Below are 115343 nucleotides of genomic sequence, written 5' to 3' on the forward strand. Positions count from 1 at the left end.
CAATTTCAGAAACAATGTCTTCCACCGCAAAGGCAACATGATGGATGCCCTCTCCCTTCTTCTCCAAAAATTTGGCAATGGGACTATCGGCCTTGGTCGCCTCCAACAATTCAATCTTATTGGGGCCTGATTTAAAGAAAGAGGTCTTTACCCCTTCCGAGGCCACTTCCTCAACCTTATAATGGGGCACGCCCAAAAGTTTTTCAAACAACGTATTGGATGCTTCCAAGTCCTTCACTGCAATTCCGATATGTTCAATTTTATCCATAGGAGCTATAATACACTTTAAAATGTTCACCTTTTTTCAAAATTACACACTGTAAATGGTTAATAGCGTGAGGTTAGTCATTAATTCGCTTATTTTTGCAGTATGGAGGAAACACAACGACAGAAAAAAATAGCAGGAATCATTCAACAAGACCTAGCCGATATTTTACAGCGTGCCGCTACCGATGGTGGCCTCAAGGGAACTTTGATATCCGTGTCCAAGGTTTCCGTAACCGTAGATCTATCCTTGGCCAAGGTGTATGTAAGCATTTTTCCGAATAAGGATGCCAAAGCGCTGTTGGAGGGCATCAAAGAGAGTCAAGTGGCCATACGCCACGAATTGGCCCAACGTACCAAACACCAGTTAAGGCGTGTGCCAGAGCTCAATTTTTATCTGGATGATTCCTTGGAGTACATCGAAGGGATCGAAAAATCATTGAAGCGAGAAGAAAACCCTATCGAGAACAGGGACCTGCTCGACAAACGTAAGAAATCCTGATTTTGAATTTTCCCCTTTATATCGCAAAGCGTTACTTACGGTCCAAAAGCAGCCAAAATGCGGTAAATATCATCAATTTCATCACTTTTTTGGTGATTGTGATAGGTTCCGCGGCCCTGTTTATTGTACTTTCCGCTTTTGCAGGTCTAAAGACATTCAGCCTTTCCTTTTCCAATACCTTTGATCCCGATTTGAAGGCTTCCCCCACAGTGGGCAAGCATTTTACCCTTTCTGAGGATGAAGCATCGGCCCTTGCTGAAATCGAGGGGCTGGCCAATTTTTCCAAGGAACTGGAAGAGCGGGCCTACCTGACTTATAAAGAAAAAAGTACCATTGCCTACATTAAAGGGGTGGACGAAAACTACCGCGCCGTTACTGGGGTAGACAGCACCCTTATTTTTGGGAATTGGGGTTCCGATGTGTACAATGGTGTTATTGGCTTTGGGATTTACAACCTTTTGGGCGTACCCATGAACAACAGGACCGCTATGGAAGTTTTGGTCCCTAAACCTGGCGAGGGTTCTTTTTCACAACAAGGGCTTAATTCCAAGCCTTATAACGACCTTGCCTTGGTGGTGAGCGGCGTGTATGCTGTTGAGGAGTCTTTGGACAAAAAATATGTTTTCGCCCGTCTTCCTTTAGTTCAAGATCTTTTACGGAAAGATAGTACCGAAATCTCAGGCATCAATTTTAAATTGATGGAAAATGCATCCCCAAATGACGTCAGGAATTCCATTGTCGAGGTTTTGGGTGAAAAAGCCTCTGTTTTGACACGTAGGGAACAGAACACCTCACTCTACCGTATGCTGAACACGGAAAATTTGGCCACCTATTTGATTTTTACCTTGGTGTTGATCATTGCCCTTTTTAATGTTGTTGGGGCCATTATTATGATGATTTTGGACAAGCAACAGAACTCCAAAACGCTATTCAGTCTTGGTACAACGATCAAAGAATTGCGCCGTATCTATTTTATCCAAGGCATATTGGTTACCTCTTTTGGTGGGTTGATTGGTGTGCTGATAGGCTCTTTGTTGATCGTGTCCCAACTGGTATTCGGATGGTTGAAGATTACCCCTTCACTGGCCTATCCTGTGGAATTCAATGTCCTTAACTTGTTGATTGTAATCGGAACTATAGTGGTCTTGGGCTTTATCTCTTCAAAAATTGCGAGCAGCCGAATCACCCATAAATTGATTTCCGCTTAAGCGAACTGGTAATCCCCGAATTTTTCCTGAACCTCATCAAAGGCGGCAAAAACATCTGCAGCATCGTCGCTGGTCACCATTTTCATTCGGTATTCCTTAAAGTGTGGTATGCCCTTAAAATAGTTGGTGTAGTGCCTTCTTGTTTCAAAAACACCCAGTTTTTCGCCTTTCCAATCGATGGCCATTTGTAAGTGTCTTCGGGCTGCCTCAACACGTTCCTGCATCGTTGGGGGCGCTAAATGCTCGCCTGTTTTAAAATAGTGCTTTACTTCCTTAAAAAACCAAGGATATCCAATGCTTGCCCTACCGATCATGGCCCCGTCCAATCCGTATTCGTCACGCATTTTTACCGCCGCTTCGGGGGTATCCACGTCACCGTTGCCAAAAACCGGAATGTGCATCCGTTGGTTGTTCTTTACCTCGGTAATGGGCTTCCAATCGGCTTCGCCCTTGTACATTTGCACACGGGTACGACCATGAATGGAAATGGCCTCAATACCAACATCCTGCAATCTTTCAGCAACTTCAACAATTTTGATGGAGCTTTGGTCCCAACCCAAACGTGTCTTAACCGTTACGGGCAATTTGGTTCGCTTTACGATTTCCTCGGTCAGCTTTACCATCAAAGGAATATCCCGCAAAATACCTGCGCCGGCATTTTTGCTCACCACCTTTTTAACAGGACAACCAAAATTGATGTCGATGATGTCGGGATTGGATTTTTCCACGATATCCACGGCCTGAAGCATAGAATCCAGTTCAGCACCAAAAATCTGTATGCCCACAGGACGTTCCTTTTCATAAATGTCAAGTTTGATGACACTCTTGGCGGCATCCCTGATCAATCCTTCGGAAGAAATAAACTCGGTATACACCACATCGGCGCCCTGCTCCTTGCACAATTTACGGAAAGGAGGGTCGCTCACATCTTCCATCGGAGCTAGAAGAAGCGGAAAATCAGGAAGTTCTATGTTTCCAATTTTTGGCAAATCCTACGGTTTTTTGGACTGCAAAAGTACAAAATAGCTTAAAACCAAAAAGCTAGTCCTGCGATTGAAGTCGATCTCGCTCATTTTTATCGATTCCACGCTCGTTATCCTCCAACCGGAAGTTTCCAAAGTTATAGGTAAACCCAAAGCGGATAAACTGCGTTTCGGGGCGTCTTCGGTAAAAGTTGTCCTGGTTGAGGTACTGCGAACGATAGGTGGGCACGTACTGCTCCAAGATATCCTCTGCAGCGAGCGAAAGGGTGATTTTATTATCGAACAAAGTCTTTCTTAAACCAATGGTCAAATTAAATTGCTCATCGGATACATACGACCCAAAAAGAAACTTGGAAATATAGGTGCCGGTAATCTCTCCGGTAAAGGTCCCGTCCTTGGACAAGGTCAAATAATTGCCCAAATAAGCATACACTCCGTTCACCTCGTTCGTAAAGGGAACGTTGCCACTTTCTTCGGCCAAATAGGTCTCTTCTTCGTGGAACAAAGAGGTGTAAGCATACATAAACCAAGCAGGGGCAATGGCTTTGCTCAAGGTAAAGTCCAATCCATAGGATTTACTGTCCAACACATTTTGTTTGAGTTCCACCAAGGTTTGGTTATCGTTGTCCTGAAATACCAAATAAGCGATGTTACTTCCATTATCGCGATAGTACACATCAAAGAAATATTCGCTGTTTAGCGTATAGTTAAAGTTGAAATTGTTGCTGAAGCTGGGCCTTAGCCCAGGGTTTCCCTCCTCATAATCATTTTCATTGTAGAAAAACCGGAAAGGATTCAAGTCGTTGTACTTGGGCCTGTTGATGTTTCGTCCATAATCAAAAGAAAAGCTATGCTTATCCGATGGCGAGTAAAGCAAGTACACGGACGGAAACGGTTCAAAAAAATCTTGGCTATTGGTCTCTCCCAAAGTAATGGAGTTTCCTTCGGCCTTGGTGAGCTCTCCGCGAACACCCAACTTCATGGACCATTTTTCCCAGTTTTTCACAAAACTCAAATAAGCGGCGTACACGTCCTCATCATAAATATACCTGTCCGACTGTGAAGCATCGACCGTATTGCTGGTTCCATTAAAATTGAAAAAGTTCATCGTGTTTTCCGAGGTAATCGATGAAATCTTCGCTCCGGACTCAAAAGAAGCACTGCCGATCGGGGTAGCATAATCCAGTTGTCCCGTAAAAATCTTTATTTCTTGGTCCGAGTCGGTATCAACCCCGAAATCCCTCAAAAACGCCCCGTCGGCATCAAAATAATCGGAGGACAGCCGTTGGAACATCTCCCCATTAAAGTAGGTATAATGGCCATTGGCCCTGATTTGAGCACCCTCTTTTTTTAACTTGTGCACGTAGGTCAGGTCGAATGCCAAGTTGGTATTGTCCATGTTGGCATTGTTCTGTGTGGTAAACGTGGAATCCAATTGAGCTTGGCCATTCCTCATTTCATTATCAAGAAGTGTTTGTTGCTCTTGATCTAGATTGAAAAGTAGGTTAGAAGTGACATTCAAGTTATTGCGCTCATCAAAATCGTAATCCAAAATAAAGCTCGCATTTTGCGATTGAGACCGGTCCGTTTGGTTGTAATCCGTATCCCAAACAGAAAAAACGTTGTTGGCATTATCCATAAAATTAATGCCCTTTCTGGTTTTATTGACCTCTTTTTTAGGGTTGATGGTATAGTTGGCAAACAGATTGAGCTTGTCCGTTTTGTAATAATGACTGGTTCCTATACTGAATTTAGGAAAAACGGCCTGTGTGAAGGTTCCGTTGACGCTCCCCTTATATCCTGGAACAATATTTTTACTGGTCACAATGTTCAATATGGGGCCGCCTTCGGCATCATAACTCGCTGGAGGATTCGCTATTACTTCCACCGATTTAATGTTGGTCCCCGAAAGCCCCTGTAACAAATCCTGCACCTCTTGTCCCGAAAGCTGTACTTTTCTATCGTTGAGATAGACCGTCGCATTCTGACCACGGATCAACAGTTCATCTTGGTTGACGATCACCCCAGGCGTATTTTTAAGGATATCCCATGATGTTCCTTGGGAAACCACCGTGTTTTCTACCGAAAAGACAAGTCTGTCTGGCAATCGTTGCAGCTTTGGTCGTTGCGCACTGACCACCACCTCATCCAACTCGTTGCTTGCCATAGGAATAATCAATGCTCCAAGGGAAACATCATTTTTAATATCCAATGCTCTTGGCTCGGAGCCCCTGCCCACATAACTGGCCTGTAACAAATAAAGGTTTGGTTCCACCTGCAAAAGCTCAAAAAAGCCCTCCTCGTTGGCAGAAGTCCCTTGAACAAAAGTGGAGTCGGTAGCTTGCAGCAGTAAAATATTGGCGTACGGTATTGTCTGATTTTGTTCGTCCACCACCTTTCCAGTTATGGTAAAGGTTTGGCCGTATGTGCCACATATTGTAAAAAACACCAATAAAACAATAGAGGTGAGGTTCTTCATTAGAGGTTTGGGTTGAACATCAAATCTAAGAAATTATTTTTGAGCGGAATAGGAACGAATTTTCTTATTCAGAAAAAACCATATACAGGTATTTAAAACAATTATATTTGCAGTTGATTATATCCTTTTTTTAGGGTATGTTATTGTTGATATGGAGAAGATCAGGAATTTTTGCATTATTGCACATATAGACCACGGTAAAAGTACCTTGGCAGACCGTTTGTTGGATTTTACAGGCTCGGTGACCGAACGTGAAAAACAGGACCAGTTATTGGACAATATGGACTTGGAGCGCGAACGCGGTATCACCATTAAGAGTCACGCCATTCAAATGGACTACGAGCACAATGGTGAAACCTACACCCTTAACCTCATCGACACTCCTGGTCACGTCGATTTTTCATACGAAGTATCTCGATCTATAGCAGCTTGTGAAGGTGCCCTATTAGTGGTAGATGCAGCACAAAGCATTCAGGCACAGACGATTTCCAACCTTTATTTGGCACTGGAAAACGATTTGGAAATTATACCCGTCCTCAACAAAGTGGACCTTCCCAGTGCAAACCCCGAAGAAGTTACGGACGATATCGTGGATCTTTTGGGTTGTAAGCCCGAAGAAGTAATTCCCGCCAGTGCTAAGACGGGGATTGGTATCGAAGAGATTTTAACGGCGATCATTGAGCGTATTCCGCCGCCTAAAGGAAACCCCGATGAACCCTTGCAAGCCTTGGTTTTTGATTCTGTTTACAACCCTTTTAGAGGGGTTGAGACCTATTTCCGTGTGGTTAATGGAGAAATCACCAAAGGACAAAAAATTAAATTTGTTGCCACGGGCAAATCCTATGAAGCGGATGAAATTGGGACGTTAAAACTTACCCAAATCCCTAAAAAGAAGATTTCAACTGGCGATGTAGGCTATTTGATTACAGGAATTAAAGACGCCCGAGAAGTAAAAGTGGGAGATACCATTACCGATTCGGCCAACCCGACAAAAAACCCGATCGGCGGGTTTGAAGATGTAAAACCTATGGTTTTTGCCGGTATTTATCCCGTGGATACCGAAGATTTTGAGGATTTACGATCTTCAATGGAAAAATTGCAATTGAATGACGCCTCTTTGGTGTTTACGCCCGAGAGCAGTGCTGCTTTGGGCTTTGGATTTCGATGCGGGTTCTTGGGAATGCTGCACATGGAAATCATTCAAGAGCGTTTGGAACGAGAGTTTGACATGACAGTTATTACTACGGTTCCCAACGTAAGCTATCACGCTTATACCACCAAAGGGGACCTAGAGCCTATCATCGTTAACAATCCAAGCGACTTGCCCGACCCCTCAACTATTGATAGGGTCGAGGAGCCATATATTAAAGCAACAATCATAACCAAAGCTGATTTTGTGGGTAACGTAATGTCCCTTTGTATAGAAAAACGTGGGCAAATCGTTAATCAAACATATTTGACCACGGAACGGGTGGAGTTGGTTTTTGATATGCCTTTGGCAGAAATCGTTTTTGACTTTTACGACCGTCTAAAAACCGTTTCCAAAGGATATGCCTCGTTCGACTATTCTCCAATCGGGATGCGACCTTCCAAGTTGGTGCGGGTGGATATACTGCTAAATGCGCAACCTGTTGATGCGCTATCGGCCTTGGTTCACTTTGATAATGCTTACCACATCGGTAAAAAGATGTGCGAGAAATTAAAAGAACTGATCCCAAGACAACAGTTCGACATTCCGATTCAGGCTGCGATTGGATCCAAAATAATTTCCAGGGAAACCATAAAAGCCTTGCGAAAGGACGTTACGGCCAAATGCTACGGAGGGGACATTTCCCGTAAAAGAAAACTTTTGGAAAAACAGAAAAAGGGTAAAAAACGGATGCGCCAAGTCGGGAATGTGGAAATTCCACAACAAGCATTTATGGCCGTTCTTAAATTGAACGATTAACTGTCGGCCATCTTAGGATAAAGGTTACTCCTCATCGTCATTATCCTCATCCAAATCCAATATTTTACCCAAATAAACTAATTTATAGCCTTCTCCTTTAGGGGTAAAATCCTTGCTGTTGGCCGGAATGATCTCGATACTTCCATTTGGGGATTTGGTAAACAGGGGAACAATATCCCGCTCCTTGTAGGTAATGTCGATCAATTTGTCATAGTGCTCTTTGTTCTCAAGATCAATTTCATGAATGGTTGGGTGCTTACGTACTGTATCCATTAGTTGGATGAAGTCATCGGTATGCGAAAAGAGTCCTTCTTTTGGATTATTCTCCGGATCGTTCACTTCTTCGGTGTTTACCAAACGGAACGCTCCATTTTCACCAAACTGTTTTTGGAACTTGTTGATTGCAAACTTGTTGATGTCCGAATTCCCTGTTAGGGCCATCAAGTAACCCATATCGTTCAGTTCGATATTATCCGTGAGCGTATCCGAAAAAATGTTGGCCGTCATGGCTTCAAGCCCCAATTTTCTCGCCTTTTCCACATTGTTCTGGTTATTGTCGATAAGTACAACGTGCCTGTTGTTCTTTCTCAAATAATTACCGATCAATCTGGACAGTTTGGAAGCACCGATAATCAAAATACCTTCGGACTTCTTCAGGAACACTCCAACAAGTTTGGCAAAAAGTCGCGCCGTGGTGGCATTCAATAAAACCGTGCCGAGCACAATCATAAACACCAAGGGTGTGATATACTCTGCCCCAGGCTCTCCTCTCTGCATTAACTTGGAGCCAAAGAGAGACGCAATACCAGCTGCCACAATACCCCGAGGGCCTACCCAGCCGATAAAAAGTTTTTCGTTGAATTTTAAATTTGAACCTTGTGAACTCAAAAACACCCCTGCTGGTCGAATTATAAAAACAATTACGGCAAACAGCACCAACGTTCTCCAATTATAAATCAACTCCATATCACTAATATTGATGTTGGCCGCCAGCAGTATAAAAAGTATGGAAATCAACAGTACACTGAGGGATTCCTTGAAATAGAGTAGTTCCTTTATGTTGGGCAGTTTCATGTTCCCCAATACCATACCCATAACAACCACGGCCAACAAACCGGATTCATGGGCAAAAAGGTCCGATTCCACATAAACCAACAATACGGTACTCAACGAAACTACATTGAGCAAATAATGTGGAATAAAATCTCGTTTTATGGCAAAGGCCAAAGCATGTGCAAAGGTGAAACCGAAAGTGGTCCCGAACAGGATAATTTTACCGAACTCAACAAGTGCCGTTTGGGTAAAGGCTTGCCCTTCCCCAACACTTATAAACTCAAACACCAATACCGCTACCAAGGCACCAATAGGGTCTATTAGGATTCCTTCCCATTTTAGTACGGCGGACACATCTTTTTTAAGAGGAATGTTCCTTAAAATAGGGGTGATTACCGTTGGTCCCGTAACAATGATCAAACCGGAAAACAAAAAGGAAATCTGCCAAGAAAGTCCAAAAATATAATGTGCTGCTACACCAGCACCAAAAAACGTAACAATCGTCCCGATGGTAATCAATTTGGTGATCACTGGTCCAACATTGGATATTTCGGCCCTTTTTAATGTTAGTCCGCCTTCAAAAAGAATGACACTAATGGCCAAAGACACAAAATAGTATAATCCTTCACCAGGAAACAGCCCTTTTTCGCCGTTCCAAATAGGTTCTATAAGTTTTGATCCGTCTTCTGTATATAAAGTTGCTATGGGGCCTACCAACAACCCTATCAATATAAGGGGCAAAATTGCCGGCAATTTAAACCGCCAAGCCACCCATTGAGCAATAATGCCAAGAATTATAATTCCAGCAAGTTCGAGCATGGTCTAAGTTTTGTGGAAATTTACTGTTTTTCTTTTAGATAATCATTCTAGACGGCTTTAAGTGGGCAGAAGGAAAAGACCCTATCTCCTTAAACTTTGCCCTATTTAGTGGCACTTATCTTCTTTTTGTTAAAATACGGCCAATATATCCTTATTTTTTCGCCATTTGGACAGTGCTTTTCTTATTTTGCATCCCATTTTACTTTCAGAATGACAATTTATCCCATTGAGACCGGTAATTTTAAGTTAGATGGCGGGGCCATGTTCGGTGTGGTTCCCAAATCCATTTGGAACAGAACCAATCCTGCGGACAGCAATAACATGATAGACCTTGCTGCCCGTTGCCTTTTAATAGAGGATGGAGACAGGCTTGTTTTGATAGACAACGGACTTGGCAACAAGCAATCTGAAAAGTTCTTTAGCTATTACTATCTGTGGGGCGATCATTCCCTGGATAAGTCCTTAAAAAATGCCGGGTTTCATAGAGATGATATTACCGATGTTTTTTTGACCCACCTACATTTTGACCACTGTGGGGGCAGCATTCAGTGGAACAAGGACCGAACCGGTTACGAGCCCGCATTTAAGAATGCCAAGTTCTGGACCAACAAGGACCATTGGGAATGGGCGACCAAACCCAATGCTCGGGAAAAAGCCTCTTTTTTAAAGGAGAACCTTTTGCCTATGGAAGAAAGTGGGCAACTCAATTTTGTGAAGCGAACCGAATCCTCCTTTATGGAGAATTCGGAACTCGGTTTCGGCATCCACTTTGTGGATGGGCATACCGATAAACAAATGCTTCCCCATTTAAAGTACAAGGGCAAAACCTTGGTTTTTGTAGCAGATCTTATTCCTACCGTAGGCCACATTCCGCTTCCATATGTGATGGGGTACGATACACGTCCGTTATTGACCTTGAAAGAAAAACAGTCATTTTTAAATAACGCTGCGGAAAATGATTGGCTCTTGCTCTTCGAGCACGATGCCCACAATCAAATCTGCTCCTTGAAACAAACCGAAAAAGGGGTTCGCTTGAACGAATTGTTTACGTATAACGAACTTTTTAAATCACAATAAAATCCCTCACTTTTACAAATACATTTTATGAATCGCACATATAACAAACTAGCATTCTTATCCGTGTTCACCGCCCTGTTTTTAATGGGTTGTGGATCTACAGCGTTGGTTTCAACCCCTGTTGAGAATATTGACGCCGTTCCCTTAAAAGTCTCCGAGCTTACCGAAGCGGAGAAAAAACATTGGGGCCATCTGGACCTTATTGCCGATACCATTCCGGGCATGAGTGTGGACAAGGCCTACAATGAGATCATAAGAAACAAGAAAGGGAAAACCGTTGTGGTGGCCGTTTTGGATTCGGGAATGGATTTGAACCACGAAGATCTTAACGGTGTTCTTTGGACCAATTCCGATGAAATACCAAACAATGGCAAGGATGATGATGGCAACGGCTATGTGGACGACGTTCACGGTTATAATTTTTTGGGCGAATCTTACAACGAGCAATTGGAATATGTTAGGATGCTTCGTTTAAACATCGGGGATGCGTCCGAAAGAGCTGAAGCAAGGCTTTTACTTGACAAAGAATACCCAGAAGCTGTCCAGAACAAGCAACAGTACGAGCAAATATTTCAAGTAGTAAAAGGTGCCGATGAGCTTGTAAGAAACGAACTTGGCAAAGAAGACTACACCAAAGAGGACTTGCTTTCCATTGAGCCCAAAACTGCTCAAATGGAGCAAAGTGTTGCAGTTTTGACCCAAATGTTCACCTATGGCGACAGTATTCCAGATGTTTTGGACGAACTCGAAGAGGGTATTAAGTATTTCTCTGAGCAGGCCAATTACAACCTAAACAAGGATTTTAATGGGCGAGCCCCCGTAGGTGACGACCCATACGATATCACCGATGTGCCATACGGAAACGGGAATCCAAAGAATATGGTGGAATCTGAAAGCCACGGGACGCACGTTGCGGGAATCATTGCGGCCAAGCGAAATAATGGCATTGGTGTGGACGGAGTGGCCAACAACGTGGAAATTATGAGTATTAGGGCCGTTCCTAATGGAGATGAATACGATAAAGACATCGCTCTTGGTATTCGCTATGCTGTGGACAATGGTGCATCCATAATCAATTGTAGCTTTGGAAAATCATTTTCTCCAAAAGCCGAATGGGTATACGATGCCATTAAATATGCTGCCTCCAAGGACGTTTTGATCGTTCATGCTGCCGGGAATGATGGTGAAGACTTGGAAAATCCTGAAAACAGGAATTATCCGAACGACGATATGGAGAGCGATCAAGAGTTTGTGGACAATATGCTTACCGTTGGCGCCCTTTCTAGCAGCTATGGATCCGAAATGGTGGCATCGTTCTCCAATTATGGGAAACAACGTGTTGATGTATTTGCTCCGGGAGCCGAGATTTATTCCACTATGCCCAATAGCGAATATGAGTTCCAGGGCGGAACTTCAATGGCAGCACCAGCGGTTGCAGGGGTTGCTGCATTGATTCGCTCTTACCATCCGGATCTTTCCGCATCGCAAGTAAAAAATATCATCATGCAGTCCGGTCTTAGAACAACAAGATCCGTTATCGTGGCGGGTGATGAAACAAAATCCACCACTTTCGATAAAATTTCAAAGTCGGGCAAAATGGTAAATGCCTACAATGCCTTAATTTTAGCAAACAACATTTCAAACGGAAAAACTACACTAGAAAGTAATTCAAAATAACCTATGAAGCGTTTACAAACACTATTTTTTTCGGCCTTTTTTGGAGTTGGCCTTTTGTTAAGTGCACAAACATCCGGTGACTGGCAACAGCATGTGGATTATACCATGGATGTGCAGATGGATGTAGAAACCTATCAGTACAGCGGCACCCAAAAATTGGTCTATACCAACAATTCTCCCGATGAATTGAGTCGTGTTTTTTATCATTTGTACTACAATGCCTTCCAGCCTGGTAGTGAAATGGATATCAGGCTCCAAAACATCAAAGACCCCGATAAAAGGATGATGGAAGACGGAAAAAGTAGAATTGCGTCCCTATCCGAAAACGAAATGGGGTATTTGCATGTGAAATCCCTGACCCAAGATGGACAGCCTGTTACTTTTACCGAGGAAGGTACCATATTGGTTGTTGATTTAGCAAAGCCCATTCCGGCAGGAGGAAAAACTACACTTGAAATGACTTTTGAGGGCCAGGTACCGTTGCAGATCAGACGTTCGGGAAGAAATAGTAGGGAAGGCGTAGCGCTTTCCATGAGCCAGTGGTATCCAAAACTTTCGGAATATGACTTTGAAGGATGGCACCCCAACCCTTATATTGCTCGTGAATTTCATGGCGTTTGGGGCGATTTCGACGTAAAGATCACATTGGACAAAGATTACACCGTTGGAGGTTCTGGCTATCTACAAAACCCGCAAGAAATTGGACATGGGTATGAAACCCCTGGAAGCAAAGTCAAGACCAAGGGAAAAACATTGACCTGGCACTTTAAAGCGCCCAACGTGCACGATTTTATGTGGGCTGCCGATCCAGAGTACATTCATGACATTTATGAAATGGAAGACGGGCCAACACTTCATTTCTTCTACAAGGACAATCCTGAATTCAATGAAAATTGGAAAAAACTTCAGCCCAAAACAGCAGAAGCAATGACCTTTTTCAGCAATAACGTAGGGAAATACCCTTATGAGCAATATTCCGTAGTACAAGGAGGTGATGGCGGAATGGAATATGCCATGAGCACCTTGATCACAGGTGAGCGTGAATTTGGAAGTTTGGTAGGGGTTATGGTTCACGAAATGGCCCACTCTTGGTTCCAGCATGTGCTTGCCACCAACGAGTCCGAGCATGAGTGGATGGATGAAGGCTTTACTTCATTTATCAGTAGCTTGTGCATGAACCAGATTATGGAGCAAAACAAGCAAAACCCCTTCGAGGGATCTTATCGCGGATACTACGCCTTGGTCAATTCCGGTTTGGAAATGCCGCAGTCCACCCATGCAGACAGGTACACGACCAATTTTGCCTATGGCGTTTCCGCTTATAGCAAAGGATCTATATTCTTGTCGCAGTTGGGATACATTATCGGTCAGGATAAGTTGATGGAGGCCATTCAAAAATATTTTGAGGATTTCAAGTTCAAACATCCTGTGCCGAACGATATCAAAAGAACTGCGGAAAAGGTGTCCGGTATGGAACTCAACTGGTATTTGACCGATTGGACACAGACCACCAACACTATTGATTACGGAATTAAAAGTGTTGAGGCCGATGGCGAAAACACCAAAGTAACCATGGAACGTATTGGTGAAATGCCTATGCCACTGGATATTTTGGTCGTAGGTAAAGACGGAACCCAAGAAACTTACTATGTGCCCTTGCGCATGATGTACGGAGAAAAAGAAAACCCTTATCCAAACCTGGAACGTACCGTTTTGGAAGATTGGCCTTGGGCTTACCCCACGTACGAGTTTACCTTGGACATGCCTTTGAAGAACGTACAGGCCATTATGATCGACCCATCTCAGTTGATGGCTGATGTAGATGGGGAGAACAATGTTTATCAGGCTGAGGAATAGGTCTTATATAAAGTATAGAACAAAAAAGGGCGGCCGATTGTGCCGCCCTTTTTTGTTCTGGGTAAAATATATTTAAGTAATTTTCCTTTTTTAAATGGAACTTTCCCCGAAATGCAAAAAGAAGGTGCTGATTCAAATAAGATAGAAACTCCCCTAAAAACTCCTCAAGGGGCCAACTCTGATTTTTCCTTTCCCAAGAAAGAAAAGCTTACCAATAAAAAGCTGTTCGAAGCCCTTTTTATAGAGGGGAAAACCCTTAAGGAATTTCCCATTAAACTGATATATCTCCCAACCGATTTTAAAGACGATGTGGCCATAAAGGTTGCAGTGGTCGCTCCCAAAAAGCGATTTAAAACCGCGGTGGATCGCAACAAAATCAAACGGCTGCTAAGAGAGGCTTACAGGCTCAACAAGCCCCTCATTTTTAACAACATTGAGGGAAATTTTGCGTTCATATTTTTATACCTTGGCAAGAAGACACCAAGTTTCAATGAAGTGGATACAGTCATGAAAAAGCTGTTAAATGCCTTTATAAATAAAGAATCCCATGAAAAGATTGATTAAAAAGCAGGTTTTGATTCCCATTTTGGCACTGACCGTTCTGGTTGGGGCCAGTAGTTTTAAAAGTGACTTTTTTGAGATTGCCAAACAGATAGAAATCTTCACCACCTTGTTCAAGGAGCTCAACATGAACTATGTGGACGAGACGAATCCGGCCGAGTTGATGGATTCCGCCATCAAAAACATGTTGGGGGAACTAGATCCCTACACGCAATTTTTGAACGAACAGGATGTCGAATCCTTTAAAATCAACAATTCAGGGGAATATTCTGGAATCGGGGCACTTGTGCGTTCGTACGAGAATAAATTGGTGGTGGTAGAGCCATACCAAGGATACGCCGCGGACAAGGCCGGCCTTAAAGCTGGAGATGAAATCATCAAGATCGGGGAAACCTTGGTCGCCGATTTCGACGATAATGCAGGAGAGCTGCTAAAAGGAGCCAACAACTCCACCGTTGAGGTTACTTTTTTAAGACAGGGGGAGACTAAAACAGCGACCATCACTCGAGAAGGTGTGGAGGTAGATGCCGTTCCTTTTTACGATATGATCGATGAAAAAACAGGATATATTGTCTTGTCCCGCTTCAACAGAAAAGCTTCCAAACAAACACAATCTGCATTGCAGGACCTTAAAGGGCGTGGTGCGGAACGGCTGGTTTTGGATTTAAGGGGAAACCCTGGCGGATTACTGTCGGAGGCCATTAATGTTACCAATCTTTTTGTTCCCAAAGGAGAGCTGATCGTAACAACCAAATCCAAAGTAAAAAAATTCAATCAAGAATATAAGACCAGAAACAAACCGGAGGATGAGGACATTCCCTTGGTTGTTCTGGTGAATGGAAAAAGTGCTTCTGCAAGTGAGATTGTTTCCGGCGGATTGCAAGATTTGGATCGCGCCGTAATTGTTGGGGCCAGAAGTTTTGGAAAAGGATTGGTACAACGTCCTTTAAAGTTGACGTATGGCACCCAACTAAAAGTGACCATTTCCAGATATTATACCCCATCCGGAAGGTGTATCCAGTCTTTGGATTACTGGAACCGGGATGAGGAGGGGAATGCGGTTCGCAATACAAAATTCAATGAGTTTACCACCCGAAACGGAAGAAAAGTATGGGATGGGGGCGGCATTATGCCGGATATTACCATTGAATCCTTAAAGACCAACACTCTGATCGATGCCTTGGAAGCCAACAATATCGTATTTGATTTTGCAACGGATTACTATTACGACCACAACTTTGACTCTGTGGAAGATTTTAATTTTTCCAGTGCGGATTACAGCGCATTCAAGTCCTTTGCCGAAGAGCAGAACTTCTCTTATCGGACTAGGACGGAGGAGGTTCTTGAGGAAACCATCAACAGTGATGAAACCTTGTTGGGACCCGAAATCCAGGAAAAGTACAAAGATTTGCTGTTGGCAGTGAACAGGGGAAAAATAACGGCCTTGAATACTTTTCAAAAGGAAATCCAAAAGAATTTGGAAGATGAGATCATTACAAGGTATTTCTACCGAGAAGGGCTCTACAAATACTATCTGGACCACGATGATGCCATACTGACCGCCAAAGAATTGTTGGCCGACAAGGACAAATATGCCGAAATACTTAAATAGGGGCAGAACAGGCCATAAAGGGTATCCATCAATTCAAATATAGTAACCGTCAAGTTTTACGGAAAATTCACCTGCCAAGGTGTTAACTTATCTGAAAACTTGCTCATGACCTTTACAATTGTAACCTTGACCTTGGTCGGTTTTGTGCTTCTTTTTTGGCTATATAACTTAATGAACAACTGTTTTAATAGGTATTTCTGCATGTTGAAAAGCAGAAAAAACGGCTCGATTACCACGCAATATGCCTCTATAATTTCAGTAGATACGGTAGAGGGTGGTAAAAAACCATTGCTGGAACTATTACTTCTCTTTCAAAATTTCTCCGGTCATCACATTCATAGAAAAATAAGGGTTTGGGACAGTAAACCCCATTTAGGCAGGTTTCCCCCTGATAAAACAATCCCTAGACCCGGTTTTTCTTTCAGGTCAGCGATTCCGCTTTTCCTTTGTTCTTGTAATTATCTGGGCCATCAATCTTGTTGTTTATGTAACAGGTTGTTACGTTCTTGTAGGGGAGGCCTTGAAAAGGGTCTTGGATGCACCAAAAAAATATGAGGCCATTTTTAAAAGCTCCCATACGTGGGAAGTCGGTTTAGTATTTGTTGGGGTCAGTGTTATACTGTACTTGCTCCTAAAAAAAATCGGGGTTTATTATATTATGGAATTAGAACCAGGGCAACGGTTATCAAGCAGAAAACCATAAAAGTTTTGAACAGAAAAAAGCTTGTTGCCCAATTATCCTATGTTTTTAAAGATCACACAGGTCGGCAATTCAAAGGATGCGACAAAAAAGTGTTGGAAATTGAGGAAGCAGTCTTCCCTGCAGAAAACCCTGAATTGGAGATAATGTATCTGCCAAATGATGTTGATACTTCACGTATTGTGGAAAACTTGGAGTCCAATACTTTTTCCCGGTTCTTGAACATCATATATATGATCGTTGTTTTTAATTTTTCAGTGCTGTTTGTAATTCAATTTTACCTAACCGTGTTTGATGCTTAAACAAGAATAAAACCTATTTTTGGGCATGCAACAACTCAAGGTCTGTGAACTTTTTGCGGGTGTAGGTGGTTTTCGCCTGGGATTGGAAAACACCGGTCACTATGCCGTAGTATGGAGCAACCAATGGGAACCATCGACCAAAATGCAACATGCTTCTATGGTCTATGGAGCACGATTTGGTGCTGAAAACCATTCCAATGCAAATATTGAGACCGTTGCTACCAGGGAAATACCCGATTTTGATATGCTGGTAGGTGGATTTCCTTGCCAAGACTATTCCGTTGCAACATCCTTAAAGAATTCCAAAGGTCTCATCGGTAAAAAAGGAGTGCTCTGGTGGTCCATTCATCGAATTTTGTCAGAGAAAGAGAACAAACCGAAATATCTTTTTTTGGAAAATGTGGATCGGCTTTTAAAGTCACCTTCGAACCAACGAGGACGTGATTTTGCCGTAATGCTCCGAAGTTTATCGGATTTGGGCTATGCTGTCGAATGGCGCGTAATAAATGCAGCCGAGTATGGAATGCCACAGCGCCGAAGGCGCGTTTTTTTTCTGGCATATTTTAAGGGTACAGAGATATACAAAAATCTCCAAAATTCCCATGCAACAGACTGGATGCTCAAAGATGGAACCTTCTGCAATGCCTTTCCTGTAAACCAAAATTCCAAAAAACCTGTTGAATTTGATTTGGAAGAGGATTTGGTATCCTTATCCAATAATTTCAATACCGAAAAAGGACTTTCCCCTTTTTTAAACACAGGCATTTGTGTGCATGGTAAGGTTTCTACCCTAAAAACATCTCCTTTTTACGACGGCAAAAGAACTATGCTCTCCGATATTCTGGTGGAGAGTAAAATACCATTAGAATATTATATTGATGACACCGATTTGCCCAAATGGGAATACTTAAAGGGCTCTAAAAAAGAAATTCGCAAGACCAAAGCTGGTTTTGAATACAATTACAGCGAGGGCAGCATGGTTTTCCCAGATGCCCTTGATCAACCTTCCAGAACTATAATAACCGGAGAAGGTGGCAAATCCCCGTCCCGGTTTAAACACGTGGTTCAGACCTCCAAGGGGCCGCGAAGACTTTTACCTATAGAATTGGAACGGTTGAACATGTTTCCGGATAATCACACCAAGATGGAGGGCATTTCGGATGCCAAACGTGCCTTTTTTATGGGCAACGCTCTGGTAGTGGGAATTGTGGAACGAGTTGGTACTTCCCTATTCCAGAAAATATCCCAACTTGAAAAGCAACTTCAAAGCTGACTTATCCAAAGAACAACAATTAACCCCATTACTGGATTTTTATTATCAAAAACATCTGAAGCATTACGCCTTTGAGCGTATTTCCGCACTAAAAAAACAACTGCGTGGTATTGACATTATCCTAAAGGATGAGCGTTCAACAAAGGAGTTTTATGTTGATGAAAAAGCCCAATTGGATTACATAAACGAAAGCCTGCCCACATTTGCTTTTGAGCTTCTATATCAAAAAAATGGGGTTCAAAAACAGGGGTGGTTGTTCGATACGTTCAAAAAAACTCATTTTTATGCATTGGTGACCAGTATTTTTTCGGATGCGGAAAACGCTATTACTTCTTGTAACATCACTTTTGTAAATCGCGAAAAATTAATTCAACATTTGGATAAAATAGGCTTGTCCAAAAAATATTTGGAACATGTTATTACCCAAAATAAAGGCATGCACGGTAAATTGATTTTAGATAAATTGAATGCCAAAACAGAAGGTTATCTCTTTTTTTCAACCAAAAACAAAGCTGAAAAACCTTGGAACCTAGTTTTAAAATTGGACTATTTGGAGCAAATCGGTGTGGCGAAAAGGTTGGTTTGAATTACTCTTTCAACATCCTTCGGTGTGGAATACCGTCTTCCAAATACTCTTCTCCAAAAGCAGTAAAACCAAGATCTGTATAAAACTTTAAAAGGTAGGATTGCGCAGAAATTTCGATGGGTTGCTTCGGAAATCTTTGGTTTATTGCAGCCAATGAGGCTTGCATTATCTGTTTGCCCAATCCATATTTTCGTTGTTCTTGGCTTACCACCACCCTACCTATGCTCACATTGTTAAAATAATCGCCCGGTTTAAAAATTCGTGTGTACGCAACGAGCTCACCATCTTTAATGCCCATAACATGAAGTGCCTTTTGGTCCTTATTATCCACATCTTGGTAGACACAATCTTGCTCCACTACAAAAACCTCGCTTCGGAGGCGTAAAATTTGGTAGAGTTCTTCGGTAGAGAGCTCGTCAAATGTTTTAACGGATACTTGCATTAGTCTTGGACTATTACGCTTTTGGAATCGCACTTGTCAAATTCGGGTTGAATATTAACATGGTTGATACCGTGCTTATGGTAGACATGCTCCTCTATTTTTTCAAGGATTTCATCAAACTCCGAGAGTTTTATATCATTTTTAAAATCCACATGGGCCTCCATGTGCAGTTCTTCTTCATTAAGTTGCCAAATGTGCACATGGTGTACATTTTTTACTGGGTCTATGGTACAAATAGATTCCACAATATCTTGGATGACCACCGATTTTGGGGTAAAAAGCATCAATACTTTGGTGGATTCCTTTAAAAGGTCATATCCCATATAAATCAGATAGACACCTATGATCATGGTAAGGACGGCATCTACCCAGTAAATCTGGTAAAATTTCATTAAAATACCCCCAATCAAAACGGCTACAGAGGCCATCATATCGGTAAGCAAGTGCAAATAGGCCGATTTCATGTTCATATTGTGTTCGGCATCCTTTTTCAACAACAACACGCTAAAACCATTTCCAGCAATGGCAATCAATGCAAGCCAAATTACCAGGTTGGATTCTATTTGCTGGGGATCCAATAATCTTTCAACAGCTTCTTTCATTAAGATAAGTGCAACAACCACAAGGGTAGCCGCGTTTATGAATGCTGCTAGTATCTCTGCGCGTTTATAACCGAAAGTTCTGTGTTTACTCGCCTTCTTTTTACCTAATTTTGTTGCTCCATAACTAATTACCAGAGAAAGTACATCACTAAAATTGTGCAGTGCATCTGACAATAATGCCAAACTTCCCGATAATAAGCCACCAACGACTTGGGCCAAAGTTATGGCTATGTTCAGGATTATGGAGATAAGAAGGTTTCTCCCCTTTAAATCGGGGTGTGCGTGTGAATGTCCGTGATGGTGATGGTGATGACCCATAGGGTTTATCTGCAAGGAATTTTTTCAATTCTACGTTCGTGCCTGCCACCATCAAATTTAGTATTCAAAAATGTTTCGACCATATCGAGCGCTTGGGGAAGGGAAATAAAACGAGCTGGTAAACTTAAAATATTGGCATCGTTATGTTCCCTGGCCAATTGGGTAATTTCTTTGTTCCAACACAAAGCTCCCCTTACATTTTGATGTTTGTTTATGGTCATGGTGGCACCATTCCCGCTACCACACAATACAATGCCCAAATCAACATTCCCTTCAGCAACATCGGTAGCTACAGGATGTGTAAAATCAGGATAATCCACGCTATCGGTTCCGTCGGTACCATAATTAATAACTTCAATTCCTTTGGATTTTAACAAACCAATAATGGCAAGTTTATAATCGGTTCCGGCGTGGTCGTTTCCTATGGCAATTTTCATGGTTTTATATTAAAATGGATGCAAAACAAAGGTACAATATCTTTTAATGTTACAGTGTTTATAAAAACGAGGATATTTTTGCATTTGGTTAAAAAACAATCATTTAACAATATTGCCATTTTGTTAACTATTTGCATAAAACTATTGGTAACGAAATTTTGTTTTTAAAGAAAATTAATGAATAGAAATAATTATGTAATGGTGGGGCAATATTCCATTAAAAATTAATCAACCTATATAAACCTTTTTTTGTGGGTAATTAACATTAAAGAAACATTAACTTTTCAATAAATTGATGTTGATAACGGTTATTAAAAACCGTGGACAAAAATTATAATATCCTGATTTCTAATTTTATCGATATCTGACAACTTGTGAACAAAATATTTTGATCGTTCAAAGCAACTTTTTAACTAAAATTTTATTCCACATTTCAACGATCCATCATCATCATCATTTTAATAAAATTTAAAAAAGAAGAAAAAAGATACTATTGATAATTGTTGATAAAGTTCATTTTGTTTTGGATTACTGTTCCTTTCCTTATTGGCCAAGGATTATAATTCGTATTTTTCAAAAAAATAAGGACGTTAATGTCGAAGAAAAAGAAGAGAGCTGGTAGTCAGCGAAAGAATGAAATTACGAAGGGCATTTTCACCGTACTGGAAAAAGAACCGTCCAAAACCTTCAATTACAAGCAAATAGCTTCTAGGTTAGGTATTACCGATACTCAAGATAGGAACCTATTAATCAAACGTTTAGGGCAGTTAAAAGCAAGTGAGCGCATTGTGGAACCAGAGCGGGGAAAATACCAAAAGAAGCCATCCTTACATACTTATTTTACGGGAAGAGTAGATCTTACAACAACTGGCAATGCCTATATAGTGGTGGATGAATTGGATGATGATATCTTTGTTGCCAATAATAATCTCAACAAAGCTTTCCATGGCGACACTGTGGAGGTGTTTATAAAGCCCAGACGCAAGAGCAAAAAAATGGAAGGAGAAATCTCCCGAGTGCTCGAACGTAAAAAGACCTCTTATGTTGGTATTGTGGACAAACAAAAAAGTTTTGCCTTTGTCCGCCCTACCGATTCCAGAATGTACACCGATATTTTTATTCCGCCCGAAAAGCTGAAAAAAGCCAACGATGGTGATAAGGTATTGGTAAATCTTGGAGATTGGCCCGATGATGCGGATTCGCCTTATGGTGAAATCGTGGAAGTACTGGGCAGGCCTGGTGAACACCATACCGAAATACATGCGATTTTAGCTGAATACGGTTTACCTCATGAGTTTCCATATGAAGTGGAACAGTTCGCCAAAACATTGGATACCAGTATAAAAGAATCGGAGATAGCCAAACGCAGGGATATGCGCGATGTACTTACATTTACCATTGATCCCAAGGATGCAAAAGATTTTGATGATGCTTTATCTTTTCAACAACTGGAAAACGGAAACTACGAAATAGGTATCCATATTGCCGATGTTTCGCACTATGTGCAGCCCGATACGATTTTGGAGGAAGAAGCTTATAATAGAGCAACCTCCGTTTATTTAGTGGATAGAGTGGTTCCCATGTTACCGGAGGTATTGTCCAATATGGCCTGTTCGCTTAGGCCCAATGAAGAGAAATATACCTTTTCGGCCATTTTTGAAATGGATGATAATGCCAAATTGGTAAAGCAATGGTTCGGAAGAACGGTGATCAACTCTAACGAACGTTTTGCCTATGAGGAAGCTCAGCACATTATTGAAACAGAGCAAAAACAGATTCCGAAGGACATATCCATTCGTGGAAATGCGTATTCTGTTTCCGATGAAGTTGTCCAAGCCGTGCTCACTTTTGACCGATTGGCTAAAATAATGAGACAGGCACGTATGGATGCAGGTGCCATTTCCTTTGATAAGATTGAAGTAAAGTTTCACCTGTCCGAGGACAATGAGCCCGTTGGTGTGTATTTTAAGGAAGCCAAAGATGCCAACAAGTTGATAGAGGAGTTTATGCTCTTGGCCAACAGAAAGGTTGCGGAATTTATAGGTAAACAGAAGAAAACATTTGTATACCGGGTCCATGACAAGCCCGATGAGGAAAAATTAATGGCCTTGAACGGCGTTATTTCCAGATTTGGACATAGTATCAATTTAAAGGATAGTAAGACCATTAACCAGTCCTTAAATAAGTTATTGGAGGATGTTAAAGGGAAAAAGGAACAGAATTTGGTGGATACCCTGGCCATTCGTAGTATGAGTAAAGCAATTTATACCACGGAGAATATTGGCCACTACGGATTGGGGTTTGAATATTACACGCATTTTACCTCTCCTATACGTCGTTATCCCGATGTGATGGTACATCGATTACTGCAACATTATCTTGATAAGGAAAAAACTCCTAAAGCTGCATTGTACGAAGAAAAATGCAAACATTCTTCCGATATGGAATTGCTGGCGGCCAATGCTGAACGGGATTCTATTAAGTACATGCAGATCAAATTTATGGAAGACCATAAGGACCAAGAGTTCTTGGGTGTAATTTCCGGGGTTACCGAATGGGGGATTTACGTAGAGATCGTAGAGAACAAATGTGAAGGAATGATCCGTATTCGTGATATTAAAGATGATTATTATGTTTTTGATGAACGCCAGTATGCTATAATCGGGGAACGTACCAAACGAATGTATCAACTTGGAGACGAAGTATATGTAATGGTGAAGAACACCGATTTGATCAAACGTCATTTGGACTTTTCGTTAATCGGTAAAAAGAAATAATACTATTTTGGAATAAAGTTTGTTATCCTATTGAGAACCAAATTTTTATAACATGAAAGTAATTACGATTGTTATATTGTTCCTGTCACTTCAATATATGGAAGCCCAGGATGCAACCGTAACCCAAAACCTACAAAAGTTCACCGAAGTAAAGGGATTTGACGGCATCTCCATCAATCTTATCAAATCCAATGAAAACAAGGCGGTGATCCAAGGAGCCAATACCACAAATGTCGCTATCGTGAACAACGATGGGGTCTTGAAAATCCGAATGGAAATCATTAAAATATTCAGTGGCTATAGAACCTATGTGGATCTATATCATTCGGAGGAACTACTGGTAATCGACGTGAATGAAGATGCAAGAATATCATCTGATGATACCTATGTACAAGAAGTTTTGGAACTTAAAGCACAGGAAGGTGGCGAACTAGAGGTTAATTGTGAAGTAGATCAACTATTGATCAAAGCTGTTTCCGGTGGGGAAATATTTGCAGGAGGATTTGCCAATACGCAAGATGTCATAATCAATACCGGTGGTGCGTACAATGGAAGAACATTTAAAACAAAATTTACTACCATAAGTGTTAATGCAGGGGGAAATGCCGAAATTTATGCATCGGACTATGTAAAGGCCAATGTAAAGGCCGGTGGAGAAGTCCTGGTGTACGGCGATCCAGAAAAAATGGACGAGCATACCCTCTTCGGCGGAAAAATAAAAAGAGTAAAGTAAAAAATGATTGAAGATATCCAAGCAGCGATCCCATTGGGATTTTTGTTGAGCTTTATGATCGGTCCTGTTTTCTTTGTTTTACTGGAAACAAGTGCCACCAAAGGTTTTAGGGCAGGGGTAAGCTTGGATATAGGAGTGATTATAGCGGATATTGTTTTTTTATTGATAGCCTACTTCAGTAGCTTTCAATTATTGGAAAACTTAAGCAACGAACCTGGACTTTTTGTGTTCGGTGGAATGATTCTTTTGGTTTATGGGATATTTCTTTTTGTGAAAAAGGCAAAGAAAAAATCCAATGTAAAGGCATCCAAAGGAACTTACCTGGGATTAATGGTAAAAGGCTTTTTGTTGAACTTTATCAATATTGGCGTACTTGCTTTTTGGTTGGGATTGATTATTGTTGTTGGGCCCAGTTTGGAGAACAATCCCAATAGAATGCTGGTGTTTTTTAGTACGGTGATCCTGGTTTATTTCGGAACTGATTTACTTAAGATTATTTTGGCTAAGCAGTTAAAGCGATATTTAACACAGGAACGTATTGTACTTATTAAAAAAGGATTGGGTATTGTATTGATTATTTGTGGAATTGTGCTTATTACCAAAGGATTTTTACCCAAGGAAAGATTTGACATCCAGGAAGAAATAGAGAAAATAGAAAAATTATAAACAAAAAAACCCAGCACACAGTACTGGGTTTTGAGGCATCGAGCGGATTCGAACCGCTGTACAAGCTTTTGCAGAGCTCTGCCTAGCCACTCGGCCACGATGCCAATTGGATCGCAAAGCTAAAAATATTTTATGAATTTTTAGATTGAAAAATAATCTAAATAAAATTGTGTGATATTTTCGCGAAAAGTATGCTTTTGAGGCATCGGGTGGACTCGAACCACCATAAAAGTCCTTGCGGGACTTTGTCTATCCAATTCGACCACAATGCCATTTAATTTCTTGTAAGACAAAATTACAAAAAGATTAACAGTATCAATGAGTTGGATAAAGCTGTTTATCTACTAATTCTGAGTTTTACCGAAACGCTTTCCACGTCGCCACCAATTGGAGGGTTTATTTTGGAAACTTCCACCTCCACTTCTGTTACTTCAGGTATTTCTTCGAATATACGATCAATGATTCTTTTGGCCACATGTTCCAGAAGATTGGAACGTACCGTCATTTCTTCTTTGATGATGTTATTTAAATGGACATAGTCCACTGTTTCGCTAAGCTGGTCGGAACTGGCAGGTTTGGATAGGTCGGCAGTGACCTCAAGATCTACCCTGTAATCGCTTCCAATGAGCATTTCTTCTTTTAAACACCCATGGTTGGAATGTATCCTAACGTTCTTTAACCTAATCTTTCCCAAAGCCTTGAATTAAGAAAGGGCAAAAATAGTGCAAAACGTTTTAAATCAATACATACATCTACAGTTACTTATGCCTTGGAATAGATCCATCCCAACCGTAAGTACGTGTGTTCCTGTACTATATCCCAAAATTTCATTGGTAATTACTTGATAGGAATATCCAAAATAGAAGTTACTTTTTTTAAACCCTGCCAAAGGTGCTATGTACAATGGTTCTCCCAATTGATCATTTAAAAAACGATAGGTAAGGCCTACATAATAGTAGTCTTCAAAATCCCGGAAACGGAATTTGGCATTTAAATCGGTTACCGAACGGCCATCACTCTCAAACCACTGAAAGAATACGGATGGTTCTATTTCCACTTTACTGTTCTTGCTCTTGGAAAAACTATAACCAGTGTACACATAGTAGTTTCTTAACTTATTGGGCTCTATCCGTATGATATCCGTATTAAAAGTGGACAAGTCTTTGTTAAGTACGTTTCCTGCATTTAGGCTAAAATAGAATTTATCTTGTCTGTAAAGTACGCCAAGATCAAAGTTGTGGTTGGTAGTGGCCTTATCATCTGTTGGCAATTGTCCATTTCTTGCCTCGAACTCTTCTACGTCTATTCTAAATTGGTTGAAATTATATGAAATCCCGAAGGAAAGGAAAACATCTTCATAATAGTCCACAGTCAAGTGGTGGGCAAAAGATACCCTAGCTCCTCTTTGTCTTGTATATCCATTGCTATCGTTATATAAAAGCATACCAACCCCGGACCTGTTCCCTATTCTGGCATCAGCTGCCAAGGTCTGCGTATCTGGAGCATCTTTAATCCCCACCCATTGAGTTAAGCCGTTTAAACGAACTTTTATGTGATCCCCGATACCTGCATAGGTCGGAGACATTAAAAATGGATTATCGGCTATATATTGGGATAATTGGGGTACGGTCAACTCTTGTCCCCTGGCACAAAGTGCCAAGAGAACAAATAAGATAGTTGAATATACTTTTTTAAACATGAGGTCAAAGTAGGTTAAGTGTTATTGTCGATACAGTGTAAAGTGTCCAACAAACTCTCTGTCGTCCTGTTCTCCTTGGAGTTGAACAACATACCAGTAGTCTCCGGTCGGCAATGGTTTTCCATCATAATTTCCATCCCAACCTTGAACGTTTCGGGTCATCTCTTCCACTACTCTACCATAACGATCGTAAATCTTAATTAGTACGTCAGGGAAGCCCTCAATGTTATCCGGAATCCACAAATCGTTCAATCCATCTCCATCTGGAGTAAAGAAATTCGGGAACTCAACATCTATGAACTCCATATAAATTTCCGCTGTAGCTTCACATCCATTCTGATCAACAACGGTTACAGTATAAGTATCGGTTCTGTTGATAAAGAATGTATTGTCTGTTCCATTGTTTATATCATTGAAATAGAAGGTATAATCTTCCACACCACCTTCAGCTATTGCTGTAATCTCGTTGATGTTATTGTTCTCCAATGTCAATGTAAGAGGTTCAAATGCTTCAATAGTGAAGTCATATGTGGTCATACATCCATTGGCGTGTGCAATGGTCAAGTAATGATCACCTGGTGTCATATTGGTATAGTCTGCCGTTAATTGCATATCTGCGGGATCTGTGGAATCCAAGGCATACATAAGGTCGTTCGCAATTGATTCATCCTCCAATACGATTTCCAAGTAATTATCAGGAACAAATCCAGTACACTCATAAATTGGTGTTACCGTAGCAGCTAGGTTTACACCTGGCTCTATTTCCACAACAACGTTGGTTTCGCAACCTTGGGCATCTCTTACGAACACCACATGGGTTCCTGCAGTTAAATTTTGGAACAAGAACTGGTCTTGAACAAAATTTGCATCGGCACTGGAGTTCAAACTTGTCTCATACGGAGCGGTACCCCCGGATATTTGAAGTTCAAACGAACCATCACTACTCTCAAAACATACCTCGTCCATAATGTTGATGGCTTCTGCGGTAATTGGTTCAGGTTGTGTGAGCTCAAATTGGAATGTAATGAAACAACCATTGACATCTTGAGCGATTACATCATAGATGCCGGGTTCTAGATCAGTAAATGTGTTCGTCGTATCAAACTGATCTAGATTTGGTGAAATAGCGTAAAGGATTTCACCGGTTCCACCCGACACTTCAACAGTAATAGTACCATCGTTCATTCCTGAACATGTGATATTTGTAAACTCTTCTCTTTCTACAACCAATGGCTCTGGATCAACGATCGTGATTACCGGTGACACCTCAACACAGTCCTCACTGGTTACCCTTACATAGTAATCACCAGCCATTAGTCCATTGAATGTTCCGTTGGATTGAGGTCCATCGACCAAGTTGGTCAAGGCCGCATCGCTGAACAATTCGTAACTGTAGTTGCCCAAACCACCAGTAGCAGTAGCAATGATGGTTGCAGATGCTTCACCAGTACAATTGATAAGGGCTGCAGATTCGTCTATTTCCAACATCAATTCTGGTACCTCATCTACAGTTACCTGATTGGATATTAGGGCATCACAACCATTGGCATCACGTACGTAATATTGATAAGCACCAGGCCCAACATCGAACGTATGGGTATCTCCACCGCTCATTGCAGTGAAATTAATGCCATCTGTACTATAGAAATACGGAGCTGTTCCTCCTGTTGCCGACAACATGATCTGTGCATCATCATTACATGTCATTCCACTAACTTGAACAAGAGAGGCCACCACTTCAGTAGGTTCGGTTATGGTTACCTGAGGTGTTTCCACTCCACAGTTCCATCCATCTGATACGGTAATGCTGTAGGTTCCTGCTCCCAAATCGTTGAATGTATCACTGCTTTGTTCACCAGTGGTAAATACGATGTTAGTACCGGTTTGGTCATAATAGTTCAACTGATATACGTAGGAACCTTCTCCTCCTGTTACATTGTAAGCCCATACGGAGGCACTTTCTGCTCCATAGCACAATAGATCTATTGGAGCTACATCAATATCAGCTGTAATCGGGTCAGGTTCTATTAGGGTCAACGTTCGATCTTCAACACAACCACCGTTATCAGTAACACTTACCGTATAATTTCCGGCAGCTAAACCTGTGAACACATAGCTAGGCACATCGTTCATGGTATACACTTCAGATGTTGTTGTGTTGGTCAATACAATATCATAAGGTGCATAACCACCTGTTGGGGCTATCAAAATTTCACCTTGATCGTTGGTACAGGTTACATTGGCCACTTCTTGTGGAGTATAATCCAGTGCTGAACTTGGCGAAACTATGGTAATGGTATTCGAATCTTCTATACATTCTGGATAAGCTGTTTCGGATACTCGAACAAAGTAGTTGCCACCTACCAATAAAGGGTCGGTAATGGACATTGGATTAGTAGCGGTGTTTCCACTTCCAATTATCCCCGTGGTTGTACCATCAGCATTGAAAACTTCATAAGCATATGTTCCACTATATCCTGTTACATCGATTTCCAACGTACCTGCATCACCAAAACACATGGCCGGTGAAGTGGCAGTGGCCACAACATCAATAGTGTCATATGGAGCAATGGTATGAGTAGTTTCAACATAACATCCCGTTGTATTGTTGGTTGCTCTAAACGTATAGCTTCCAGGTGCTGTCAACTCAAAGGTTGCCGTAGTAGCTGTTGACCCCGTCATTGATCCATAAGGATTTCCGACTGGCAACAACTCAAAGGTATAGGCATCACCACCGATACTTTCGGTAACGGTTAAGGTTACTGTCTCCGGATTTACACAGGAAATGGCCATATCTTGAGCAATACCTAGAGTGAAAGTGTTCAACGGTTGAATATCGATACTATCAGGATATTCACATCCATTGGCATCCCTAACTATATAGTCGATGGTTTGAACTGTTCCATCATCCACAACAGCGAATGTTGCAGAAGAAGTGAAACCATTACCTTCAAAACTATAGTAATAAGGTGCCGTTCCACCTGTAGGTGTTACGGTTACAGTTGCTTCGTTTATGGAGTTGGTAGGAGTACAAACAAAATCTGTTGTTGTTGCAGCAGCGTTCAATACTGGCGGCTCTCCTACGGTAGCATCAAAAGTATCCTCACATGCTCTTGATGAAATCACCCTTGCTTGGTAATCACCCGGAGGTAGATTGTCGAACACAGGGCTTGATTGTGCAAATCGGTAAGGATTTACCAAGTCGGACATTTGATAAAGCTCATAGGTGTATACTGGGTCAACATCGGTTGCTGGATCCAATACCACGGTCAAACTTCCATCGGAACCTCCAAAACAGTTGACATCATCTACAAGTACGTTATCAATCACTGGGTCCACTTTGTCGTCCAGTTCCTGGGTTACCACATAGGTACAAGGTGTGGTTGTATCATTATCGGTTACTGTGAAGGTGTAAACACCTGGCTGTGTAAGTCCTGTAAATACTCCTGTAGTATTGCTGTCAGTTGTTGTTAAGTCAGGATAAACCACATCAAAGGTCAAGTTTGATGAACCACCAGACACGTTAACGGTAATCTGACCTCCTGGGTCTACTGTACAATCAATGGGTTTGACCACTGTGGTGTTGGCGGTCATGGCATCGGAAAGCACCACGGGCCCAACAGTTGTGGTACAAGACCACTGATCTGCAATTAATACCTCGTAAGAACCGGCACCCAATCCAGAGAAAATAGTGCTGGTTTGTGGTGAACCTACGTTAGATCCGTTTCTGATCAGTTGATAGGTATAATTGCTTCCTTGTCCTCCAGCAGTTCCAACAACTTGGATTTCTCCTTGTAAGTTGGTACAGTTTTCTACATTGACCTGCAATGTTGCAGTAATAGGAATAGGATCGGTTAGGGTTACGGTATCCACTAATTGTTCACAACCACTGGAATCAATCACCCAAGCTTCATAAGTTCCTGCAGCGAGTCCGCTAAAACTAGGACTTCCCACATAGTCACCAGGTCCCGTTGGAGAGGTTGTTCCTACATAGTAGGCGTATCCACCCCATCCTCCAGCTACATTCGTAATCTGAACAGTACCATCGTTACCCAAACAGGTAATATCGGTTACAACCGTAGCTCCAGTTATGGCTGCAGCAGGTCCTGCAATGTTGAAGGATTCACTGTATAAACAGGCTGCACCTGGAGGGTTGGTATCGGTTACTTCGATGTAATAGGCCCCTGCAGCAAGTCCTGAAATGCTAAAGTTGCCATCAGCATCAGAACCTGTAGTCACCACATCGTCTCCCAAATTGGTTGGCGTGTTGTTGATATCGTAATATAGGGTATAGCTTGTAGCACTTGCGTAGGTCACGTTTGAACCATCAACTAGATTCAATTCTACTTCGCCATCAATATCTCCGTAACAGGTTATATCGGTAGTGCTCGCGATATTCAGATCCAAGACTTCTGGGTCTGCGACTTCGTGTGATATTGTAATGATACAACCTGTAATTGTATTTCTTACTTCAAAATTATGAATGCCGACAGATAGTCCAGTGAAAGAACCGGAAGGTTGGAAAGTACCGGAAGGCAATTTCCTGAACTCGTAATTGGCAGGATCTGTTGTTGAATTGGTAATAGATCCAATTGCCGTAATAGTGATATCCTCGCCACTAACACATGTAGCAACGGCATCGATGGCAACTGTGGCACTATCCAAACTATCAAATGGGGCAATAACTGCAGTTGTTGATCCCATACAACCGTTGTCGTCGTACACATTGATTGTGTAGCTACCACCATTGGTATCGGTTTCCACATATACAGGATTATTTCCAGACTGAACAACTACGGAACCAGCATCGTTGATAAACTCATAGATGACATAGTTTCCGCTACCTCCGGTAATGGAAGCAGTGTCCACAGTGATAGTTGCATTGTTGGTATTGTTGCCCACTGTACATCCGAACTCATCAACCGTGGCATTAACGTTTGCTATAACAGCAGGTTCGAAGATTACTATATTAAAAATGTCTGTAAAACAACTATTGGTTCCAGTACCTCTAACGCTGTATGTTCCTGCAGGAAGGTTTTCAAAAGTATTTCCATTTAGAACTGCTCCAGCAGGCATCGGACTCAAGGTATATGTCAATGGACCGATACCATTATCTGTTTCAATCAAAGTAATACTACCGTCATTAGCACCATTACATGTGATGTCCATATGCGTTTCCGTAAAGCTTGGAAGTGGAGCATCGGGCACTTCGATGGTAATGGTTCGTGAACAATTTGGTGGTGCAGTTCCCATGTCGAAAACAATCACATCATAACTACCTGCAGCAGCAGCACCAGTCCATGTAAATGGATTTGAAGGCAGTACAGCTCTTGCTTGGTCATTGGCACCAGGTCCATCGATCATGTATTCATAATTTCCAGAACCGGAAAACACTTCTATTTCAATTTCGGCATTGGCCGCTGAGCCTGGTTCACAATCCAAGGCAACAGTTTGAATAGCAGTAAATTCCAGTGGGGGATGAACCTCAATAACATCGGTATCGGTACAACCATTACTGTCAATTATAGCAACATTGTAGGTTCCGGGCGATACATTGGTAAATACGCCTCCATTATCCAAATATGTTGCTCCCCCATCCAAAGAATAGAAAATTTGAGAAGCTGTGGATGTTGCATTGACAGTTACTGTAATTGGCAATGCACAACTATCAATATCCACACTATCAATGGTTGGGTTAGGTGCTAAATCCATTGTTACGGTACCCAATGGCATAGCACAACCATATTGATCTTCCATGGTAACATCATACACACCGGCAGGTGAGTTGGCAGGAATCTCAATAGGATTATCGGATGTTGAATTAATAGTTGTAAAACCAGCTGGTCCAGTTACGGTATAGGTATAGGTTCCACCACCACCCAATGGATTTTGAACCTGAATCAAACCTGGTTCACTACAAGTAATGTCTTGTAACACGTTCAAGTTACCAGAAAGCGGATTCAATTCGGGCAGGTATTCATTTTCTGTTGCACCTACACAACTGTCCACGCCACCATCAACTTCGGTTACTTCTATAAAATAGTTTCCTTCTGGTAAATTGTTTACGGTTACATCTTGTGGAGATGTGAAAGCCACGTTTCCACCACTATTGGCAACCTCAACAGCAGTTCCGGAGGACATGTCATAAACGGACCATCTAAATTGACCTCCAAAAGGTGATTGGTTATCGGTTACAGTGTAGGTAATACTACCTGTACTAGATCCAGCACATGTTGGCGTTACCACAGAAGTAATTTCCAAAGGAACAGTAATCAGATCGTTCACGTTTACATTACTCTGGCGCACACAACCACTAGTATCCCTCACATAGAACACATATGTTCTTCCGGGAACCAAACCTGTCCATTGGTACATACCATGACCTGCAGGAACAGGGTTTCCAAGATTATCTACACTTCCACCAACTTGCCATGTTGTTGTTGTTGGGTCAAAATTACCAGGATCGTCGGAGTATGCATACTCGTAAGGCGCGACTCCTTCAGAACCTTGAACAGTAACCTGTAATTCGTTACAGTTTACAATCAAAGCAGAAATGGTAATGTCCAAATCATCCAAAGGATAAGGTATAATGAAAGGCTCCAAATCAGTTTGACAAAGTGTATTTCCTGATCCGTCGACTGTTCTCAAAGAAGGATATACGGTTTCCCCGGGATTATACCCACGGAACTGATCGGATGATGACCAAGTTGAACCTCCATCATCACTAAATTCGATAGTTCCAATGGTAGATGGGTATCCAGAAAAGTCAAACCCAAAATCATTTGGACCAACACTGGCGTCACAATTCAAAGGAACAACACCAGTTACTATACCTGTTAATTCATCAGGATTGTTGATGGTTTGGGTATCGGTAATAATACATCCTGATGCGTCGGTCACATTAATGGTGTAATCTCCGGGCATTAGGTTGTAGTAGGTACGGCTTGATGCCAATACGTTGGTATTGGTCTGATTGGAAGCACCCCCATTATCCAAATCAATTATTTCAATAGTGTATGGCGCCACTCCTGAGGTAATATCCACAACGATATTTCCAGTACCATCATGACAATCTGGGTCTGTTGGGGTGGTTGTCATGGTCAATGGAACTGCAGGGTCTACAGTTACCGTTTCCATGTACTCGCAATAAGGTGCTGTTGCGGAATTATCCCTTACATAAACATCGTAAGTGCCCTCGTTTCCTGCGGTAACTGTATATGTGTTGGTTGTTGAGAACAATCCGGTCGGGTCTGTTGTAGTTGGAACAAAGGCATATTCCAATGTTGGTGTTCCACCCGATGCAGTAACGGTAATGCTACCATCGGCACAGGTTGAAACATCCACAACATCTACAGTAGCTATCAAAGCATCTGCTATGGTCACTGTTTGTTGTGCCGCAGCACAACCATATTCATCACGTACATCAATAGTGTAAGTTCCAGCAGTTAAGCTATTGAAAGTATAGGATGTTGCTGTGGAAGGTGTAGGGGTTATCCATGCTCCTCCGTTAATGCTAAACTGATAATTTCCATTTCCAGCCGTTACATCAACTTGAATGCTTCCATCATTGTTTCCACTATAACACGCTGTAGGGGTTGTGGTAAATACAATGGTTGCCGGAGGATCAATAGTAATAACGGTCGTGGTTTCATCGCACAGATTGGTGTCTCTTGCGCGCACCACATAATCACCAGCAGCAAGACCTGTAAATACATTGGATGACTGGAACGTGGTAATTACAGTTCCCAAACCATCTTCCAATTGGTACTGGTATGCAGGCGTACCACCTGTAGCAGTAGCAGTAATGGTTGCACCACCATTGGTACATGTAAGTTCGTTGGTAATGGACGCTGTAACATCCAACACGTTGGGTTGTGTCAATGTTTGATTCAACACTACTGAACAAGCAGGGTCTCTTAGATCAACAATGTTGATGGTATGTGCTCCCGCAGCAAGACCCGTTATGGTTATTGGGCTTGCGAATTGGGCAGCAGAAACAGCTCCTCCATCTACTTGGTAGGTAAAGCCGTTAGCAGGATCAAAGTTTTCTGCCTCAAAAGTTATGGTACCGTCCGATGCTCCGTTACAAGTAAGGTTTGTAAAGGCTGTGATCGCGCCATCAAAAGCATTTCCAGGTTCAATTATGACAGGAGTTTGTACCGTACAGTCACTACCATAGTTCACTTCAATAGTGTGAGTTCCTGGTGTTACTCCACTAAATATGTTGCTTGCCTGTGGGGCTCCCCCGTCTATGCTATATGTGTAAGAGGCATCTAATGGGAGTACGGTAACCTCAGCTGTTCCATCACAGTTATAAATAAATGATGTAGACAATGTTGGCTCTGCTGGTAAAGGGGCAATGATTACATCTGGCAAAGTGATGAAACAATCGATTTGATTTGCATCACGAACCCTAATACTATAGGTGCCGTCGGTCAATCCTGAAAAAACAGTCGTAGTTACCCATGGGCCTCCGTTTAAACTATACTCAAAACTTCCAGATCCACCAGAAGTCAGTGTAACGCTGCCTACGGTAATTTCACCTAATTGCGTACAGGTGTAATCTTGGGTAATTTGGGCCTCGGCAACAATTGGGTCGGGTTCTGTAATCGTGACCTGTGTGGTAACAGGACAGTTATTGGCGTCTGTTACACTAATATCGTAAGTGCCAGCCGTGAGGTTGACAAAGGTGTTGGATGTTTGGTAGGTTGCTCCATTGTCTATGCTGAACAAGTATGGGGCCTCACCACCGGTAACATTGAGCACAATGCTTCCATCTGAACCGCCATTACAACTAACATCGGTAATATTAGGGGTAAGAGCCAATGGAGGATCTTGTGCTACAGTGAGGTCATAAGTAGCTTCACAATAACCAGCAGCTCCATTATTGTCCCATACATAGATATCGTAGTCTCCAGCTCCTGTCACTGAAACAGGATTGGTCGTAGAAAAATCACCGGCAGTCGGTGTTATTCCATCTGCAACAACGGCGTATACATAGTTTCCATCCCCGCCAGCAGCGGTAATGGTAACATTGGTGTCAGTTGCGCAAGCTGTAATATTTGGAGCTGATGCAACAACACTAAGTTCAGGGTCTATGGTAATGGACGCTGAATCGGTACAGTCGTTGCCATCCCTTACATCGATGGTATATGTTCCCGGGCCCAGACCGGTAAATACGTTGCTGGTTCCAAAAGGACCTCCGTTTAAGCTATATTCATAATTTCCATCACCACCTGAAGTAATATTGGCCGTTAAGGTCAAACCAGTTGCGTCATCATAACAAATGTCGTTCGCAACAATATCCAAAACAGGAGCTACAGCTTCATTTATAATGAAGGTATCCGTGAATACACAACCATTTGCATCGGTAACGGTATAGGTATAGGTTCCACCAAGGGTTAAACCACTGAACAAGCCATTGTTTTGAGGACCAAAAGTAGCCGGTCCAGCAGTGATTTCATAAGTATAGCTACCCCAGCCACCAGAAGCAGTGATGTTTACAGAACCATCTGCCAAACAAGTCGGCTGAGAAACCGTAACAGGTGCTGTAATAGCTGCTGGAGGGGCTGCAATTGTTACATCGGCAGTGTCCGTACAATTGGTAAAGTTATCGGTAACGGTAATGGTATATGTTCCTTCAGCCAAACCGGTAAAGGAAATGGTATTGTTTGTTTCTGCAGTTCCAGAGAAATTGGCCGGACCTGTTACCGTATAATCGTAATCGGTATTGAAATTGTTTACAGTATATTGGATTTCGCCATCGGCACCACCAAAACAAATAATGTTGCTATTAACTTGTCCTGTTACGGATATTTCGGTAACAGGGTCAATAGTGAAGCTTTCTTCATATGCACAACCAGTATTGTCCGTTACTCGGAACATATAAGTTCCTGGATTTAAACCAGTGAATGTAGGGTTGTTCCCATTGTTCACCGCACTTGCTGCAGGAGAAATAATTTCATATTCCAAATTGGGCTCTCCGCCCGTAACAGATAAGGTTACATCTGAAACAAAGGTTGGACAAAGTGGGTTGGTGGCCGAAAAATCAATATCCGTTGGAGGATTTAAAGGCGCTATGGTAACGGGGTCCGTAACAAAAATACATCCGTTGGCATCCCTAATGGTCACTGTATAATTACCATCCGTTAGGTTGGAGAATGTTGGAGAACCTACAAAGTTCACCCCATCAATACTATATTCATAAGGAGCTGTTCCTCCAATAACATTCTGTGCCTCGATAATACCGTCTTGTAGACAAGTGTATTCCTGCGTTAGGACGGCGTCTGCATCCAAGGCAAATGATGGTGCTGAAATCGTAGAATATTCAAAATAGTCGCACGAAGCACTTCCTTTTCTTTGGTTGATGACCACTACATAATCTCCATCTGTCAACCCAGGGAAGTTTCCTGACGCGTTTGTGGCCAACGCATTGTTTAAGTTATAATTGTCCTCATCAAAACCTGTTGCATCAAACAAATAATAGGTCAACTGATAACCGTTGTTACTGATCAGGTTAAAGGTAATTGCTCCGGTTGCATCACCATAGCATAGTACATCGGTAACTGTTGTCGGGTCGAAATCTGCAGCCGGTCTAAACTCAATGGTTACTGTGTTCGAAACATCGTGACAGTTGTTTCTGTCCACTACTACAAAAGTATATTGTCCAGGATCGTAGATATCAAAAATTTGACTTGTTTGATAAGCGGAAGCCGGAATATCTTGGACTGATGGATATGAAATTTGGGTATTACCATCTTCATCTACAAAAGACCAAATAGCATAAGTGTGAGGTGTTTTTCCTCCTGTAGATTCCATTTGAATGTTTCCTTCCCTACAGGTTATATGCTGGGAAATTCTGGCAGTCAGTTCTAAATCCGTTAAATCTTGAATGGTTACTTGTTCGGTGTAATCGCAACCATCGTCGGTGGTAACGGAAACATCATAAACACCATCATTCAAGTTTGCAAAAGTATAGTTGTTGTCGTTTGTAGGTCCATGTGTGTCCACTACGGTACCTCCTTGTGAGATTTCGTAATAATATTGGGCCTCTACATTGAGCACGGAGATTGCAATTTCCCCCAATCCATTACAGTCGGTGTCCTGGGGAACAACATCTACTTGAAAATCCCTTTCCAAAATTCCAATATTGTCCAAGACAAAAACACAACCATCGGTTACACCTGCTTGTCTCATCTCTACCATATAGGCACCGTTGTTGGCGATATCGAAACTTGGGCTAGGACCATAAGGCACCAACACATTACCTGTTGATTGATCTACAAGTTGGAACTCATAAGTCAACGGCACATTGGTCACGGTAATGTTTCCTGGCGTATCACAAATTATGTCACTGCTTGTATATTGAGGGTCTAGCGGGTTTTTATAAATGTTGAAATAAAACCTGCTGAAACATCCATTTTGATAGTTGATCACCAACCTATATTGCCCTGTATCGGAGGCCAAAAAGTCGTTTCCGGTATCCACCGTGTTCCAGGTACAGGAGGTGCTTGTGTTGGCACAACCATCTACCGCCGCTCCACAGCTAGCCTCATCCAATTGTTCCCAGACAATACTTGTAGCATCTGGAATGTTTATTTGAATAAGTTCGGTGTCATTAAGTCCACACAAGAAAATTTCGGGCAATTCACTACCATCATTAGGGCATATTTCGATAGCCCCATCAATGGTGTTTGTAGTATCATTTATAAGTGCAGATATTGGATTGGATTGAACAGAACCAAACAATTCCACAGTAATAATTTCTTGGAAATCCTTACATGGGTCGGCCACTTGCTTATCCACGATGTAGGTGCCTGTTTCAGTAACCAAAATAGTACTTGGGTCGTTATCTGAATCACTATCCGTAATTACGGTATCGGTCCCTACATCAATTTGGTTGTTTCCGTTTTCATCGCGGTACCAAACATAATTGTCGAAATTGTCACCGGCATCTAACAGAACATCATCCCCGCAGAGCTGTACTGTTCTTGTAAAGTTACAGGCGTTGAGGTCGTCCAACAAGAAATTGGTGGCACCAGGAGTACCAAAACCACAACCATCAAAATCGGAAACACTGGGGTCATCCGTAATTTGAGCCGTATTGATTTCTCCCGAATAGGTAGAGTAGGCCAAATTTTGAATAACATCGGTACAGGCATCTACAAAATCGAAACAGTTTTCCGCAACTTGAACACGCATACGTATTGCTGCTGCCGGGTCACCTTCTTCAATAATGCTATCTGGAATGGTGAACAAAACTGTCCGTGTAGATGGGTCATAAGTATATGTTACTCCGGCCGGCATGGTAATACTGGACTCATCCAATGTGACATTAATTGGCAACACGTCGCGAATAGTATAGTTTACCGCATCATCGTTGCCCACATTTTGGAAGGTCAGCACATAATCGAGGTATTGACCTAAATTAACACCTTGGCCCGTAATATCGTTACCACCAATGTCCTCGACTGTTTTTGCCAAGTTCATAGTGGGTTCAATAATCTCCACATCCAAAGAGGTGAAGAAAATATCGTATTTATCCTGGGTAGATGAGGCTCGTAACGTTGCGCCTGTTTCGTCGTTCGGAATTACCGACTGACTTGGGTTTGGTATGGTAAAGAGGTCTACATCCCACCCCAAGGTATTCACGCTGTTGGGGTTTCGTGTGGTTACAATGCTTCCCTCATCCGTAATATTACTGTTAAAAAAGTTATTAGAGGGGTTTGCTGTATTAGATAAAGTAGTAAACGAAGTATTGCTGTCCGCCCTAATGGCCAATTGATCACCGCTGATTCTGTTATCTCCTTCTAAAGCGGCAACACCAAGTTTAGCATTTACCGGGAAAGGTGCAGGCAAGGTTGTAAATCCGCTGAAAGGAATATCTACGGTTTCACCGGACTTAACTCCTGCATACCCATCAAAAGTGGTTATATATTTACCGGGAAGTGTTGGGTTTTCGTATACTACGACCAAAGACCAACCACCGGAAACACCGCCCTGTACGTTATCCCCAGAACTGGCTCTAACGTTGGCCACAAAATACTCCCCATCTGGATTGGAAAGTCCCGTTAATATGGAAGTTACATCTTTATAACAGGCATAAGGGGCATAATTGCCAAAATCGGCATCACCATCACCGTCAAATAGAATTTCATCCGCTGTAAGGTCCATATAGGAACCTCCGGGAACCCGAAACTTTACTTGATTAAAATCACTGCTTCTATTGCTGTCTTGGTACACAGCAGACCAATACAATCCTGCGTAACGAATCAAAGAACAGTTGGAATCCGGTACCGCAAGCGTTGCGCTACTAGAACTAAATGTGGAAGGGTCACCATCAATATCTATGTACTGCATGTTGAGCCTATCATTATATTCTGAACTCCAACCTGTTGAATTATAGGGGTCTTCAGGATTATTGCCTCCTTCGTCCCTATTGACGATATTATTGGCAATAAAAGTAAGGTCTCCTTTCAGCCTGTTTTCGTAACGGACATCAAAGTCGTTTTTTACTTGTGATATACCTGTATACGTAAATAATAGTATACAAATAGTTGCGCCCCATTTGAGTAGTGGTAATTTCATATGTTTGGGGTTAAATGGTTGTGTTTGGTTTAATTCGCATGATCCACATATCGTCGTCATACGAAGCGTTTAGTTTGGTATAGTAAGAGGTCAAGGCGTTGTTCCAGGTTTCGTGTCTTTTTAAATACACGTACTTATTTTTGTCTGCTGGACTTACGAAGTAGCTTGCATGCAAGCCTCTTGCATTCAATTCCTTAACAAATTGTTTTGCACTTGATGAATTTTCAAAAACATTGGCAATGATGTAGTATCCCTCAGCCAATCCATCGCCGGATTGTGTTCTGAGTACTACATGTTTGCCTCCTCGCTTGTTAGCTCGGTTTGCTACGTTTTTGGAAAGACTGCTATTCCCGTACTTGGAACTGCTGTTGTCCGCAATTCCAGAATATCCTGCAATCGGAGAATCTCCCCCATTTACGTTCATTACCCAGGCATCTCCTTGGTATGTTCCATTCAACTTGGTGCGGTAAGCATCCAAAGCTTCATTTTTGTTGCTAAAGTCACCTATGTACACGTAGTTGAGGCCGTTCTTCGGGTTTTGGAAATAATCGGCTTCAATGCCTTGGGACCTAAGCTTTTCAATGAATGCGTTTAGATTGTTTGTGTTCCTGAACACATTGGCAATCAAATAATGCCCGCTTTCCACATTGGGAACCACGTGGGCTTTGAACCCTGTGGTCTTTTTACTTTTTGTAGGTCTGTACGTATTGTCTTTTTTAGCCTTGGAGTTTGAGGCATAGGTTGCCTTTGTATTATCCTTGGCTTCGTTTATCTTGATTACTTTTTTGGTTGAGGTATTATTCGATAGCCCGTGGTTGGCCAAAGGCTGTTTTTTTCTGGATACGATATCGGCGGTATCCATGTTGGCAAAGTATACTTCTTTCGCTCTTTGCTCTAACTGTGGGTTTTGTCCTCTAGTTTCACGCTGAACCATTTTCATAACGGTTTCAAAACGCCTCTCCAAATCCTTCTTTCTGGTTGATTCAATGGAATCTTGACGCATCAACAATTCATCTAGAATGGCATCGTTCTCGGCCAGTTTGTCTTTAAGCTGGGCAATTTCAAGGTCTTTATCGGTAAGGTTTAAACTATCCTGTGGTACGTCTTCATCATTGGAAACCAACTCTTCACCTTCTTTTTCCAACATAACTCGGTCCTCGGTAAGGTTGGGCGTAAAAGAATAGGCCAATGAGATTTCGTGGGTCACACCAAAGTTTTCGAACTTGTTGGACAAGCCTTTTTCTACAGTATATCCCAAGGAAATGTTTTTGGTAAGGTTGAAACCCAAACCAGCAGAAGCGCCATAAAAGTCGTCGTAACCTGCTTGGACCCAACCCAATTTAGGCAGGTCAAGAATCAAGTTTCCTCCTAGCGTGATGTCTTCTTCACCCACTTTTCTAACCCTTGCCAAAGGCATCAAACGGGCTTGTTCCATAATACCCGAACCGTTTTCAAACTGATGGGTATATTGTAAGTGACCGGAGTACGTTTTCTCGTTGAAATCTGTTACAGATTCACTTGTTTTCAGGTTATAATCGAATAGATTTTCGGCAAAACCACCGATATCAAACTTCCCAATGGAAAAGTTGAATCCGGGTTGAAAGCTCACCAAAGAACTGCTTTCCAACGTATTTAAAAAGGGATCAACTTCTACGGAATTTACCCTGTCTTGATTAAAGGCACTTTGGTAATAACTTACATTGGCGCCAAAGGTGAAAGTGCTCTTAGGGCTTAAACGCACACCATAGGCATAGTTGGCATGCACACCAAAATTGTTGAACAAGCCTTCACGATTGGTGAATAAACTAAGTCCAACCCCACTTCTGTCACTCACTCTACCACTATAGCTTAAGAAGTAAACCTGGTTGTTGTCATCAAAAGATACCGATTGGTTTCTGTGAAAAAGGTTAATGTACGACTTGTCCTCCCTTACCGTGGAAAACGTAGGGTTCAGCAGGAACCTGTTGAACTTTAAAAGGTTTTGCGAAGGGACGTTATATGGTACATAGACTTCTTCTTCCTGACCTCTCAGTCCAGAGAAGGCAAGTAGCAAGATAGCAAGTAATAGTAGAGGTTTTTTGGTTTGCATTTCTGCTTATTTAATAACAGTGATTGTTCCTTGTTTAAGGCTTTTGCCACCGCGTGTAATCTTGTAATAGAAGATCATACTCTGTTTATTGAACGATGTGGTGGATTGTGGCCAGTTGTTTTCATAGCCGGCTTGGCTAAATACCTGTTCTCCCCGCTCATTAAAAATGGTGACAAGAACATTGGGGTCTCTGGAATATGTATTTGGCAACACCCATAAATCGTTTATACCGTCGCCATTGGCGGTAATAACATTGGGTATTGCAAACATATCCCTGTAGGTAACGGTGATCACTTTGCTTACGGTACATGTCCCGAAGGTGGCAATCAACAGGTACTCCCCTTCTTCAGTAAAGTCATAATAACTGCTAGAAGAAATGAGATTGTTTCCTGCATCATACCATTCGTAGGAATCCGCACCGCTTGCGGTAAGAGTTTGGGTCTCTCCCTCAACAATGATGAGGTCTTGGGTTTTATCTAGAACCAACAATGATTCATCGAAGGCACTAATGGTTACTTCGTTGGATACCAACGGACATTCGTTGGAGGTGATGACAAGTTGATATACACCTGTTTCGCTAACTGTATAACTTTCAGAGGATGAATCAACTACAGTTCCATCTTTTTTCCACTGGAACGATTCGTTGGTCAAGTCTTTTGTGGTTTCAAGAACAATAGGTTCACCACCTTCACACAGTACGGTGCCATTGGCCGTAACCTGAAGTGTTTCATTGGATGCGAGCTTTACCTGCAGTGTGTTGGAGGATGCCTGGAAAGCATCAACTGTACCAACCAGACTATATTCGCCATTGGCTTCTTGATTGGATAGTGTAATGGTCTTGGATGTTTCACCCGTTACATTGCCACCATTCAATTTCCACTGATAGTCAAAAGAGTTTTGTAAATCAGCCGTAACATCTGTTTTAGCACCATTTTCACTCACAGCGTTTATGGTACTAAGGCTCAAGGTTGCATCAACACTCTCGCAAGAGGTATATGTTCCGACGTAATCCACTACAAATTCAAAGGAATCCGGGGCCACAACCGTTGTGGTCTCAGATGCCACAGGTGCAGGCGTACAGGCCCCTCCATTATCAGTTACTTCAACATAATATTCTCCTACTTCGGTGATTACAAGTGAACTACCGGTTGCATCGGTTATCGGTGAACCGTTTTTATACCATTGGTAGCTTGGGCTGTCAGCAGAGGTGCCCACAGATAATGTTTTGGTTTGTGAAGGAAGAAGCACGATGTTCTCCTCGTTGTTTACGGTAATATCAAAGGAACCTGTACTTGAAATGGTTACCGCTTCGGATAGCTCTTTGCAAACCCCGGCACCATCAATTTCAACGGCATAGGAACCTTCAAACCCAGTAGCGCCCCCATCAACAGTATACGTACTACCGTCAACAGTAGGCCCACTTACTACAGTTCCATCTTTATACCATGTATAGGTTAATCCCATACCGGTAATATTTGCCTCTAAATTATAGGTGTCACCAGGGCAAACTTCCACACTGGTTGCACCATTTATAGCTAAGCCGGAACTTGTTCCGGTAGAAATTTCAATAGTGTTCGATAAGGTATTCGCGGAACCTGAACAATCCCCATAATCCAATTCCACATAGTACATGCCAGGATCAGATACGGTGATACTTTCTGATTTTGTGGCAAGCAATGTTCCGCTGCGGTACCAGTTATAGATATAGGATTCTGCATTGGGAATGTTGTGGGGCTTTAAGGTTACAGATCCGCCACCACACAGTTGAATCAGACCTCCGGAAGGGATGGTCCCACTTCCGTTTTCACTGATCAACAAGGGTGAATTATAGTCGATAAAGTACATGGAAAAGGCGTCTGAAGCAGGGCTTGTTTTCGCAGGACTGGTACTTCGAACCCTCATTTTAAAATTATCGCCCCTCATGTCGGTGGGAAGCGCAAATTGGAACTCAAAATCGAAAACGGTGTTTTTGTCGCTTACACGGGCAAGTTCTGTGGGTTCGGCAAAATAGCCGTCCGCATCCGATAGCTCAAGGACAAACTCGTTGTCACTCTCCACCATAGGAGGGTCCCATCTAAAATTCACAAAGTATTCGTTAAAGCCAGCGGAAGCACAAACCGCAGTCCATGCTGAGTTTCCCGCAAGATTGGGGTTGTCTGCCGGCTCGGGCTTATAAAGTACTTGAGCTTGTGCACCGAAGGTACCAAGTAGCACCAAAGCCAAGGCCAGAACCAGAATGCTATACGTTGAATTACTTCTTTTCATCACCGTTAGTTTTTAAGAGGTTATGGGCTTAATAGCCCTGTTAGTTTGTGCCCCTTAATTGTAATTCATTCCAAAAGACGTTGTTCAGGCGTCTCTTGTCCATATAGTATTCCAATAACAAATATGTCTCTAATTTCGACGAATGGAAAGATATTGTTGTAGGGTACAGTAAAAGTGTTGTGAAATCGCCTACTTTGTATACACAGAAGCTCGAAAAGTAGCTATCAACAAGGGATTTTACTACATTTGCGCATCAAATAATTGGTATGGCAGAAGAAGCTCGATCGCTCAATTTTATAGAACACATTGTTGAGGAGGACCTTACAAAGGGTTATACACAGAATGACTTGAGGTTTCGTTTTCCTCCGGAACCCAATGGGTATTTGCATATAGGGCACGCCAGCTCCATTTGTCTTAATTTTGGATTGGGGCTGCGTTACAATGCCCCAGTAAACCTTCGATTTGATGATACCAACCCCGCTAAAGAGGAGAAGGAATATGTGGAGGCCATTAAAAATGATGTAAGCTGGCTTGGTTTTGAATGGGCCACTGAATGCTATGCAAGCGATTATTTTCAGCAATTGTATGACTGGGCGGTGAAGTTGATCCAGGATGGTAAGGCCTATGTGGACAGCCAGACTTCGGAAGAAATTGCCAGCCAAAAAGGAACACCTACCGAGCCAGGAAAGGAAAGCCCGTATAGGAGTCGCTCCGTTGAAGAGAACTTAAAGCTTTTCAAAGGAATGAAAGATGGAGAATTTAGGGATGGAGCGCATGTTTTGAGGGCTAAAATTGATATGGCCTCTTCCAATATGCTGATGCGCGACCCCGTTATGTACCGAATCCTTCACAAAGCACACCACCGAACAAATACCGATTGGTGTATTTATCCGATGTACGACTGGACCCACGGAGAAAGCGACTATATTGAACAAGTCTCCCATTCCCTTTGTACACTGGAGTTTTTGCCCCACAGGGAGCTGTATGATTGGTTTTTGGACCAAGTGGTATCTCCGGATAAGTTGAGACCAAAACAGCGGGAATTTGCTCGTAGAAACCTGAGCCATACCGTTGTGAGCAAACGTAAGTTGCTTCAATTAGTGGAAAAAGGGGTTGTAACAGGATGGGATGATCCTCGAATGCCCACCATATCAGGGCTACGACGAAGAGGGTTTACACCTGAATCCATTCGGAATTTTGCGGATACCATTGGAATTGCCAAACGGGAAAACGTTGTAGATGTTTCATTGCTCGATTTCCATGTAAGGGAACACCTTAACAAAATAGCTCCTCGTGTTATGGGGGTTCTTAACCCTTTAAAAGTGGTCATTACCAATTACGAAGAAGGGAAAGAAGAATGGTTGGATGCTGAAAACAACCCCGAGGATGAGACAGCAGGTAGCAGGCAAGTTCCTTTTTCAAGAGAATTATATATAGAGCAGGAGGATTTCCGGGAAGAAGCTAACCGAAAGTTTTTTAGACTTAAACTTGGTGGTGAGGTGAGGCTAAAGAACGGTTATATCATCAAGGCTGAAAGTTGTACCAAGGATGATGATGGAAATATTACGGAAGTACAGTGTACCTACGACCCCAAAAGTAAAAGTGGTTCCGGTACCGAAGAAAGTTTACGAAAAGTAAAGGGAACTTTGCACTGGGTATCCATTCCACACGCTATTACAGCCGAAATAAGATTGTATGATCGACTTTTTACCGATGCCACTCCCGATAGTCATAAGGATAAGGATTTCTTGGATTTTGTAAATCCTGATTCGCTGCAAAAGGTAACGGGATATCTTGAGCCCAGTTTAAAGGATGCCAAAGTCGGAGACCAGGTTCAATTTCAAAGATTGGGTTACTTTAATGTTGATACCGATTCGACTCCCGAAAATTTGGTTTTTAATCGAACGGTTACTTTAAGGGACACTTGGGCCAAATTGGAGCAAAAAGGATAGCATAGCATTTCCTTATTTTGTTGACTATAACCATTAGAAAACCTTATAAAAACACGGCCCCTTAGCTGCCATATAGCGTCATAATTTATATGTGACGACCTAACACATGGTTGGCGGAGCAATCTTTCTTTAAAGGGCTTTATTCGCAATATTGTATCAAAAATTAGCTAAAGCGTCAAGGTTTCGAGCGATTGCATCGATCATTGCCGTTATGCTGGACTAATTTTGTAATAAATCGATTGGGAAAGGAAATTCTTCACATACACAAACCGACCAATTGATTGATTACTGAAGTCTAATTTAAAATATTCAACATTATGTCAAATAACACAGGAAATGTATTAACCGCATTATTAACCGGAGCAGCAGTTGGAGCTGGCTTAGGAATTCTATATGCACCGGACAAAGGAAAAAAAACACGAAAAAAAATAAAAAAGAGTGCTGTAAAGGCAAAGGATGATATAGCACAAAGTTTAACACATGCCAAAGAAGAGTTTAGTAAATCCGCAGACGCCAAAAAAGAGGAGTTTGAGGAAAAGCTTGAAGATACTTTATCCAATATGAGTTATAAAGCCGATGACATTTTGGTGGCGCTCGAAAAAAAGTTGGAAGATCTTAGAGAAAAGAACGCTCAACTACAGAAATAATATATGGCATTCGAAGAAATTAAAGAGCAGATAGATCATGTGGAAGATGGAGTCCGTTCCTATGTAAAAAACAGTTTGGACTTTTATAGACTCCAAAGTTTCAGGTCTATGATGAAAGGTATAACCATGGCCACTAAAGTTTTACTTATTGGTGGCGTGGGTTTTATTGCCCTCCTGTTTCTTTCGTTGAGTGCAGCTTTTTGGCTCGCAACCATGCTGGGCAATACAGCTGAAGGGTTCCTAATCGTTGGCGGCTTCTATGTACTGGTAGGTATTATATTTCTTTTAATGAACAAGAAAGTTGAAAAACCACTCCTAAAAAAGTTTTCCAAATTTTATTTTGATGAACTATGATTCAAACACAATACACATCATTTAACGAAATTGACCGCGATCTTAAGGTCTTAAAATTGCAACGTCAAATCGAAGAAGAAAAGGTAAAGTTGGCAATTCACAACACCAAGGAAGAGTTATACCCCACCAATATATTGAATGGATTAGCTCCTTTGATTCAAAAAGTTGCCATTACATTGATTGCCAAAAAAATATTGAAGAAACTTGATTAGTATAAGTCCTCAAGTTTTATATACTAAAAAGGCTCCTTTTTACAGGAGCCTTTTTTCATAATTGAGTTTAGATTAAGAATCCGAGTTCTTTTCGTCCTGTTTGCGTCTCATGGCTTCACCAATCTGGTTGCTTGCCGTAAATGAGGCGACCATATTGTTCAGCATATCGCTACCTGCTTGTGGAGAATTGGGCAGGAGAATTAAATTAGTATCTGTTTCTTCCCCAATGGCTTGCAAAGTGTCATAATGTTGGGTAACCACAATTAATGCGGATGCTTCCTGAGAGTTAATGCCCACTTTGTTCAGCACTTCCACAGATTCTTCTAAACCACGTGCAATTTCTCTACGCTGATCGGCAATACCCTGTCCTTGCAATCTTTTGCTTTCTGCTTCTGCTTTAGCTTTTTCAACAATTAGGATACGCTGGGCGTCACCCTCAAATTGAGCTGCAATTTTTTCACGTTCTGATGCGTTGATACGGTTCATGGCAGCTTTAACCTGGGCATCGGGATCAATATCAGTCACCAATGTTTTTATGATGTCAAAACCATAATCCAACATAGCGTCTTGCAGTTCTGCTTTTACAGCAATAGCAATATCATCTTTTTTAACGAAGACATCGTCCAATTTCATTTTTGGAACCTCGGCACGAACCACATCAAAAACATAAGAAGTTATCTGATCGTGAGGATACTCCAATTTGTAAAAGGCATCATATACTTTTTCTCGTATTACCACGTATTGAACGGAGACCTTTAGTTTAACAAATACATCGTCCAAAGTTTTGGTCTCAACGATTACATCCAGCTGTTGGATTTTAAGGCTTAACCGACCCGCTATTCGATCAACAATCGGAATTTTCATTTGTAGACCGGAATTTCTGATGCTGTGGAATCGACCAAAACGTTCTACCGCAACAGCCGTCTGTTGTTTTACAATAAAAAAGAATTTGAAAAGAATCACCAGTGCGACAAACGCAATAGGTATAAGAAAATAGTTGCCCATAGTGTTTAGATTTTATGTTAGAAATGGAAATTACGAAACTTGACCAATGTATTAGTCTCTATTCGTCAAATAATGTTACACTTCCGTCAATTTCTAAAGCTGGGCAATGGCGCTTTTTATGCGGTTGACGCTTTCTTTTTTTCCAATAAGGGCCATGATGTCGAACAAGTGTGGACCCTTCATGTCACCGACGATTACAAGACGGAGCGGAGGCATAACTTTTCCAAAGGAAAGCTCTTTTTCTGCAATCCAAGCCTTTACTTTTTCTTCAATTATGGGAGATTTAAAATCTTGAATGGATTCTAGAACGGTAGCGACTTCTTGCATTATTTCGGGAGTGCCTTCTTTCCATTGTTTTTTTACCGCTTTTTCGTTAAACGAGGTTGGCGGTTGAAAGAAGTAATCCGATAATCCCCAAAAGTCTTTTACAAAATTTGCTCGTTCTTTTATCGAAGAGACTACCTGTTTAATGTATACGGAATCTGCCGAAACACCTTTTTTGTCAAGTTCAGCCTCGAACATTTTGGCAAGCTCCTCATCGCTTTTTATTTGTAACCACTGCTGATTATACCAATTGTTCTTTTCTGGATCAAAGCGTGCACCGGATTTGTTCACACGTTCCAAAGTAAAGGTATCTACCAGTTCCTTTAAACTGAATATTTCCTGCTCTGTTCCGGGATTCCATCCCAACAGTGCCAAAAAGTTGACTACTGCTTCCGGGAAAAACCCTGCTTCTCGATAACCTTCAGATTGGTTCCATGTAATTGGAAAAATCGGAAAACCTCCTTTTTCTCCGTCGCGTTTGCTCAATTTTCCTTTACCCACTGGTTTCATGATCAAGGGCAAGTGCGCAAATTCTGGGGCATCCCAACCAAAAGCCTCGTATAATAATGAGTGCAACGCAAGGGAAGGCAACCATTCCTCTCCACGAATTACGTGCGAAATTTGCATCAAATGGTCATCAACAATGTTTGCCAAATGATAGGTTGGCATCCCATCACTTTTAAACAATACTTTGTCATCAAGAGTATTGGTGTCAATTTTTATTTCACCCCTTATGATATCATTTAAAAGGAGTTCCTTGTTTTCTGGAGATTTGAATCGAATTACATAATCTTCTCCCGCGGCTATTTTATCTTTGACCTCCTCATTGGAAAGGGAAAGCGAGTTGGTCAACTTTAAGCGATTGTGCCAATTGTATATAAAGGTTTTCCCTTTGGATTCATGATCTTTCCTATGCTGATCTAAAACCTCTGGGGTGTCAAATGCATAATAGGCCTTATCTTTTTCAACAAGTTCCAAGGCATAGGATTTGTACAATTGTTTACGCTCACTTTGTCTGTACGGTCCAAAGTCACCTTCTTTTCCGGGCCCTTCATCAAACGGAATTCCGCACCAGTTCAAGGCTTCGATAATATATTCTTCGGCTCCTTTAACTAAACGGTTTTGGTCGGTGTCCTCGATGCGAAGTACAAAATCGCCGCCATTTTTCTTGGCAAACAAATAGTTGAACAAGGCGGTACGAACACCTCCAATATGCAGCGGCCCCGTTGGGCTTGGCGCAAATCGAACACGGACTTTTTGACTCATAACAGGGTTTGATTAGATAGCAAAGATACTGCGCTGTTAATGAATTGTAAAGGGATAGTGGACAGTCTTTTCATAGTTTTATGGTTATATAATGATTAAGGTTTAACAAAATTTTTCTACTCATTTCCTGTGGATCAGGTATTTTGGTAATTCTAATAGATGAATTTGAGCGCATATCAGAACATATTGGTCAAACTTGAGGCTTTTATCAAACGCTTTTATACCAAGCAATTGATTAAAGGTGTTTTTTTGTTTTTGACACTTGGTACTGTTTTTTGGATCGCCATTACTTTTTTTGAGTATGTATTATGGCTCGATAATTCATGGCGATTGACCTTGTTTGTACTTTTTTTGGTAGTAGAGGTATACCTGCTATATCGATATGTGGCAATCCCTTTGATGTATTTGTTTAGGGTTCGGCAAGGAATGGACAAAAAGGTGGCATCCAAATTGATTGGAAAGCATTTCGCCGAGGTGGATGATAAACTTTTGAATTTGTTGGAGCTGTCTGAAAACCCAGAGAAGTCCGATCTCTTAATGGCTAGTATTGAACAACGCGCCACGGATTTAGGGCCGGTTCCTTTTGCCAACGCTGTTAATCTAAAGGAAAGTTATTCCTATGCAAAATATATTATAATACCGGTTTTACTGTTTGCCTTCATTTGGATAGCAGGGGATATCGTTTCGTTTTTTAATTCCCACCAAAGGGTGATGCATTTTGATATGGCCTACGAAAGGCCTGCCCCGTTCTCATTTGAAATATTGAATTCTGATTTGGAGGTGGCCGACAATGATGCTTTGACCATCCAAGTAAAAACCGTTGGTGATCTTCGACCGGATGATGTGGAAATTGTGGTCAATGGGGAACACCTGCTAATGCAGAATCGCGGCTCTTTTTACGAATACACTTTCCAACCACCTGTTATGGAAAGCAGTTTTTACTTTACGGCCAATGGATGGGATTCCAGAACATATGAAATCGACAGTTATAGAACCCCGACTTTAGTTGATTTTGCTTTGGAATTGGAATACCCTGCATATCTGAATTTAATGTCTGAAATTATTACGGGCACAGGCAACGCAGAGGTCCCTGAGGGGACCAAGGTTACCTGGAAAATACAAGGAGATAATGTCACCGATATCAATATGATCGCGGGTGATACTGCCCTTTCTTTCAAAAAGGATGGCAATTTTTTTTCCAATGTTAAGAGACTCTTCAACGATTTTGATTATGAGTTGCGCACTTCCAACAGTAAGGTTCAGAATTACGAAAACTTAGCTTATCGACTTAACGTGGTCAAGGATGCCAAGGCCACCGTTCAAGTGAATCAAGTATTGGATTCCTTAAATCCAAATGAATCCTATTATACTGGCCAAGCGGCTGATGATTATGGGTTAAGGGAGATTAGGTTGGTCTGTTATCCATCAGATGATGTAACGAATGTTCAACGGATATCGTTGGAACAGCCAAATTCGAATGTTTACCAATTTTATTACACATTTCCTTCCGGCTTACAGCTTAAAGCAGGAAAGCGGTACAAATTATTTTTTGAAGTTGTTGATAATGATGGAGTTAGGGGCGGTAAGGTTACCAAAAGTACCGTTTTTAATGCCACCCTTTATAATGTTAATGAGCTGAATAACAAAGAGTTGGAGTTTCAGAACTCCACTTTGGACAAAATGGGGGAGTCGTTGAAAAATTTTAAAGAACAAGAGGAAAAACTATCACAAATAAACAGTATACAAAAAGAGGAAAAGTCTTTAAGTTTTGAGGACAAGAGTCAGATTAAAAACTTTTTGCAGCAGCAAAGAATGCAAGAAGAATTGATGCAGAAGTTTAGCCAGCAGCTGAACAAAAGTATCGATAAAAATGGAGAGGATACTGAATTAAAAAAGATGATCCAGGAACGCTTGGAACGTCAAGAAGCAGAGGCAAAGAAAAACGCCAAATTGTTGGAGGAACTTAATAAGATTGCCGATAAAATAGATAAGGAAGATTTGCAAAAACGTTTAGAGGAGTTGGGTAAAAACCAAGGTAAGAATACGCGTAATCTGGAGCAGATCTTAGAGCTCACAAAACGGTATTATGTTACGGAAAAGGCATCCCAAATTTCCAAAGAACTTGATGAGCTGGCAAAGAAGCAGGAGATATTATCTGAATTAAAATTGGGCCAAGATTTTACCGGTAAGGAGCAACAAAAATTAAACGAGGAGTTTGATAACCTGGAAAAAGAGATACGGGAGTTGGAGAACGACAACCAAGACCTTCGGAAGCCAATTCCGTTAGATACGGATAAGAAGAAAACCGATGCTGTAAAACAAGACCAACGGGATGCTCTTGAAGAGATAAACAAGCATCAAGATATTGATGAATCTTCCCAATCAATGGATAAACAAAAAGCAGAAGACAATGCCTCCAAAAAGCAGAAATCTGCCGCACAAAAAATGCGGGAAATGAGTCAATCGATGAAATCTGGCGCCATGGGCGGAGGGGAAACCGATACTGAAGACGCTGAGATGCTTCGTCAGGTCTTGGACAATTTGATCACTTTTTCTTTTAAGCAAGAAAATCTTTTTGACAATATCCAAAGTGCCGATGTTGATATGTCGCAGTTTTCCAGAACCGTTAAAGACCAACAAAACCTAAGGAGATTATTCGAGCATGTGGATGATAGTCTTTTTGCACTTTCGTTACGCAGAGCGGAGTTATCTGAATTTGTAAATGAACAAATTACAGAAGTGTATTATAATATTGACAAATCCCTGGAGAGCATTGCGGAGAATCAAATTTACCAAGGCGCTTCTTATCAGCAATATGTAATCAATGCAACAAATGCCTTAGCTGATTTTTTGGCCAATATTTTGGATAATATGCAGCAAAATATGTCACCGGGTCAGGGAAATGGCGAAGGACAAGATTTTCAGTTACCTGATATTATAAAAGGGCAACAGAGTATCCAGGAAAAGATGAATGGTTCAGGTCAAGATGGTGAATCATCCAAAGAACAAGGGGAACAAAACGGAGTAAATGAAGGAGGGCAGCAAGAAGGTCAACAAGGTAAACAAGGAAAGGGTCAAAATGGGCAGCAAGGTAATAAAGGAGAAAATGGACAGCAAGGTCTAGGTGAAGGAAACGAAAGTCAATCTAAGGGCAATGGGCTTGGTGAAATGAACCTAAACGAGGTATATGAGATTTATAAGGAACAACAATATCTACGGGAGAACTTGGAAAAACAGTTAGAGGATATGATACAAGATTCCGATAAGAATCTCGCTAAAAAGCTGGTTAAGCAAATGGAGGATTTCGAGAATGATTTGTTGGAAAACGGGATTACGGAGAGAACTCGGAGTAAGGCTAATAATATTCAACACCAGTTAATGAAACTGGAAAATGCATCCCTGGAACAAGGGGAAAAGAAGGAAAGGGAAAGCAAGAATGATCCTAACCGCTATTCCAACCCTATAACGACCAAACCGGAACTACTTCAAGATTACCGGAATAGCATTGAAATATTAAATAGACAAGCGTTACCTTTGCGGCAAAATTTCGAAAAGAAGGTAAAGGTTTATTTCAATAATGATTGAATTCCATTTTAAAAGTGACCTGGTGATTAGTAATACATCCGATTATGCCGATTGGGTAAATAGGATTATTAAATCGGAAGGATTGGAAGCTGGTCAGATTGACTATGTCTTTTGTACCGATGAATATTTATTGCAACTCAATCAAGAGTATTTAAACCACAACACATTTACGGATATAATCACCTTTGATTATACCGACGGAAAAACAATTTCTGGCGATATTTTCATTTCAACAGAACGGGTGGAAGAGAACGCGAAGAAGTATAAAGTTGATGTTTTAAATGAGCTTCGGCGTGTTATGAGCCATGGAATTTTACACCTGGCAGGATACGGCGACAAGTCAGATGATGAGATTAAAAGGATGCGGGAAAAGGAAGATGAAAAGATTAAAATGTTCCACGTGGAACCATAGATATGTTTGAAAAGGAATATGATGTTATAGTTGTTGGTGGAGGACATGCTGGTGCCGAGGCAACAGCCGCTGCAGCCAATATGGGATCAAGCACTTTGTTGGTTACAATGAACCTTCAAACGATTGGCCAGATGTCCTGTAACCCGGCCATGGGTGGTATCGCAAAGGGACAAATTGTGAGAGAGATTGACGCCCTTGGAGGTTATAGTGGGATTGTTTCCGACAAGTCTGCTATACAGTTTAAAATGCTCAATAAATCAAAAGGACCTGCTATGTGGAGTCCGCGCGCGCAAAATGATCGTATGCGTTTTGCAGAGGAGTGGCGAATGGCTTTGGAGAACACTCCTAATGCAGATTTTTATCAGGAAATGGTGAACGGTTTGTTGATTGAAGGAGACCGGGTCGTTGGGGTTAAAACAAGCCTCGGTTTAGAAATTAGAGCTAAAGCCGTGGTGCTTACAAATGGCACCTTTTTAAATGGACTTATCCATATTGGGGAAAAACAGTTAGGTGGAGGTAGAGCAGGAGAGAAAGCTGCTACTGGAATTACGGAACAGTTGGTTGGGCTAGGTTTCGATAGTGGAAGAATGAAAACGGGAACCCCGCCAAGAGTTGATGGAAGGTCTTTGGATTATTCAAAAATGATTCCTCAACCTGGGGACGAAAAACCGGAGAAATTCTCCTACTTGAATACCCCGGTTCTTAAAACCCAGCGCGATTGCCATATGACGCACACCAGTAAATTGGTACATGATTTATTGCGTGAGGGTTTTGAAAGATCACCGATGTTCAATGGTAGAATTAAAAGTATTGGGCCTCGATATTGTCCTTCTATTGAGGATAAAATAAATCGTTTTGCAGATAAAGATTCCCATCAGATTTTTGTGGAACCGGAAGGATGGAACACCGTGGAAGTGTATGTGAACGGCTTCTCGACTTCCTTGCCCGAGGATGTTCAATATAAGGCTTTGAAATCCGTAAAAGGCTTTGAGCACGTAAAGTTCTTTAGACCTGGTTATGCGATTGAATATGATTATTTCCCGCCCACACAATTAAAGCATACATTGGAAACCAAGTTGGTCAATAACCTATATTTTGCTGGTCAGATCAATGGAACCACCGGTTATGAAGAGGCCGCTTCTCAAGGTTTGATGGCAGGGATAAATGCACATTTAAAAATCAATGAAAATGAGCCATTTGTTTTAAAAAGGGACGAAGCTTATATAGGCGTTTTAGTGGATGATTTGATCACAAAGGGCACCGAAGAACCTTATCGAATGTTTACTTCTAGGGCGGAATATCGAACATTGTTACGCCAAGATAATGCCGATTTGCGCCTGACCCCAAAGGGATATGCCATTGGTCTGGCCAAGGAAGAACGCTTGAAACGAATGGAGGAGAAGATGAACAAGTCTGAAAGCTTCATTGATTTTTTTAGAAGGACCAGTTATACTACAGACGAAATCAACCCTATTTTGGAGTCTTTGAATTCATCTTTGGTAAAGCAGTCCGATAAACTATTCAAGGTCTTTTCTAGACCAAAAGTAACGATGGACCACATGCTTCAGTTGGAATCCGTTTCTGAGTTTGTAAACAAAAATGAATTGGATACCGAGGTGTTGGAACAAGCAGAAATTCAAGTTAAATATTCTGGTTATATCGAGAAGGAAAAAACAAATGCAGATAAACTTCAGCGTTTGGAGAATGTTCGTATCCCAGATGATTTTGACTATTCCAAACTAAAATCATTATCCTATGAAGCAAGGGAAAAGTTGCAGTCCATACAGCCTGTAACGATTTCCCAGGCATCAAGAATAAGTGGTGTTTCTCCTGCCGACATAAGCGTGCTTTTGGTGTATTTGGGGAGATAAACCTTTGATTTGTTCCACGTGGAACACAGCATTTTTAATTTACACATATATGGAAACGGCTCAGTTTTTGATTTGACTTTTGCATAATACTAAGTCAAATGAAACGAATAGTATCAGCCGTTTTTGTATTGCTTTTTTTAGGTTCTTGTATTCCGCTTCGGATTGCTCCGAAAATAAAGGACTATAAAGTGACGGAGGGTAAGCGATTTAAAAAAGGACTCCCTAAAAAAAATGTTTTTGTTTTTGAAGACCCTAAAAACGAGAATGAATTTTACGATTACATCAACACAAAATTTCAGCTCAACGATTATTATGTTGATGTGCAGGCTCCTTTTTCTTTAGATGCAAAAACATTTTACTTTTCATTTTATGAAGTTGAAATTCCGACCAAGTCAATTAATTTAATTCCTTTGGCTTTGGACGTAGCTTTGAATAAAGCAGCAGATATGGACCCCGTTTTTGATGACGTGCATACATCTCGCAAGGGAAATTGGTATATTGCTTTGGAGGTTTTTAGTAACACCGAGGAGGATTGCTTGGCCGAAAATTCCGTTTCAAGAGAGTTGATTTTATCCTATCTTCGGAACTTGAAAAACGAATATTTGGCAACCGACAATTATAATAAAGTTGTTTTTAAAAACTAAAGATTTTTCTGTTTCTGGAGAACATTTCGAATTGCATCGGGATGAAGAATTGGATATGTTGGTAACCAAACCGCAGCCCCAAAACCTGGCCCCTTATTATGAAAGCGAGAACTATATTTCCCATACAGACTCCCAAACCTCTTTTACAGACCGATTATATCAGCTAGTTAAGAGAAAAAACCTTCGAAATAAAGGCCAATTGCTTGTAAATCAAATAGATACCCCAAAAAATTTACTGGATTTGGGTGCGGGAACAGGAGATTTCTTGATTACGGCCCAAAATTCGGGTTTTAAGGTATCGGGAGTAGAACCGAATGACAAGGCCAGAAAGCTAGCCGAACAAAAAGGGGTTCATCTTTTTTCTGGTTTAGTGGATGTACCAAACCAAAAATATCAGGCCATTACTCTTTGGCATGTATTGGAGCATCTTCCCGATCTGGATCAGCAGATCAAACGCTTGGTCAATCTTTTGGAAGAAGATGGTGTTTTGGTGATTGCCGTTCCCAACTTTAAATCTTACGATGCCAAACATTACAAATCGCACTGGGCGGCTTTTGATGTTCCAAGACATTTGTGGCATTTTTCAAAAACATCCATTGCCAAACTTTTTGCCCCTCATCAAATGGAGGTCATCAAAATAAAACCCATGTGGTTCGATGCGTTTTATGTTTCCATGCTCTCCGAAAAATATAGGGGAAACAAAGGCTACCTGTTCAGTGCTTTTTTTGTTGGATTATGGTCCAATATCAAAGCTATCTTCACCAAAGAGCATTCTTCTTTGATCTACATCCTTAAAAAGAGAAAATAAGCTGTTTTTAAGCTCGCTGCGCTAAGATTCCAGCTTCGGACGGACAACACCATCAAACAAAAAAGATTCGCTTAAATGGGCGTATTTATGGAGGCCTTGAAAATAAACACCTTCAATCCGACCGAACCTTTTTCATAGAAAAAACCTATGACAGGTAAAATAATTGTTGGAGAACCTCTAAACTTAAATGATCCCCATTCGAAAAGCTTTTCTATTTTTGCGCATCGATAAAAAGTAAATGATGAAAAAAGTAGTAGTGCTTGCGATTGCCATCACCGCCATGGCATGTCAGCAAAACAAAATCGGATATGTGGACAGTGTAAAGGTCATGGAAGAATATCAAGAGAAGATTGATGTGGATGCCAGGTTCAAAACAAAAGCTGATGCCATGACCAAAAAAAGGGACAGTATTTCCCAAGCCTTTCAAATGGAGTTGCAAGAATTCCAGACCAAGGCTCAAAAAATGTCTCAGAAAAATGCGCAAGAAGAATATGCCCAATTGCAACAACGAGGACAATTTGTTGGTCAACAACTCCAACAAGAAGAACAACAGTTGCAACAGACAGGTCAAGCTGAAATGGACAGTTTGGTAAGAAAGGTAAAAAAAGAGATTAGGGCTTACGGTAAAGCAAATGGTTACACCTATATTTTAGGTGGCGGCGAAGGCGGCTCGGTGATTTACGGAGAAGAAGCCAATGACGTTACCGACGCCATTCTTAAAATTTTGAACGATAAATACGAGAATTAATCACTACACATTGTAGGTATTTGGAAAGCCCATTCTTTTAGAGTGGGTTTTTTATTTACTTCAACTGTTTTTCCTTGTAAGCACGGAACAGAAATATTGAAAAACCAATCTCTACCAATGCACCCATAAGTGCGGAAAACCCCGAAGAAACCCTCAAATAAAAGAGAATAATTGCCGCAACGCCCAATAAACCGCCCAAAACCCAATATGTTTTTATGCCGTATAGGGTGGAGAACGTTACATATCTTCCCCCGATGATCAACAACATTCCCTGAAAAAACCAAGTGTGGTTCTGTAATGATAGGAGGAGGGCCAAGGGGATGCACATCAACATAAAAATGGTCCCTTCCATAGCTAATTTTCCCAAAGGGTTTTGTTTGGAATGACTTCCAGAAACACCTATAAGCTTGGCTAGTAACAACCCTAGTGGATGAATAAGCATGCCGCCAAAAAACAAGGTCCAAATCGCGGTTTGTGATGAAATAAAAAACGACACCAAGGCGGCCACCAACCATACGCTTCCGGATGCTAGAACGCCCAATGCCCCATCGGCATAGCCTTGGCGTAAATCGGATTGTGCGCTTGAAAAGGAATCAAAGGCACTGCCTTCCTTGTTTTGTAATTGTTCGTTCATTTTTTGATTGAAAGCCTGTTATTCTTTTGATTTTATCTTATTCTCGATAATCACATTTTAAGTTCAATATCAAGTTGTCTTCCTTCTTCTTTAGCTTTATTGTCCATGCCAGCACCTATGGCAAGACCAATCGACATGCCAACCGGTAAGCCAATTCCCAAAAATGCCATGTTGCCCAAACTAAGGCCCAAAGCTGCTCCAATGGGAATCCCAAAAACCGTCATTCCAAGAACAAACCATGTTTTTCTATAATAATTTAAGGGCACAACCTTTAATTTTTGAGCCAGTAAACCAATAATTTTGGACTGCTCCTTTCGAATTTCCGCGCTCAAGACCTTATCAGAGCCTGTTACCGAATTAAGTTGCATTATATGTTTATTGATGACCAACTCGATTTCTTCGGGCAATTTCTTTTTTTTGATTTCAACGATCAATCGTTCAAATTGCTCGTAGGCATCTTTGCTTTTCTTGGAGAGTTCGGGTCTTTGGACAGGGTCAAGAATCATTTTAAAGAGTGTTTTATTGCATCAAATACAACAAGGAAATAGTGGGAATCAAATACACCACAATGGTTTGAGCACCTGCATAGTCTTTGGCAACCCGTTGGCCCAACAAAAGCATCAACAAAGTCAATGCAGAAAGAATAGCTCCGTAAAAACCAATCTCACTTTCACCATCAATCGCATATTGAAAAACACCTACGCCACTAAGTATTCCGGACAGCATTTCGAACACTAAAATGATGCTGAGCAATACGGGAACGGTTCCCTTAAAAATCGATTTTGAAAAATGACCGGTCAACCAACCCAAGTTGCCCTTCCAATCCAAAATTTTATCTATTCCGCTTTGTAAAAAAGTAATGGTCAAAAACACCAATAGTAGAATTTCTGTGGCGTGCGATAATAAATTGCTCATGATCGGTTTTTATTTAAGCAGCCTTTGCATGTAAAAGCCGCGTGAGTTTAATGGATAGATCTGTAAAAATAAGTTTGGAGTTTCCATTCCGTTCCACGTGAAAAATGGCTTGTTCCAACTCCTTTACAATATCCAAAATATTGTTCTCATGTACAAAAGGGGCAAACTTGTTCAGGTCAAAACCTTCCATGTGCACTTTGGCATATACCAGTTCATTGGCGTTATAATTGAGCAAAAGCGCTTGGCGCATCATGGTGAGACAATAGTTCAGAAACTTTTTTTGCACTTCGCGGCCGGTTTTGGCCACTTCTTCGCTCCATAAAATCAATTCCTGTACGGCGCCCTTGTTGCCCTTGGCCTTAAAAGCACTACGGACCCATTGTACGAACCAACGTTCAAAAACGAGATCCTCCGAATCTTTGTTGAGTAGATCAAGTGCTTTGTTGAAGTTGCCGTTCGCTTCCAGGGCGATGGTCAGTGCTTCGGTTTGGGCCACCCCTTTCAGTAGAAGTGCATCCGTGATGACCTGTTCCGCCAGTGGGGGAAAATTCAGTATTTGACAACGGGAGCGTATGGTGTTGATGATTTGCTCCTCTTCTTCTGCCAAAAGAAGCAGTATGGTTTTGTTCGGAGGCTCCTCAATAAGTTTCAGAAGCTTGTTGGCAGCGGAAACGTTCATCTTTTCGGCCATCCAAACAATCAGCACTTTATAACCCCCTTCGTAGGATTTTAACGAAAGCTTTTTTACCATATCCTGGGCTTCATCCACCCCAATCTGCCCCTGCTTTTTTTCAATGCCGATGTGCCTGTACCAGTCAAACAAGTTGCCATAAGGCTGTTCCTTTACAAATTGTCGCCACTCTTCCAAATAATGGTCGCTCACCGCATGCGATTTTACTTTGTCCGAATTGGAAACGGGAAACGCAAAATGAAGGTCTGGATGCGTCAAGGAGTTGCATTTGGTATTGCAAACGGTATTTTCCCCATCATTTTCGCCGCCTGTATTGTCGCAAAGCAAATATTGCGCATAGGCAAGCGCCATTGGAAGCACCCCTGAACCTTCGGGGCCAACGAACAATTGTGCGTGGGCCACACGACCTGTATCCGCGGTGGTCACCAAATGGTTTTTGATGTGCTCGAGACCTAGAACATTTTTAAAAAACATGTTCCAAAGATACATTTTTAAGTGTTGAAGTTTGGCATGGAACCCCTGCACCATACCTTGCTGGTGTAACATATCAAACAGAAAAGGTTAAAAAGCGTGAAACTTTGAAATAATAAGCCCGTCCGACCACGGAAAAAGCAGGAAATCTTTACATTTGAAACTCTCAAAAAAGAACACACTACATGAAGACGATAGACGATTTTAATTTTGAAGGAAAAAAAGCATTGATCAGAGTTGATTTCAACGTGCCGTTGGATGGCGACTTCAATGTGACCGATACAAGCCGTATCGATGCTGCAAAACCTACCATTCTTAAAGTTTTGGAAGATGGCGGTTCCGCTGTTTTGATGAGCCACTTGGGCAGACCAAAAGGCAAGGTAAACCCAGATATGTCCCTCTCACATATTACCGAAACTGTATCCGAAATTATTGGGGTTCAAGTAAAATTCGCAGAGGATTGTGTGGGCTCCAAAGCCGATGAAGCGGTTGCCGGGTTACAGAGCGGAGAAGTGCTTTTGTTGGAGAACCTTCGTTTTCATGCAGAAGAAGAAGCTGGAGATGAGTCTTTTGCCCAGGAACTGTCCAAGAACGGTGATATTTATGTGAACGATGCATTTGGTACCGCACACCGGGCCCACGCCTCAACCACCATTGTGGCCAAATTTTTCCCGGAAAACAAATGCTTTGGCTATTTGTTGGCCAAAGAAATCAAGGCAATTGATAAAGTGATGGAAACTGGCGAAAAACCTGTTACCGCTATTTTGGGTGGAGCCAAAGTATCTTCCAAGATCACTATCATTGAAAACATATTGGACAAAGTCGATAACCTTATCATCGGAGGTGGGATGACCTACACTTTTGTAAAAGCCAAAGGAGGCAAAGTAGGTGACTCCATATGTGAGGATGATAAAATGGAGTTGGCATTGGATATCCTAAAACAGGCCGAGGCCAAAAACGTAAAGGTGTTTTTGCCCGTAGATGTTTTGGCGGCAGATGACTTTGACAATGCAGCCAACACCCAGTTTGTTGATGTGGACAAGATTCCTGATGGCTGGCAAGGATTGGACGCCGGTCCAAAGACCTTGGAAATCTTTAAGCAGGTGATATTGGCGTCCAAGACCATTTTGTGGAACGGTCCCGTAGGTGTTTTTGAAATGGAAAACTTTGCCAAGGGAACCATAGCAGTAGGCAATTATATCGATGAAGCCACACAGGCTGGTGCATTCTCACTCGTTGGTGGTGGAGATTCCGTTGCCGCGGTGAAGCAATTCGGATTTGAGGACAAAGTAAGCTACGTATCTACTGGAGGTGGTGCCATGTTGGAAAGCTTGGAAGGAAAAACCTTGCCGGGCATCGCCGCAATATTGAGCTAAGTCTCACGTTCTGAGTTATTGAGGGAAACGTTAAAACTAAGAGAATTTTGTCTCTCGGCTTTACTATTTGAGAAAAAAAAGCCATTTTAGTTCGCCCCAAAAATCAAACCTCGTCCAAATGAACCAAAAATTGAAAATAGCTGTTTTCGCGGCCATACTGTCCGCAGCTCCCTATGTAAGCGCACAAGAAGAAAATGCTGTGCCGAAATCGGAGAAAGATTCCACGTTGCTTCAAGAAGAGGAAAAAACAACTATTGCCGTATCTAATATCAAAATAGATGGCCAGTTAATGGCATTGGAAACCCATGAGGATGGAAAATTCAAATTACGTGATCTGGATGAGGCATGGCGTTACGACAGTCTTTGGCTGAAGGAACTCCACAGCAATGCGGACCTATTTAGCGATATGTTGTTGGAAATCCAGAATGGACCCGAGCAAGATTCCATCTTTGAGGTTGATTTGCCTACAGATACGCTTAAGGCCCGTTTGGCCCGAATGAATGAAAAGACCCCGTTCAATATAACTTATAATGCATCTTTGGAGAGTGTGATCAAGTCTTTTTTAACACGTAGGAGAGATTTGATGCAACGTATGATCACAGCGAGCCAGTTTTACTTTCCGTTGTTTGAACAGGAGCTGGACAACCAGAACATCCCTTTGGAAATTAAATACTTGGCCATTGTGGAATCTGCTTTGAATCCCAAGGCAAGATCTAGGGTTGGTGCCAAGGGCCTTTGGCAATTTATGTACAGTACCGGAAAAATGTACGGTCTGGATGTCAGCAGCTATGTGGATGAAAGGCACGACCCCATTATGGCCACAAAAGCAGCCAGTAAATACCTTTCCAGACTATATGGTATTTTCGGGGACTGGGATTTGGCGCTTGCGGCATATAACTCGGGCCCGGGCAACGTAAACAAGGCTATTCGACGCTCTGGCGGATATGAAAACTATTGGAACATTCGTCCATTCCTTCCACGTGAAACAGCTGGGTATCTTCCTGCTTTTCTGGCAACGATGTACATTTTTGAATATGCCGAAGAACATGGTTTACAGTACAAAAAAGCGGAACGCCCTTACTTTGAAACGGATACCGTTCACGTAAAAAACCTTATCACATTTGATCAAATTTCCAAATTAGTGGATATAGGCACCGAAGAACTGGAAATGTTGAACCCTGCGTACAAGCTCAACATCATACCAAAGGTGGAAGGGAAGAACTATGCCCTGCGTTTGCCGGTTTCAAAAATAGGGAAGTTCGTATCCAATGAGGAGGAAATCTATGCTTTTGTAAAAAAGGAATTGGACTCCCTTGAAAAACCGTTGCCCAATATGGTTACTGCTCAAGACCAAATTAGATATCGTGTAAAGAGCGGTGATTATTTGGGTAAAATTGCAGAACGATACGGTGTAGGAGTCAGCCAAATCAAAAGATGGAACGGGCTGCGAAGCAACAACCTCCGTATTGGACAACGATTGACCATTTTCCCAAGAAAGCCCTATATCGCAAAAAACACCACAAACAGCAGTAGTTCCAAGTCTTCAGGAAATGTTGCGAGCGGTTCCAAAGTTCATACGGTAAGGTCGGGGGACTCCCTTTGGACGATTTCAAGAAAATATCCTGGAATTTCCATCGAAAACTTACGAGAATGGAACGGTATTAGTGGGAACAATCTTAAACCGGGCACAAAACTTAAATTGTGTGATTGTTCTTCGTAAATTTAGCACAAGATGAAAAAATTAGGAACACTATTGTTTGCCACAGTCCTGTTGGCATTGGGATCCTGTAATAATTCAGGTTCAAAAGAAAGATTTTTACCACCCTCTACAGGAGGGATCAACTCTTTGATGGTTGTAATGGACACCGAACTATGGAGAGGACCGGTGGGCGAGAAAATAAGGGATGAGTTTGCGGCCCAGATTATTGGTCTGCCTCAAATTGAGCCCAAATTTACCATTACACAAGTGCCTCCAAAGGTTTTTAAGGGCACCACAACACATTCCAGGTCTATTCTTTATGTAGAGAAGGATTCAACCTCTTTGGCCCATATTAAGGACGATGCATATTCCAAACCCCAAAAGGTAGCGGTGGTGACAGGGCCTACAGAGGAAGTCATGATCAAAAACTTGGATTCCTTGGCCGATAGGGCCATCAGGGAGTTCAAGGCAAATGAAATTGCCGAGGCACAGCAACGCTTCAAACGCTCCCTCAGTAAAGATCAAGCTTTAGAGGAAGAGTTTGGGATTCAACTCAACGTTCCATCGCTTTATAAAGTAGGTAGAAGAGAGGATAATTTTGTTTGGATGGATATCGAGATTCCTAAAGGAACCATGAACATTATCGCATATGAAATGCCATGGGACTATTTTAGCAATGACTCCACTTTTGTACAAGATATCGTGAGGATGCGTGATTCTATTGGCGAAAAGTATATTCCTGGACCTTATGAGAATACTTATATGATCACGGAGAAAGCTTTTGCTCCGTATGTTTTCCCGGTCGAAATCGGAGGAAAAAAGGCAGCTGAGGTAAAAGGTGTTTGGGAAATCCACGGATATCCAATGGCCGGTCCCTTTCTAACCTATATCATTAACGATAAGGAAAACAATAGAAAAATGATCGTGGAAGGGTTTACGTTCGCACCTTCTGAAGCTAAAAGGGATTATATGTTTGAGCTGGAGGCCATATTAAAAACCATAAAGTTTGACGCTCCTGCAGCAGCAGATTAAGAAAGCACAATTAATAATATTCAAAAATCAAAAAAGCCCAGAAACTTGGTTTCTGGGCTTTTCTGTTCTTTAAAGCTTAGGTTTGTTAATCAAACGGAAAGCCTGTAGCTACTCTGTACACAAAGGCATAAAGCACAATGAGGAACATGATAAAGCTGAACCAGGCAAATACCTTAAAGTATTTTTCCACTATTATGTTTCCCAAATTGCGGAAAGCCTCTATATAAATTTCTTTTACGAGTAATAATTTTTTCATAAGCTTGATTTTTAAGATTTAAAGACAATACAAAGGTTTGATTTTGTCAATATCAAAGAAAAACAAACGGACGAAAGACGATAAAAACAGGGTGAAAGCTTAAGTGTGAAGCTAAAAATCCGCAAAGCCATTGATTTGATCGACAAACGACATATTGCCAGAAACAGATGGACGGGGATAAAGATCGGTGAAATGCAACAAGACGTTCAAAAATTAAGAAACACCAGGTTCTTTACTGGGTAAAGCGGCCTTATTCCGGGACTATATAAAACTCAGACCTTCTATTTAAACGATGCTGGCCGGGAGTACATGGTTTGCCATCGGAACAGTTGTTCAACAAACGGTCCTCCCCATAACCAATGGCGCTAATAATTCGTGAGGGATCTATACCTTTTGAAATAAGATAGGACCTTGTGGATTTTGCGCGCTTATCCGACAAGTACTTGTTATATGATTTGGAGCCAATGGCATCTGTATGCGATTCAATTTTCAAGGACAGTTCCGTGTTTTCTTTTAAAACAGCAACTAGCTTATCCAATTCTTTGGCTGCGTTAGCTGTTATTTGATAACTGTCAAAATGAAAGTATACATTGTTGGGCTCAAATATATCATCGACAACAACTTCTTTTTCCCTCAATCTTTTTTTGAGGAATTGCGATATTTCAACCTGTTCGTTATCCTTGGTTTTTACCGAAAGGCTATCTCTTTCAAACCCCTCCTTCCATGCAACGACCGTATAGCCGGTCACCGGGTCCAAATACTTAAAGGTATATTTTCCGGTGGAGTCCGCTAAAGCTTCATTTTGTAATGTCCCATCTTGATTGAACAGCCGTATTTTTGCTTTATTGATTGGTTCGCCAGTGGTAATGTCTTTCACAGAACCGGATATCGCGTTAAGGTTAAGGGTGTATTTAAATGAATAAATATCATCATCGCCTTTGCCACCTTTACGGTTAGACGCAAAATACCCTTGCTCACCCGAAGCGTCTATAATATAGCTGAAATCGTCCCTGTTGCTATTGATGGGTTTGCCTAGATTGATGCCTACGCTGAAAACTTCGCCGGAACCATCGGATTTATACACATCCAAACCACCAAATCCCATGGCTCGGTTGGATGAAAAATAAAGGGCATCATCAGTAACGTAAGGAAACATTTCCTTTGCATCGGTGTTTACCGTTCTTCCAAGGTTTTTGGGCTCAGAGTACGTGCCATTTTCATAAATATCGACCACATAGATGTCCGTTCCACCAAAGCCTCCCGGCCGATCAGATACAAAATACATCTTTTTACCATCTTTGCTGATTGTTGGGTGACCGGTGGAATAATTATCTCCGTTAAAGGGAAGCTCTACAGCGTCCGTCCACTCGCCCCCTAAAAATTGAGAGCGATAGATTTTCAAATGGTTGATGCCGTTTTTCCCTCTTTTGAGCCTTTTGCCATAATTGTTTCGGGTGAAATAAATGGTTTTTTGATCCGGAGAAAAGGCCAACGAGGCCTCGTGATATTTAGTATTTATTTTTTTGGAGAATTTTTTGGGACTGAACAGGTCTCCCTCCTCGTTCTTTCGCTTGGACACATAAAGGTCTAAAAACGGCTGATTGGTCCAGCGATAGCGACGGGTCGTCAAAATGGAAGAGTCTTTGGCAGATGCATATACAATATCTGAGCCTTTGTAGAACATGGGGGAGAAATCCGAGTATTTCGAATTAATCCCAAGGTTTTTGATTTTAACATTGGTCGCACCTTTCCAGGTGCCGGGCTCAGGGCGCTTAAGTTCCTTTAGGGGTTGGTCGCGTTTTTGTCGCAGAATTTTGGTTAAGGCGGCGGCTCTTCTATATTTACCAGTTCCCTTTAAGGTTTGCGTGTACTTGAAAAAAGTATCTTCCTGCATTTGGTCTTGATACCTTTGGTACAGCTCATTGTACCATTTGTACGACTTTTCAAGGTTTCCGGTATAATAATGGGAATCGCCCGCTCTTGAGAGCAAAGTTAGGGTATGTTCAGCGCTTGTTTTTTCAAGTACCATATCGAAAATCCGAGCAGACTCCGCATACCACATTTTGTTAAAGTACTCATTGCCTTTTTCAATGAGTTTATCGGCAACACCTTCTTTGCGCAGGTATTTTACAAGCTTTTTATCACTGAGACCGTCCAGGTGTTTAACAAAATCGGAGTTACTGCTTTCCTCATTGACCTTCGCAGTGCTGGAAAGAGAAGTCTTCCCATCAAATTCGGATAGGGCCAACTCCTGGGAAAAAATCCCAAATGAGCATAGGAGAAAAGTAAGCAAGGTCAGTTTTTTCATTACCACTTCATCTGCACAAATGAACAAACACGTTCATTTTGAGGTTAAGCATGAGGGGCTTAACAGTTTAGTTGTAACCGCTAAAATAGAATATGGTAAGTGGGGTGATAACTTTTTGTTGTGAAAGGATGAATTTCTGGCGTTGAACGCTTAAAAAATGTTGTCGTTGGTCGAAAACCTTTAGTAAAATGGCACGTTTCAGCGCACAAAAAGTCAATTAGGATTTTGACTCGTTGCTTCCGCCTTCCAACTTTTCGTCTTCTTTCGTTGCGTCCTTGAATTCTTTGATTCCGCTTCCAAGGCCCTTCATTAGTTCTGGGATTTTTCTACCTCCGAACAGCAAAACAACCACGGCAACAATCAAAACAATCTGCCAAGGACCTAGCATTCCAAGAAATATAGTTTGAGCAATCATATCTTCAAAACCTTTAATTAGAAATGTAAAAGTACTAAAAAGATGTTGAAGAGCATGTTGGATTAACGAAAATTAGCATTTGAAAATGAATTTTAAGAACTTATCCCCTTCAGCTTTTTAAAAAGCTTAACATGCATATTAAAATCTAAGACTATCTTTGTTCACCATGGCTAAGGATAAAAAGAAAAGAAAGGAGATAAAACGAAAGCTACTGCACAAGTACCGCTTGGTTATTCTTAACGAAAGCACCTTTGAGGAAAAGATATCCTTTAAGCTCAACAGGTTGAATGTTTTTGTTACCGGAACCATGTTCATCATTGTTTTGATAGGCATCACCACTTTGATCATTGCCTTCACCCCATTGCGGGAATACATCCCTGGCTATTCCTCCACTAAACTGAAGAGACAGGCCACGGAACTTACCTACAAAACCGACTCTTTGGTAACTGTACTTAATTATACCAACCGGTATTTAGACAATGTGAGGAAAGTTTTGCGGGGTGATATCGAAAACAACCAGACCAATCGCGATTCTTTGTTCGAACAATATAAATTGGACCCCGCGTCCGTTGATCTAACCCCAATACGACAAGATCTTTTATTGAGGGAAGAAGTGGAGCTAGAGGATAAGTACAATCTTTTTGAAAGGGATGTGGAGAATTTGGGTACGTTGTTCTTCTCGCCTGTCAACGGAACAGTTTCACAAGGGTTCGACCAAAAAACCAAGCACTACGCAGTGGATTTGGTGGCACCAAAAGACACGCCCGTAAAATCCATTGCCGACGGAACGGTACTTTTTGCGGAATGGACCACAGAAACGGGCTATGTGATGATCATAGAACACCAGGAAGGGATTACTTCTGTATATAAGCACAATGGCTCATTGAGCAAGTCTCAAGGTGATTTGGTTAAAGCTGGTGAAGTGATTGCCTCCATCGGGAATACAGGGGAACTCACCACGGGTCCGCACCTTCATTTTGAGCTATGGAGAAAAGGAAAGCCCGTGAATCCCCAGAACTATATTGATTTCAACTAAATGTCCCTAAAAGCATTTGCCGCCAAAATATTTGCCAACCGGATAGCCAAAAAGACCGAGAAATGGGTAAACCAGCCTGTGAAAACCCAACAAAGGGTTTTTAACCATCTGGTGTCCCAGGGCAAGGGCACCATGTTTGGCAAGGATCATCAGTTCGCAACGATTAATTCTCACCAAGATTTTGTGGAGCACGTTCCTATTCGGGATTACGAAGAACTGAAAGTATACGTTGAGCAGATCGTTGATGGCAAAGCCGATGTGCTTTGGCCAGGCAAACCGATTTATTTTGCGAAGACATCGGGAACTACTTCTGGGGCCAAATATATTCCCATTACCAAACCATCCATTAAAAATCAGGTAGAAGCATCGAGAAATGCAATTCTTAATTATATCCATGAAACGGGAAATGCTGATTTTGTGGATGGCCGAATGATCTTTTTGCAGGGCAGTCCCGAGTTGGAAGAAAAGAATGGCATTAAATTGGGCAGGCTCTCTGGCATTTCAGCTCATTATGTGCCCAATTACCTTCAAAAAAACCGGTTGCCAAGCTGGGAAACCAATTGTATTGAAGATTGGGAAACCAAAGTGGATAAGATTGTTGAGGAGACCGAAAATGAGAACATGACGGTTATTGCAGGGATTCCATCCTGGGTACAGATGTATTTTGAAAAACTCAATGCCAAAACGGGCAAAAAGGTTGGAGAGCTTTTTAAAGAATTTCAATTGTTCATCTACGGAGGTGTCAATTACGAGCCTTACCGTGCCAAATTTGAAAACTTGATTGGCAGAAAAGTGGACAGCATTGAGCTTTTCCCCGCCAGCGAAGGCTTTTTTGCCTATCAAAACTCTCAAAGGGAAAAAGGGATGCTTTTGCTCTTGGATGCCGGTATATTTTATGAGTTTGTAAAAGCCGATACGTTTTTCGATGAAAATCCCAAACGGTTGACCATCGCCGACGTGGAACTGGATGTGGACTATGCCATGGTAATTTCTACCAATGCGGGATTGTGGGGGTACAATTTAGGGGATACCGTTAGGTTTATTTCCAAAGACCCCTATAAAATTGTAGTGTCTGGAAGAATCAAACACTTTATTTCAGCTTTTGGGGAGCATGTAATCGCCAAAGAGGTGGAAGAGGCCTTGCGATTGGCCGTGGTGCAGACGGATGCCTTGGTCAACGAATTCACGGTTGCCCCACAAACAAATCCCGGGGAGGGAGAACTTCCCTATCATGAGTGGTTCATCGAGTTTCAGAGAGAACCATCGGACCTGGCTGCATTTTCTGGAATAATGGAAGAGAGCATGAAGAAACAGAACAGCTACTATTTTGATTTGATCGATGGACACATTCTTCAACCACTAAAAATCAGCAGAATTCAACCGAATGGTTTTCAAGATTACATGAGGTCCATTGGAAAATTGGGTGGGCAGAACAAGGTACAGCGCCTTGCCAACGACCGTAAAGTAGCCGCTGGGCTGCAACCCTTTAAAATTAGTTGACATAGAACAGCTTCATTTTCATAGGAATTCACTTATTTTTGCCAGAAGATATGATGGCAACAGAAGTAAAACAGACAACTAGGGCACAGGAGTCCACTAATGCTATAGAGCGTTTGTACATTACCATGCGACATCTGCTCAATCGTGGATTCTACAAGCCGTCGGGCGTTTCCGGAAATGCGCTTCGCAGCGCCCTGCTATTGCTCAGGCCTGAAATTTATGGCACCATTGCCGAAGACAAGGCAGAACTCAACGGATTGATTTATGTACTGGAGCGATTGCCGGAAGGTATAGAAGAGTGCCGCTTCATTAATTTGACTTCGGACGAAGGTTTTGCCAAATCACATTTGAAGGCCATTGTTCCACCAAAGCGGAGAAGAAATTGCTACCGCATTGACGAGGAGCAGATGAACATCGAAATCACTCGGGGAAGGAGCGATATTTATGATATTTTGACGCACTTAACGTTTTTGTTTGTGGAATCGGGCAAGATTTGCAGAAGAGTGTTGGTGGATAACGGCAACGCGACCATTCGGGATTGGGACAAGCTTACCGAATTTGTACTTTCCGAGGAAAAGGACAACGAGGAAAGGGAAGTAGCCCTGATACATTGCGCCAATATCTTGGGAAGGACCTTTGATGAGGTCGTGGAAATTGAAAACAAATTGAAAACCCCCGAGGATCCCGATCGTTTTTTAAATGTGATTTATTGGTTGGGTAAACTTGCCATTGAGGAAGAAACCACAGGCAATAAAAGAACCATTACGTTCAGTCCATTATTGCGAGAGCGTCTGGGGCACCACATACATGGAGAAAAGTGGGCTAATAAAATTAAGAGCACGTTAGAAAAACATAATTTGATGCATAGACCGCTTCATATTATAAGCGCCAACATGCACAGTGTGATGAACTCCCTTTTTGCGAAAAAGGCCTTATCACAAGAATTTCCCGATAGTGAATCCTTGGATATTTATGAAGCTTTGGGCTCCGAGAAGCACAAAGCACTCAATAAAAAGGTAAAAGGTCATGCCGAAAAGAATGGCATGATTTTTTTGGATGATGAATCCGGGGCCAATATCGATGTTCAAATATTTGACACGGTCAGGTTTGGAAAACAAAGTTGTTGTTACAAGTTGCCAGAGAATATTCCGCAGGAAGAAAAACCCGTTATATTTGTGATGGACTATGCCTTTGGAGAACAGGCATATGAGACCATAGACGAGCTGTTGAAGCCTATGGAAGACGGCGATGAAAAAACCTTTCTTAATGTTGATTCGGTTTCCATTATGGGAAAAGCGGGTATTTTGGAAGGCGGCAAGGGTGATTTGATGATTCCATCGGCCCATATTTTTGAGGGAACAGCAGACAATTATCCTTTTAAAAATGAACTTAGCGGTTCAGATTTTGAAGGATATGGTTTAAAAGTAATGGAAGGCACGATGGTTACCGTATTGGGAACATCTTTGCAAAATAGGGACATCCTTCAGTTTTTCCACGAATCCACCTGGAACGTGATAGGTTTGGAAATGGAAGGGGTGCACTACCAAAAAGCAATACAGTCGGCCTCTCAAATACGAAAAAGCATTAAAAAAGATGTGAAGGTGCGATACGCATATTACGCATCGGACAATCCCTTGGAAACCGGGAGCACGTTAGCCTCTGGCGGATTGGGAACAACAGGGGTGAAACCCACATATTTGATAACGGACAGGATTTTAAAACAAATATTCAATTCATAGGTATGGCAGACCAACCAGTTAATCAGAACAATTCAGATGAAATAGACTTGGGGCAATTGTTCCAGATGATCGGCAGGGGCTTTCAAAGGTTCTTTAATTTCATCGGCAGCATTTTTAAGGGCATTTTCCATATAGTTATGCTGTTTCTGTTGTTTGTTCAAAAGAACATTATTGTTATAGCTGCAGCTATCATAGTTGGCGGAATCGGAGGCTTTATTTTGGATAAAGTCCTACCCGAAAAATATATCTCTAGAATGGTAGTGGAACCAAATTTTAATAGTGTTCAGCAGCTTTATAACAATATTTCCTTCTACAATGATTTGGCCGAAGCACAAGATTCTGTTGCTCTAGCTACGGCTTTAAATATCACAGAGCACGAAGCAGCCACAATAAAGGAAATCTTCGCGGATTCCTATTCAGATGAAAATCAGAAAATAAAGCTTTTCGATCAGTTTATTCGTGGTTTGGACACCACTACGGTCAAGGCCATCGATTATGAGAACTACTTGAACAATTTCAACTCCATGGATGCTAGGTTTCATCAAATATCCATGATTAGTACTGACAATAGAGTAGCCAAAAAAGCTCAACCAGCTATTATCAATTCGATTTCTGTCAACGAGTATTTTAAGCTTCAGAAAAAAATCAATGATGAAAACTTGGACCTTCAGGATACCATTTATAGGAAACAATTGGAAGAGCTTGATTCTTTACAAAGCCTTTATAGAACCGTATTGGTAAAAGAAGCGGATAAACCCATGCAGGGTACCAGCATTAATATGGCAGAAACTGGTGAATCAAGAAGTAGGGAGCTTGCTTTGGTACAGGAAAAAGATGTTTTGAAAGAAAAATTGGTAGAATTAAACCAGGAACGAGCCAATAAATCGACCATCATCAATGTAATAAGTGATTTCCCCACAAGAGGTGTGGAACAAAAGGGTGTTTTGAGCAGCTACAAGTTTAAGCTTCCATTGGCCCTGTTGGCTTTGGTTTTTGGTGTATTGGCGTTGTTGGAACTTAACAGGTATTTGAAAGCCTACAATCAAAAATAGACCGGCAGAGGAATTTACCAAAGGTAATAACCAAAGAAAAAAAGAATGTAATGAGGAAAATCTTGGTAACTGGTTCTGGGGGCCAATTGGGAAAAACATTGAAGGATTGTTCCATTGATTTTAAAGGAGCTATTTTTGACTTTAAAACCTCAAAGGAACTCGACATCACTATTCCTGAAAAAATTGAGCAGACCTTAAAAACAGGCAATTATGATTACTGCGTCAACTGTGCCGCATATACCAATGTTGAACAGGCAGAAAAGACCCCTATTGAGGCCTATAAGGTAAACGCCGAAGCTGTAAATCACTTGGCTAAGGCATGTAAAAAGCATGATGTATCCCTGGCACATATTTCGACGGACTATGTTTTTGACGGTAACAAAGGTGAGCCCTACACAGTAGATGATTTAACCAATCCGATTAATGAATATGGAAAATCTAAATTAAAGGGTGAGGAATATATTCGTGAAATACTACCCAACCATTTCATTATTCGCACATCTTGGCTTTATAGTAAAAAGTATGGGCATAATTTTTATCGTACTATTCTATCAAAAGCAGAACAAGGTGCAGAGTTAAGGATTACGGATCAACAGGTCGGGTGTCCTACGGATACCGAAACATTGGCAAAGTTTATTCTAGATGAGGTTATCTCGGGCCATAAACCCTATGGCACATATCATATTACAGATGGAAAACCAATGTCGTGGTATGAATTTGCAGAGTATATCCTCGATGAAAATGGGCTTAAGGGAAAGACCAAACTGGTTTTGGATAGGAATTATCGTACATTCGCAAAAAGGCCTAAAAACAGCATATTAATTTAACCAAAAACACTTTTAAAACTTAATGGGAAAAGGCAACCAAAAAAACATCTTGATCACTGGAGGCGCCGGGTTTATTGGTTCTCACGTGGTAAGGCGTTTTGTTGAGAACTATCAAGACTACCACATTTTCAATCTTGATGCCCTAACGTATGCGGGTAACCTAGAGAATCTTAAGGATATTGAAGACCATAACAATTATACATTTATAAAAGGAGATATAACAAATGACGATTTTCTGACCAACCTTTTTTCAGAAAATGAATTTGATGGTGTTATTCATTTAGCAGCAGAGTCTCATGTGGATCGGTCTATTTCCGACCCTTTATCATTTGTAAAGACCAATGTTTTGGGAACAGTGAATCTGTTGAACCAATCGGTTAAAATGGCAAAAAAGAATCCTGATTTCCGTTTTTACCATGTAAGTACTGATGAGGTGTATGGAGCACTGGGCGATACTGGGTTTTTTACAGAATCCACACCATATAGTCCTAATTCTCCTTATTCAGCATCCAAGGCAAGTTCCGATCATTTTGTGAGGGCTTATGGTGAAACTTACGGACTCCCTTTTGTGGTCTCCAATTGCTCCAATAATTATGGGCCAAATCACTTTCCCGAAAAATTGATACCTCTTTTTATAAACAATATCATCAACAATAAACCATTGCCCGTTTATGGTGATGGGAATTATACCAGAGATTGGTTGTATGTAAAAGACCATGCAAGGGCCATTGATTTGGTTTTTCATGAAGGAATCAATGGAGAAACTTATAACATAGGTGGTTTTAATGAGTGGAAAAACATTGATTTAGTCAGGTTGCTGTGCAAGTTAATGGATAAAAAGCTGGGAAGAAAAGAAGGCGCTTCCGAAGAACTGATCGCTTTTGTGAAGGACCGTCCTGGTCACGACCTCCGTTATGCCATCGATGCCACCAAAATAAACAAGGAATTGGGTTGGAGCCCATCCGTCACATTTGAACAAGGACTTGAACTGACCATTGAATGGTATTTTGAGAATAAGGAATGGTTGGAACATGTCACATCTGGCGATTACAAAGAATACTACAAAAAACAATATCAATAAAGCTAATAGCAAGATGAAAGGAATTATATTGGCCGGAGGGTCAGGCACTAGGTTGCACCCATTAACACTTTCTGTGAGCAAGCAACTGATGCCTATTTACGACAAGCCAATGATTTACTATCCACTGTCTACTTTAATGTATGCTGGGATAAAAGAGATTCTTATAATTTCCACACCAAAAGACTTGCCTCTTTTCAAGGAACTTTTGGGAGACGGGGAGAAATATGGATGTTCTTTTGAATATGCAGTGCAAGAGGCGCCCAATGGGCTTGCGGAAGCATTTATCATAGGAGAGGAATTCATCGGTAAAGACAAGGTGGCCCTTATACTTGGCGACAATATATTTTATGGTACGGGTTTATCAAAATTGTTGCAGGCAAACAATGATCCAGATGGAGGGGTTATTTACGCCTATAGAGTTCATGATCCGGAACGTTATGGTGTCGTAGAATTTGATGATGATGGAAAGGCAATTAGTATAGAAGAAAAACCTACCAACCCGAAATCCAATTATGCAGTTCCAGGAATATATTTTTATGACAATGAAGTTGTTTCCATTGCAAAGAGCATAAAGCCAAGTCCTCGTGGAGAATTGGAGATTACAGATGTTAACAAAGAGTATTTGAATCAAGGAAAGCTGAGTGTAAGCATCTTGGATAGGGGAACGGCTTGGTTGGACACCGGAACATTTCAATCGTTGATGCAGGCGTCTCAATTTGTTGAGGTCATAGAAGAGCGTCAAGGTTTAAAGATAGGCGCCATTGAGGCCGCGGCATACGAAATGGGCTTTATTGACAAAAATCAATTTAAAGCATTGGCAGAACCACTAATGAAAAGTGGCTATGGGAAAAACCTATTGGGAATTTTGAATAAAGGTATTTGATGAAGGTAACTGAAACCAAACTAAAAGGTTGTTTTATACTTGAGCCCAAAGTTTTTGAAGATGACCGAGGGTATTTTTTTGAGAGCTTTAATCACAAAACCTTTTGTGAAGCAATAGGGCAAGAGGTGGATTTTGTACAGGACAATCAATCCTATTCAACAAAAGGCGTTTTAAGGGGGCTACATTTTCAACATGGAGAGCATGCCCAAGCAAAATTGGTTCGTGTGCTCGAAGGGCGAGTGTTGGACGTTGCAGTCGATTTGAGGAAAGGCTCACCTTCTTATGGAGAGCATGTATCAGTAGAGCTCACGGCAGATAATAAAAAACAGTTGTTTATTCCTAGAGGATTTGCCCATGGATTTGTCGTTTTAAGTGAAACTGCCCATTTCTTTTATAAATGTGATAATTATTACAATAAAGAATCGGAAGGCGGTATAAAATACAATGACACACATTTAAATATTGACTGGAAAATTTCTCCGGAAGACATGTTGGTATCTGAAAAAGATAAGAACTTGCCAAAACATTTTAATCTATTAACTTAAAAAATAGTAATTGATCTCAACAGAATTAAACCATCAACTTACTCGTGCCATTAAAGCATCCATAGATGCTGGCAAGGCGATCATGAAAATATATGACTCAGCTGATTTTGGAACTGAGTTTAAAAAGGATGATTCCCCATTGACAAAAGCGGATTTGGAATCCAATAGGGTGATTATGTCCTATTTAACCAAAACAAGCATTCCGATTATTAGTGAGGAGAACAAAAACCTTGATTATAGCGCCAGGAAAAATTGGGATGTTTGTTGGATGGTTGATCCATTGGATGGCACCAAAGAGTTCATAAAAAGAAACGGCGAGTTCACGGTCAATATAGCACTGATTAAAAATGGAACTCCAATTATAGGGGTTGTTTATGTTCCTGTGACCCAAGAGCTCTATTACGCCAACGTTGAAGAGGGAAAATCGTTTAAAATAAGGGCGAGTGATGTTGAGGAATTACCTGAAAATCTTTTTGATAAAGGAAATCAGTTGCTCCCTGCAGAAAAAAGTAGCTCAACAACCAAGGTCGTTGGCAGTAGATCTCACATGAACGAACAGACCGAACAGTTTATAGAAGAACTGAAAAATGAAGGTAAAGACGTGGAGATAGTATCCAAAGGAAGTTCCTTGAAATTTTGTATTGTCGCAGAAGGAAAAGCAGACATTTACCCCAGGGTGGCACCAACAATGGAATGGGATACCGCAGCGGGACATGCCATATGCACAGCGATGGGATTAAAAGTGACCAACTGGGAAACAGGTGAAGATTTGACATACAATAAGGAAAACCTTTTGAACCCCTTTTTCTTAGTAAAATAAATGACGAAAAAAGTATCCTATAAAAGACATTTGGCCAAGACCATAACTTGGAGGCTTGTTGGTACATTGGATACTATATTGCTTTCGTGGGCAATCACTGGCAACCCATTTACAGGACTGAAGATAGGTTTGGCAGAAGTTGTAACCAAAATGCTTCTTTACTATTTTCATGAAAGAATATGGTTAAATGCAGGGATTGACGATAGCAGGAAGAGGCATATTATAAAAACACTGACTTGGAGGGCACTTGGAACTTTGGATACCATAACGTTATCTTGGATTATTTCTGGAGACCCTTTCACGGGATTAAAAATAGGATTTGCCGAGGTCATTACTAAAATGATGTTGTATTATTTCCATGAAAGGACATGGTACAAGATTAATTATGGACTGGATAAAAGAAATCGAGCAAAAAAATGGAGGAGAACATCATAAAGCACAACTATAAAATTGGAATGAATGAAAGAAGAAAGGCCAATGGGCACAATTCATTCCTAATATTCTTTACGGGTCTATCAGGCTCCGGAAAATCCACTGTTGCCAATGCTCTCGAACAAAAATTGGTTGAAGAAAAGATAAAAACCTATACACTTGACGGTGACAATGTACGAAAAGGAATCAATAAGGATCTAAGTTTTTCAGCCGAAGATCGCTCAGAAAACAATAGAAGAATAGGAGAAGTGGCAAACCTTTTCGTAGATGCCGGTATGGTGGTTTTGGCCGCATTTGTGGCTCCCTTTGAAAAGGACCGAAATTTCATCAAAGAAACCGTGGGGGAGGAAAACTATGTTGAGGTGTTTGTGAATACCAGTTTGGAAGAATGTGAAAAAAGAGACGTAAAAGGGCTCTATAAAAAAGCAAGAAAAGGAGAAATAAAGGATATGACGGGCATTTCCAGTCCTTATGAAGTACCTTTGCGCCCAGATATCATATTAACGGAGACAGAGTCCGTTGAAGATGCGGTAAGTAGAATATACGAATTGATTCGACCCAAATTTCAATTGTAATGAGTAAGTACTATTTAAACTATTTAGACGAATTAGAGTCCGAAGCCATTTTTGTGCTCAGGGAAGTTTGGGCCCAGTTCCAAAACCCAGTAATCTTGTTTTCTGGCGGCAAGGATTCCATTGTGGTGACCCATTTGGCAAGAAAAGCATTTTACCCAAGTAAAATACCATTTGCGTTAATGCACGTTGATACGGGACACAACTTTCCGGAAACCATCAAATTCAGGGATGACCTTATAGATAATTTGGGAGTTCAACTCATTGTGGGATCCGTTCAAGAGTCCATAGACCAAGGAAGGGTTGCCGAGGAAAAAGGAAAGAACGCGACTAGAAATGCGCTTCAAATAACAACATTATTGGATGCCATTGAATCCAATAGGGTGGATTGTGCCATAGGTGGAGGCAGAAGGGACGAAGAAAAAGCTCGTGCCAAGGAACGTTTCTTCTCACACCGCGACGATTTTGGTCAGTGGGACCCCAAAAATCAACGACCTGAGCTGTGGAACCTGTTTAATGGGCAACAGTTCGAGGGAGAGCACTTCCGCGTATTTCCAATCAGTAATTGGACCGAAATGGACGTATGGAACTATATAAAAAGGGAAAACATCCAAATACCATCCCTTTATTTTGCCCATGAACGCGAAGTGGTTTGGAGAAGCAATTCGTGGATTCCAAATTCCGAATTTTTAAAGCTGGATGAAGGCGAGGAAGTTGTAACCAAGAAAATACGCTTTAGAACACTCGGGGATATTACCATTACAGGAGGAATCGAATCGGATGCTGACACTGTTGAGAAAATTGCTCAAGAGGTATCGGCCATGAGGCAAACTGAGCGTGGAAACCGTAGCGATGATAAACGCTCCGAAACAGCTATGGAAGACAGAAAAAAACAAGGATATTTTTAGAAAAGATATGGTGGACAATAATCAACTATTAAGATTTACTACAGCAGGAAGCGTGGATGACGGGAAAAGTACCCTAATAGGACGCCTTTTGTACGACTCAAAATCCATCTTTGAAGATCAACTGGAGGCCATAGAAACCACAAGTAAGAAAAAGGGCCACGAAGGAGTGGATCTTGCCTTGTTTACAGATGGATTAAGAGATGAACGCGAACAGGGAATCACCATTGATGTGGCCTATCGTTATTTTACAACCCCAAAACGAAAGTTCATTATAGCAGATACGCCCGGACATATCCAGTATACCCGAAATATGGTCACCGGGGCTTCCACGGCAAATGCAGCCATTATTTTGGTGGACGCTAGGCACGGAGTAATTGAACAGACTAAAAGGCATGCTTTTATTGCTTCCTTGTTGCAAATACCCCACGTGATTGTTTGTATCAACAAAATGGATCTGGTAGATTATTCGGAAGAGGCTTATAACAAAGTGATATCACAGTTTGAAGAATTTTCATCCAAACTTCTGGTTAAGGATATTCGTTTTATTCCGATAAGTGCCTTGTTGGGGGACAATGTAGTAAACCGGTCCAAAAATATGGATTGGTATCAAGGAGCACCATTACTCCATACCCTAGAGACGATGCATATTAGCAGCGACATCAACAAAGTGGATGCCAGATTCCCGGTGCAAACCGTTCTACGACCACAAAGCGATGAATTTAGAGATTATCGTGGCTATGCAGGACGTATGGCCAGTGGTGTACTGAGAAAAGGCGATGAGATCACCGTAATGCCTTCTGGGTTTACTTCCAAGATTAAATCCATCGACACATTTTCTGGAGAGGTAGAGGAAGCATTTGCACCTATGTCCGTTTCCATAACCCTTGAAGATGATATTGATATCAGTAGGGGTGATATGATTGTTCGTTCCAACAACAAGCCGGAAGCTCAGCAAGATATCGAGGTGATGCTTTGTTGGTTGAACAATAGTCCCGCAAAACCCAGGGCTAAATACACTATAAAGCATACCTCAAATGAGCAGAAAGCAATGATCAAGGAGGTTTTGTATAAAATTGACATCAACACTTTGAACCGTAGTTCCGACGACACCGATATGGCGATGAACGATATTTCGAAAGTACGGATCAGAACCACCAAGCCATTGATGGTGGACCCTTATCGTGAGAACAGGACCACGGGAAGCATTATTTTGATTGATGATGCGACTAATGAGACAGTTGCGGCAGGAATGGTTGTTTGACCCGTCCAAGTAGCTACACATAGGGGCAAGGGGCTGCTATTGTCAATGCAAAAACCAAAATAAATCATATTCATTAACCGCCCTTTATGGCTAATCTATCGGGTCTTTTCAAGAATATAAATAACCTACCACCAAGGGTGGTCAATAGTGGAAGGGTTTTTATGCTTAGGGTTTTTGGAATGGCCCTTTCCTACGCAGCTATAATTTATATATCCAATGTATATGGTGCTGAAGCTTTTGGAAGATACTCCTTGTCCGTTACGCTATGGCAGTTGTTGATTTTAATATTTTCTTTGGGAATTCCTCAAGCCATATTGAAGATAACAGCTGATAAAAATAATTATGAAAAGGCGCCTAAAAGCAATTATCTGTCCAAGGCCGCCAAAACATTATTGGTCTCTGCCTCGGGCTGTTCTTTGGCGCTTTTTTTTTTAAAAGAATGGTTGGCCATATCCGTTTTTAATGACCCCAAATTAATTTTCTATTTTAAATACATTTCTTTATTTATCATATTAGGGATTTTCCATTCTTTTTTAACTGAATTTTTAAGGGGAAAACAAGATTTTATAAAATATGGGCTATTTGTTTATGTATTGCCCTATTTGCTGTTATTGGCATTTATGTACCTATTTAAAACTAGTGGTTTTCAAGAAAACGGCACAATCCTTTCTTTTTTAATGGCTTTTGGGCTTTTGGTTATCATTTTGTTGTTTTATTTTCCCAGGTCAAGGGCACAAAAAGACTATCCATATAAAAAACTGTTCGCCCTATCATTCCCCATGTTGTTCAGTGCAGCATTTATGTTTATTTCGAATTGGACCGATATATTTATGCTAGGGGCCATGGTTTCTAAAAAGGATGTTGGAATATACAATGCTGCATACAAACTTGCCACGATTGCTTTGATCATAATAAACGCGGTGAATACGGTACTTGCGCCTAAAATATCAGAGTTGTATGGTAAAAATCAGGTAGGTCAAATTGCAAATGAAGTTCAGAAAGGCACTAGGTTAATAGTTATTTTCACGATTCCAATTGTTGGGGTTTTAATCTTCTTCAGGAAATCACTTTTAGGTTTTTTCGGGGGGGAATTTGTAGATTCAGGTCAGGAGGTTCTAATTGTTGTTTCTTTGGGTTTATTGTTCAATGCATTGTCTGGAAGTGTAGGACAGGTCTTAAATATGACCCAACATCAAAAGGAATTAAGAAATTTTACCATTATCAGCGCCATTGGTAATGCATTGCTTAACTATTTTCTAATTAAAAGCTTTGGGATTATTGGTGCAGCGGTTGCAAGCTTGATGTCTAATATGTTATTAAATATACTTTGTGTAATTTTTGTATATAAAAAATATAAGATTTTAACAATTTATAGATTTTGGAGGATTTATGGCAATTAGTGTAATTATAAGAAAAATCAGAAATCGGCTTACCACCTTTGGAAATAGATTGTATTATTACCCATATCTGCATTGTAAAGGGGATAATCTTATTCAGGAGAGAGTTTATATCAGAGGTTTTGGCGAATTCGATAATCGATTGTCGGTAACATTGGACAGAAGAGCAAAAATAAACCATGATGTAATTTTACAAGGTTCTGGTAAAATCGTTCTTGGGGAGAATAGCTTTATTGGTTCATTTTCTGTCATTGGAGCTAATGAATCAGTTGTAATAGGTAAAAACGTCATGATTGCACAGGGAGTTTCAATTAGAGATACGGACCATAATTTTGACGACTTGCACAAACCTATGTTTAATCAGGGAATAAAAACAAAACCTATATTGATAAAAGATAATGTGTGGATTGGTTATGGTGCCGTAATCACCAAAGGAGTAACTATTCATTCGGGGGCTATTGTGGCAGCAAATGCTGTGGTGACCAAAGATGTTCCAAAGAATACGATTGTAGGAGGAGTACCAGCCAAAATTTTAAAGAGAAGAGAAGAATGATGAATAACATGGGTTTTATCTGCATTGGCGCCCAAAAAGCTGGCACCTCTACACTTCATGATATATTAATGCAACACCCTGATTTAATTTTGCCTGAGCTTAAAGAAACACACCACTTCAGGGATGAGGAGAAGTTTAATCAAGGGAAAAACCACTACTTTGATTATTACTTTAAAAGGAAAAATCAAAATAGTCTTTATGGTGAAATAGATCCAGAATATAGTTATTTTGAGAATTCGGCAAATAGGATAAAATCCTATTTTCCGAACCTTAAAATTATATTTGTTTTACGTAACCCAGTCGATAGAGCCCATTCCCATTACTTGATGACCAAAAGAAGAGGTTTGGAAACGCTTTCCTTTGATAAAGCCGTAAAAATAGAAGAACACAGATTGTCTTCTCATTATAATAGGATACATTTTAGCTATGTTTCTAGAGGCCGCTATTTGGAACAAATCTTACGTTTTGAAAACTTATTTGGTGCTGATAATGTTAAAATAGTGCTCTTTGATGATTTTGTAATGAACACGAAATTTATTGTTGATGATATCACTAAATTTATTGGTCTTTCGAATCATGATTATGACTATCAAGTCAAAAGTAACTCAGCCTCTGAATCAAGAAGTAAATTTTTGAGGGATTTTATATACCAGAATAATAAGTTAAAAACGTTAATAGGTAAGGCAATACCTTCAAGAAAGCTCAAAGATATGGTTATGCATAAATTGAGCCAAGCCAACTTGAAACCATCTAATAAGGAAATATTGAATAATGATTTAAAAAAAGATATTTACAACACCCATTTTAAACATGAAATAGATAATTTGGAAAATAAAATTGGGAAGGATTTATCAAAATGGAAATATTAAAAGCAAGGGGTAATGTTTGTTTCAAAGCCTAATTTTTTAGTGGTTGGAGTTCCCAAAGGAGGCACTTCATCTCTATTTAATTATTTAAAACAGCACCCCGAAATATATTTACCGGAACAAAAGGAATTGCATTACTTTTCTTTTGAGGAACTCAAAAAAAACTTGAATGGTCCGGGGGACAAACTAGTATTGTCCAGTGTGTTGAAATCTTTTGATGCCTATACCGCTCTTTACAATAATATTGAGGGAGAATCTAAATTTGGCGATGTTTCGCCATCATATCTGTTTTTTTCAAAATCGGTTATTCCTGCCATTCAGGAAAAGCTGGGAAATCAGGTGAAAATCATAATTACGTTAAGAGATCCCATAGAAAGAGCGTATTCTAATTTTCTGCACCAAAAAAGATTGATGCATGAAAACTTAACCTTTGACCAAGCCTTGCAACAAGAAAAAAAAAGAAAAGAAAATGGATTTGGTGATTTTTGGAGGTATTCGGAGCATTCCTTCTATTATGAAAAATGTCAAGCCTATATAAAGGCTTTTGGTGCCGAAAATGTTAAAATTGTTCTGTTTGAAGATATCAAAGAACGCCCAGAAGGCCTTTTAAGTGAACTGTTTGATTTTTTAGGTGTGGATAAAAGCTTTAAAGCAGAAAATTTAAATGTAATTTATAACAAGGGAGGAGTCTATAAAAAGGATGGTTTAACGTCCTTTCTTTTAAAACCGTCTTGTTTAAAATCCACGGTATTAAAATATGGAGGAAGTTTTATAGCAAAGAAGTATAAAAGATTTAAACAAGGTGTTTTGGAAAAGAATACACTTGAAAAACCAAAAATTGAAGAAAACGCCTTGAACTATTTGAAACAATTGTTCAAGGAAGATGTTCAAAACCTTAAAACTTTGGGTGTGGATACTTCACAATGGAAACATTTTGCCGATGATTAACCAAAAGGAACTCTCTATCATTATTGTAAATTATAACGGAGCCAAATATTTGCAAGGTTGTTTGGATTCAGTAAAAAACACTTGTAATGGTATCGATTATGAAATTATCATTGTCGACAATAATTCCTCGGACAACAGCTTGGACATTTTAAAAAGGAAATATGCAGAGGAAGTTTGTTTAATAGAGAGCAAAGAAAATTTAGGGTTCGCAGGGGGAAATAACTTGGGTGTTTCCAAAAGCAATGGAAAGTACATATTATTATTGAATAATGACACAATCTTGCTTGATAAGCTAGAACCTTTAATTAAGTTAATTGGAGATGATGAAATTGGTGCGATTGGGATTAAAATGTTGGGGAAGCAAAGAGAGTATAGAAAATCGGTAGGCAGATTTCCATCTGCATTTAATTTAATAAAGCTTTCTCGTTTGTATTATTCCTCCAAGTCTTTCAAACTTGGCAATTTTCATAAAGATTCTTATACCGTTGATTGGATCGAGGGGTCTTTTTTACTTACAAGAAGACAATTGTGGGATAAGGTTGGTGGTTTGGATGATACATTTTTTATGTACGGGGAGGATTTGGATTATTGTAAAAAAGTGTCAATACAGCTTAAGAAATGCATCTATTATACAAAATGTTCATATATCCATTTTGGAGGGTATAATGCTGGAAGGCAAAAACTTTTGAAAAAAGGGTTTGTTAAATATTTAAATAAACACGCTAAAGGATTGGGTAAGGTATTAGCACGAATTTCTTTAGAGATAAATTTCGCTTTTAAAAATGTTAAAAAGCTTATCACAAAAGTTACTATATAGCTTCGGAAAAAATTACGCTCTTGATAAAACAATTCCAGAGAGTTTGGTTCTTAGGTTCCTACTTAAGAAAGGCATTATGATGTTGAGGGGTATCTTGAAAACCAGAAGAAAACTTTTTTTAGGCAAAAAAGTGAAAATTTACAACAAATCAAATTTTGAATTTGGCAAAGGATGTACATTGGATGATTACGTTATTTTGGATTGTTATGGGAAGAATAGAATTAAGTTTGGAAACACAGTTAAAATTGGGGCATATTCTAGAATTAGCGTTACGAGTCATTTGTCAAAACTTGGAGAAGGGTTATCTATAGGAAGTAATTCGGCAATAGGTGAATATTCGTATTTTGGTTGTGCTGGAGGGCTAGAGATAGGAGATAATGTCATTATGGGACAGTATATTAGTTTCCATACGGAAAATCACAATTTCAGTAATAGAGATAAACTAATTCGAGAACAGGGTGTAACATCAAAGGGGATAATTATTGGAAACAATATTTGGGTAGGTGCAAAAGTTACTTTTTTAGACGGCAGTCAAGTGGGAGATAATTCTGTGGTTGCTGCCGGAGCTGTTGTTAAAGATGAGTTTCCGCCAAATGTTGTTATTGGAGGTGTTCCCGCAAAAATCATAAAAGAATTATGACCAAGACGATTCTTTTTATTCATCAATCAGCTGAACTATACGGATCAGATAAAACATTGCTTTATCTGACCAAAGAGATTAATTTTTTAGAAGACTTTGAGGTAGTGGTGGTGCTGCCAAACAATGGACCTCTAAAGAAAGAGCTAGAACAGTATGGTGTAAAGGTGATCACATCTCCAGTTATTAAAATTTCACGGAGCATGTTTACGCCCAAAAACCTTTTGCTACTGCCATTAACCATATTTACCGCGATAAAAACTTTAGAGAAAAAACTGGACGGTCTAAAAGTTGACATAGTTCATTCCAATACCCTTGCAGTATTACTTGGTGCGTTTTATGCCAAAAAAAATAGGATAAGACATATTTGGCATGTGCATGAAATTATTAAAAAACCAAAGGTTATATATAAGGCTTTCCCTATTCTGTTGAATTTGTTCAGTCAGATGGTGGTATACAATTCATGTGAGACCATGAAATTTTGGAATGTCCATCGCCCCGGTCTAACGAAAAAATCCCTTGTGATTTTAAATGGATTAGATAGGTTAACACCACCAGCATCAAGTGGAGAGATTGAAAGAATTAAAAAAACACTGTTCGGTTTTGACGAGGATAATGTTGTGATTGGCCTGATTGGAAGAATAAATCATTGGAAAGGACAAGAACTTTTGTTAGAAGCATTCAACCTTTTGAAAGAAAATTTCGTCAATTTAAAATTAGTGTTTATAGGGTCCGCTTCTGAGGGTAAGGAATATTTGGTAACACAATTGCAAAATAAAATAGAAGAATACGGATTAAAAGATGACTGTAAAATCGTTCCTTTTCAAAAGGATATTTGGCCCATTTGGGACAGTTTAGATATTGCGGTGGTCCCATCTACCGAACCGGAACCATTTGGGTTGGTCGCCGTGGAGGCCATGCTATCAAAAAAACCAGTAGTTGCTGCCGGACACGGCGGTTTATTGGAAATTGTTGAAGATGGTAGAACAGGCTATTTTTTTGAACCTAATAATATTCAAGATTTAGCAGTTAAACTAACAAATTTGATAGCAAATAAGGAAAGGACACTAAGTTTCGGAGAAAACGGCTTTAAAATAGCAAGTGATGATTTTTCTTCTAAAAGGTATGTAGAAAAATTTACTGAACTTTACACCTCCTGAAACCAGCATATGCTTAGGATATCCATTCAAAATCTTTATAAAGGCCTTTTTGTTACCACATTAGCTGCTTTGTACTTGGTTAATTCATTTGAATTCAGTTACGTGGTAACCGCCTTGCTTTCTATTTGGTTACTATTGGGGATAAAACTCGGTAAATCTGCAATTGAAATTTTGTTTTTATTGACGACCATTTTTTTAATTGCATTGTTTGGGTCGTTTTTTCAAAAAACAGTCCCTTTTGAATACTTGAAAGGGGTGCTTTATTTTACCAAACCAATTTTAATGATTTTATTGGGTTACGGGTTTATCCAAAAAATAGGAAGCAGGGACTTTTTTTTTAAGGTCATCATATATTTCGCTTTATTTTCAGCAGTAAATCATGTTTATTTGGTGGTTAATTGGGCGATAGATAATCCAATAAATATCAACAGGTTAAGACTTTATGCAGGTAAGGGCGATGTAATTGAACTATTTGGGTTTATCTTCATTTTTTGTAGAAAAAAGTTGCAGATAAACTTTCGTAGAAAGAGTTACGTTAAAATAGCTTTTGTATTGTTGACAATATCCTTCCTGCTCTATTTTTCTCGCACACAGGCGGTGGCTGCTATCGTTATTATTTCTTCAATTTATGGATATACCAAATTGAACAAAAAAGCGATAATTGTGATATCCAGCTTTGTTGTACTTGCGGGAGGATTTTTTTGGTATTTGAATAAAATGGAAATACCAAGAAGTGCCGAGGGACTGGAAGGCTTTTTATACAAAATAAAGAATGCCCCAAAAGAAATGTTTTCTACAGATATCAATGTGAACAATCGGGCTGAATTATGGGATAAATGGAGAAGTTATGAGGCAAAATTGGCAATTGAACAGGTGTTGAACGATAGGTCATCCACCTTGGTTTTTGGCAAGGGAATAGGCGCTTTGGTAGATTTAAAAGACGATTTTATGCTAAACGGAAAATTGGAAAGAAAAATCCCGACAATCCACAATGGATATGCTTTTGTTTTTTTTAAGTCGGGAATTTTAGGTCTGTCATTATATTTTTTTGTTGTGATAATCCTTTATTTAAAAGCTTATTCTCTTAAGAGCGCTAATGCTATTTCAATAGCAACAAATAATTTGCTTTCGGGATTTGGTCTTTATTTGATGTTTACGACATTAGTAGTTGCCGGGCTATATAATACAAACAGTACTGTTCCATTAATCCTAGGCTTTATTTTAGGAGTGGAACATTTGAACAATTTATCAGTAAATGAAGATAGCGATAATAGGAACTAGGGGCATACCTAATTACCACGGGGGATTTGAACAATTTGCAGAGTATTTTTCCGTATACCTGGCCGATAAAGGACACGAGGTGTTTACATACAATTCCATGAAACACCCTTATCAAGAGAAAACATATAAGGGGGTTCACATAATTCATTGTAATGACCCCGAAGATAAAATTGGAACCCCCGGGCAGTTTATATATGACCTTAACTGTATTTTGGATGCCAGAAAAAGAAAATTCGATATTATACTTCAATTAGGATATACAAGTAGTTCAATATGGGGTAAATTATTGCCCAAAAATGCATTGATAATTACCAATATGGATGGATTGGAATGGAAGCGTTCCAAATATTCCAAACCCGTTCGACAGTTTTTAAAATTTGCCGAAAAGTTGGCCATTAAATCAAGTGATTATTTGATATCGGACTCAAAAGGAATACAAAGCTACCTTATGAATAAATATGGTGCACGGTCAAAGTATATTGCATATGGTGCTAATATATTTAACACCCCCAATGAAAAAGTGTTGCAGCAATATAATGTTGAGAAACACAAATATAATTTATTAATTGCGAGGTTTGAACCTGAAAACAACCTTGAAACTATTTTGGATGGGGCAGCAATATCAAACAAAAAGGAGGTTTTTCTTGTTGTGGGCAAACACAATGTCAATAAATTTGGAACATATTTAAAACAAAAATATCTCAACTCTGAAAACATCAGGTTTATAGGGGGTATTTATAATTTAGAGCATTTAAATAATTTAAGATATTTTTCCAATCTATATTTCCATGGTCATTCTGTTGGTGGAACAAATCCATCGTTATTGGAAGCTATGGCTTGTAATACATTGATTATTGCGCATGACAATCAATTCAATAAGGCAATATTAAAGACAAATGCATTTTATTTTAATACAGCAGGCCAAGTAAAGGAATTTCTTGAGGAGATAAATAAAGGTCAACATAAAGACAAAACTTTAAATTGCCGTAGTGACATAGAAAAGTTTTTTAATTGGCCATTGATCAACAAACAATATCTTGATTTTTTTAATGAATGCAGGAAATAGAGTTGTAAACACCATCAAAAACCTTGATTTGACCCCACATTTATTGGGGTTGATTCTTTCAACTTTGTTATTGGGGTATGTTCTTAGCAGTATTTTTTTGGGAATTTTTGTAGCCTATGTAATTTACAATATTGCAGTGGGCAAGTATAAAATGGTAATTAATTTATTCCTGATTATACCAATCGCCCTTTATGTATATTTTTCTTTCACATATTTTTGGTCGGTCGATAAGGAACAAACATTAAGGGGATTAGTGAGGTCACTGAGCATGTTTTTGGTGCCATTTATGTTTTTTTTTATTCCGCGTTTTTCTTTAAAAGACCTCAACTTCACCTTGAATATTTTTTCTTACTCCAATTTAGGGCTAGGAATTTTGTTTTTGATTTCCTCGACCATTAGGTTTTTATCTTCACATAGTCTAAGTGAATTCTACTATCATGATTTAGTAAGTGTTTTGGAATTGAATGCAATATATGTTTCCGCTATTTTCTCCATCAGTTTTTTTCATTTGCTTGGCAAGGAAAACTCAAAAACAATCGATAAAATAGGAGCTTTGTTTTTATTCTTGTTAATCATATTAATGGCCTCAAAAAGCATATTGTTCATTACATTTATTGGGATTATAATTTTCTTTTTTAGAAGAAAACCGGCCATATACTTTAAAAAATATCTGTTTTATGCAGGTTTGATTTCTTTGGCATTGGTTGTTTTTTCCAAACCAATAACAAATCGAATACTTCAAGAAAAAGGAACTCATTTCCAAGAGGTATTGACAAATAAAAAATTCAACAAAATCTATCCATGGACGGGAACTTCCATTAGGCTTTTGCAATTACGAATTTTAAAGGAACAAATTGAGGAAGAGGGAATTTTTTGGACAGGTTTTGGTCTTGCCGCATCAAATAATAATTTGATTAAAAGACATACTGAATTTAATACGTATTCTGCATTTCATCATTATAATTACCATAACACCTATGCTCAAAGTTTTTCTGAAACTGGAATTATAGGCCTTTTGTTCTTATTGATTTTTTTAGGACGTAACCTCATTAATGGATTTAAAAGTAAATCCTATGTTTTTTTTATGTCCAGTCTACTAATGATAATTTGGCCTTTAACTGAATCTGTGTTATCAAGGCAGCGCGGAATTTATTTTTTTATAATCTTGATATGTGTTTTTAACCATGTTCGTTATATTCAGAACAAATTAAATGCAGAGTAATAAATTGCTACCCCTGGGTAAAAGGAGAATATTGCCCTAAAAAATCTTGAAGTATACTTTGATTAGGTATTGTTTGGAAAATAGCAAATAGGTTATTATAGGGTATATTTGTTTTTATTTATAGGGTACTAAAAAACATCAATGCTTTTTAAACAACATAGATATTCAAATTTAATTACACCCATTTCCTATTTGATAGATTTGGCAGTTTTGAATATGTTTTTGTATATCTTGCCAATCAACTTCCAAACTCCTGTGTTGATACATCTGTATATCACTCTGGCCTGGATTGTTATCTCAATAAAAAATGAATTTTACACCATTTACAGATTTTCAAAGGTCACTTATATTATAAGATTGATTTTTGTACAGTTTGTCTTTTTTTTCTTGACACTTTATGCCTTTATTGGCTTCTTCAAACAACCAATAATAAGCAGACTTGCACTCGGCGAATACTTTGTACTTGTTTTTGTCATAATATCAACCATAAAACTTTTGAGCTATTTCTTGTTGATGGAGTATCGGGAAAAGGTAAAAGGAAACTTGAGGAATGTGGTAATTATTGGGAAAAACAAGAAAACAGACCAACTGCGAAATGTATTTAAAGATAGAGCGGAGTTTGGCTATAATTTTCAAAAACAATTTTCGCCTAAATCAAAAGATTTTGATATTCAAGATTGCTTGGACTATATAATGAGAAAAAATATAGACGAAATCTATTGCTCAATTTCAGAACTTAAAAATGAAGAGATCGCCAAGTTCATCAGTTTTGCGGATAACAACTTAAAAACACTTAAGTTTATCCCGGACAATAAAAATATCTTTTCTAAAAAATTAAAGTTCGAATATTACGATTATATCCCTGTGCTTTCCTTGAGGGATATTCCGTTGGACAGCCCCATAAACGCTTTTATAAAAAGAAGTTTTGATATAGTTTTTTCTCTTGTAGTTATTATTGGTTTACTCTCATGGCTAACACCAATTTTAGCTTTACTGATTACTCTTGAATCACGTGGTCCTGTATTTTTTAGGCAAACCAGAAATGGAATCGACAATAGGGAGTTCTATTGTTATAAGTTCCGATCTATGGCTCCCAATAAAAATGCAGATGATATTCAAGCCACCAAAAACGACATGAGAATCACCAAAATCGGTAAGTTTATCCGAAGAACCAGTATCGATGAGCTCCCTCAATTTTATAATGTTTTGTTTGGTACCATGTCGGTAGTGGGTCCACGTCCCCACATGGTAAAACATACCAATGAATATGCGACCAGTGTGGACAAGTATATGGTTAGGCATTTTGTTAAACCTGGAATTACCGGTTTGGCACAAGTTCGTGGATATCGAGGGGAAATTGAACAGGAGGCCGACATTCAAAATCGAATTAAGTTCGATATTTTTTATATTGAGAACTGGTCGATGTTTTTAGATTTAAAGATTATAGTTCAAACAGTTTTAAACGCATTTAAAGGTGAAGCCAAGGCTTATTAGGATCTTATGAAAAAAACACTCATTACCGGAGCAGCTGGATTTTTAGGGTCTCATCTTTGTGATCGCTTCATTTCGGAAGGCCATCATGTTATTGGGATGGACAACCTCATAACTGGCGACCTTAGAAACATAGAGCACTTGTTTCACCTTAAACGGTTCGAGTTTTTCCATCATGACGTGACCAAGTTCGTCCATGTTCCAGGTAAAATGGACTATATCCTTCACTTTGCCTCACCAGCGAGCCCTATCGATTACTTAAAGATTCCAATTGAAACCCTCAAAGTTGGCTCATTGGGTACGCTCAACTTGTTGGGGTTGGCTAGAGATCATGGCGCTCGTATTCTGGTAGCTTCAACTTCCGAAGTGTATGGAGACCCTTTGGTTCATCCACAAAGCGAGGACTATTTTGGCAACGTTAGCCCCATAGGCCCAAGAGGGGTTTACGATGAGGCCAAACGCTTTATGGAATCCATTACCATGGCTTATCACAGGCATCATGGATTGGATACCCGAATAGTTCGAATATTTAACACCTACGGTTCAAGAATGCGACTGAACGATGGAAGGGTTGTCCCCGCATTCATGGGACAGGCAATCCGTGGGGAAGATTTAACCGTTTTTGGAGATGGTTCACAATCACGATCGTTTACCTATATCGATGACCAAATCGAGGGTATCTACCGCCTTTTGATGAGCGATTATGTGGAGCCTATCAATATTGGAAACCCTGATGAAACTACCATTCTCGAATTTGCGGAGGAAATCATCAAACTAACGGGAACCGACCAAAAAATTGTGTTCAAACCCTTGCCTCAAGATGACCCCATGCAGCGGCAGCCAGATATTACCCGTGCCAAGGAGATTTTGGGTTGGGAACCAAAAGTGCATCGTTCCGAAGGACTTAAAAAAGTATATGAATACTTTAAATCGCTTTCCCATGATCAGTTGTGGGAAGCACACAGAGATTTCTCGCCAAATAACTAGTCAAAAGTTCCCATCAAAACGTACTTTTGCCAAAACGTTGAATCATGAACATCTTGGTCTTGGGTGCTGGCGGTCGCGAACATGCCATTTCCCTCAAAATTTCACAAAGTCCTAAAACTTCTAAATTATTTGTAGCTCCCGGTAATGCAGGTACATCACAAATAGCCACAAATATTGATGTAGGGGTAAACGATTTTGAATCCATTAAACAATTGGTGCTGAAAGAAAACATCGATTTGGTGGTGGTTGGACCGGAAGATCCATTGGTAAATGGAGTGCACGATTTTTTCTTGAATGATGTAGAGCTCAAAACCGTTCCTGTGATCGGTCCGGAAAAAGCTGCTGCAGAACTGGAAGGAAGCAAAGAATTTGCCAAAGAGTTTATGATGAGGCACAATATTCCAACCGCAGCCTATCAAAGTTTTACCAGTGAAACATTGGAGGAAGGTTATGCCTTTTTGGAAACGCTCAATCCTCCTTATGTTTTAAAGGCCGATGGACTTGCGGCAGGGAAAGGTGTATTGATTCTTCAAGATTTACAAGAGGCCAAGGATGAACTCAAATCCATGTTGGTCGATTCCAAATTTGGAAACGCAAGCGCCACGGTGGTAATAGAAGAATTCTTGGACGGTATAGAACTGAGCTGTTTTGTACTTACCGATGGAACTAACTACAAAATCCTACCAACCGCTAAGGATTACAAAAGAATAGGAGAAGGGGACACGGGACTCAATACAGGGGGCATGGGCGCTATTTCACCCGTTCCTTTTACCGATAGGGCATTTATGGACAAGATAGAGCACAAAATTGTGAAACCGACCGTAGACGGCCTTAAAAAGGACAATTTGCCCTATGTGGGTTTTATCTTTATCGGATTGATAAAAGTCGGTGACGAGCCCAAGGTAATCGAATACAATGTTCGTATGGGAGATCCTGAGACGGAGGTTGTAATGCCACGACTAAAAAGTGATTTGGTAGACGTGCTTCTCGCGATGGCCAACGGAACCTTGGACCAAGTGGACCTTCAAATTGACGAAAGGGCCGCAACAACGGTAATGGCGGTATCCGGTGGTTACCCAGAGGCCTACGAAAAAGGAAAGGAAATCACGGGCACGGAAAATATCGAAGATTCCATTGTTTTCCACGCGGGCACTAAACTGTCAGACGGGAAAGTGGTCACCAACGGAGGGCGTGTAATAGCAGTAACTTCCTTTGGAAAAGACTTTAAGGAAGCACTGAAAACATCCTATCAAAACATGGAAAAGCTCCACTTTGATGGAATGTATTATCGAAAAGATTTAGGATTTGATCTATAGGTAAGAGTGGGAGCTAATGCTCTTATCTTCCTCGCCACTATCGTTGAAAATTTTCAGTTGCTGCATCCAGTATGCTGCGGCAATCAAACCAATAACGAAGAAAATCCAGTTAATAGTGTTGGAACCCCACCAGCTCTGCATAAAGCGGAAAAAATCGTAAGGTGCGAAAAGGTAGTTTACAAATAAGTCCTCTATACCGTAAAAAAACTTGCTCATGTTGGCTATATTTACTTTACAAAAGTAGCAAAAGATAGGATGATTTCAAGCTTTTTCGGAAAAACAAAACCCATAAATTACATTGTCCTTGCCCTATGTTTGTTTCTTTTTTATTTCACCAGTGTGTTTTTCCAGCTCGGAGAACAAAAGATCAATGAGGTTATTCCCCTGGAAATCCTGTTGTTTGCTTGTTTGTTATTGTCGGTTTTTATCATCAATCAAATTGTAAGATCGGAAAAGGCAACGGAACGCAATTCCTACACCATGGTGTTTTTTGTGTTGTTGATCTTGGCTTTTTCCGACGAGTTGATTCTTCAAAATGTGATCTTCGCGAATTTTTTTCTGCTCTTGGCTTTTTGGAGGATACTGTCAATTAAATCCATAAGAAATGTAAAACACAAGATTTTTGATGCTTCCCTTTTGATCGCCATCGCAAGCTTGTTCTACGATTGGGCCATTGCGTTCATGCTTCTTGTTTTTTTTGTGATTGCCGTGTACGATAGGAAAACCATCAAGAACTGGATAGTTCCTTTCCTGGGGCTGGCCACAATTTTTATACTGACCTTTACCGTGCTTAAACTAAAGGGGTCCTTGAATTTCTTTGAAGACCATTATCAATTTTCCCTTGGGCTTTTTACAACAAAATCATTTTTTCAGGTACTAAATATAAAAACCTTGGTTTATCTGATCTTGACGATTATTGTTTCCATTTCGGTATTTGTCCGTCTGCGCAATGTGAGCGGTGGCAAATTGCTTTTGCTTCGAATCGTTTTTTTGATTTTTGTGCTGGGCACCGGTATTATACTTTTCACCCCTGCTGATGCCTCCCCCGTTCTTGTCACTTTTTTTCCAGCATCGGTTTTTCTTACCAATTATCTCGAAGCTATTAAAAAAAGGAAGCTTCAGGAAATGGCTTTAATTGGCTCCATGCTAGTCGCCTTGTCCCTTTTTGCTTTTCATTTGAATTAAGTATGCCATAAAGCAATATCTTTGAACAAATTTATTTGAGCTATGTTCAGCGATTTTGCATTCAAAATATTTCAGGAAAGTATAGACACCTACCACATTAAAGACGATGTGTACCAAGAATTCACGAACCCTTATCCAAAAGACAAAGTAGAGCACTTGCTTTATAGAAAAAACTGGATAGATACCGTGCAATGGCATTACGAGGACATTATACGCGACCCGGATATTGAACCTGTCGCCGCTTTGGAACTGAAACGTAAAATTGACGCCAGTAATCAGGATCGTACGGATTTGGTGGAGTACATCGACAGTTATTTTTTAAAAAAATACCAATCGGTTCAAGTAAAGGACAATGCCACCATCAATACAGAAAGTCCTGCTTGGGCCATAGACCGACTTTCCATTTTGGCACTGAAGATTTATCATATGCAAGAAGAGGTGAATCGTACGGATGCCTCTCCAGAGCATATTGAAAAGTGTAGCGATAAATTGGCCGTGCTTTTGGAGCAAAAAAAGGACCTTTCTACCGCCATTGACCGATTGTTGGCAGATATTGAAGCGGGAGACAAGTACATGAAGGTTTATAAGCAGATGAAAATGTACAACGACGACGAATTAAATCCAGTTCTTCGTGGACAAAAAGGGTAAACATACCCATATTTTGGTCATTCGTTTATCGGCGATGGGCGATGTAGCCATGACCGCTCCCATAATTCGCGCCCTAACCCGACAATATCCAGAGGTACAGTTGACCGTGCTTACCAAGAAACTTTTCATGCCCATTTTTAATGGGTTGGAGAATGTAAAGGTAAAGGAAGCCGATGTTAAAAACCATCACAAGGGCTTGATGGGGCTTTGGCGCCTGTACAAAGAACTAAAACCCTTACAGTTTGATGCGGTTGCAGACCTCCATAATGTATTGCGCAGTCGAGTGCTTAAAAAGTACTTTGCCCTAGAGCGAATACCTTTTGCTCAGATAGATAAAGGACGAAAGGATAAAAAGGCGCTCACACGGTCCAAAAACAAGGTCTTTGAGCAACTCAAAACCACCCATGAGCGTTATGCCGATGTTTTTGAAGAACTAGGTTATGCAGTTGATATATCCACAGTAAAACCATTGGGTCGTGTACAGCTATCCGAAAAAGTGTTGGGTTTGGTACAGCAAGACACCAAGAAATGGGTCGGAATAGCTCCTTTTGCTGCCCATGAAGGCAAAATGTACCCGTTGGAACTTACCCAAGAGGTTATCAAACAACTCAATGAGACCGATAGGTATAAAATATTGCTGTTTGGTGGAGGTGCCAAGGAAGTGGCAGCATTGGAAAAGTTGGCCGACAATTATGAAAATACTCTCTGCATGGCCGGCAAACTAAATCTTTCCGAAGAATTACAATTGATTTCCAATTTGGATGTAATGTTATCCATGGACAGTGGCAATGCACACATGGCAGCCAATTATGGCATTCCGGTGGTTACCATCTGGGGCGTGACCCATCCGTATGCCGGGTTTTATCCATTTGGTCAACCTTTGGACAATGCACTTTTGGCAAATCGGGAGGCTTACCCCTTAATTCCGACCTCGGTCTACGGGAATAAAGTGCCAGAAGGCTATGAAAGCGCCATGAAAACTATTCAGCCACAGGAAGTGCTGGAGAAGTTGATGGGGATTTTGGAGAGTTAAGCCACACTCCCCTGGCAACTACTTCCGGCTCCTGCGGTACAACCGTAGCAATGTTGAGAGATGATAATATCCCGGTTGCTCAGCACATCATCATTATAATCTTTAATATGCTTTACCTTGCTTGCTACCTTTAAGTCGAGCATTTGGTTAAAGTCGCAATCGTACAACCACCCGTCCCAACTTACGGAAATGGTGTTGGTGCACATCACATTTTCAACAGCGGTCGGGTTGTATGCCTCCACCAAAGAGTACATATAATCCTCATAATTATCCGAAGCGATGAGGTAGTCCAAAAACCTTGAAATGGGCAGATTGGTAATGGCAAAAAGGTTATGGAAGTCAATATCAAAATCTTCCTTCAGCGCTTTTTTAAAATCGTGTTCCATGGCGGCTTGGTCGGCAGGCAAAAATGCCCCGGAAGGGTTATACACCAAATCCAACTTAAGATCACTATTGGGCATTCCGTAGCCCACCTCGTTCAGCATTTGCAATGCTTTTATGGATTTATCAAAAACACCATCGCCCCGTTGCTTGTCCGTTTTGCCTCGAGTGTAATGCGGCATGGACGATACCACATGTACATTATGTTTTTTAAAGAACTGCGGCAGGTCGTGGTATTTTTTATTGGCCAAAATAATGGTGAGATTGGAACGCACGATAAAATCTTGGATGCCCGCTTTGGATGCTTCTTCCACAAACCATCTAAAATGAGGGTTCATTTCGGGTGCACCCCCGGTAAGGTCCAAGGTATGTGCGCCAGTGTTTCGGATGACCTCCAAACATTGCTCCATGGTTTCCCGCGTCATAATTTCCTTTCGGTCGGGCCCTGCATCTACATGGCAATGTCCACAGACCTGGTTGCACATATACCCCACATTGATCTGGAGCACTTCCAATGTTTTGGGCTTTAATGGAAACTGCCCGGTCTCTGCAATTTTATCCTTGAAATACGGAAGTTCACCACCTGCAAAAAGTTCACCATTTAAGATTTCCATTTGCGTTTGGGTATTGGCAAGTTCATCCTCCCGTGCTTTTAAGGATTTTTTAGCTGCTTTTTTTATGTCTGTGAGTATGCTTTGCGTCATTAATTCAGTGGGTTTACATGGAAAGCTTGTCGTACTTGTTCATCATCTGCACACCATGCACCAAGGTAGCCCCGCTTTCTATGGCGGCTCCCGCATGTACAGCTTCCATCATTTCTTCTTTGGTGATTCCCCGTTGTAGCCCATCTTTGGTGTAGGCATCAATACAATATGGGCATTTTACCACGTGCGATACCGCGAGGGCAATCAAAGATTTTTCACGAGCACTCAACGCCCCCTCTTCAAACACCTTTCCGTAGTAGTCAAAAAATTTATTGCCTAATTCCTCGCTCCATTCGGTAATCTTACCAAACTTGCTCAGATCTGCTGGGTCGTAATATGATTTGGCCATGTTTCTTTATTTAATGTTCTTACTAAACATACAACAAATATCACTATTCATTTTGGTCGAAAGCCCATCTTAAATATTACAATTTCTTATGATTAAGTATACATTTAACTATAAAGCTTTTGCCTAGATTTGGAAATCAGTTGTTTACAAGATGATGAAAAGAAATTAAATAAGGATTGGATCCATAAAGAAATCCATCAATAGATTACATTTGCTCTCATAGAAACAATAAAAATGCTCGAAAACAAATCCATAGGCCTGGTTCTCTCCGGGGGAGGTGTTCGCGGAATGGCGCACATTGGCCTGATCAAAGCCATGCGTGAACATGATCTTGAAGCCAACGTAGTGGCCGGCACAAGTATTGGTGCGTTGGTAGGCGCCCTTTACGCCAATAAGAACTCGGTGGATGACATGCTTAATTTTTTTAAAGAGACCCCATTGTTCCAATACAGTTTCTTTACCATTAACAAAGCGGGCTTTATTGATACGGAAAGATACGCGAGCATTTTTGAGAAATTTTTCCCGGAAAATACGTTTGAAAGCTTAGAGAAGCCTTTGTATGTAGTGGCCACCGATTTGTTGAGTGGCAAGGAAAAGGTATTTAACAAAGGTCAACTCATTAAACCTCTTCTGGCTTCCGCGGCCCTTCCTCCTGTTTTCAGTCCGGTGGACATTGATGGCATTCTTTATTCCGATGGTGGAATCATGAACAATTTTCCAAAGGAATATGTAGAGGATAAAACAGAATTCATAATTGGAAGCAATGTGGCCATTACCGTGCCAGTGAAAAAGAAAGATTTGAGCAATTCCATTAGGCTTACCGCAAGGGTGACGAATTTGATGATACATGCATCCAATAGTGAAAAATTACACCAATGCGACTTTTTTATCGAACCAAAGGAACTGGAACAAATCGGGGTGCTTGATAAAAAAGGCATTGAAAATGCCTTTAATATTGGGTATGAACATGGCAGTAGGGCCCTTGAAAAAATGTTTTCCCAGACCTAATTCACCATACTATACATCGTCGTAGTTTACCGTAATTTTGGGAGTTAACGGATGTGACTGACATGTCAATACAAAACCTTCCTCAATCTCACTATCGGTAAGAATCTGGTTTTTCACCATTTCCGCTTTACCTTCGGTAAGGCGGGCAATACAACTACTGCAAACACCACCTTGGCAAGAATACGGAGCATCAATATCCTGTTTTAGGACGGCGTCGAGCACTAACTCTTTTTTGTCCATTACCACGGTATAGGTCTCATCATCCAAAATTACCGTTACTTGGGTTTTGCCTTCTAGGTTTTCTGCAAGTTCATCTTCGGTGTCTTCACTGGTAAAAAGCTCAAAATGAATTTTCTTTTGGTCAACACCGTTCTCTTTTAAGGTGTCGGTTACTTGATGGATCATATCTTCGGGTCCACACAGGTAAAAATCATCGAATTTGGTTTTCTTGAACTTGTTCTTGAGCACAAAGTTTACAGTGGATTTTTCGATACGACCGAATAGGGCATCATCCTCATTGGACCTACTGTATACGTATTGTACAAAAAAGCGATCACCGTATTGTTCTTTCAGGGCTTGAATCTCTTTGAAATACATGGTCTCTTCCGGCGATTGGTTTCCAAAGACCAGCACAAAAGAACTTTTTCGATGGCTTTCCAAAACCGTTTGGGCAATGCTCATAATCGGGGTAATACCGCTCCCTGCAGCAAACGCAGCAATTTTTCTTCGTTTTGAAGCCTCAAAAACAAAACGTCCTTCAGGGGGCATTACCTGTATGGTATCCCCTGCTTTTAAATGCTCGTTGGCATATACAGAAAATGTTCCACCCTCCATTTTTTTGATGCCCACCGTTAATTTCCCAGATGAGGGAGGAGAGGAAATCGAGTAGGCCCTTCGAAGTTCCTTTCCGTCCAATTCGTGTTTCAGGGTAATATATTGCCCCGCCTTGAAACGGTAAACATCTTTTAGGTTTTCTGGAATATCAAAAGTGAGTGCCACGGCATTTGGGGTTAATTTCTCTACCGCGGTAATTTTTAAAGCATGGGATTCGCTCATGAAAAATTTTTTGTGCAAAATTAAGCATTACGCTCTTTTTGAGCAGCTATTTTTAGAAAAAGCGTTTCTTTATGTAACAAATCCGATAATTTGGATACCAACAAAAAAAACACCAACCATGCTCAAACATTTTATTGGACTCCAATGGAAGTCTTTTTTTAGGTCGGCAACCTTTAAAACAGAAATCTGGTTTAAAATATTGATGGCCTTGGGAGCTCTTTATTTTATTGTGGTTTTCTTGGGAATGGGTGTCGGGGCCTATTTTATTATTGAGGATATGGAAATTGGCGACCCCCTGCGCGTGGTCAACCAGTTTATGATCTATTATCTGGCCTTCGACCTTGTATTTAGGTACATGTTGCAAAAAATGCCCGTGACCAACATTAAACCCTTACTGTACCTACCTATCCATAAAAACAAGGTGGTCAATTTTTCGCTGGGCAAAACAATAATCTCATTCTTCAACATTGCCCATGCGTTCTTCTTTGTGCCTTTTAGCATTGTTTTGCTTATAGAAGGCTATCCGCCCGCACAGGTAATTGGCTGGCATTTGGCTTTGATGGCAATATTTTACTGTAACAACTTCATCAATGTTATGGTAAATAACCAGAACACTGTTTTTTATATATTGGCTGCACTTTTCATTGTGGCTGGAGCATCACAATATTACCAATGGTTTGATATTACCGCATACACCCGATCAATTTTTGATTTTTTCTACGATATGCCGTGGACGGCCATTGTACCATGGGGGATTTTGGTAGGATTGTACTATGGTGCTTTCGCCTACTTTAAAAAACATATGTATTTGGATGGTGGTCTTGCCAAGAAACAGACCGAAGCCAAGACCGAAAATCTGGAATGGTTGAATCGTTTTGGCAATTTGGGAACTTTCTTGAAGAACGACATCAAACTTATTAAGCGAAACAAAAGATCGCGTTCCGCGGTAATCGCCGGGGCCTTTTTTATTTTTTACGGACTGCTCTTTTTCACTGGGGCCTTGGAGGTTTACGATGGACCCTTTTGGAAAATATTTGCAGGGATATTCGTCACGGGAGGATTCCTTTTCAGTTTTGGACAGTACGTGCCCAGTTGGGACAGTAGCTACTACCCTTTGATGATGAGCCAGAATATCAAGTATCGGGAGTACCTCTCATCTAAATGGTATTTGGTGATTATTGCGACCATTATTTCCACCATTTTGGCCACTTTCTATATCTACTTTGGTTGGGAGGCCTATGCAGCCGTTTTGGTCGGAGCTATTTATAATATAGGAATCAACAGTTATTTGGTACTTTGGGGCGGAGCTTATGTGAAGACACCGATAGACCTTACATCCAACAAAAAGGCATTTGGCGACAAGCAGGCCTTTAATGCCAAAACACTGTTGCTCACTTTGCCAAAATTGGTTTTGCCCATTGGAATATATGCAATTGGTCATTTTTTGATCAACCCCATGGCCGGATACATATTTGTGGCCGTTTTTGGCATCCTTGGATTCGCTTTCAAGAACAAGGTATTTACCATGATCGAGGGCATCTACAAAAAGGAGAAATACAAAACATTACAAGCATACAAACAGAAATAACACACCATTAATAAAAATACATGATCACAGTTCATAATTTAACCAAGACCTACGGAGAACAAACCGTTTTGAACATTGACCACCTGGAGATTCCCAAAGGACAGAGCTTTGGATTGGTGGGGAACAACGGAGCTGGAAAAACAACCCTTTTCAGTTTGTTGCTGGATTTGATACAGCCTTCGTCTGGGTACATCATCAACAAGGATGTGCAAGTGGACCAAAGCGAGGATTGGAAACCCTTTACTTCCGCTTTTATTGATGAAACCTTTTTGATAGGCTACCTCACCCCCGAGGAATACTTCTACTTTATAGGGGAACTGCGCGGCAGGAACAAAGCCGATGTGGACGCCCTATTGTCCAATTTCGGGGATTTCTTCCATGGGGAAATATTGGGTCAGAAAAAGTATTTAAGGGACCTTTCCAAAGGAAACCAAAAGAAAGTGGGCATTGTGGCCAGCTTTATCGGTAACCCTGAGGTGGTGATTTTGGATGAGCCTTTCGCCAATTTGGATCCCACAACCCAAATTCGATTAAAGGGAATCATCAAGGATTTGGCCGCCAAAGAGGGTGTTACGGTATTGGTTTCCAGTCACGATTTGATTCACGTTACAGAAGTCTGCGAACGTATCGTGGTGCTCAATAAAGGTGAAATTGTAAAGGATATCCACACCTCTGCGGAAACGATGAAGGAACTGGAAGCTTTCTTTGCTGGTTGATGTTTGAAAAGCATCCTTAAAAATTCTTGCATTTTATCGATAAGCCTTATAATAATCCGCTCATTTTTGAGTTTAAGGTTACACAAGATTATCGATAATTTTGAAGCTTCATCACAAATTTTTAGGCGCCATGGTTTTGGGAGGACTTGTATTCAACGCATGTTCTACCCAAAAGGACAAGTTCATCAACCGAAATTGGCACGCACTCAATACCGAGTACAACACCTTGTACAATGGTAATCTCGCTTTTGAAAAAGGATTGGAAGAAATCAATGCCAATTATCGTGATGATTATTGGGAAATCCTTCCCGTTGAGCGACTAAAGGTCACCGATGAGGTAAAACTCGACTCCGAGGACAACAACCCCAATTTTCTTATTGCTGAGGAAAAAGCCACCAAGGCCATCCAAAAGCACAGTATGGACATTAAGGACGAGGAACGGAACCCTCAAATAGATGAAGCGTTTCTCTTGCTCGGGAAGTCCCGCTATTTCGACCAACGCTACATCCCAGCTTTGGAATCCTTCAATTACATTTTAAGAAAGTACAGCAAGAGCGACAAGTTGAACGAAGCTACTATTTGGAGGGAAAAAACCAATATGCGGTTGGACAATCCTGAGGTGGCCATCAAGAACCTGAAGCGCCTGTTCAAGTACGAAGCATTAAAAGATCAGGAATATGCCGATGCCAATGCGGTTTTGGCCCAATGCTACATCAACCTCAATGTCCTCGATACCGCCATTCAAAAGCTTAAAATATCCCAGGCTTATACCAAAAACAACCCCGAAAAGGGAAGATATTTGTTCGTTATTGGTCAGTTGTACGATCAATTGGGCCATAAGGATAGTGCCAACTATGCCTACAATAAGGTCATCGACCTTAACCGCAAATCACCAAGGGTGTACATGATCAATGCGCATCTAAAAAAAATCCAGAACACCGAACTTACCGAGGGGAACAGGGAGGAAATGTTGGAATATCTTACCGATTTGGAAGAGAACAGGGAAAATAGGCCCTTCTTGGACAAAATCTATCGGCAGGTAGCACAATATCACATGGCCTACGAGGAAGATAGTTTGGCCTTGGCCTATTTCAACAAATCGATTCAGGCGACACAGGGCGAACGCAAATTGTTCGCCTTGAACTATCAGAGTTTGGCGGATTATTATTTTGATGAGGATGAATATAGAATTGCTGGTTCCTACTACGATAGCACTTTGACCAATCTGAACGAGAACACCAGAAAGCATCGAGATATCAAAAAGAAACTAGACAACCTCGAGGATGTCATCAAATACGAGGATATCGTCCAGCACGCCGATAGTGTGATCACGCTGTACCAAATGCCCGTTACAGAGCGTAGGGCCTATTTTGAGGATTACATCGCCGAGATGAAGCGTAAAGAAGAAGCGGAGGCAGAGAAACAATTGGAACGTACCAATGCCGGCTTTGCCACTTTTGCCAGCAGTAAAGGAGGAAAGGAAAACCAAGGCAAATTCTATTTTTACAACATTACAAGTCTAGGACAAGGAAGAAACGGTTTTAGAACCAGATGGGGCACAAGAACGTTGGAGGATGATTGGCGTTGGAGCAACAAGTCCAAAACTTTGGTCTCTGAGGCCACAGGGGAGGAAATTGCAGCTAACGATGAGGTGTTGACCGAAGATCAAAAATATTCAGTTGACTATTATTTGGAACAGATTCCTACCGATGTGGCCGATATTGATAGTTTAAAGGGCGAACGTAATTTTGCCAATTATCAATTGGGATTGATTTACAAGGAGAAGTTCAAGGACAATATGTTGGCGGCAGCAAAATTGGAGCGCGTACTTTCCTCCAACCCTGAAGAGCGGCTCATCCTTCCATCAAAATACAATTTGTACAAGATTTATGAGGAAATGGGAAGCCCTTTGGCGCTGAACATGAAACAGAATATCATTACCAATCACCCCGATACCCGCTACGCCGAAATTTTATTGAATCCGCAAGCCGTACTGGACGGAAATACCGATAGTCCCGATGCCAGGTATGCTGCATTGTTCAAACAATACCGCAAGCAAGAGTTTTTAAAGGTAATCACGCAATCAGAAGAGTACATCAACAAGTTTACTGGAGACCCCATTGTTCCTAAGTTCGAGATGTTGAAAGCCAATGCCATTGGTCGGTTGCAAGGATTTGAACCTTTTAAGGAAGCCCTGAACTATGTGGCGTTGACCTATCCAAACAATCCCGAAGGAAAGAAAGCGGAACAAATGGTCGAGGAACAGCTGCCTAAATTGGAAACCAAGGAGTTTTCTCCCGAAACTGGGTCTACTGGCACAAAGAACTGGAAGGTGGTGTTTCCTTTCAAAATCCGAAACGATGCTGCTGCTGCTAAACTCGAGATGCGTTTGAAGGAAGTGATTAAGGAACTGCATTACGATAATTTGGTTTCCAAGGACATATATAACCTAGAGGATGAATTTGTGGTTGTGCACGGTTTTCCTTCCAAGGACTTTGCCCTTGGCTTTGCGGAGCTTATAAAAAACAATAGGGACTACCTTATTAAAGATGAGAATTTTGTAGTTTTATCGGATAATTACAAAATCATACAGGTCCATAAGAATTTAGAATCATACAAAGCGCAATTTTAACCCCAAAACCCTAGAACACAATGTTTTCTGACAACAAAAAACCCCGGCCTATGAATGAATTTGGCGGACAGCCCAACAGAATTGAAAAGAACACGAAGATAAAAGGAGACATTACCTCGGAAGCCGACTTTAGGATAGACGGTAAATTAGAAGGAAATGTGACCACCTCCGGTAAAGTTGTCATAGGAAAGGATGGCTACATCAACGGAAAGGTAGAATGTGTGAATGCTGACATCGAAGGAAGGTTTAATGGAGAATTGATGGTCAAGGACCTACTTTCCCTAAAATCGTCCGCAACTATCGAGGGTACCGTTAGTGTGGCCAAATTGGCCGTGGAGCCAGGGGCGACTTTCAATGCTGCCTGTACCATGGGCAAAGGTGCTACGTCCACCGCAAAAATGCAGTCCACTAAGAAAGATGAGCCAGCAAAAGCCTCCTAAAAAGTACAACAAAGCAATTAATACAGCCGCCCGTTTGTCTGGTTCCGCCATTCAAATGGGCGTAGTTATTTATTTGGGGGTTTGGGGCGGTAAATGGCTCGACGGGTATTTTGAGACCGAGAAAGTGTTCTTGCCCATATGCACCATATTGGCCGTTGCGATTTCCATATATTTGGTGATTCAACAACTGAAAAAAATCAACGATTGAAATTTAGGTCTTACCCCATTTTTTTTGCCTCGTTTTTAACGGTGGGATTATTGATGTTGTTTTTGGCCCAATCCCGGATTTTGGAAAACAACGGGCATGACCTTTCCTCGCTGCAGGTGGTAAAGAGTTATATACTGAATGCCATCATGGCCCTTATCGTTTTTTTTGCCATTTATCTTTTTAGGAACAAATACCGTGATTTATTGGGTTTCTTTTTTTTGGGAGGGAGTCTTTTAAAGTTTTTGCTTTTCTTCATTTTTCTTTACCCAGGCTTTAATCAAGATGGTTCCTTGGAGCGCTTGGAGTTCCTTGTGTTTTTTGTACCATACGGATTTGCCCTGGTACTGGAAACCTTCTTTTTGGTGAAACTGCTTAATACTGTGTAACAAAGGATGGAAATCACTGGAAAAAATCAAAGAAAAAAATAATACTCAAAAAAGCTTTTTTCTTTTGAATGGGGAATGTATTTTTGCACCAATTTTTGAGGACCCATAGTTGGATCATATGCGATATTCTTTTTTCAGTAAAAAACTAGTTGCCGTAATTTTTTTGATTGCGGGATTTGTATCGGCCCAAAACCATGAGGGAGAAGAAGTTGAAACCGGTGCCCACGATTTAAAGACCCAGATCAAGGAATACATTGACCATCACCTTTTGGATTCGCATGATTTCAACCTGTATTCTTACACTACAGATGAGGGTGAGCACAAGTATATCGGATTCCCACTCCCTGTTATTCTTTGGGATAATGGCTTAAAGATTTTCTCTTCTTCCCAATTGGAGCATGGAGAAGGTGTTGCCGAAGTGGATGGTAATTACTATACGCTTTATCACAACAAAATATACAAGACAGATGCCGAGGGTACCATTAATTTTGGTGATCATCATGGTGATGAACAACATACGGAAGATGCTTTCGGTGAAAACTTAGTTGTAGAAGACGCCCATCCGACCAACAAAAAACCTTTGGATTTTTCTATAACCAAAAACGTTGTTTTTATTATTGCCGTTGCACTTTTAATGTTTTTGGTGTTCCGCTCCATGGCAAAAAGATATCAGAAGAGTACAATGCCTAGAGGTTTGGGAAGGTTCTTGGAGCCTTTGGTTCTTTTTGTTCGTGACGAGATCGCCATACCTAACATTGGTGAGCACAAGTACAAAAAGTATATGAGTTACTTATTGACCGTATTCTTTTTTGTGTGGGTCATCAACCTGTTGGGTTTAACGCCGCTCGGTGTCAACGTAACCAATAACATTGCCGTTACTTTTGCCTTGGCAATGATCACATACCTTATTACAACATTTACGGGGAACAAAAACTACTGGAAGCACATCTTTTGGATGCCAGGTGTGCCGGTTCCTATGAAAATTATATTGGCGCCCATCGAATTGTTGGGAACTTTCATCAAGCCATTTTCGTTGATGATTCGTTTATACGCCAACATTACTGCGGGTCACGTAGTATTGATGAGTATTATCGGGCTCATGTTCATTTTTAAGAATTGGATAGGAAGCCCATTGTCCTTCTTGTTGGCATTTGCGCTTTCTTTATTGGAATTGTTAGTGGCCGCATTGCAGGCATATATTTTTACCATGTTGTCCGCCCTATATTTTGGTATGGCGGTAGAAGAAGATCATCATTAATTAGAACGTTTAATATTTAAATTCATATATCATGACAATTCCAAACATCGTAGGTGCTGGTTTGATCGTAATCGGAGCAGGATTGGGTATCGGTAGAATCGGCGGACAGGCAATGGAAGCCATTGCTCGTCAACCTGAAGCTTCTGGTAAGATCCAAACAGCAATGTTGATTGCAGCAGCCCTTATTGAAGGTATCGGTTTCGCGGCTCTTTTTGCAGCTTAATAACCGTAACAGTATTGATGAAGGCCATAGCGGTTGGCTATGGCCCTTCATTGATTTAAATGATATAGTTTAAAAGAATTAATAGGATAAGATAAATGGAAAAGTTAATCGAGCAGTTTTCCTTCGGGTTGTTTTTCTGGCAGTTGTTGCTTTTTGTGGCTCTTTTGTTCTTGTTGCGCAAATATGCATGGAAACCCATTCTTGGTGCAGTTGAAAAAAGGGAAGAGGGCATTAAAGATGCGCTTGAGGCTGCAGAAGCCGCAAAGAAAGAAATGCAGAATGTTACTGCAGACAGTGAAAAGTTGTTGAGAGAGGCCAAAGTGGAAAGAGACGCTTTGTTGAAAGAAGCTAGGGAAATCAAGGAAAGCATTATCTCCGAGGCCAAAGAACAGGCTCAGGTGGAAGGTGATAAAATGATCAAGCAGGCCCAAGCAACCATTGAGAGCGAAAAGAACGCCGCTGTTGCCGATATTAAGGCACAAGTGGCCAATCTATCTATAGAGATTGCCGAAAAGGTGATCAAAGAGGAATTGTCCGATAAAGGCAAACAACAAAAGTTGGTCGAGGACATGTTGGGCGATATTAAACTGAACTAAGGGAACATGAACCAAAACAGGGCAGCCATACGCTACGCAAAAGCAACATTGGATTTCGCAGTCGAAAAGAAAGCGGCCGATGCCGTTGAAAAGGACATGCGAGAGATAGCTGCGACCATTTCCGAAAACCCGGAGCTTCAAAATATGTTGGAGAGCCCGGTCATAAAATCAGAGGTGAAGAAGAACAGTTTGTTGGAAATCTTCAAAGGTGCCAACGAAATCACAAAAGGTCTTCTTCAAACCTTGATCAGCAACAAAAGAATAGCGATGTTACAGGAAGTGGCCTACAAATACATCATTCTTCATGAAAAATTGAAGGGTGAGGAAGTAGCTTATGTAACAACTGCCGTTCCATTGACTTCCGATTTGGAGAAGAAAATTTTGGAAACGGTCACCAAGGCAACCGGAAATAAGGTTACCCTTGAGAATAAAATCGATGAGAGTATCATCGGAGGATTTGTGCTACGGGTAGGAGATACCCAATACGATGCTAGCATCGCAAACAAATTGAACGGATTAAAAAGAGAATTTACAAATAGTCTATAAAAATGGCAGGAGTAAAAGCCGCTGAGGTATCAGCAATTTTGAAAAAACAGTTATCAGGTTACGAAGCGTCCGCTTCTTTGGATGAAGTGGGTACCGTATTACAAGTAGGTGATGGTATTGCCCGTGTATATGGACTTTCCAATGCCCAGTACGGGGAGTTGGTAGAGTTCGAGGGCGGTATGCAAGGTATCGTTCTTAACCTAGAGGAAGACAACGTAGGTGTTGTATTGTTGGGCCCATCCAAAGAAATTGTGGAAGGCGCAACTGTTAAGAGGACCGAGCGTATTGCTTCCATCAACGTTGGTGAAGGAATTGTTGGCCGTGTGGTGGACACCTTGGGTAAACCAATCGATGGTAAAGGACCTATTTCTGGGGAAACCTATGAAATGCCTTTGGAACGTAAAGCTCCTGGTGTAATTTTTAGACAACCTGTTGACGAACCAATGCAAACAGGTATCAAGGCAATTGACGCCATGATTCCAGTTGGTCGTGGACAAAGGGAGTTGGTGATCGGTGATAAGCAAACAGGTAAGACCACCGTTTGTATCGATACTATCCTTAACCAAAAAGAATTTTACGATGCCGGCGAACCAGTTTATTGTATCTATGTGGCCATAGGTCAAAAAGCATCTACGGTTGCCGCTATCGCCAAGACTTTGGAAGAAAGAGGTGCATTGGCCTATACGACCATTGTTGCCGCTAACGCTTCCGATCCTGCTCCGATGCAGGTTTATGCTCCATTTGCTGGTGCAGCTATCGGTGAGTTCTTTAGGGATACTGGGCGTCCGGCTTTGATTATCTACGATGATTTATCAAAACAAGCCGTTGCTTACCGTGAGGTTTCCTTGCTTTTGAGAAGACCTCCAGGACGTGAAGCATACCCTGGTGACGTTTTCTTCTTGCACTCAAGATTGTTGGAGCGTGCTGCTAAGGTTATTGCTGATGATGATATCGCCAAGACGATGAACGACCTGCCAGAATCATTGAAACCAATGGTAAAGGGTGGTGGTTCTTTGACTGCACTTCCAATTATTGAAACACAGGCGGGTGACGTATCCGCATATATCCCGACCAACGTAATTTCCATTACCGATGGTCAGATATTCTTGGAGCAAGACTTGTTCAACCAAGGGGTGCGTCCTGCGATTAACGTAGGTATCTCCGTATCTCGTGTGGGTGGGTCAGCACAAATCAAGTCCATGAAAAAAGTAGCAGGTACTTTGAAATTGGACCAAGCACAGTTCCGTGAACTGGAAGCTTTTGCCAAGTTTGGCTCTGATTTGGATGCTGCGACCTTAAATGTAATTGAAAAAGGACGTAGAAACGTGGAGATCTTGAAACAAGGTCAGAACGATCCGTTTACCGTGGAAGATCAGGTAGCCATCATTTTTGCAGGTTCTAAAAACTTGTTGCGTGATGTTCCGGTGAACAAGGTAAAGGAATTCGAAAAAGATTACTTGGAGTTCTTGAACGCCAAACATAGAGATGTTTTGGATACCCTTAAAGCGGGTAAACTAACCGACGAGGTTACTGAGACATTGACGGCTGTTTGCAAAGATCTTTCAAGTAAGTATAAAGCATAACAATTGTCATTCCTGCTGTTCCCTGAGCATTGTTGAAGGGCACACAGGAATCCATAACCAAAAAGATTCCGCACCCAGTGTGGAATGACAAAGAAGAATATGGCGAATCTAAAGGAAATACGTAACAGGATATCATCCATCTCATCAACGATGCAGATTACAAGTGCCATGAAAATGGTTTCTGCTGCAAAGTTGAAAAAGGCTCAGGATGCTATTACAGCTATGCGTCCCTATTCCGATAAGCTGACCGAGCTCTTGCAAGGGCTTAGCGCTAGTCTGGAAGGTGACGGTGGCAGCGAGTACGCAGACAAAAGGCCCGTAAACAAAGTTTTGGTGGTTGCCATTACTTCAAACAGAGGTCTTTGCGGCGGATTCAACTCCAACATCATTAAGCAGAGCAATAATTTGGTGTCCAACACTTATCCAGGTAAACAAGTTGATTTTTACACTATTGGTAAGAAAGGAAATGACATCCTTAGAAAGAAGCATACCATTTTGGGTGACCAAAGCAAGGTTTACGATGACCTGACCTTTGAGCACGTTTCCGAGATTGCCGAGCTTTTGATGCGTTTGTTCACCAAAGGAGATTACGATAAAATTGAGTTGGTCTACAACAAGTTCAAGAATGCCGCTACACAGATTGTGATGACGGAACAATTCTTGCCCATCGTTGGAGCAGAAGGAGATGAAGCCATCGCAGCCGATTACATTTTTGAGCCATCCAAAGCTGAAATTGTAAAAGAATTGATACCTAAATCTTTGAAGACACAGTTGTTCAAGGCCATTAGGGATTCCTTTGCCAGTGAGCACGGAGCTCGTATGACAGCGATGCACAAAGCAACGGACAATGCTGCTGAACTCAAGGAAGAATTGACTTTGACTTACAACAAAGCCCGTCAGGCAGCGATTACCAACGAAATCCTCGAAATTGTTGGCGGAGCAGAGGCGTTGAACAATTAAGCCGAACCAAAGTGAGGCTAAATATTCAATAGCTGAAGCATTGAACAATTAAGATTCTATATTTTTATAATATTAAAAGGCCACCGAATCGGTGGCCTTTTTGTTTTTCTTAGTACAATAAGGTTTAGGTACTAATGGCTTTTGCGTAACTTGTAGCCACCTAATCAAGGTTTTTAAAGAAGCAACACCTATTGAACCCGCTAAAGAGGCTTTTTAAACAAACGTTTATCTACGGTTTGGCCACGGTAATGCCGAGGGTCATTTCTTTTTTCTTGTTGCCGTTGTATACCTCGGTATTCGTGAATGCTTCGGGGTATGGACAGTACACCAACATATACGCTTGGATTGCAATTTTTAATGTGTTTTTGGCTTATGGTATGGAAACTGCTTTCTTTCGTTTCTACCATAAAAGTGAGGACAAGGCCAAGGTAATTTCCACATCGCTTATATCCTTATTGGGGTCCTCTTTATTGTTTCTGATTCTTGCACTTTCCCTTAGGGAGTGGTTGTCTGGAGTAACCAACATCAACCCGGATTACCTTAAGTTCACTACCTATATTTTGGTCTTGGATGCCGTGGTCATCATACCGTTTGCACTGCTCAGGGCCAATGAGAAACCTATGCGGTATGCCGTGCTAAAGACGGTTAATGTGGCTATAAACTTGGCATTTAATGTGTTTTTTCTTCTTGTGCTGCCCAAGATGGCCCAAGATGGCGATACGGGTTTTCTTGCGTCTATGTACAGGCCCAATTGGGAAATACATTATGTTTTGATATCGAATGTTATTGCTAGCGGAGTAACATTGCTGATTTTAATTCCCACCTACATCAAGGCTTCCTACAAATTCGATTTAGATATCTGGAAACAGATGCTGAAATACGCAGGACCGATTCTTGTTGCCGGAATCGCTTTTACCATCAATGAGGTATTGGATAAGATTCTGCTCACCGAATTACTTCCGTCCGATATCGCTGAGAGCGAAGTGGGGAAATATGGCGCATGCTATAAACTGGCCTTGTTCATGACATTGTTCGGAACTGCCTTCCGTATGGGAGTGGAACCCTTCTTCTTTAGTCATGCCAAAAGTGAAAAGCCCCAGAAAACGTACGCGCAGATTACCAATTACTTTGTAATTCTAGGCAGCATCATCTTATTGGGCGTTATTGTATTTATAGATGTTTTGGGCAAGTTACTATTGCACAACCCCGTGTATTGGGAAGCTCTCGAAGTGGTTCCCATCATTCTTTTGGCAAGTTTTTGTTTGGGTATTTACCACAACCTTTCCGTCTGGTACAAGGTAACGGACCGAACCAGGTTTGGAGCCTATATTTCGTCGGTAGGAGCCATTATCACACTGGTCATAAACATAAGCCTGATCCCAAAGATTGGATATATGGCATCAGCATTGGCCACCTTGGCGGCCTACGGCAGTATGATGCTGTTGTCCTATCACTATGGGAAAAAGTATTATCCAGTTCCCTATAATATGAGAAAGATTGTGTTCTATCTATCCATATCACTCCTGTTTTCAGCACTGTCGTTCTACGTTTTTAATAGAAATTTAATAATAGGCAGCATACTACTTTTAGTATTTTTGGGGTTAGTGTATAAAATGGAAGGAGATAAACTAAAAAGCATATTTATAAAGCGTGAAGATTAAGATCATCAATAAATCAGGCCATAAGCTACCGCATTATGAAACCCTTGCCTCGGCCGGGATGGATTTAAGGGCGGATTTGGAATCACCGATTACATTAAAGCCTTTGGAAAGAGCAATCGTCCCCACCGGGCTATTTATGGAACTTCCCGTAGGTTATGAGGCACAGGTAAGACCGCGAAGTGGATTAGCGGCCAAAAAGGGGATTACGGTGCTCAATGCACCTGGCACCATCGATGCTGATTACCGTGGAAACGTCGGGGTAATTCTCGTTAATCTTTCCAACGAGGATTTTACCATAGAAAATGGTGAGCGCATCGCCCAAATGGTGATAGCGAAGCACGAGCGTGCCGAATGGGAAGAAGTGGAAACCCTTACGGAAACCGATAGGGGAGAAGGCGGATTTGGAAGTACCGGCACCAAATAAAATATATTCTTGCGAAGGCAAGAATCTCTAGAAATGAAAGTATAACCATTAAAAGATACCCGCCTCAGCGGGCATTTATATGAAAATAATAGTACCAATGGCGGGCAGAGGATCCCGTTTAAGGCCCCACACATTAACAGTTCCAAAACCATTGATACCCGTTGCGGGGAAGCCAATCGTACACCGATTGGTAAGCGATATCGCCAAAGTGTTGGGAGAACCTATTGACGAAGTTGCTTTTATTCTCGGAGACCCGGCTTTTTTTGGGGATGATGTAGTGGAAAGTTTAATGGAGCTGGCCGATGAATTGGGAGCCAAAGGATCTATTTACAGACAAGACGAACCACTGGGTACAGGACACGCTATTATGAGCGCGAAACAGTCCTTGAGTGGGCCAGCAGTTATCGCTTATGCCGATACACTGATACGCGCCGACTTTGATTTGGACAAATCGGCGGACAGCGTTATTTGGGTCAAGCAGGTGGAGCGCCCAGAAGCCTATGGAGTAGTTCAGTTGAATGGTGACAGTGAAATCGTTGAGCTGGTCGAAAAGCCACAGGAGTATGTTTCAGATTTGGCCGTAATCGGTATTTATTATTTTAAGGACGTAGGAGTGCTCAAAAATGAGCTACAGCACGTATTGGATAACGATATCAAGCATGGTGGTGAATACCAAATCAACGATGGTATTAAACGCATGATGCAAAAGGGCATGAAATTTGTTCCAGGTAAAGTGGATGAATGGATGGACTGTGGCAATAAGAATGTGACCGTGGAGACCAATCAGCGTATGTTGAGCTTTTTGGATAAAGAAGGAGAACAAATGATCGCCGAATCGGTTAAACAAGAAAACGCCAATATAGTTGAACCCTGTTTTATCGGTGAAAATGTAGTGCTCAAGAACACTACGGTCGGACCTTATGTTTCCGTTGGGGCCAATACTGTTTTAGAGAACTCAACGGTAAAAAACAGTCTTATCCAGAGTAACAGTAAAATCAGCAATGCCAACTTGGACAATGCAATGATCGGCAACCATGTGGTTTATAATGGTAATTTTGAGACCATTAGTATTGGAGATTATTCCGTTTTGGAATAACTTTAAAGTACATTTTTAGTTTGATGGGGACTTAGGACGTTAATATGAAAAAGAAACTTCTTGTTTGGATGGTTTTAGGAGCATCAATGGTGATGCATTACGATACCTATGCCCAAGAAGAACA

At 40.8% G+C, this 115343-nt stretch carries 97 protein-coding genes, 2 tRNA genes and 1 pseudogene (2 of these 100 cut by a window edge); 73 read left to right on the forward strand and 27 right to left on the reverse strand.

The features are described from left to right. Positions 1-268: the 5' portion of a methylmalonyl-CoA epimerase gene (mce, locus tag J0X13_RS09915; RefSeq protein ID WP_207071269.1), read on the reverse strand. It extends 140 nt beyond the left edge of the window; only the first 268 of its 408 coding nucleotides appear in the window; the start codon lies at positions 266-268; the stop codon falls past the left edge of the window. 102 nt (positions 269-370) lie between these two features. On the opposite strand from mce, the gene rbfA reads away from it, so the two are divergent. Continuing rightward, positions 371-766, forward strand: coding sequence for a 30S ribosome-binding factor RbfA (rbfA, locus tag J0X13_RS09920; protein ID WP_207071270.1), 396 nt, complete (start codon positions 371-373; stop codon positions 764-766). A 2-nt stretch (positions 767-768) separates the two neighbouring features. Then, positions 769-1974: an ABC transporter permease gene (locus J0X13_RS09925; protein ID WP_207071271.1), complete on the forward strand. Its 1206-nt coding sequence runs from the start codon at positions 769-771 to the stop codon at positions 1972-1974. Here J0X13_RS09925 and dusB read toward each other — a convergent pair. Next, positions 1971-2963, reverse strand: a complete 993-nt coding sequence (dusB, locus tag J0X13_RS09930; RefSeq protein WP_207071272.1) for a tRNA dihydrouridine synthase DusB — start codon at positions 2961-2963, stop codon at positions 1971-1973. The two genes, J0X13_RS09925 and dusB, sit on opposite strands and share 4 nt — an antisense overlap. A gap of 52 nt (positions 2964-3015) precedes the next feature. Further along, positions 3016-5436 (reverse strand): outer membrane beta-barrel family protein, encoded by a 2421-nt coding sequence (locus J0X13_RS09935; protein ID WP_207071273.1) that lies wholly within the window; start codon positions 5434-5436, stop codon positions 3016-3018. Between the two features lie 151 nt (positions 5437-5587). Here J0X13_RS09935 and lepA point away from each other — a divergent pair, with 151 nt between their 5' ends. Beyond that, complete coding sequence (lepA, locus tag J0X13_RS09940; protein ID WP_207029589.1) at positions 5588-7384, forward strand: translation elongation factor 4; 1797 nt, start codon at positions 5588-5590, stop codon at positions 7382-7384. Positions 7385-7408: 24 nt separating this feature from the next. On the opposite strand, the gene J0X13_RS09945 is transcribed toward lepA, so the two are convergent. Further along, positions 7409-9256, reverse strand: coding sequence for a cation:proton antiporter (locus tag J0X13_RS09945; RefSeq protein ID WP_207071274.1), 1848 nt, complete (start codon positions 9254-9256; stop codon positions 7409-7411). Positions 9257-9466: 210 nt separating this feature from the next. Here J0X13_RS09945 and J0X13_RS09950 point away from each other — a divergent pair, with 210 nt between their 5' ends. The 8 genes from J0X13_RS09950 to J0X13_RS09985 all read left to right on the forward strand — a co-directional run bounded on the left by J0X13_RS09950 (position 9467) and on the right by J0X13_RS09985 (position 18901). Then, a complete protein-coding gene (locus tag J0X13_RS09950; protein ID WP_207071275.1) occupies positions 9467-10333 on the forward strand; it encodes an MBL fold metallo-hydrolase in 867 nt (288 codons plus the stop codon). Positions 10334-10360: 27 nt separating this feature from the next. Next, positions 10361-12010: a S8 family peptidase gene (locus J0X13_RS09955; protein ID WP_207071276.1), complete on the forward strand. Its 1650-nt coding sequence runs from the start codon at positions 10361-10363 to the stop codon at positions 12008-12010. Between the two features lie 3 nt (positions 12011-12013). Beyond that, the gene (locus J0X13_RS09960; protein ID WP_207071277.1) at positions 12014-13867 is read left to right on the forward strand and encodes a M1 family metallopeptidase; all 1854 of its coding nucleotides are present in this window, start codon (positions 12014-12016) and stop codon (positions 13865-13867) included. Positions 13868-13978: 111 nt separating this feature from the next. Then, positions 13979-14431 (forward strand): ribonuclease P protein component, encoded by a 453-nt coding sequence (gene rnpA / locus J0X13_RS09965; protein WP_207071278.1) that lies wholly within the window; start codon positions 13979-13981, stop codon positions 14429-14431. Next, positions 14415-16040 (forward strand): S41 family peptidase, encoded by a 1626-nt coding sequence (locus J0X13_RS09970; protein ID WP_207071279.1) that lies wholly within the window; start codon positions 14415-14417, stop codon positions 16038-16040. Before rnpA ends, J0X13_RS09970 begins: the two co-directional genes overlap by 17 nt. Positions 16041-16748: 708 nt before the next feature. Next, the gene (locus J0X13_RS09975) at positions 16749-17042 is read left to right on the forward strand and encodes a hypothetical protein (protein ID WP_207071280.1); all 294 of its coding nucleotides are present in this window, start codon (positions 16749-16751) and stop codon (positions 17040-17042) included. A 25-nt stretch (positions 17043-17067) separates the two neighbouring features. Beyond that, complete coding sequence (gene dcm / locus J0X13_RS09980; RefSeq protein WP_207071281.1) at positions 17068-18315, forward strand: DNA (cytosine-5-)-methyltransferase; 1248 nt, start codon at positions 17068-17070, stop codon at positions 18313-18315. Continuing rightward, positions 18293-18901, forward strand: coding sequence for a hypothetical protein (locus J0X13_RS09985; protein WP_207071282.1), 609 nt, complete (start codon positions 18293-18295; stop codon positions 18899-18901). The genes dcm and J0X13_RS09985 overlap by 23 nt, the downstream gene beginning before the upstream one ends. Position 18902: 1 nt before the next feature. On the opposite strand, the gene J0X13_RS09990 is transcribed toward J0X13_RS09985, so the two are convergent. From J0X13_RS09990 to J0X13_RS10000, 3 genes are read right to left on the reverse strand one after another with little or no spacing between them, the layout of a single operon-like run. Beyond that, positions 18903-19343 carry a GNAT family N-acetyltransferase gene (locus J0X13_RS09990; protein ID WP_207071283.1) on the reverse strand — a complete coding sequence of 147 codons (441 nt, stop codon included), beginning with the start codon at positions 19341-19343 and terminating at the stop codon, positions 18903-18905. Further along, positions 19343-20263 carry a cation diffusion facilitator family transporter gene (locus J0X13_RS09995; RefSeq protein WP_207071284.1) on the reverse strand — a complete coding sequence of 307 codons (921 nt, stop codon included), beginning with the start codon at positions 20261-20263 and terminating at the stop codon, positions 19343-19345. Before J0X13_RS09995 ends, J0X13_RS09990 begins: the two co-directional genes overlap by 1 nt. Before the next feature lie 5 nt (positions 20264-20268). Then, positions 20269-20700, reverse strand: a complete 432-nt coding sequence (locus J0X13_RS10000) for an RpiB/LacA/LacB family sugar-phosphate isomerase (RefSeq protein ID WP_207028629.1) — start codon at positions 20698-20700, stop codon at positions 20269-20271. A 593-nt stretch (positions 20701-21293) separates the two neighbouring features. Between J0X13_RS10000 and rnr the strand changes: the two genes are divergently transcribed. From rnr to J0X13_RS10015, 3 genes are read left to right on the forward strand one after another with little or no spacing between them, the layout of a single operon-like run. After that, on the forward strand, positions 21294-23477 hold the full coding sequence (gene rnr / locus J0X13_RS10005) for a ribonuclease R (protein WP_207071285.1): 2184 nt from the start codon (positions 21294-21296) through the stop codon (positions 23475-23477). Positions 23478-23529: 52 nt separating this feature from the next. Then, positions 23530-24210 (forward strand): head GIN domain-containing protein, encoded by a 681-nt coding sequence (locus J0X13_RS10010; RefSeq protein WP_207071286.1) that lies wholly within the window; start codon positions 23530-23532, stop codon positions 24208-24210. A gap of 3 nt (positions 24211-24213) precedes the next feature. Next, positions 24214-24876, forward strand: coding sequence for a LysE family translocator (locus J0X13_RS10015; RefSeq protein ID WP_207071287.1), 663 nt, complete (start codon positions 24214-24216; stop codon positions 24874-24876). A gap of 33 nt (positions 24877-24909) precedes the next feature. Here J0X13_RS10015 and J0X13_RS10020 read toward each other — a convergent pair. The 7 genes from J0X13_RS10020 to J0X13_RS10050 form a co-directional block, all read right to left on the reverse strand. After that, positions 24910-24980: transfer RNA gene (locus tag J0X13_RS10020), tRNA-Cys, on the reverse strand. Positions 24981-25076: 96 nt separating this feature from the next. Next, positions 25077-25148 (reverse strand) — tRNA-Cys (locus J0X13_RS10025). A gap of 65 nt (positions 25149-25213) precedes the next feature. Further along, positions 25214-25570: a dihydroneopterin aldolase gene (gene folB, locus J0X13_RS10030; RefSeq protein ID WP_207071288.1), complete on the reverse strand. Its 357-nt coding sequence runs from the start codon at positions 25568-25570 to the stop codon at positions 25214-25216. 45 nt (positions 25571-25615) lie between these two features. Further along, on the reverse strand, positions 25616-26575 hold the full coding sequence (locus J0X13_RS10035) for a PorP/SprF family type IX secretion system membrane protein (RefSeq protein WP_207071289.1): 960 nt from the start codon (positions 26573-26575) through the stop codon (positions 25616-25618). 21 nt (positions 26576-26596) lie between these two features. After that, on the reverse strand, positions 26597-40162 hold the full coding sequence (locus J0X13_RS10040) for a T9SS type B sorting domain-containing protein (RefSeq protein ID WP_207071290.1): 13566 nt from the start codon (positions 40160-40162) through the stop codon (positions 26597-26599). Between the two features lie 10 nt (positions 40163-40172). After that, entirely contained in the window at positions 40173-42251 is a 2079-nt protein-coding gene (locus J0X13_RS10045; RefSeq protein ID WP_207071291.1) for a PorP/SprF family type IX secretion system membrane protein, read from the reverse strand. A 6-nt stretch (positions 42252-42257) separates the two neighbouring features. Beyond that, a complete protein-coding gene (locus J0X13_RS10050; protein WP_207071292.1) occupies positions 42258-44516 on the reverse strand; it encodes a T9SS type B sorting domain-containing protein in 2259 nt (752 codons plus the stop codon). A 266-nt stretch (positions 44517-44782) separates the two neighbouring features. On the opposite strand from J0X13_RS10050, the gene J0X13_RS10055 reads away from it, so the two are divergent. The 4 genes from J0X13_RS10055 to J0X13_RS10070 all read left to right on the forward strand — a co-directional run bounded on the left by J0X13_RS10055 (position 44783) and on the right by J0X13_RS10070 (position 47681). Continuing rightward, positions 44783-46468, forward strand: coding sequence for a glutamine--tRNA ligase/YqeY domain fusion protein (locus J0X13_RS10055; protein WP_207071293.1), 1686 nt, complete (start codon positions 44783-44785; stop codon positions 46466-46468). Between the two features lie 317 nt (positions 46469-46785). Further along, positions 46786-47115: a YtxH domain-containing protein gene (locus tag J0X13_RS10060; protein WP_207071294.1), complete on the forward strand. Its 330-nt coding sequence runs from the start codon at positions 46786-46788 to the stop codon at positions 47113-47115. 3 nt (positions 47116-47118) lie between these two features. After that, positions 47119-47469: a phage holin family protein gene (locus J0X13_RS10065; protein WP_207071295.1), complete on the forward strand. Its 351-nt coding sequence runs from the start codon at positions 47119-47121 to the stop codon at positions 47467-47469. Then, positions 47466-47681, forward strand: a complete 216-nt coding sequence (locus tag J0X13_RS10070) for a DUF6327 family protein (RefSeq protein WP_207071296.1) — start codon at positions 47466-47468, stop codon at positions 47679-47681. The genes J0X13_RS10065 and J0X13_RS10070 overlap by 4 nt, the downstream gene beginning before the upstream one ends. Before the next feature lie 72 nt (positions 47682-47753). Here the strand turns inward: J0X13_RS10070 and J0X13_RS10075 are convergent, their stop codons facing one another. Beyond that, on the reverse strand, positions 47754-48686 hold the full coding sequence (locus tag J0X13_RS10075) for an SPFH domain-containing protein (RefSeq protein ID WP_207071297.1): 933 nt from the start codon (positions 48684-48686) through the stop codon (positions 47754-47756). Between the two features lie 93 nt (positions 48687-48779). Then, entirely contained in the window at positions 48780-50276 is a 1497-nt protein-coding gene (gltX, locus tag J0X13_RS10080) for a glutamate--tRNA ligase (RefSeq protein ID WP_207071298.1), read from the reverse strand. A 159-nt stretch (positions 50277-50435) separates the two neighbouring features. Between gltX and J0X13_RS10085 the strand changes: the two genes are divergently transcribed. From J0X13_RS10085 to J0X13_RS10110, 6 genes are all read left to right on the forward strand, one after another. Then, positions 50436-53861, forward strand: coding sequence for a coiled-coil domain-containing protein (locus J0X13_RS10085; protein WP_242535697.1), 3426 nt, complete (start codon positions 50436-50438; stop codon positions 53859-53861). After that, complete coding sequence (gene ybeY, locus J0X13_RS10090; protein ID WP_207071299.1) at positions 53854-54273, forward strand: rRNA maturation RNase YbeY; 420 nt, start codon at positions 53854-53856, stop codon at positions 54271-54273. Before J0X13_RS10085 ends, ybeY begins: the two co-directional genes overlap by 8 nt. 2 nt (positions 54274-54275) lie before the next feature. After that, the gene (mnmG, locus tag J0X13_RS10095) at positions 54276-56144 is read left to right on the forward strand and encodes a tRNA uridine-5-carboxymethylaminomethyl(34) synthesis enzyme MnmG (protein ID WP_207071300.1); all 1869 of its coding nucleotides are present in this window, start codon (positions 54276-54278) and stop codon (positions 56142-56144) included. 98 nt (positions 56145-56242) lie between these two features. Next, on the forward strand, positions 56243-56788 hold the full coding sequence (locus J0X13_RS10100; RefSeq protein ID WP_207071301.1) for a hypothetical protein: 546 nt from the start codon (positions 56243-56245) through the stop codon (positions 56786-56788). Then, positions 56772-57596 (forward strand): class I SAM-dependent methyltransferase, encoded by an 825-nt coding sequence (locus tag J0X13_RS10105; RefSeq protein ID WP_242535698.1) that lies wholly within the window; start codon positions 56772-56774, stop codon positions 57594-57596. The genes J0X13_RS10100 and J0X13_RS10105 overlap by 17 nt, the downstream gene beginning before the upstream one ends. Positions 57597-57837: 241 nt before the next feature. Continuing rightward, positions 57838-58344: an OmpH/Skp family outer membrane protein gene (locus J0X13_RS10110; protein ID WP_207071302.1), complete on the forward strand. Its 507-nt coding sequence runs from the start codon at positions 57838-57840 to the stop codon at positions 58342-58344. A gap of 55 nt (positions 58345-58399) precedes the next feature. Here the strand turns inward: J0X13_RS10110 and J0X13_RS10115 are convergent, their stop codons facing one another. From J0X13_RS10115 to J0X13_RS10130, 4 genes are read right to left on the reverse strand one after another with little or no spacing between them, the layout of a single operon-like run. Continuing rightward, positions 58400-58978 (reverse strand): DUF7010 family protein, encoded by a 579-nt coding sequence (locus tag J0X13_RS10115; RefSeq protein ID WP_207071303.1) that lies wholly within the window; start codon positions 58976-58978, stop codon positions 58400-58402. A 50-nt stretch (positions 58979-59028) separates the two neighbouring features. Continuing rightward, the gene (locus J0X13_RS10120; protein WP_242535699.1) at positions 59029-59484 is read right to left on the reverse strand and encodes a hypothetical protein; all 456 of its coding nucleotides are present in this window, start codon (positions 59482-59484) and stop codon (positions 59029-59031) included. 13 nt (positions 59485-59497) lie between these two features. Then, positions 59498-59893: a DoxX family protein gene (locus J0X13_RS10125; protein ID WP_207071304.1), complete on the reverse strand. Its 396-nt coding sequence runs from the start codon at positions 59891-59893 to the stop codon at positions 59498-59500. A gap of 13 nt (positions 59894-59906) precedes the next feature. Continuing rightward, positions 59907-61058, reverse strand: a complete 1152-nt coding sequence (locus tag J0X13_RS10130; protein ID WP_207071461.1) for a DNA polymerase III subunit — start codon at positions 61056-61058, stop codon at positions 59907-59909. 182 nt (positions 61059-61240) lie between these two features. Here J0X13_RS10130 and J0X13_RS10135 point away from each other — a divergent pair, with 182 nt between their 5' ends. From J0X13_RS10135 to J0X13_RS10145, 3 genes are all read left to right on the forward strand, one after another. Next, on the forward strand, positions 61241-62431 hold the full coding sequence (locus tag J0X13_RS10135; RefSeq protein ID WP_207071305.1) for a phosphoglycerate kinase: 1191 nt from the start codon (positions 61241-61243) through the stop codon (positions 62429-62431). 118 nt (positions 62432-62549) lie between these two features. Beyond that, a complete protein-coding gene (locus J0X13_RS10140; RefSeq protein WP_207071306.1) occupies positions 62550-64151 on the forward strand; it encodes a lytic transglycosylase domain-containing protein in 1602 nt (533 codons plus the stop codon). A 12-nt stretch (positions 64152-64163) separates the two neighbouring features. Continuing rightward, entirely contained in the window at positions 64164-65162 is a 999-nt protein-coding gene (locus J0X13_RS10145) for a DUF4837 family protein (protein WP_207071307.1), read from the forward strand. 85 nt (positions 65163-65247) lie between these two features. On the opposite strand, the gene J0X13_RS10150 is transcribed toward J0X13_RS10145, so the two are convergent. From J0X13_RS10150 to tatA, 3 genes are all read right to left on the reverse strand, one after another. Then, positions 65248-65418, reverse strand: coding sequence for a DUF6747 family protein (locus J0X13_RS10150; protein WP_207028693.1), 171 nt, complete (start codon positions 65416-65418; stop codon positions 65248-65250). A 250-nt stretch (positions 65419-65668) separates the two neighbouring features. Continuing rightward, the gene (locus J0X13_RS15695; RefSeq protein WP_207071308.1) at positions 65669-67753 is read right to left on the reverse strand and encodes an OmpA family protein; all 2085 of its coding nucleotides are present in this window, start codon (positions 67751-67753) and stop codon (positions 65669-65671) included. Between the two features lie 190 nt (positions 67754-67943). After that, the gene (gene tatA, locus J0X13_RS10160; RefSeq protein ID WP_207028696.1) at positions 67944-68141 is read right to left on the reverse strand and encodes a twin-arginine translocase TatA/TatE family subunit; all 198 of its coding nucleotides are present in this window, start codon (positions 68139-68141) and stop codon (positions 67944-67946) included. A gap of 166 nt (positions 68142-68307) precedes the next feature. Between tatA and J0X13_RS10165 the strand changes: the two genes are divergently transcribed. The 26 genes from J0X13_RS10165 to purD all read left to right on the forward strand — a co-directional run bounded on the left by J0X13_RS10165 (position 68308) and on the right by purD (position 94538). Beyond that, positions 68308-69177 carry a M23 family metallopeptidase gene (locus J0X13_RS10165; RefSeq protein WP_207071309.1) on the forward strand — a complete coding sequence of 290 codons (870 nt, stop codon included), beginning with the start codon at positions 68308-68310 and terminating at the stop codon, positions 69175-69177. Further along, the gene (locus tag J0X13_RS10170; protein ID WP_207071310.1) at positions 69178-70677 is read left to right on the forward strand and encodes a GH3 family acyl-acid amido synthetase; all 1500 of its coding nucleotides are present in this window, start codon (positions 69178-69180) and stop codon (positions 70675-70677) included. 50 nt (positions 70678-70727) lie between these two features. Continuing rightward, the gene (locus J0X13_RS10175; RefSeq protein ID WP_207071311.1) at positions 70728-72416 is read left to right on the forward strand and encodes a DUF6909 family protein; all 1689 of its coding nucleotides are present in this window, start codon (positions 70728-70730) and stop codon (positions 72414-72416) included. 2 nt (positions 72417-72418) lie between these two features. Then, a complete protein-coding gene (locus tag J0X13_RS10180; protein ID WP_207071312.1) occupies positions 72419-73468 on the forward strand; it encodes a hypothetical protein in 1050 nt (349 codons plus the stop codon). 50 nt (positions 73469-73518) lie between these two features. After that, positions 73519-74295: a dTDP-4-dehydrorhamnose reductase gene (rfbD, locus tag J0X13_RS10185; protein ID WP_207071313.1), complete on the forward strand. Its 777-nt coding sequence runs from the start codon at positions 73519-73521 to the stop codon at positions 74293-74295. A 22-nt stretch (positions 74296-74317) separates the two neighbouring features. Next, on the forward strand, positions 74318-75376 hold the full coding sequence (rfbB, locus tag J0X13_RS10190; protein WP_207071314.1) for a dTDP-glucose 4,6-dehydratase: 1059 nt from the start codon (positions 74318-74320) through the stop codon (positions 75374-75376). Positions 75377-75389: 13 nt separating this feature from the next. Further along, entirely contained in the window at positions 75390-76259 is an 870-nt protein-coding gene (gene rfbA / locus J0X13_RS10195) for a glucose-1-phosphate thymidylyltransferase RfbA (protein WP_207071315.1), read from the forward strand. Then, on the forward strand, positions 76259-76804 hold the full coding sequence (gene rfbC, locus J0X13_RS10200; protein WP_207071316.1) for a dTDP-4-dehydrorhamnose 3,5-epimerase: 546 nt from the start codon (positions 76259-76261) through the stop codon (positions 76802-76804). The genes rfbA and rfbC overlap by 1 nt, the downstream gene beginning before the upstream one ends. Positions 76805-76814: 10 nt before the next feature. Next, complete coding sequence (cysQ, locus tag J0X13_RS10205) at positions 76815-77624, forward strand: 3'(2'),5'-bisphosphate nucleotidase CysQ (protein WP_207071317.1); 810 nt, start codon at positions 76815-76817, stop codon at positions 77622-77624. After that, positions 77625-78059: a DUF2061 domain-containing protein gene (locus J0X13_RS10210; RefSeq protein ID WP_207071318.1), complete on the forward strand. Its 435-nt coding sequence runs from the start codon at positions 77625-77627 to the stop codon at positions 78057-78059. It begins immediately after the preceding gene. Beyond that, the gene (gene cysC, locus J0X13_RS10215; RefSeq protein ID WP_207071319.1) at positions 78041-78631 is read left to right on the forward strand and encodes an adenylyl-sulfate kinase; all 591 of its coding nucleotides are present in this window, start codon (positions 78041-78043) and stop codon (positions 78629-78631) included. Before J0X13_RS10210 ends, cysC begins: the two co-directional genes overlap by 19 nt. Next, a complete protein-coding gene (cysD, locus tag J0X13_RS10220) occupies positions 78631-79536 on the forward strand; it encodes a sulfate adenylyltransferase subunit CysD (protein ID WP_207071320.1) in 906 nt (301 codons plus the stop codon). The genes cysC and cysD overlap by 1 nt, the downstream gene beginning before the upstream one ends. 7 nt (positions 79537-79543) lie before the next feature. After that, positions 79544-80797 carry a sulfate adenylyltransferase subunit CysN gene (cysN, locus tag J0X13_RS10225; protein WP_207071462.1) on the forward strand — a complete coding sequence of 418 codons (1254 nt, stop codon included), beginning with the start codon at positions 79544-79546 and terminating at the stop codon, positions 80795-80797. Between the two features lie 161 nt (positions 80798-80958). Then, a complete protein-coding gene (locus J0X13_RS10230) occupies positions 80959-82197 on the forward strand; it encodes a flippase (protein ID WP_262896925.1) in 1239 nt (412 codons plus the stop codon). Further along, positions 82187-82747 (forward strand): acyltransferase, encoded by a 561-nt coding sequence (locus tag J0X13_RS10235; protein ID WP_207071322.1) that lies wholly within the window; start codon positions 82187-82189, stop codon positions 82745-82747. The genes J0X13_RS10230 and J0X13_RS10235 overlap by 11 nt, the downstream gene beginning before the upstream one ends. After that, positions 82744-83616 (forward strand): sulfotransferase family protein, encoded by an 873-nt coding sequence (locus tag J0X13_RS10240; RefSeq protein ID WP_207071323.1) that lies wholly within the window; start codon positions 82744-82746, stop codon positions 83614-83616. Before J0X13_RS10235 ends, J0X13_RS10240 begins: the two co-directional genes overlap by 4 nt. A gap of 12 nt (positions 83617-83628) precedes the next feature. Further along, positions 83629-84561, forward strand: a complete 933-nt coding sequence (locus J0X13_RS10245) for a sulfotransferase family protein (protein ID WP_207071324.1) — start codon at positions 83629-83631, stop codon at positions 84559-84561. Continuing rightward, positions 84554-85378 (forward strand): glycosyltransferase family 2 protein, encoded by an 825-nt coding sequence (locus J0X13_RS10250; RefSeq protein WP_207071325.1) that lies wholly within the window; start codon positions 84554-84556, stop codon positions 85376-85378. Before J0X13_RS10245 ends, J0X13_RS10250 begins: the two co-directional genes overlap by 8 nt. Beyond that, a complete protein-coding gene (locus tag J0X13_RS10255) occupies positions 85344-86018 on the forward strand; it encodes an acyltransferase (RefSeq protein WP_207071326.1) in 675 nt (224 codons plus the stop codon). The genes J0X13_RS10250 and J0X13_RS10255 overlap by 35 nt, the downstream gene beginning before the upstream one ends. Beyond that, positions 86015-87175 (forward strand): glycosyltransferase family 4 protein, encoded by a 1161-nt coding sequence (locus tag J0X13_RS10260; protein WP_207071327.1) that lies wholly within the window; start codon positions 86015-86017, stop codon positions 87173-87175. Before J0X13_RS10255 ends, J0X13_RS10260 begins: the two co-directional genes overlap by 4 nt. Before the next feature lie 282 nt (positions 87176-87457). After that, on the forward strand, positions 87458-88456 hold the full coding sequence (locus tag J0X13_RS10265) for an O-antigen ligase family protein (protein ID WP_207071328.1): 999 nt from the start codon (positions 87458-87460) through the stop codon (positions 88454-88456). Next, entirely contained in the window at positions 88431-89522 is a 1092-nt protein-coding gene (locus tag J0X13_RS10270) for a DUF1972 domain-containing protein (protein ID WP_207071329.1), read from the forward strand. Before J0X13_RS10265 ends, J0X13_RS10270 begins: the two co-directional genes overlap by 26 nt. A gap of 508 nt (positions 89523-90030) precedes the next feature. Next, positions 90031-90744, forward strand: coding sequence for an O-antigen ligase family protein (locus tag J0X13_RS10275; protein WP_207071330.1), 714 nt, complete (start codon positions 90031-90033; stop codon positions 90742-90744). A gap of 216 nt (positions 90745-90960) precedes the next feature. Further along, positions 90961-92238, forward strand: coding sequence for an undecaprenyl-phosphate glucose phosphotransferase (locus tag J0X13_RS10280; protein WP_313786729.1), 1278 nt, complete (start codon positions 90961-90963; stop codon positions 92236-92238). Between the two features lie 6 nt (positions 92239-92244). After that, on the forward strand, positions 92245-93222 hold the full coding sequence (locus J0X13_RS10285; RefSeq protein ID WP_207071332.1) for a UDP-glucuronic acid decarboxylase family protein: 978 nt from the start codon (positions 92245-92247) through the stop codon (positions 93220-93222). A 44-nt stretch (positions 93223-93266) separates the two neighbouring features. Further along, positions 93267-94538 carry a phosphoribosylamine--glycine ligase gene (purD, locus tag J0X13_RS10290; protein ID WP_207071333.1) on the forward strand — a complete coding sequence of 424 codons (1272 nt, stop codon included), beginning with the start codon at positions 93267-93269 and terminating at the stop codon, positions 94536-94538. On the opposite strand, the gene J0X13_RS10295 is transcribed toward purD, so the two are convergent. Next, a complete protein-coding gene (locus tag J0X13_RS10295; RefSeq protein WP_207028753.1) occupies positions 94533-94754 on the reverse strand; it encodes a DUF6341 family protein in 222 nt (73 codons plus the stop codon). The two genes, purD and J0X13_RS10295, sit on opposite strands and share 6 nt — an antisense overlap. A 39-nt stretch (positions 94755-94793) precedes the next feature. Between J0X13_RS10295 and J0X13_RS10300 the strand changes: the two genes are divergently transcribed. From J0X13_RS10300 to J0X13_RS10310, 3 genes are read left to right on the forward strand one after another with little or no spacing between them, the layout of a single operon-like run. Beyond that, positions 94794-95723, forward strand: a complete 930-nt coding sequence (locus tag J0X13_RS10300; RefSeq protein ID WP_242535700.1) for a DUF6427 family protein — start codon at positions 94794-94796, stop codon at positions 95721-95723. A 42-nt stretch (positions 95724-95765) separates the two neighbouring features. Continuing rightward, entirely contained in the window at positions 95766-96371 is a 606-nt protein-coding gene (locus J0X13_RS10305) for a DUF4254 domain-containing protein (protein WP_207071335.1), read from the forward strand. Next, complete coding sequence (locus J0X13_RS10310) at positions 96355-97404, forward strand: glycosyltransferase family 9 protein (protein WP_313786727.1); 1050 nt, start codon at positions 96355-96357, stop codon at positions 97402-97404. The genes J0X13_RS10305 and J0X13_RS10310 overlap by 17 nt, the downstream gene beginning before the upstream one ends. Here J0X13_RS10310 and arsS read toward each other — a convergent pair. Both arsS and J0X13_RS10320 read right to left on the reverse strand, forming a co-directional pair. After that, positions 97401-98489: an arsenosugar biosynthesis radical SAM (seleno)protein ArsS gene (arsS, locus tag J0X13_RS10315; RefSeq protein WP_207071336.1), complete on the reverse strand. Its 1089-nt coding sequence runs from the start codon at positions 98487-98489 to the stop codon at positions 97401-97403. The genes J0X13_RS10310 and arsS overlap by 4 nt on opposite strands. A gap of 13 nt (positions 98490-98502) precedes the next feature. Further along, positions 98503-98838 (reverse strand): arsenosugar biosynthesis-associated peroxidase-like protein, encoded by a 336-nt coding sequence (locus tag J0X13_RS10320; RefSeq protein ID WP_207071337.1) that lies wholly within the window; start codon positions 98836-98838, stop codon positions 98503-98505. Between the two features lie 234 nt (positions 98839-99072). Here J0X13_RS10320 and J0X13_RS10325 point away from each other — a divergent pair, with 234 nt between their 5' ends. Next, positions 99073-99846, forward strand: coding sequence for a patatin-like phospholipase family protein (locus tag J0X13_RS10325; RefSeq protein ID WP_207071338.1), 774 nt, complete (start codon positions 99073-99075; stop codon positions 99844-99846). Between the two features lie 9 nt (positions 99847-99855). On the opposite strand, the gene J0X13_RS10330 is transcribed toward J0X13_RS10325, so the two are convergent. Beyond that, positions 99856-100902: a ferredoxin--NADP reductase gene (locus J0X13_RS10330; RefSeq protein WP_207071339.1), complete on the reverse strand. Its 1047-nt coding sequence runs from the start codon at positions 100900-100902 to the stop codon at positions 99856-99858. A 118-nt stretch (positions 100903-101020) separates the two neighbouring features. On the opposite strand from J0X13_RS10330, the gene J0X13_RS10335 reads away from it, so the two are divergent. The 16 genes and pseudogenes from J0X13_RS10335 to J0X13_RS10410 form a co-directional block, all read left to right on the forward strand. Beyond that, positions 101021-102490, forward strand: coding sequence for a DUF5687 family protein (locus J0X13_RS10335; protein WP_207071340.1), 1470 nt, complete (start codon positions 101021-101023; stop codon positions 102488-102490). 20 nt (positions 102491-102510) lie between these two features. Then, positions 102511-103206 carry an ABC transporter ATP-binding protein gene (locus J0X13_RS10340; protein WP_207028767.1) on the forward strand — a complete coding sequence of 232 codons (696 nt, stop codon included), beginning with the start codon at positions 102511-102513 and terminating at the stop codon, positions 103204-103206. 100 nt (positions 103207-103306) lie between these two features. Then, positions 103307-105852: pseudogene (gene porW / locus J0X13_RS10345) on the forward strand (type IX secretion system periplasmic lipoprotein PorW/SprE). A 6-nt stretch (positions 105853-105858) separates the two neighbouring features. Next, complete coding sequence (locus tag J0X13_RS10350) at positions 105859-106278, forward strand: bactofilin family protein (protein WP_207028769.1); 420 nt, start codon at positions 105859-105861, stop codon at positions 106276-106278. After that, entirely contained in the window at positions 106256-106486 is a 231-nt protein-coding gene (locus J0X13_RS10355; protein WP_207071341.1) for an AtpZ/AtpI family protein, read from the forward strand. Before J0X13_RS10350 ends, J0X13_RS10355 begins: the two co-directional genes overlap by 23 nt. Continuing rightward, positions 106483-106872: a hypothetical protein gene (locus J0X13_RS10360; protein WP_207071342.1), complete on the forward strand. Its 390-nt coding sequence runs from the start codon at positions 106483-106485 to the stop codon at positions 106870-106872. Before J0X13_RS10355 ends, J0X13_RS10360 begins: the two co-directional genes overlap by 4 nt. 118 nt (positions 106873-106990) lie before the next feature. Further along, positions 106991-108130, forward strand: a complete 1140-nt coding sequence (gene atpB, locus J0X13_RS10365; protein ID WP_207071343.1) for a F0F1 ATP synthase subunit A — start codon at positions 106991-106993, stop codon at positions 108128-108130. A 31-nt stretch (positions 108131-108161) separates the two neighbouring features. After that, positions 108162-108353 carry an ATP synthase F0 subunit C gene (atpE, locus tag J0X13_RS10370; protein WP_053970734.1) on the forward strand — a complete coding sequence of 64 codons (192 nt, stop codon included), beginning with the start codon at positions 108162-108164 and terminating at the stop codon, positions 108351-108353. A gap of 95 nt (positions 108354-108448) precedes the next feature. Next, complete coding sequence (locus J0X13_RS10375) at positions 108449-108949, forward strand: F0F1 ATP synthase subunit B (protein WP_207071344.1); 501 nt, start codon at positions 108449-108451, stop codon at positions 108947-108949. Positions 108950-108955: 6 nt separating this feature from the next. Next, positions 108956-109495 (forward strand): ATP synthase F1 subunit delta, encoded by a 540-nt coding sequence (gene atpH, locus J0X13_RS10380; protein WP_207071345.1) that lies wholly within the window; start codon positions 108956-108958, stop codon positions 109493-109495. A gap of 2 nt (positions 109496-109497) precedes the next feature. Continuing rightward, positions 109498-111078 (forward strand): F0F1 ATP synthase subunit alpha, encoded by a 1581-nt coding sequence (gene atpA / locus J0X13_RS10385; protein WP_207071346.1) that lies wholly within the window; start codon positions 109498-109500, stop codon positions 111076-111078. Positions 111079-111177: 99 nt separating this feature from the next. Further along, on the forward strand, positions 111178-112038 hold the full coding sequence (gene atpG, locus J0X13_RS10390) for an ATP synthase F1 subunit gamma (RefSeq protein ID WP_207071465.1): 861 nt from the start codon (positions 111178-111180) through the stop codon (positions 112036-112038). 191 nt (positions 112039-112229) lie between these two features. Further along, positions 112230-113699, forward strand: coding sequence for a lipopolysaccharide biosynthesis protein (locus tag J0X13_RS10395; RefSeq protein ID WP_207071347.1), 1470 nt, complete (start codon positions 112230-112232; stop codon positions 113697-113699). Next, positions 113689-114123, forward strand: coding sequence for a dUTP diphosphatase (gene dut, locus J0X13_RS10400; RefSeq protein ID WP_207071348.1), 435 nt, complete (start codon positions 113689-113691; stop codon positions 114121-114123). The genes J0X13_RS10395 and dut overlap by 11 nt, the downstream gene beginning before the upstream one ends. Before the next feature lie 79 nt (positions 114124-114202). Then, the gene (locus J0X13_RS10405) at positions 114203-115219 is read left to right on the forward strand and encodes a sugar phosphate nucleotidyltransferase (protein WP_207071349.1); all 1017 of its coding nucleotides are present in this window, start codon (positions 114203-114205) and stop codon (positions 115217-115219) included. A gap of 44 nt (positions 115220-115263) precedes the next feature. Next, a protein-coding gene (locus J0X13_RS10410) for a tetratricopeptide repeat protein (RefSeq protein WP_207071350.1) crosses the window boundary here: on the forward strand, positions 115264-115343 show its 5' portion. The gene runs 838 nt beyond the window's last position; only the first 80 of its 918 coding nucleotides appear in the window; its start codon is at positions 115264-115266; the stop codon falls past the right edge of the window.

It is taken from the genome of [Muricauda] lutisoli (nom. illeg.) (assembly GCF_017313105.1).
In the GTDB taxonomy this organism is placed as follows: domain Bacteria; phylum Bacteroidota; class Bacteroidia; order Flavobacteriales; family Flavobacteriaceae; genus Flagellimonas; species Flagellimonas lutisoli.

Coding starts and splice junctions, on each gene's coding strand:
- rbfA (WP_207071270.1), top strand. CDS start 371: ATGGAGGAAACACAACGACAGAAAAAAATAGCAGGAATCATTCAACAA.
- J0X13_RS09935 (WP_207071273.1), bottom strand. CDS start 5,436: ATGAAGAACCTCACCTCTATTGTTTTATTGGTGTTTTTTACAATATGT.
- lepA (WP_207029589.1), top strand. CDS start 5,588: ATGGAGAAGATCAGGAATTTTTGCATTATTGCACATATAGACCACGGT.
- J0X13_RS09945 (WP_207071274.1), bottom strand. CDS start 9,256: ATGCTCGAACTTGCTGGAATTATAATTCTTGGCATTATTGCTCAATGG.
- J0X13_RS09950 (WP_207071275.1), top strand. CDS start 9,467: ATGACAATTTATCCCATTGAGACCGGTAATTTTAAGTTAGATGGCGGG.
- J0X13_RS09955 (WP_207071276.1), top strand. CDS start 10,361: ATGAATCGCACATATAACAAACTAGCATTCTTATCCGTGTTCACCGCC.
- J0X13_RS09960 (WP_207071277.1), top strand. CDS start 12,014: ATGAAGCGTTTACAAACACTATTTTTTTCGGCCTTTTTTGGAGTTGGC.
- rnpA (WP_207071278.1), top strand. CDS start 13,979: ATGCAAAAAGAAGGTGCTGATTCAAATAAGATAGAAACTCCCCTAAAA.
- J0X13_RS09970 (WP_207071279.1), top strand. CDS start 14,415: ATGAAAAGATTGATTAAAAAGCAGGTTTTGATTCCCATTTTGGCACTG.
- dcm (WP_207071281.1), top strand. CDS start 17,068: ATGCAACAACTCAAGGTCTGTGAACTTTTTGCGGGTGTAGGTGGTTTT.
- J0X13_RS09990 (WP_207071283.1), bottom strand. CDS start 19,343: ATGCAAGTATCCGTTAAAACATTTGACGAGCTCTCTACCGAAGAACTC.
- J0X13_RS09995 (WP_207071284.1), bottom strand. CDS start 20,263: ATGGGTCATCACCATCACCATCACGGACATTCACACGCACACCCCGAT.
- J0X13_RS10000 (WP_207028629.1), bottom strand. CDS start 20,700: ATGAAAATTGCCATAGGAAACGACCACGCCGGAACCGATTATAAACTT.
- rnr (WP_207071285.1), top strand. CDS start 21,294: ATGTCGAAGAAAAAGAAGAGAGCTGGTAGTCAGCGAAAGAATGAAATT.
- J0X13_RS10010 (WP_207071286.1), top strand. CDS start 23,530: ATGAAAGTAATTACGATTGTTATATTGTTCCTGTCACTTCAATATATG.
- J0X13_RS10015 (WP_207071287.1), top strand. CDS start 24,214: ATGATTGAAGATATCCAAGCAGCGATCCCATTGGGATTTTTGTTGAGC.
- J0X13_RS10035 (WP_207071289.1), bottom strand. CDS start 26,575: ATGTTTAAAAAAGTATATTCAACTATCTTATTTGTTCTCTTGGCACTT.
- J0X13_RS10040 (WP_207071290.1), bottom strand. CDS start 40,162: ATGAAATTACCACTACTCAAATGGGGCGCAACTATTTGTATACTATTA.
- J0X13_RS10045 (WP_207071291.1), bottom strand. CDS start 42,251: ATGCAAACCAAAAAACCTCTACTATTACTTGCTATCTTGCTACTTGCC.
- J0X13_RS10050 (WP_207071292.1), bottom strand. CDS start 44,516: ATGAAAAGAAGTAATTCAACGTATAGCATTCTGGTTCTGGCCTTGGCT.
- J0X13_RS10055 (WP_207071293.1), top strand. CDS start 44,783: ATGGCAGAAGAAGCTCGATCGCTCAATTTTATAGAACACATTGTTGAG.
- J0X13_RS10060 (WP_207071294.1), top strand. CDS start 46,786: ATGTCAAATAACACAGGAAATGTATTAACCGCATTATTAACCGGAGCA.
- J0X13_RS10065 (WP_207071295.1), top strand. CDS start 47,119: ATGGCATTCGAAGAAATTAAAGAGCAGATAGATCATGTGGAAGATGGA.
- J0X13_RS10070 (WP_207071296.1), top strand. CDS start 47,466: ATGATTCAAACACAATACACATCATTTAACGAAATTGACCGCGATCTT.
- J0X13_RS10075 (WP_207071297.1), bottom strand. CDS start 48,686: ATGGGCAACTATTTTCTTATACCTATTGCGTTTGTCGCACTGGTGATT.
- gltX (WP_207071298.1), bottom strand. CDS start 50,276: ATGAGTCAAAAAGTCCGTGTTCGATTTGCGCCAAGCCCAACGGGGCCG.
- J0X13_RS10085 (WP_242535697.1), top strand. CDS start 50,436: ATGAATTTGAGCGCATATCAGAACATATTGGTCAAACTTGAGGCTTTT.
- ybeY (WP_207071299.1), top strand. CDS start 53,854: ATGATTGAATTCCATTTTAAAAGTGACCTGGTGATTAGTAATACATCC.
- mnmG (WP_207071300.1), top strand. CDS start 54,276: ATGTTTGAAAAGGAATATGATGTTATAGTTGTTGGTGGAGGACATGCT.
- J0X13_RS10100 (WP_207071301.1), top strand. CDS start 56,243: ATGAAACGAATAGTATCAGCCGTTTTTGTATTGCTTTTTTTAGGTTCT.
- J0X13_RS10110 (WP_207071302.1), top strand. CDS start 57,838: ATGAAAAAAGTAGTAGTGCTTGCGATTGCCATCACCGCCATGGCATGT.
- J0X13_RS10115 (WP_207071303.1), bottom strand. CDS start 58,978: ATGAACGAACAATTACAAAACAAGGAAGGCAGTGCCTTTGATTCCTTT.
- J0X13_RS10120 (WP_242535699.1), bottom strand. CDS start 59,484: ATGATTCTTGACCCTGTCCAAAGACCCGAACTCTCCAAGAAAAGCAAA.
- J0X13_RS10125 (WP_207071304.1), bottom strand. CDS start 59,893: ATGAGCAATTTATTATCGCACGCCACAGAAATTCTACTATTGGTGTTT.
- J0X13_RS10130 (WP_207071461.1), bottom strand. CDS start 61,058: ATGTTTTTTAAAAATGTTCTAGGTCTCGAGCACATCAAAAACCATTTG.
- J0X13_RS10135 (WP_207071305.1), top strand. CDS start 61,241: ATGAAGACGATAGACGATTTTAATTTTGAAGGAAAAAAAGCATTGATC.
- J0X13_RS10140 (WP_207071306.1), top strand. CDS start 62,550: ATGAACCAAAAATTGAAAATAGCTGTTTTCGCGGCCATACTGTCCGCA.
- J0X13_RS10145 (WP_207071307.1), top strand. CDS start 64,164: ATGAAAAAATTAGGAACACTATTGTTTGCCACAGTCCTGTTGGCATTG.
- J0X13_RS10150 (WP_207028693.1), bottom strand. CDS start 65,418: ATGAAAAAATTATTACTCGTAAAAGAAATTTATATAGAGGCTTTCCGC.
- tatA (WP_207028696.1), bottom strand. CDS start 68,141: ATGATTGCTCAAACTATATTTCTTGGAATGCTAGGTCCTTGGCAGATT.
- J0X13_RS10165 (WP_207071309.1), top strand. CDS start 68,308: ATGGCTAAGGATAAAAAGAAAAGAAAGGAGATAAAACGAAAGCTACTG.
- J0X13_RS10170 (WP_207071310.1), top strand. CDS start 69,178: ATGTCCCTAAAAGCATTTGCCGCCAAAATATTTGCCAACCGGATAGCC.
- J0X13_RS10175 (WP_207071311.1), top strand. CDS start 70,728: ATGATGGCAACAGAAGTAAAACAGACAACTAGGGCACAGGAGTCCACT.
- J0X13_RS10180 (WP_207071312.1), top strand. CDS start 72,419: ATGGCAGACCAACCAGTTAATCAGAACAATTCAGATGAAATAGACTTG.
- rfbD (WP_207071313.1), top strand. CDS start 73,519: ATGAGGAAAATCTTGGTAACTGGTTCTGGGGGCCAATTGGGAAAAACA.
- rfbB (WP_207071314.1), top strand. CDS start 74,318: ATGGGAAAAGGCAACCAAAAAAACATCTTGATCACTGGAGGCGCCGGG.
- rfbA (WP_207071315.1), top strand. CDS start 75,390: ATGAAAGGAATTATATTGGCCGGAGGGTCAGGCACTAGGTTGCACCCA.
- rfbC (WP_207071316.1), top strand. CDS start 76,259: ATGAAGGTAACTGAAACCAAACTAAAAGGTTGTTTTATACTTGAGCCC.
- J0X13_RS10210 (WP_207071318.1), top strand. CDS start 77,625: ATGACGAAAAAAGTATCCTATAAAAGACATTTGGCCAAGACCATAACT.
- cysC (WP_207071319.1), top strand. CDS start 78,041: ATGGAGGAGAACATCATAAAGCACAACTATAAAATTGGAATGAATGAA.
- cysD (WP_207071320.1), top strand. CDS start 78,631: ATGAGTAAGTACTATTTAAACTATTTAGACGAATTAGAGTCCGAAGCC.
- cysN (WP_207071462.1), top strand. CDS start 79,544: ATGGTGGACAATAATCAACTATTAAGATTTACTACAGCAGGAAGCGTG.
- J0X13_RS10230 (WP_262896925.1), top strand. CDS start 80,959: ATGCTTAGGGTTTTTGGAATGGCCCTTTCCTACGCAGCTATAATTTAT.
- J0X13_RS10235 (WP_207071322.1), top strand. CDS start 82,187: ATGGCAATTAGTGTAATTATAAGAAAAATCAGAAATCGGCTTACCACC.
- J0X13_RS10240 (WP_207071323.1), top strand. CDS start 82,744: ATGATGAATAACATGGGTTTTATCTGCATTGGCGCCCAAAAAGCTGGC.
- J0X13_RS10245 (WP_207071324.1), top strand. CDS start 83,629: ATGTTTGTTTCAAAGCCTAATTTTTTAGTGGTTGGAGTTCCCAAAGGA.
- J0X13_RS10250 (WP_207071325.1), top strand. CDS start 84,554: ATGATTAACCAAAAGGAACTCTCTATCATTATTGTAAATTATAACGGA.
- J0X13_RS10255 (WP_207071326.1), top strand. CDS start 85,344: ATGTTAAAAAGCTTATCACAAAAGTTACTATATAGCTTCGGAAAAAAT.
- J0X13_RS10260 (WP_207071327.1), top strand. CDS start 86,015: ATGACCAAGACGATTCTTTTTATTCATCAATCAGCTGAACTATACGGA.
- J0X13_RS10265 (WP_207071328.1), top strand. CDS start 87,458: ATGATTTTATTGGGTTACGGGTTTATCCAAAAAATAGGAAGCAGGGAC.
- J0X13_RS10270 (WP_207071329.1), top strand. CDS start 88,431: ATGAAGATAGCGATAATAGGAACTAGGGGCATACCTAATTACCACGGG.
- J0X13_RS10280 (WP_313786729.1), top strand. CDS start 90,961: ATGTTTTTGTATATCTTGCCAATCAACTTCCAAACTCCTGTGTTGATA.
- J0X13_RS10285 (WP_207071332.1), top strand. CDS start 92,245: ATGAAAAAAACACTCATTACCGGAGCAGCTGGATTTTTAGGGTCTCAT.
- purD (WP_207071333.1), top strand. CDS start 93,267: ATGAACATCTTGGTCTTGGGTGCTGGCGGTCGCGAACATGCCATTTCC.
- J0X13_RS10295 (WP_207028753.1), bottom strand. CDS start 94,754: ATGAGCAAGTTTTTTTACGGTATAGAGGACTTATTTGTAAACTACCTT.
- J0X13_RS10300 (WP_242535700.1), top strand. CDS start 94,794: ATGATTTCAAGCTTTTTCGGAAAAACAAAACCCATAAATTACATTGTC.
- J0X13_RS10305 (WP_207071335.1), top strand. CDS start 95,766: ATGTTCAGCGATTTTGCATTCAAAATATTTCAGGAAAGTATAGACACC.
- arsS (WP_207071336.1), bottom strand. CDS start 98,489: ATGACGCAAAGCATACTCACAGACATAAAAAAAGCAGCTAAAAAATCC.
- J0X13_RS10320 (WP_207071337.1), bottom strand. CDS start 98,838: ATGGCCAAATCATATTACGACCCAGCAGATCTGAGCAAGTTTGGTAAG.
- J0X13_RS10325 (WP_207071338.1), top strand. CDS start 99,073: ATGCTCGAAAACAAATCCATAGGCCTGGTTCTCTCCGGGGGAGGTGTT.
- J0X13_RS10330 (WP_207071339.1), bottom strand. CDS start 100,902: ATGAGCGAATCCCATGCTTTAAAAATTACCGCGGTAGAGAAATTAACC.
- J0X13_RS10335 (WP_207071340.1), top strand. CDS start 101,021: ATGCTCAAACATTTTATTGGACTCCAATGGAAGTCTTTTTTTAGGTCG.
- J0X13_RS10340 (WP_207028767.1), top strand. CDS start 102,511: ATGATCACAGTTCATAATTTAACCAAGACCTACGGAGAACAAACCGTT.
- J0X13_RS10350 (WP_207028769.1), top strand. CDS start 105,859: ATGTTTTCTGACAACAAAAAACCCCGGCCTATGAATGAATTTGGCGGA.
- J0X13_RS10355 (WP_207071341.1), top strand. CDS start 106,256: ATGAGCCAGCAAAAGCCTCCTAAAAAGTACAACAAAGCAATTAATACA.
- atpB (WP_207071343.1), top strand. CDS start 106,991: ATGCGATATTCTTTTTTCAGTAAAAAACTAGTTGCCGTAATTTTTTTG.
- atpE (WP_053970734.1), top strand. CDS start 108,162: ATGACAATTCCAAACATCGTAGGTGCTGGTTTGATCGTAATCGGAGCA.
- J0X13_RS10375 (WP_207071344.1), top strand. CDS start 108,449: ATGGAAAAGTTAATCGAGCAGTTTTCCTTCGGGTTGTTTTTCTGGCAG.
- atpH (WP_207071345.1), top strand. CDS start 108,956: ATGAACCAAAACAGGGCAGCCATACGCTACGCAAAAGCAACATTGGAT.
- atpA (WP_207071346.1), top strand. CDS start 109,498: ATGGCAGGAGTAAAAGCCGCTGAGGTATCAGCAATTTTGAAAAAACAG.
- atpG (WP_207071465.1), top strand. CDS start 111,178: ATGGCGAATCTAAAGGAAATACGTAACAGGATATCATCCATCTCATCA.
- J0X13_RS10405 (WP_207071349.1), top strand. CDS start 114,203: ATGAAAATAATAGTACCAATGGCGGGCAGAGGATCCCGTTTAAGGCCC.